The following is a 115,343-nucleotide window of genomic DNA, read 5'->3' as shown; positions in this document are numbered from 1 at the left end:
CGGCAAACTTTTAAGACCTCAACTGCTCAAAGGTGAACCTGCCGAGGTTCAATCGAAAATACCATTAAGTAAAGATCAGTTGGCTATAATAAAGGATGCAATGATCCATACTGTTGAAGGTGCTCATGGAACAGCCCGCAGGCTGCGCCGCCCGGATGTTATTCTTGGTGGTAAAACAGGTACCGCACAGGTGGTAAAATTAACTGATGAAATAAAAAAAATGAAGGATAGTGAGATTCCCTACAAATACAGGGATCATGCGTGGATGGCCTCTTTCGGTGAACGCGGGGATAAAAAATATGTGGTGGTATGTCTGGTTGAGCACGGCCAGCATGGCGGTTCCGGAGCAGGGCCAATCGTAAAGGCTATGTACAATTATCTTTTTCCCCCGATAAAGGGTGAAAATGCAGAAGAAAATAAAACTAAAAGTTAGAGTTACGGATATAAAATGTCACCCATAGATAGAAGACTTTTAATCCACATGAACTGGGTCCTGCTTGGACTGGCTGCACTGCTGTTCCTGGTGGGAGTTATGAATTTGTATTCTGCCAGCGGATACCGTCTTGAGGAAGGGGTAAGCGTAAGTTCTTTTTATCAGAAGCAGTTGATCTGGGGACTTATGGGCTTCGCCGGGATGATAACTTTTATGCTCTTTGATTACAGGCATCTTAAAACTATTGCCTGGCCGCTGTTCTGGGTCACAGTGTGTCTTCTTATTGCTGTTCCCTTTGCAGGGAAGACTATTTATGGAGCCAGAAGGTGGCTTGATCTGGGTTTTTTCAACTTCCAGCCCAGTGAGCTTGCCAAAATCACCATTCTTATAATCGGGGCAAAAATACTCTCCCGTGACAGTGATCCGTTAAATTTTACAAAACTTGCCTATGTTGTCGGAGTGGGGCTTGTTCCGGCAGGGCTTGTCATACTCCAGCCAGACCTCGGGTCAGGTTTGAACATTCTGCTGATACTCGGTGGAATGGTTCTCTACCGGGGGCTGACAGGCAAAGTCTTCAAATCCCTCGCCGTTGCTTTTCCATGCATCATTCCGGCAGGCTGGTTTTTTCTCCATGATTATCAGAAAAGACGTATCATTTCGTTCATGAATCCCGCCAGTGATCCTCTGGGATCGGGCTATCACATCATTCAGTCTGAAATAGCTATTGGGTCTGGAAGATTCTGGGGTAAAGGCTTTATGGGCGGAACCCAGAGCCAGCTCAGATTTCTTCCGGAAAAACATACAGACTTTGCCATTGCCGTGTTCGGAGAGGAGTGGGGATTTGTAGGCGCAATTACTCTTTTGTCTCTTTTCTGCATTTTTTTATACCAGATTGTTGTTACCGCCAGAGATGCCAAAGACCTGTTCGGAAGCTTTCTCGCAGCGGGCGTATTCTTTTATTTTTTCTGGCAAATCCTGATTAATATGGGTATGGTCCTCGGACTTATGCCGGTAGTAGGAATCCCGTTGCCATTTGTAAGTTACGGGGGCAGTGCCACAGTAGTAAATTTTTGTCTCATAGGGCTTGTGTTGAACGTGTCCATGAGGCGTTATGTCTTCAAGCAAGGGTGAGCCGTATTTTTATAAAAAGGTAAGTCCGGCTGTAGTTGAGAAGGAGTTTAGGATATGGCGAGAGATGAAATTAATGCCTTTTTGGGGACAGGTACCAATTATCAGGGAAAACTGAATTTTCAGGGTGCTGTCCGTATAGATGGTAATTTTAACGGTGAAGTTGAATCCGAAGGAACTCTTGTTGTGGGTAAAGATGCCTGCGTTGAGGGAGTTGTTCACGTCGGTCAGCTTATTTTGAGTGGCAAAATTGTAGGAGAAGTCCTTTCAAAGGAAAAAGCTGTTCTCCACAAAACTGCAAATCTTCAGGGCAACCTCGTCACCCCCACACTTATGGTGGAGGAAGGAGCTGTTCTTGAGGGGCAGGTCACTATGACCTCAAGTGTCCCGAAAAGTACCGACGAGGAAAAAGAAGAAATTAGTTAAAAAATTAACAAGCCAGCATTTACAAGGGTTGACGGGACAAAAGTAGTCGTCCAAAAGTGAAAAAGCCTTTGACACAACCCTGTAAATTAGCTAATGCACCACTGACTTTGGACAAAAATTCACAACCTTTTCGGGAGCAGGCATGATTGATTTAGATTACAGTTTTTTAATTCAATTGGCGAACTTTCTCATCACTCTTATGGTTCTCAATTTCCTCATGTTCGGTCCCATTCGTGAGATCATCAAGAGGCGTGGCGAACTCATGAAAGGACAGATGGGTAAGATTGAGCAGTTCACCGAACAGGCGGACTCCAAGATGAAAGGGTATGAAAAAGCCCTCGATGAAGCTCGCCGTGCGGGTCTTGAACTGCGCAGCGAATTCAAGGTGCAGGCTCAGGAAGAAGAACAGAAGATTCTTTCTGTGGCCGGAAAGGACGCTGCTGCAACCATGAAGGCTGCACGCAATGAACTTTCATCCGAAAAAGGCGAAGCTATGAAAGCTCTTGCCGGACAGGTAGATGAGTTTGCTCAAAAGGTTACAGCCAAGGTTCTTGGCTAGGCCTAATCAATATCGAAGGGGGGTTTAGCCTTGAAGCGGAAAAATATCATCATGGCAGGCACCGTCTTCTCCGTGCTTTTAATAGCATCCGTAGCTTTTGCAGCTCACGGCGGAGAAGGGGAGCACTCGATTCCCTGGGGCAACTTCGCTTTACGCGTTCTCAACCTGGTTCTTTTTATAGGCGTTATTTACAAGTTTGCGGGATCGAAGATCGCCGGACTCTTCAAAGGCCGTCGCGCAGGTATCAAGCAGGAGCTTGATGATCTGCAGGCCCGTAAAGAAACTGCTGAAAAGAAACTTCAGGACGTCGAGCAAAGTATTGCCAACCTTGAGCAGGAGAAAGAAGCAATTCTTGCCGAAGCCAAGGAACAGGGTGAGGCTATCAAACAGTCTATCATCCAGAAGGCGGAGGAAAGTGCTGAGGTCATCAGATCTCAGGCTAAAGTTTCTGCTGAACAGGAAGCTGCTGTTGCTTTGGAAGAAATGCGTGCTGAACTGGCCGACAAGGTCGTTGAAGCCGCTGAAAAGATCGTTCAGAGCAAGCTTACCAAGACTCAGCATGAAAACCTTGTGGATGAATACTTAACAAAGGTGGTGCTCAATTGACCGGGAACATAGTCTCGCGCAGATACGCCAGAGCGCTGTTCTCTGTTGGCCAGAAGCAGGGAGAGACAGACCTTGCGGCGTATGGTAAGGCACTGACCGAGTTGTCACAGATACTGGAAGATTCCCCGGAGGCCCTGAGGCTCTTCCAGAATCCCGTTTTCAGTGCAGCTGAAAAAAAGGCTGTGCTTGATAAACTGCTTGAGAAGACCTCGGCAGGTCCTGTGGTAAAAAACTTTTGCAGCCTACTGGCCGACAAGGAAAGGCTTTCCTGCATTCCTGCAATCGCTAGCGATTATTCCGGAATGCTCGATGCTACCCAAGGAGTCGTCCGCGGCAAGCTCGTAACTGCTATCAAACTGACCCAGAAACGTCAGAAGGAAATTCTGGACCGTCTTGAAGAACAGCTCAAGAACAAACTTGTTCTGGACTTTGAGATAGATAAGGACATCCTCGGCGGTGTTGTTCTCCAGGTCGGAGACAAGGTTCTTGATGCCAGCATTCGCGCACAGCTGCAAATGATGAAAGAACAGATTAAAAGGGGTGTGTAGGGCCATGCAGATTAAAGCGGAAGAAATCAGCAAGATCATTGAAGATCAGATTCAGAATTATGAATCCAAGGTCGAGATGAGCGAAACTGGTACCGTCCTCTACGTTGGTGACGGTATCGCTCGTGTTCATGGTGTTGAGAACGCAATGGCCATGGAACTCCTTGAGTTTCCTGGTGGCCTTATGGGAATGGTTCTCAACCTTGAAGAAGACAACGTTGGTGTTGCTCTTCTTGGTGACGACACCGGTATTAAAGAAGGTGACCCGGTAAAACGTACCGGTCAGATCTTCTCCGTACCTGTTGGTGACACTGTTATGGGCCGCGTTGTTGACCCACTCGGTGCTCCTATGGACGGACTGGGACCCATCGACAGAAGTGAGATGCGTCCTGTTGAGCTTAAAGCTCCCGGTATCGTACAGCGTAAGTCCGTTCACGAACCAATGGGAACAGGTATCAAAGCTATTGACGCCATGACTCCTATCGGACGCGGACAGCGCGAACTTATCATCGGTGACCGTCAGGTTGGTAAAACCGCGGTTTGTATTGACGCAATTCTTGCTCAGAAGAATACCGATATTCATTGTTTCTACGTAGCCATCGGTCAGAAGAAGGCTTCGGTTGCACTTGTTGCCGACGTACTCAAAAAGCACGGCGCAATGGAATACACAACCATTATTTCCGCAACCGCTTCCGATCCGGCTCCTCTGCAGTTTATTGCAGCATACACCGGTGCCACCATGGCAGAACATTATCGTGATAACGGCAAGCACGCTCTGATCGTATACGATGACCTGTCCAAACAGGCTGTTGCATACAGACAGATGTCTCTGCTTCTTCGTCGTCCTCCGGGACGTGAAGCTTTCCCCGGTGACGTTTTCTTCCTGCACTCCCGTCTGCTGGAACGTGCATGTAAAGTAAACGATTCTCTGGGTGCAGGTTCCATGACAGCTCTGCCTATCATTGAAACTCAGGCCGGTGACGTTTCTGCATTTATTCCTACAAACGTTATCTCCATTACCGATGGTCAGGTTTACCTCGAGCCTAACCTCTTCAACGCCGGTATCCGTCCAGCTATTAACGTAGGTCTCTCTGTTTCCCGCGTTGGTGGTGCTGCTCAGATTAAAGGTATGAAGCAGGTTGCAGGTACTATGCGTCTGGACCTTGCTCAGTATCGTGAACTTGCAGCTTTTGCTGCTTTCGGTTCCGATCTTGACAAATCCACTCAGCAGAAACTTAACCGTGGTGCACGTATGGTCGAACTGCTCAAGCAGGACCAGTACAAGCCTATGACCTTCCCCGAACAGATCGTATCTCTTTACGCTGGTACTCGCGGTTTCATGGACGATGTCCCGGTTGACGCTGTCCGCAAATTTGAAGACGGACTTATCGAGTTCGTTCGCAATGCAAAAGCGGATATTCTTGAGGACATTCAGACCAAGGGTAAAATCGACGATTCTGTTGAGGGCAAGCTGAAAGCTGCTCTGGATGAATTCAAGAAAAGCTTTAGTGCTTAAATCCTTGGGAGGTACAAATGGCTTCTCTTAGGGATGTCCAGAATCAAATCGTAAGCGTTAAGAAGACGAAGCAGATCACAAAAGCCATGAACATGGTTGCGTCGGCTAAGTTGCGTAAAGCTCAGTCCAGAATTGAGCGTTTCCGCCCCTACGCAGACAAGTTCTATGAAATGCTGAGTGATCTCGCCGGCGGGGCGGACACAAGTGTCCATCCCCTGCTCGAAGTCCACGAAGAGATCAAGACAGTCGGTATTGTTCTGGCTACCTCTGATCGCGGACTTTGCGGCAGCTTCAACAGCAATATGATCAACAAGGCTCTTAAGCTGGCTGCGTCCAAAAAAGCCGAAGGGCTTGATGTTAAGTTTTATTGTATCGGTAAAAAAGCTCGTGATGCTGTTAAAAAGACTGAATATGAAACTGTTGAATCATTCGCAGATGAAATGAACAATTTCGATTTCACTCTTGCAAGCACCGTTGGTAATAAAATTATCGATGCCTACCTCTCCATGGAACTTGATGAAGTTCATCTGGTATTCGGCGAGTTTATATCCGTTGCACGTCAGGTTGCAGTTGATCTCAGCCTTCTTCCCATCTCTTCGGGCGAAGCTAAGGAAGAAGCTGAAGATGAAGGACCCAGCAGCGAATATATCTATGAGCCTTCTGTTGAAGGACTGCTCGCGGAGCTTTTGCCCCGTTTTGTAAATGTTCAGGTTTACCGCGGATTGCTTGACACTTCCGCCAGTGAACATGCCGCACGTATGGCCGCTATGGATAACGCATCCAAGGCCTGTGACGATATGGCTGAATCACTTACCCTGATATATAACAAAACCAGGCAGGCCGCGATTACCAATGATCTTATGGACATTGTCAGCGGCGCAGAAGCGCTGAAAGGATAATATAGGGGGCAAACTCATATGAGCGATGTTAAAGGTAAAATTGTTCAGGTTATCGGCGCCGTTGTCGACGTCGAATTTCCTGAAGGGCAACTGCCCAACATTCTGACAGCTGTTCAGATTAATAACCCGAACAGTGCCGATGCTCCGGACCTTATATGCGAGGTTGCGCAGCATCTTGGTGACAATATTGTTCGTACCATTGCTATGGACGCTACCGAAGGTCTCGTCCGCGGCATGGAAGTTACTTCTCTTGGACAGCCTATATCTGTTCCTGTTGGTAACGGTTCACTTGGACGTATCCTCAACGTTGTAGGTCGTCCTGTTGATGAACTCGGACCGATTGAATCTGATAAGGTTCTTCCCATTCACCGTCCCGCACCTGAATTTACCGAACTTTCCACAAAGGTTGAACTTCTGGAAACCGGTATCAAGGTTGTTGACCTTCTGATTCCCTTCCCTAAGGGCGGAAAGATGGGCCTCTTCGGCGGCGCTGGTGTTGGTAAGACCGTTATTCTCATGGAAATGATTAACAACATTGCAAAGCAGCACGGTGGTAAATCCGTATTTGCTGGTGTTGGTGAGCGTACCCGTGAAGGTAACGACCTTTACCATGAAATGAAGGATGCCGGCGTTCTGGAGAAAGCCGCACTCGTATATGGCCAGATGAACGAACCTCCGGGAGCACGTGCTCGTGTTGCTCTGACCGCTCTGACCATCGCTGAAAACTTCCGTGATGCTGAAGGTGAAGACGTTCTGCTCTTCATTGACAACATTTTCCGTTTCACACAGGCCGGTTCAGAGGTATCCGCTCTGCTCGGTCGTATGCCTTCCGCTGTTGGTTACCAGCCTACACTTGGTACTGACCTCGGTGGACTTCAGGAACGTATTACTTCTACAACAAAGGGTTCTATTACCTCTGTTCAGGCTGTTTACGTACCTGCTGATGACCTTACCGACCCCGCACCGGCAACTACCTTCTCTCACCTTGACGGTACTCTCGTTCTTTCCCGTCAGATTGCAGAGCTTGGTATTTACCCTGCTGTTGACCCGCTTGACTCTACTTCACGTATCCTCGACCCCAACGTACTTGGTGCCGAGCATTATGCTACAGCTCGTGAAGTTCAGATGGTTCTTCAGAAGTATAAAGACCTCCAGGACATCATTGCGATTCTTGGTATGGACGAACTTTCTGACGAAGATAAGCTCGTTGTTGCCCGTGCACGCCGTATTCAGCGTTTCCTTTCCCAGCCCTTCCACGTAGCGGAAGTGTTCACCGGTACTCCCGGTGTCTATGTTTCTCTTGAAGATACCATCAAGGGCTTCAGAGAGATCCTCGACGGAAAGCACGATGAAATGGGCGAACAGTCCTTCTACATGGTTGGTGCCATCGAAGAAGCTGTTGAAAAAGATAAAAAGAATAACGAATAATATAGGACCCGATTATGGCCAGTAAACTCCTTCTGGAAATCGTGACGCCTGATCGCAAGGTCCTTTCTCAGGAAGTCGAATACCTCGGAGCTCCTGGGATAGAAGGTGAGTTCGGTGTACTGCCGAATCATATCCCCTTCCTCTCGGCTCTTGGCGTTGGAAACCTCCATTATAAAGATGGTGGCCGCAATCATTATGTTTTCATCTCCGGCGGATTTGCTGAAGTTGGTAACAATAAAGTGACTGTCCTCGCTGAAGTAGCTGAAAAGGCCGTTGAGATCGATCTGGATCGGGCTCGCAAGGCAGAGGAAAAGGCTAAGGCCCGCATGGCCAAAGCCAAGGATCGTATCGAAGCTGCCCGCGCTCAGGCTGCTCTGCAGAGAGCTATTGCCCGCATTGGCTGTAAAGATGCATCCCAGAAGGCAGGTTGATCCTCTTTAAAGGATAAACACTGCTTAATAAGCCTAAAGGCTAACCAGGGACGGACCGGATTTTCCGGTCCGTCCTTTTTTTGTTTCAGGTCAGAATTGAAATCAGTAAAAAGATATTTTTAAAATGAAAATTAAAATGATATAGAAAACATATTGTTATAAATTAACTTGGATTTAAATAATAGGGCAGACTTAAAATGCCCATTTACTACATGGTGTCAAACTGATAACAAATTTCGACCTTGAAATATGGAGATTTTGATTTATGACTGATTTTTCAGCCTGCGCTCTGGTTCTTGCCGCCGGTAAGGGCACGCGCATGTATTCAGATAAGCCTAAGGTATTGAGAACTCTGCTTGGAGAGCCAATGCTGCACTATGTTTATTCCGCTCTCGATACGGTATTTGAGGATAAGATATATACTGTTGTCGGGTTCGGTGCTGAACATGTGGAAGCTGCTTTTCCTGATTATAAGAGCGGATTTGTTCTTCAAAAGGAACAGCTCGGGACTGGGCACGCATTGCAGACCGCATGGAGTTCTGTTCAGGAAAGTGGGTGTGAATACTGTTTTATTATCAACGGTGACACTCCTCTTGTGAATAAAGTAACTGTACTTGATTTTCTGGATGCAGCTGTAAAAGATAAGACTGATTTATCTTTTCTGACAATCACTCCTGACGAAGAGAATCAGTTCGGTAGAGTTATTCGCGACAAAGATTTGAAGGTGAAAGCAATCGTTGAAGCAAAAGATTACGATGAATCTGTTTATGGGCCTCCTAGCGGTGAAGTAAACGCAGGTATATATTGCCTTAAAGTCTCAGCGATAGATGGATTGCTTTCAAGGCTTAACAATGAGAACAAAAGCGGCGAGTATTATATCACTGATCTTGTAGATTTAGCGGTTGAAAGTGAAATGAATGTTACGGCTGTTAATTGCGGTAACTCTATTGATCTTATGGGAATTAATACTCCCTATGAACTTTCCAAGGCTGAATCTGCTCTGCGTTTTAAAATTGTTGATGATCTGCTCAGGCAGGGGGTGGTCGTTCATAATTGTGAATGTGCCGCTGTCGGCCCTAAAGCTGAGATAGCTCCTGGTGCCGAAATTACAGGTCCGTGTGAAATTTTTGGAAAAAGCGTAATCAGCTCCGGCTGTCTAGTTGAATCCAATGTTTTTATGCGTGATGCCTTTATAGCTGAAGGCGCAGTGATTCACTCGTTCAGTCATATTGAAAAATCTGAAGTTGGTGTTGGCTGCTCTGTCGGTCCTTACGGACGTTTGAGACCGGGAGCTGTGTTGGAAGAAGGTTCAAAGGTCGGGAATTTTGTTGAAGTCAAGAAATCCCGCCTGGGCAAAGGAGTCAAGGCAAGTCATCTGACCTACCTTGGAGACAGCGAAATAGGTGCTGGAACCAATGTCGGAGCCGGAACCATAACTTGTAACTATGATGGAAAAAATAAATTCAAGACCATAATCGGTGAAAATGTATTCATCGGAAGTAATACAGCCATAGTTGCTCCTGTTGAAGTCGGTGCCGGTGCTTTGATCGGTGCAGGCTCCACCATAACTAAAAAAATTGGTGAAAATGAACTTGCTGTTGCAAGGGGAAAACAGGTCAATATACGGCGTCATACCGAGAAGTCTTGATTTTGTAATAATAAGGGGATAGGAAAGAACTATGGAATTAATCGATCGCCTTGAAGAACGCTTTGATAAAATGTTAAATAAAATCAAGCAGCTTGAAGAAGAAAATCAGTTTCTTCTTGAGGAATTGGAGCAGGAGAAGAACAAAAGGGAAACAGTTCGTACCCGGATTGAGAGTCTCCTCGGCAAGGTAGAAACCGACCTTGAATAGATTAATTTGACAGCGGATGCAGGATGCCTCGATACACAATTCCTATACTGGGTCTTGAAATAGCTTTTAAGACCGATGCGGATAAGAGCAGAATTGAAGCCGCTAAAGCCATTCTTGAAGAAAGATTTGGCGAATTAAGCAAAGGCGGAACAGACGTCAGTAAAGAAAAATTGCTGACCTGTCTGGCCTTGAGTCTGGCTGATGATTATTTAGAACACAGCCGGAAGCTTGATGAGATGGAAGAAAAGATTAATATTCTTCTAGAGAAGTGATTTACATGGCTGAAAACAGCCATGTCAGGATATAAAAGATTTCCCTGGGGAGTGCGTGATTGCCCTGATAGCTTCTGAACCAATATATTGAAAAAGGGAGCTAGCATCCCGTGGTGGTGAGCACGCCCGGCTTAGACCGGGAAGCCTGAAGCTGCGGAGCCGGCGCCCACCTGGATAACCAGGTTCTGACTACACGGCAACACGGCACCCCGGGGTCTAACTGAAAAAACAGTTAACCCGCAATCTTCATCCGGGATTTTCCATGCGAAAATCCCGGATTCCCCCTGAATCCCGTCTCAAGATATGCTTTCTTCTTTCATCCATTAAAACGGCTTTAATTGGTTTATTTTTTTGGATTAATCAGGTTTGAAGCCTGTTAACATAAATTAAGGAGAAAGGCATGTTTGGAGATTTCTTTCTGGTACTGATAGGAATGATCCTGGGTGCTGCCGGCGGATACGCGTTGCATCGCTATGTGAATTCAAGGCGTATAGCCGATTCACAGGGCCTTGCAGATCGTATTGTACAGGAAGCCCGTAAAGAAGCTGAAGCCATGAAGAAAGAAATAAGGCTTCAGGCTCAGGATGAAGTATATGCTCTTAAGAAAGAGCAGGAAAATGAATTTAAAGAAATGGAGAGGGGGCTGAAGCGGCAGGAAGAGCGGCTTCAGGAAAAAGAAGAAAGGCTTGAATCCAAACTTGAAAAGGTTACCTCTAAGGAATCCGATGTTGTCGCCCTTGAAAAACGCCTGATCAAGCAGGAAAAAAAGCTTGAAGAACTCAAGGAAGACCTTGAGAGACGTAAAGATGAACATGAGCGCAGACTTCAGGAAGTATCCGGCCTTACAGCCGAAGAAGCCCGTGAAAAGCTCATGACCGAAATAGAAAGTAAAACTCGTCACGAAGCAGCCAAGATGATTCGTGCGATTGAAATGGAAGCTAAAGAGGAAGGAGCCAGAAAGGCCCGCAAAATCCTCGCTCTGGCAATTCAGAGATATGCCGGTGACTATGTCAACGAGCAGACAGTTACAGCTGTTCAGCTTCCTTCTGAAGATATGAAAGGACGGATTATCGGTAGAGAGGGCCGCAATATTCGCGCTCTTGAAGCTGCAACAGGTGTGGACCTCATTATTGATGATACTCCTGAAACAGTTGTCCTTTCAGCTTACAGCCCGCTGCGTCGCGAAATAGCCAAGCAGGCTCTTGAAAGATTGATCCATGATGGCCGCATTCATCCTGCTCGTATCGAAGATATCGTTCAGAAAGTGCAGCAGGAAATGGATGTGAAGCTGCGTGAAATCGGTGAGCAGGCTACATTTGATGTAGGTGTTCATGGAATTCATCCTGAGATAATAAAACTTATCGGTCAGCTTCATTACAGAACAAGTTTTTCCCAGAACGTGCTCCAGCATTCGCTTGAAGTTGCTTTTCTGTGCGGGGTTATGGCTGCCGAACTCGGTATTGATGAGAAAATGGCTAAAAGAGCCGGACTTCTGCATGATATCGGTAAAGCTGTCGACCATGAGATTGAAGGTCCACATGCTATCATCGGCGCTGATCTTGCTAAAAAGCATGGGGAATCCAAGGAAATCATCCATGCCATTATGGCTCACCATGAAGATGTTCCTCCCAAGTCAATTCTTGCTACTCTCGTGCAGGCTGCTGACAGCCTTTCCGGAGCCCGTCCGGGAGCACGTAAAGAACTGCTTGAAAACTACGTCAAGCGTCTTGAAGAACTTGAAAACCTTGCAACGTCCTTTGACGGTGTTTCCAAAGCCTATGCAATTCAGGCCGGTCGTGAAATCCGTGTAATGGTCGATTCCGAAAGAGTAACTGACGATAATACTCATATGCTCTGTAAGGATATTGCAACTAAGATTGAAAACAACATGACTTATCCGGGACAGATTCGCGTTACTGTTATTCGTGAACGCCGTTCCGTTGGTTATGCAAAATAAATAATTTATTGCGCGGCCCGGAGGGGTTCGCCCTTCGGGCCGTATTTCTCCGCCGCGCTCAACTCTTTTTTTGGGAGTTTAAGAGTGCGGATTCTTTTTTTGGGGGATATCTTCGGTAAACCGGGCCGGAAAGCCGTTGAATCCACCTTGCCCAAACTTCGCAGTGAACTTGATCTGGATATGGTCATTGCAAATTGCGAAAATGCCTCGCGGGGCATTGGCCTGACCCTCAAAAGCGCCCGCAGTCTGCTCTCCGCCGGGATTGATATTGCTACTACCGGAAATCATATCTGGCGGTTTAAAGATATTTATTCCGAACTCAATTCAAATCCCCGCATAATTAGACCTGCTAATTTTACAGCTTCCTCACCCGGTTGCGGCTACACTATCCATACCCTTGAAACAGGGACTCAGGTGGCGGTAATCAACCTTCAGGGCAGAGTTTTCATGCCGCCTATAGAATGTCCATTTGCTGAATGTGCAAGGATACTTGAGAGCATTCCCGAAGAAGTAAAAGTTAGAATCATAGATTTTCATGCCGAAGCCACTTCAGAAAAACTTTCACTGGCCAGACATTTTGCCCATGAAGTCAGCGCGGTTTTAGGTACTCATACCCATGTGCAGACCAACGACGCCTGTCTTCTGGAGAAGAGGTGCGCTTATATAACGGATGCTGGAATGTGCGGCCCTGTTGATTCCTGTCTGGGACTTGCTCCCGAACCTGTAATCAAAAGGTTTATAACCGGGCTTCCGCAAAAATGGTATGTTGCTGACGGTCCTGTCAGATTAAGCGGTGCGCTCATGGAAATTGACGAAGATACCGGCAGGGCGTTATCTGTTTCTGCCTGGAATATGGATGAGCTTTGATCTGACCGTGTTTCAGCCTGATGCAGATTCGGGCTTGAAAGCGGTTATTTTGTAAAACAAAAAGAAAAGCCCGAGAGGCAATTTATTAACGAGGTCAAAATGAATATTTTTGATGAATTTAAATGGCGCGGACTGATTAATCAGGTTTCTGACGAAGAGAAGGTGCGTGAATACCTTTCCAAGCCCGGTCAGTATATGTATTGCGGTTTTGACCCCACCGCCGACAGTCTGCATATCGGAAATCTGGTGCCGCTGTTGTCTCTCGTCAGGATGAAAAGAGCCGGCCATAATCCCCTTTTTCTTCTGGGTGGAGCTACCGGACGTATCGGTGACCCGAGCGGAAAGGATAAGGAACGTGAGTTGGCAGATGAAGAACTGCTCGAATCAAGAGCTGCCAAAATAAAAGAACAGATCGAAATATTCTGCGAAAGAAATACAGGCGATAAACCTGAAGTTGTCAATAACTATGACTGGACAAAGAATATGACAACTATCGAATTTCTTAGAGATATCGGCAAGCATTATACCGTTAACTGGATGATGGGCAAAGAATCCATTAAAGGGCGTATCGGTCGTGAAGAAGTTGGTATTTCATTTACAGAATTCAGCTATATGATTCTTCAGGGATATGATTTTTACCATTTATTCAAGGAATATGGATGCCGTCTCCAGATCGGCGGTGGCGACCAGTGGGGTAACATTACCTCCGGTTGCGAACTTATCCGCCGTAAAGATGGTGAGGAAGGATATGCTCTGACCTTCCCGCTGATTACAACTGCATCCGGTAAAAAGTTCGGAAAAAGTGAAAAAGGCGCAATTTTCCTCAATGCTGAGAGAACTTCCCCCTATACTTTTTATCAGTTCTGGATCAACACCGATGACCGCGATGTAATTAATTTCCTGAAATATTTTACATTCCTCACTGAGGAAGAAATTGCGGAACTTGAAAAAAGCCTTGCTGAATCTCCGCATCTCCGTGAAGCACAGAAACGGCTTGCAGCGGAAACCACAACCATGATTCATGGTCAAGAAGAACTGGATAAAGTTCTTGCCGCAACTGCCGCACTCTTTGGCAAAGGTGACATAAAGAGTGTTGATGCCAAAACATTGCGTGAGGCTATGGAAGCAGCACCCGTGAAAGAGTATGCCGCAGGAGAACTGCCTGACATCCCGCAGATTCTTGTTGATATGGGATTATCCAAATCAAAAGGGCAGGCTAGAAAGGATATCAGCGGCGGTGGTTTCTATATCAATAATGAAAGGGTTGATGATCCGGCATATGTTCCGGCTGATACCGACTTTATCGGCAATGAAGTTATGCTTCTCCGTAAAGGTAAAAAGAATTACGGTCTGGTTACATTAAAATAAGTTGTTTCCGGATTGTTCTGGACCGGCTTTTTCAGACGCTGAAAAAGCCGGTCAGCGCATATTACAGTTTTAAGGGAAAGTACTAAACTGACCCTGATTCCTTCCGGTTTTTAGCAATAGCATAGCTTAAGTCCGGCCTTTCACTCATAATGGTTTGCCGTTTGTCTAAATAAGATTAAAGTCCCATTAGGTTTTCAATGTTGGATTTTTGAGAATTTACAGGGAGTTTTGTTAATAGTCTTAACTGTGATTCTGCTGTCGCAGGCAAGCCGGAGAACTGATATATTTCTGCAGGAGATTCTATGAAATTACTTTTTCTGTTTATTGCGGCTGCATTCGGAGCTCTTGCACCGACTCAAGCCGGAGTAAACATGAAACTCCGGGATTACATGGGTGATCCTATTCTTGCAGCTTTTGTTTCATTTGCTGTCGGTACTGTTTTGCTTCTTGGTTATGCCTTGATTGCGCGCATGGAATGGCCGGCGGTTGCGGAATTATCCAGAGGACCATGGTGGATGTGGACCGGCGGACTAATGGGAGCTTTTTTTGTTGCTTCCGCTGTTATTATTGCCCCTGTTCTCGGAGCAGGAACCATGATGTGCTGGATGATCGCCGGGCAGATACTGGCTTCACTTTATCTGGACCACTTTGGACTGCTGGGGTATGCGGTGAGAGAGATTTCTCCTATGAGAGTGTTAGGCGCTCTGCTGGTTGTAGCCGGCGCGATTCTAGTTAAAAAATTCTGAAATAAAGAGAAGATAGCATGAAAGATCCTGTTGTTCTCAATAAATTAAAATCATTTTGGGTGAATTTAAAGATTGTCTGCCGCATGATTAAGATCGAGCATTCGATTTTTGCGCTGCCTTTTGCTTATGCCGGAATCTTCCTTGGTTCACACGGCTGGCCTAAATTTGTACCTTTTGTTTTGCTTACCATCGCAATGGTCGCCATACGTTCGTTTGCCATGGCTTATAACCGTCTGGCAGATATCAATATTGATGTTGATAACCCCAGAACTCGTGGCAGGGCTCTGGTAACCGGAGAGCTGAGTGTAAGTTTCACCACTTTTTTTATAATAGCCTGCGGGGTGATTTTTATTCTGGCCTGTATGGGGTTGAATGAAGTCTGTCTCCAGCTTTCTCCCTTTGCTCTGATCTGGTCGGCTCTGTACAGCTATACCAAGCGTTTCACGAAGTTGTGTCATTTCTTTCTAGGTTCTGTTCTGGCTCTGGCTCCTATTGCCGGTTGGATAAGTGTTGACCCCCGTTTTCATATTGCCCAGTTTCTGATGTTTTTCGGTGTTCTTTTCTGGGTTGCCGGTTTTGATATTCTTTACGCCACGCAGGATCGCAAGTTTGACCGCAATTACGGGCTGCACTCAATTCCGGCACAGCTCGGGCTTGATAAGTCGCTGACCATTTCCACTTTCTGTCATGTTAATACCGCTGTTTTCTTCCTGCTGGCAGGTTTTGCTGCGGGTATGGGCTTTATTTATTTTCTGGTCGTGGGAGTCTCCTGCATAATTCTTATCTATGAACACAGCGTTATTTCCTCCAAGGATATGAGCAAAGTGAATATGGCCTTTTTTACTCTTAACGGAGCTATTTCAATACTGTTCTTCTTTGGAGTAATGCTGGATGTTCTGACCTAGAAATGTTTTTGTCCTTTCTTCTGGACAAGTCTTTATTTCAAAAAAAATGCCGCCCGGGTATTATTCGGGCGGCATTTTTTTACTGATTGTTTTTAGCTAAAAACCGTAGCGGATATATTCTTCGTCCTGCCTGTTGATAAGCTGGACATAACGATTGCTGCTTTTATTCTGCGCTTCTTCCACAATTTTTAAAGCCAGATCACGGCAATGTTTACAGGCATTCCGAGGTATCTCAACTCCAAGACCGCGCGGTCCGCTCTGTTTTCCCGTCTCAACTTTCAGAATTCCCCTGCAGTCGTCACACAGGTAAAGTGATTCCGTCTGGGATTCAGAAAATCCTCCGGTGTCATAAAAGATATTTTTATGCCGGACTGACCAGCCGTCTTTAACTACACCGTCAGATGTCTTTTCAGGGGGATTGAAGTAAATGTCAGGTATGGCATCACAAAGTGATGATATATAGTTAAGGATATCCTGTGATTCCTTCAATGATTCAGGGTTGAAATCTGGTTCGCGGACATGAGAGTAATCAAGTCCGGCCATGGCCATTGATATTCCCAGATTCACATAAGGCAGTGCTCCCTGAATGGAGTAACCACCTTCAAGAACCGCAATATCAGGATTAAGCATGGTATTCAGCGCGGCATAACCCTGAGCTGAAAAATTCATATTTGTGATAGGATCGGTAAAGTGATTATCCTGTCCTGCTGAATTTATGATCAGGTCCGGTTTGAAGTCTTCCAGAATAGGCATGACAACCCGTTCCATCACCATCATGAAACCTGTATCTGATGTTCCCGGAGGCAGCGGAATATTTATTGTTCTTCCAAGTGCTTTGGGGCCTCCGCATTCCTGCGGGAATCCTGTTCCGGGGAAAAGGGTTCTGCCGTCCTGATGCATGGATATGTAAAGGGTGTCCGGGTCATGCCAGTAAACATCCTGAGTTCCATCTCCGTGATGGCAGTCGGTATCTACAATGGCTATGCGTTTCGGTCCGTACATTTTGCGTATGTATTCACACATGATCGCTTCAATGTTTATTGTGCAGAATCCGCGTGATCCCAGGACCGTTTTCATTGCATGGTGTCCGGGGGGACGAACCATTGCGAAAGCCCGCTGTTTTTCGCCTTCCATAACTATCTGTGCAGCTTTAATAGCTCCGCCAGCCGAGATATAGTGCGAGCGGGTAACTATTGAATCTACATCCGGAAAGCAGAAGTGAACCCGTTCAACATCTTCTGTTGTGGCGACTGCCGGTTTGTACTCCTGAATCCCTTCAATATCGAAGATGCCTTCTTCAAGAAGCTGGTCCTGAGTGTAGAGCAGTCGTTCTTCACGTTCTGGATGTGTTGGTGATATGGCCCAGTCGAAAGCCGGGAAAAAAATCATTCCAAGACTGTTTTTGGCCTTGAGCATAACAACTCCGGTTTTATGAATAAGTCCGGACAACGCCGGGTTTTATCTGACATTTTACCCTGATATTTCGCCCTACCGTGGAATAGCCATTAATCATATTAAATGAGGATGAGGCTGTAATTTCCGCATTTTCTCCGGCAGAAGCTATGTTTAGGTCTCCGAGATGGGAGAGCAGATGGCTCATGGCATCTTTTTCAGCATCATGCAGCTTGTAACCGCGGGGAATATTTTCACGATAACCAAGCGAGGGGATGAACATCACACCTTTTTCAGTGTCCGCAAATAATTCTATGTCCGTTGTGGTTCTGGTCAGTGCGGCTCCTACCGCATTGGCTACGTCATAGTTTGGCGGAACTTCGGTGGAAAGCTGAAATTTCTGAAAGATGCTGTCTTTCAGGGCTTCAGCAGGGCCGCCCATCATGTATATCTTTCTGGGAACAATACGCCTGTTCTCAAGAAGCTCATGGATGGTATAGACCGGCTGCTGGTTTATTTCGTCAACAAGCTGTCTTGTTTCATCATGGATGGTGCCAACAGCAGTATTAATTGCTTTTTCAGCCAGCTCGTCAGGGGAGATGTTATTTTTGGCAGCAAAATCGGCAAATCCTTTTTTGGATTTCTCAATGCTGCCGCAGTGGCATGATCCTTTCCAGATCAGGGCATCGGTTAATGTCGGATGATTGCCGTCGAAGGCCATTGAAGGTCCCAGACGGTTGGGGCCGACCCTTACGGTTCCGCTTTGCAGAGATACCGCCGAGTCTCCTCCAATGCCGATAGAGCGGACTTTAAGAGCTCTCACAAGAGTGGGATAGGAACCTATATGAATTCCGTCACGCTCAATGAGCGGAGCACCGCTTACGAATATGGCAATATCCGTGGTTGTTCCGCCGACATCATAAATAATGGAATCTTGAGTGATATCGCACAGGGCTATGATTCCCATGACACTTGCCGCAGGGCCGGAAAAAATGGACTGCACCGGAAGGTCTCTTGAAAGCTGAAATGGCATGGTGCCACCATCTGCTTTAAGAATGTTGACTTTAACGTGTCCCAGACCTGTTTTCTCAAGAGTGCCGGAAACTGCATCCGCAAAATTATTGAAAATGCGCCAGACAGCGCAATTGTAATATGCAGTGGCTATACGCCTTGGAAAGTTGAGTCTTCCGGTAAGCTTATGTCCCAGAGTTATGAAGTCCGCCTTGCCGTTTAGTGCAAGCTGCATTGTTTTCTCATGGGAAGGATTTCTGGGGGAAAATTTTGAAACCGAAGCAAAGACTTTTATGCCGTCTGCAACGCAGGAGTCTACAGCAGCTTTTAAGGCATTGCTGTCTATAGGGCTTGTTTCGGTCCCTCTGTGATCAACTGCTCCCGGTATGACATGGTAATTTTTGCATGGCATGACTGAATACGGATCAATTCCCGGTCCGGCAGAAACAATCATCCCAACGTCTTCAACCTTGCCTTCAACAATAGAGTTGGTGGAAAGGGTTGTGCTCAGATTCAGCTGCTGTATCAGTCCCGGATCGACTTCCGCGGTGATAGCTTCAAGAGCATTCTGAATGGAAGAGAGCAGATTTTCATGAACAGTGGCGACTTTTACTCGCGCTTTGATTCCATCTTCTCCGGCGGCGACCGCGTCCGTATGGGTTCCGCCGACATCAATTCCTAAAAGAAGCATCTGACAAGTCCTTGGCTCAAATTTGTCTTTGAAAGCCGTACAGCATTTTTCCCACATATTGTTGAGGAAGAGCTGTCGGAATATTTTTGTTTAGAGAAAGCTACCACTCGGGTCGAGGAACAGTAAAGCAGTTTAACTGAAACAAAACAAAGAGCTTCAAAAACTTTTCAATATGTGACCTAAAAAGGAATCCAGATGCACAGCACGTAAGGTTAATCTATTTTCAGGAAGATTTTTTACTTAACCCGAGCCGCTTCATGCGTGAGTCGAAAGTGGACCTGTTGATTGCGGCCTTGCGGGAAGCTTCGCTGATATTCCATTTACATTTTTTCAGTAGGCAGAGGATATATTCCCGTTCCATTTCATTCCAGGTCATATTGGATAAATCCTGTACGGGCTTAGCTGTCTGGGATGCTTTTTGCTCTGTTTCGGCAGGCTTGCTGTCTATATTTTTCCTGAAATTTCTTATCGTCTTGGGAAGGCTTTCAAAGGTTATCTGCCCGCCGGAAACAGTTGCCTGAAATTGTTTAATCGTATTTTCAAGTTCTCTTATATTACCCGGCCAGTCGTAATTACACAGGGCCTTCATCGCCCTTGGAGTAAGCTCTTTATGCCTTGTATGTGTAGTCGCAGCTTCCTGCCCCAGAAAATGATCTGCGAGCAGTGGAATATCTTCTTCCCTTTCTCTTAAAGCAGGCAGGTTGAGCGGCAGGACGTTTAATCTATAATAAAGGTCTTCTCTGAACTGCCCGGTCCGCACTTCTTCCGCCAGATCTTTGTTGGTCGCCGAGATTATCCTGACGTTTATTTTTTTGCTCCCGGTTCCGCCGAGAGGTTTGATTTCATTTTCCTGAAGTACCCTCAGCAGTTTGGCCTGAAGATTTACATCCATGTCGCCGATTTCATCCAGAAAGATGGTCCCGCCGTCGGCTGCTTCAAAAAGACCGGGTTTGTCTGTGTTTGCCCCTGTAAAGGCTCCTTTTTTGTAGCCGAACAGCTCACTTTCCAGAAGGCTGTCCGGAATTGCACTGCAATTCTGGGTGAGAAACGGTTTATCAACTCTTGAGCTGTGTGAGTGAATTTCGTTTGCAAACAACTCCTTACCTGTTCCTGATTCTCCGTAAAGCAGCACGGGATAATCGGTGGCAGCATAGTTGGCAGCAAGAGTCAGAGCTTCTTTGACTTTAGGACTTTGACCGACGACGGATTTTTTTTCTCTTATGGTGCTGAGGGTTCTGGTCAGCTGAATGTATTTGCGTTTCTGATCTTCAAACTCAAGAGAGTTGTTCAAAGCTATGGAACTAAGATCGACCATTTCCTGAATTCTATCCAGAAATTCAGGGTCAAGGTTCATCCTGTCGCCTTCGGTACTTGTTTCTATGAGCTGAACAGCTCCATAAACTTCACCGTTTTTGAGCAGCAGCGGAAAGCAGAGGATAGATTTGCTTTTTACTTTGAAATCATCCTCTATTTTGTGGTTGTGGCGGTCATCCTTTCCAGCTTCGGCCACGGTCATTTTACCGTGTGCTATAACCCAGCCGACAACGCTTGGTTCGTCTGCCGGAATTTTAATTCCCAGAACTTCTTCACTGTCTTTGCCCAGAGCTTCTATGCATTCATATTCATAGCCATGGCTTATCCACAGCGATCCACGTTCAACATTCTGAGTTTTTAAAAGCAGAGTGAGTATGGTTCTGCGCAGTTTAAGGGAATCGAGTTCGCTGGAAAGTTCTTTGAAGTCTTTTATTGAGATAGTCATTTATATTTTGATACAATAACCGTTTTGTTGTTAATTAATGAAATTTACGAAATATAGTTATTTTTATTAAAAATCAACAAATGAAAACAATTATAAAATGTTTTCAGAAAGGCGATTTTTGTTATAACTATTTGAAATATTGTAATAATAAAATTTTGGAAACTTTTGGCACGTCAAATGCTAATGGCAGTACAAGTTACTTGTTCGTCAAGTAGGGACTGGTGGCCCCACTCCACCTCCCCGACCCCTCCGGGGTCATCAGTCCTCCACTATATATCCCTTTTGAGCTTTTATTGCGGAGAGATCAGCGTGTTTGATACATCAACCATTGTAGAAAATCATAAGCAGTATATGCAAGGTCTGAGGGCTGACGTAAAGCTGGCCAGAAAAGAGAGAAGTGAGCGTGAACGTGAACTTGAAAAAAGTTTCAAAGATTTGCGTGCTTCTATTTCTGAAGAACTTTCCACCAAAGAGCACTACACCTTAAAGTGGTTAAAGGCTCCAATGCTGGCAGCACTGGTAACCTGCACTCTTTTAGTAATTTAATTTTCTTTTATATTGCCTAGTTTCTTAAAGGGCCGGCTGAGATACTCAGCCGGCCCTAATTTTTTGTGCCTACATTATTTATTTTGTATTTTAAAAATTAATTCTGCAATTATTTTACATTATCAAGAAACTGGCTGCCGACATTTTTCAAATTCTCCATCCAGTCATAGGCGAGCGGATCAGCAACAAGAACTTTGGCTCCTATGGCTTGAGCTATAGCCTGTGCGCTTTTTTTCGAAAACTGCGGCTGTATGAAAATAGCCTTGATCGACATTTTTTCAGCAAGATCAATAAACTGGGCCAGCTCTTTAGGGCTTGGTTCCTTTCCTTCAAGTTCAATTGGAATCTGGTGCAGTCCGTATGCTTTAGCCATATATCCCCATGAAGGATGGTAGACCATGAAGGATTTTCCATCTGAGTTTTTGAAGGATTTAGCCAGTTCTGAATCAAGACTGTTTATATCCTTTACAAAATCAAGATAGTTGCTTTCATAGACGCTTTCATGTGCAGGGTCGGCTTTTATCAGTGCGTTACGGATATCCATGATCATGACTCTTACAAGTGCCGGGGAAAGCCAGATGTGCGGGTCAGGCATAAAATGATGTCCATGTCCGGCAGACATGTGCTCATGCATTTCATGATGCATATCAGTTTCTTTCATCTTTTCATTGTGATGTTCTTTTTCATGGTGGTGATGTCCTTTCATCGCCATTCTGACTACTGATTGGGACAGATCCACTATTTCCATGTGCTCATTGGCTGAATGAAACCTTGGCAGCCACGCTTTTTCAAACGGAACTCCGATTGCAAAGTAAATTGATGAAGCACTGAGCGCGGCCATCTGGCTTGGTTTGGGTTCGTAGGTTGCCGGGCTGCTTCCGGGTTTTACCATGACCGTGGTTTCGGCAAGGTCTCCTGCAATTCTGTCGACAAAATATTTTTGAGGGACGATTGAAACCATAACCTTCAAATCTGCGGCGGAAGCCTGAACTGCAGCCACAGTTAAAATCGACAAAGCAAGAGTGATAATAATTTTGAGTCTGATTCTCATCTGATTTTCTCCGATGTTTGAAAATGAAAGGCGGCTGATACCATTTAAGAGCGTATGGGAAATTACATGCTACTTCGGTCTGCTTATGTCAACGCGGTTTTGCTTTATCTGCCTAAAATATTGTAACCTGATTTAGAGTTTATAATTCAGCTATTTTTTGGATGGTGAGCAGGGACAGGAGGGATGGTCCATTTTTCGGATATGTTCTGAGTTTGTGAGAAAGCAGTCTTATGGTCTGCCTGGAGCGATGCTCTGTGAGTAATAAAATTTTGTTTCGCAATTTGAAAAAAAGTTAGTTCTTATCATATAATGTAATATCTGTTTTTCTAAAAATGTATAAAATATAATTTGAGGCCATTTTCATACTGGAATAAAATTCAATTTTGACATATTTACAATCAAACTTTCTGAGTTGAACTTTATTTTCGATCTAATTTATCAATTTTGTAAAATGAAGATGTTTAATTACATATTTTACTCTTCAGTGTCCGCTTAACTTTCAAAAGACCGATTCAGGACAGGTCGTTTGTGTGGGAGAATTTATCTGATGAATTTCGCTGATACTGCTTTTATTTTAATTTGTTCGGCTTTGGTTATGTTTATGACTCCGGGGCTGGCTTTATTTTATGCCGGTATGACCCGCAGTAAAAATGTTCTCGGTACGGTTATGCAAAGCTTTATAATGCTGGGTATAATGTCGGTACTGTGGGCTATTGTAGGTTACACACTGGCTTTTGGCAGCGATATCGGAACTCTGATCGGTGGATTTGATTTCTTTGCCTTACAGGGCGTGGGCATGGATACAGTGAACAGCCCTGCTTCCAATCTTCCGCACCTGCTGTTCATGATTTTTCAGTGCATGTTTGCGGTTATCACCCCGGCTCTTATTACCGGTGCTTTTGCTGAACGGATGAAATTCAGTGCGCTGGTGGTTTTTTCATCTCTATGGCTGATTTTTGTTTATGCCCCCATGTGTCACTGGGTCTGGGGCGGAGGCTGGATGGCCAAAATGGGAGCTCTGGATTTTGCCGGTGGTGCCGTTGTCCACATGAGTTCTGCCGCAGCAGCCCTTGCTGCATGTATATATATAGGAAAGAGAAAGGGATATGGCCGTGAAGCATTTATCCCTCATAATCTTCCCATGACTCTTCTGGGAGCCAGCATACTCTGGTTCGGCTGGTTTGGATTTAATGCCGGCAGTGCTCTTGCAGCCAACGGGGTTGCTGCCAACGCTTTTGTAACCACCCACTTCGGCGCTGCCGCAGCAATGCTCGGCTGGCTGCTGGTGGAAAAAATTCATTCAGGCAAACCGACCACTCTTGGAGCCGCATCCGGTGCTGTTGCCGGTCTTGTTGCTCTCACTCCGGCTGCCGGATTTGTCACTCCTATGGCTTCCATCCTGATTGGTTTTATCGGCGGTATGATCTGTTATGCTGGTGTTCTCCTCAAATCAGTTCTCGGATATGATGATTCTCTTGATGTTGTAGGCATTCATGGCATTGGCGGAACATGGGGCGCACTCGCTACCGGGCTTTTTGCCAGCATCGGAGCCGAAGGTCTTGTTTACGGGCATCCGGCACAATTTATGATCCAGTTGGTTTCAGTTATTGCTACATGGGGATACTGCTTTGTGGTAAGCTGGATACTGCTTAAGATTGTGGACCGTTATATAGGTCTTCGGGTAAGTGAAGAAGCAGAAGTCAACGGGCTTGATGTTTCAGAACATAGCGAAACAGGTTATCAATATTAAATGCTGTTGAACAGGTAAACAGGATCAGGAGAGTAGTGCATGAAAAAAATAGAGATAATTGTCAGACCGTTCAAGGTTGAAGACGTTAAGGAAGCTGTGAAAGCACTTGGTGTGAAGGGAATGACTATCACCGAGGTCAAAGGGTTCGGACGTCAGGGCGGCCATAAGGAAATATATCGCGGAGCTGAATATCGTGTTGACTTCATCACCAAAATAAAGATTGAGATTGTTGTCGAAGCTGAACTGGTGCCGGAAGTTATTGATGCAGTCCGTAATTCTGCTCTGACTGGAAAAGTCGGAGACGGAAAGATTTTTGTAACTCCGGTTGAAGAAACCGTGAGAATCAGAACCGGCGAAACCGGAAGGGACGCCATCTGATGAATTTTGAAGAGGAGCTGTCCTCAGCCGTGGGCGCTCTTGAGGCCGGAAGGGATCTCCTTCTGGCCTCATGTTCAAGGCGGGTTGCCGAAGATTTAAGCCTGAATATGGCACGGCTTATGGACGGTTACTTCAAAACCAGAATTCTTGAAGCTGAAAAGGAAGGACTTTTCACTGCCAGCGGTGATCTCAGTATTACAGCCGTAGGCGGTTACGGAAGAGGCCGTCTAGCTCCTTTTTCCGATATTGATGTCCTTATTGTCACCGGCAGAAAACCGGAGTGCAATCTTGAGGATCTGGTCTCTTTTCTTTTGTATCCCCTCTGGGATTTAAAGTTTGATGTCGGGCATGGAGTTAGAAGTGTCAAAGAGAACATCAAACTTGCTGCTTCAGATTTCAAGGTTTTTACTTCTTTGCTTGATATACGCTTTTTGGCAGGAGACCCCGGCCCGGCGCAAAAGCTTCAAGATGAACTCGCTTCCGTAGTTTTACCCTCATCAGGAAATGATCTTGTTGAAACCTTGTGGGAGGACAGAATCCGCAAAGGTTCCGACATGGATTGTGTGGTGCTCGAACCTGATCTTAAAGAGGGCTGGGGCGGATTGCGTGATCTTGATTTTATTTTCTGGACGCATCGTGTTCTCAAGAGCTGGGGACCACTTGGTGATGAAGATTTCAAAAAGCTGGCAGAATATCATAAATGTCTGGATGAAGCCCGCTCGGCTCTGCATCTTGTTGCCGGTAGAAAAAAAGACAGGCTGATACTGGAAATGCTGCCGGATGTAGCAGCCCTTTGCGGAATCCGGGATTACAATCCTGCCCGGCGGGGAGAAAAACTGCTGGCGGAGATTCATAATTCCATGATCGGAATACGGAGCATGGGAGATGCTTTGTACCGGGAAGGTTTCTGTTCTTCTTGCAGAACTATAGACTGGAATGGTCAAGATGGAATTAACGGTGCGGTTTCATTATTCAGATTAAAATCAGAAAGCGGACTTCCGCTAAGCAGACGGGCCAGACGTCTTGTTTCATCAATTGATCCCTCCTCAGAATGTGACCTGAAAAAAACAATACCTGCCCTGATAGAAATTCTGCGTGCTCCATACGGTTGGAAAACTTCACTTGAGATGCTTGATTCCGGCTTGCTTTCCGTAATTCTGCCAGATTTTTCAAAAGCTTCCCGGCTTGTTCCTTTTGACGGCTACCATCAGCATACACCGGGGCGCCACGCCCTTTTTGCCGTCCGTAATGCGATTAAAATATCAGATGATGAATTTTCCGGTGCAGACGGGCTTACCGGTGGCGATATTGATATTCTGGTTCTTGCAGCTTTACTTCACGATATTGCCAAAGGCAGTTCAGACCACAGTTCACGCGGAGCGGAAATAGCTGCAGCTATCATGGAGCAGGCTGGAATCAAAGGTGAAGACTCTGCTGATGTGATATTCCTTATAAGAGAACACTTGTTGCTGGTTCATGCTGCAAGGCGTATAGATTTGAGTGATGCTTTTTCCGTTGCTGAACTTGTCCGCAAAGTTGGAAGTCTGAGACGGCTGAAAATGTTATTTGTGCTTACTGTGGCAGACTCCATGGCAACCGGACCACGGGTCTGGAACAGCTGGAGCGGAGGGTTGCTGCGGGAATTGTATTCAAAGCTTTACAGCAGTTTTGAAGGCAGAAGTATTGGAAGCGGTGAAGATCTTATTTTGAAACGCAGGTCCCGAATCCGCGAGCTGGGTGCCGGAACTGTCGGTAAAGCTTTTCTTGAAAAGTCTCTAGATTCCATGCCTGAAAGGTATTTACTCTCCTTTGATGCTGAAGCTATAGTAAAGCATCTGCACGTTGTTAAAGAATTTCAGGATATTCTGGCAAAAGACATGGTTCGCAAACCTGCCGGGCGGGGCGGGATCGGAGTTAATTTAATAAGGGAGTGCTCGCGTGTAAGGGATATGGTTCAGGTCGTTGTCGCGGCGATGGATCAGCCTATGTTGTTTTCCACACAGGCCGGAGTTTTTTCCCTGCACGGGCTGGATGTTCTTTCCGCTGAGGTTTTCAACTGGTCTGATCAGACCTCCCTGAATGTTTTTACTCTGCGCAGATCCGGTGATGATGTCCTGCCCGAAGATGTTCTGGAAAGAGCGCAGCGGTCCATTTTATATGCAATGACCGGGCGGCTGGCTCTGGATTACCGGCTGCATAAAAAAAGGAGTTCTCCTTTGGAAGGCTCATGCGGGGCAGGAATCCCCGTGGTGATCTCATTGGATAATGACTCCAGCGAAAATTCCACTATTGTTGAAGTTCAGACTGGCGACAGAACCGGTCTGCTTTATGATATAAGTCAGGTGTTCTCCCGTATGAACGCCGAAATTAAAATGGCAAGAATTTGTACTTCCGGAGTAAAAGTTTTTGATGCTTTTCATTTATGCGGAGTAGACGGACGAAAAATAGTCGATAATGACCATCTGGAAGAATTGGTTCAGGCTCTTAAGTTCGCATCCTGCCCCCGGAATTGACACCAACAGTAAGTCGCATGCCGACTTCGGAGTAAAAGATGCCCCGTAGGATTACTGCCCTCCTGTTTGCAAATTTAACCGTTGTTTTGCTTTGTTGCCTCGCCCTTATTTTTTCCCCCTCGCTATCAAATGGATCTGACGGACTGATCTGGTCCGTAATTCTATGTGGAGTAATGTTTCTGACTACAGCTTTTACCGCATTTTATGCCTCAGCTGTTGTCAGAAATGCTAACTTTTCCCTTGCGGAGTGGGCGCGGAATCATACAGCCGGAAAGAGTTCAGAACTTCCTGAATATTTATGCACCGCTATTCCTGAAATGGAATCACTTGATTCATTTATTAATGAGATTGTGCAGCAGAAAAACAAAATTGAATCAGCTCTTGCCACGGAAAAAGAGCGTGCGGATAAATGTTTTAAAATGGTTGAAGTTGTACGTGAGAAATCCGAAGCGGCAAGGTGCGCAGGATTTCTTTCTGCGGCCAATACTCTCGATTCTGCCGCTCATGGTATCAAAAGCGAAAGTTCCGAGCTTGGTGAATTTTCCGGTGAGGCCAGCAAAGGAGCTGAAAGTCAGCTTGATTATTTAGGTTCCGTAGTGACATCGATTGAACAGATGAATGCTTCAATCGGTGAGTCTGCAAGAAATGCTGAAGAAAGTGCTGAGGATGCCAAGGCTGCTGTCCGTGAAGCTGAAAATGGTGAAGATGTTGTTGAAAAAACTATTGCAGCGATTAAACTGGTGTCAGGTTCTTCGGAAAAGCTTAACGGTCTTGTAGACGGTCTTGGTTCTCATGCTGAAAGCATTGGCAGCATTATCGGCGTAATTTCTGATATTGCAGATCAGACCAATTTATTGGCCCTGAATGCTGCGATAGAAGCTGCGAGAGCTGGTGAAGCCGGTAAAGGTTTTGCTGTTGTTGCTGACGAAGTCCGCAAGCTTGCCGAAAAAACCATGGAAGCTACAAAAGATGTCGGTGTGGCCATTGAATCCATACAGGCAGAGGTCCGTAACACCATGGACGGAGTCGGAAAGATATCCGGCCTTGCTGAAGATGCGGCGGATCTATCCTCTGAATCAGGAAAAGCTCTGGCTTCAATTGTTGAATTTGCAGGCAAGAGTGCTGAGCGTATCAGCTTTATTGCTTCTCAGGCGGAGCAGCAGTTTCAAGCCAGCAGGGAAGTCAGTGATGCTGTTTCCAGAGTTCATGATATTTCAGAGTCCACAGGCGGAGCAATGCGCGGAGCATCCGGTGCGCTGGAAAATCTCGGTAAACGGGTGGAACAGCTTGAAACCATGATAGGGGTATTCAGACTTGTCGGTGAAGGTACAGCGCAGGAAGTTATTAACTTTCTTTCCCGTTCCGAGGATGTTCTTTCGCTCGAAAGAAGCAGACAGGAAAAAGCCATGCGCCAGGCTGTTCGTGAAAATGATTTCCTTGAACTCCTTTATATTACCGATAAGCACGGGGTTCAAAGCGTCAGCAATATCAGTGGAGCGGTTGACCATTATGCCGAGGATAAAAGTGCTTACGGTCAAAAATGGTCTGACAGAGACTGGTTTAAAGAGGCTGTTGAAAATCAGACGTTATTTATTTCAGATGTCTATGAGTCTTCAGCTTCGGGGAAAAATTGTATCACTGTTTCCAGCCCGTTCCGTGATTCCAAGGGGAATATCATGGGGGTTATAGCTGCTGATGTGCGCATATCCTCAAATTGATCTGTCTTGCCAAAATAATGATATTTATCTAAGTCAGCGGTAGTTCACAAACGGAGAGTAACAACATGAAAGTACTTGTAGTCGGTTCTGGTGGCAGAGAGCATGCCCTTGCGTGGAAGCTTCGTCAAAGTCCCAAAGTCAGCGAAATTTTTATTGCGCCCGGTAATGGCGGAACCCGTCTTGAGGGAACCAATATCCCGGTCAAGGACAACGATCTCCCCGGCATTGTCAGTTTTGCCAAAGAAAATAAAATAGATCTGGTTGTTGCAGGACCGGAAGTCCCTCTGGTGCTCGGGTTGCAGAATGCCCTTGTTAAAGAAGGAATCCCATGTTTCGGTCCCAATGCTTTTGCAGCCAATCTTGAAGGCAGCAAGGCTTTTAGTAAAATGGTTATGCATGATTCCGGTGTTCCTACCGCACCGTTTCAGGTTTTTGACGAGTATGAGCGGGCCTGTGCTTTTGTGGAAAAGAAGGGTGCTCCTATCGTTATCAAGGCTGACGGTCTGGCTGCCGGAAAAGGTGTAGTTGTAGCCACCACAACTGAAGAAGCCCTAGAGGCTCTTGAGTCAATGATGGTTAAACGCGATTTTGGCTCAGCCGGAGAGCGCGTTGTTGTTGAAGAAGCTCTTAAAGGTGAAGAAGCCTCTTTTCTGGCTTTCTGCTCTGGAGAAGATTATGCCCTCCTGCCTTCAGCTCAGGATCATAAAGCTGTTGGTGAAGGGGATACAGGCCCGAATACCGGCGGTATGGGAGCCTACAGCCCCGCACCGATTCTTCCGGCAGATAAATATGAAGAAACTGCCGATATATGTATCAAACCGATATTGAAACATCTTGCTGCAAAAGGGGAGCCGTTTGTCGGTATCCTTTACGCAGGGTTGATGTATACTGAGAACGGACCCTTTGTTCTGGAATATAACGTCCGCTTCGGAGATCCGGAATGCCAGCCGCTGCTGATGCGTCTTGACTGTGATCTTGCCAGCATAATGATGGCCTGCATTGAAGGCCGTCTTGACGAGGTAGAAGTCAAGGTAACTCCGGAAACAGCTATCTGCGTTGTTATGAGCGCAGAAGGTTATCCGGGAAGCTATCCCAAAGGTATGGAACTTACCGGATTCGATAAAGCCGAAGAGGATGACAAGGTTAAGGTCTTTCAGGCCGGAACCGAATATAAAGATGAGAAGACTCTTTCCAGCGGAGGCAGGGTTCTTGGAGTTACCGCTCTGGGTACCGACCTTGCTGATGCCAAGGCTCGTGCATATCGGGCTGTGGAAAGGATCGGTTTTGAGAAATCTTATTTCCGCCGTGATATCGGCGACAAGGGTTTGAAAAAATGAGTTGTCCCAAGGTAGCTGTATTTATGGGTTCAATTTCAGATAAGGATAAAATGCAGCCCTGCATTGATATTCTTAAGAAATTGGAAATCCCTTATCATTTTACTGTTTCATCGGCTCACCGGACTCCTGAGCGTACTGCCAGGCTTGTCGGTGAACTGGAAGAAAAAGGCTGCGAAGTTTTTATCTGTGCTGCCGGGCTTGCCGCCCACCTTGCCGGAGCTGTAGCCGCTAAGACTATAAAACCTGTTCTTGGTGTTCCCATCTGCGGGTCTCCTTTAGGTGGGATGGATGCAATGCTGGCAACTGTCCAGATGCCTCCGGGCTTCCCGGTTGGAACTCTTGCTCTTGATAAAGTCGGAGCAAGAAACGCTGCATGGATGGCTGCACAGATTCTGGCTTTGCATGATGAAAGCCTTACAGAAAAAATCAAAGCGGCCCGTCAGGAATTTGTTGCCAAAGTCGAAGAAGCCGCAGCTGAAATTGAAGCTGAGAACTGATTCAGTCTCTTGCATTTCAGCTTAATAAATCTGATAAAGAGCGGTGTCTTTTAAGGCACCGCTTTTCTGATTGATTTTATGCCGCACAAATATTGATTAAAGACAGCAGGTTCGCCGTCTTGTCTTTTTAATGAAGGTCCCGTTTGTTATGTCCTTACAGTTTTTACTTATTTATTCACTGACAGTTTTTCTGGCTTCCATCATTCCCGGCCCTAGCATGGTGCTGGCTCTTACGCACGGTATTCGTTACGGAGCCAGAAGAACAATCGCTACAGCACTGGGCAATGCAACAGCTTCATTTTTACAGGCGGTCATTTCCATGGCAGGTCTTGGTGCCTTGCTTGCAGCATCGGAAACAGCTTTTTCCGTAGTGAAGTATGCCGGTGCCGCATATCTTGTCTGGCTGGGACTGAACATGATGTTCAGCAAAAATAAGCAGGAAAAGAAACTGGAACACGATCATAATAACAAGAGCTTTATCAGCCTGTTCAGGCAGGGATTTTGCGTAGCGGCGGGCAACCCTAAGGCAATCATATTTTTTACCGCTCTGTTCCCGCAGTTTATAAGTGAGTCTGGAACTCAACTCAGCTCATGGGCTGCGCTGCTCGGTATTCTGGTTCTGATCGCATTCTCATGTATGATGATTTATGCGTTCTTCGGTTCGAGAGTAAAAAATGCTTTCAGCAACAGTTTTGTTGGAAGATACATGAATAAAATTATGGGAACGGTTTTTATTTCATTCGGGATAGGTCTGGCTTCAGTTAGAGAATAAGCTGATCTATGACCTGCCATGACCTGTCAGCAGAGATTGAACTGTTTTTCTAAGCTCGTCTTTGCTGAATGGCTTAACCATGGCCTCGTCAGCTCCCAGAGCTTTTGCCTGCCGCAGGAATTCAAGCCCGGTGAGTTCCCCTCCACCTGAAATAATCAGGATAGGACAACAGTTTTTCTTGTTTTTCATTTCAATAATGGTCTGGATGCCATCCATGTTGGGCATAAATATATCCATTATGACCAGATCTACAGAATTTTCCAGAAAGAGTTCCATCCCTTCATTTCCATCATTGGCGAGAAGAAATGTGAAGTTGTCCTGTGCAAGGTAGAGTTGCAGCAGGTCCAGAATTTTTTGATCGTCGTCTATAAGAAGCAGTTTTGTCATACTTGAAACCATGTAAGTAGAATGTTGCTTCGGTTATAATTAGTCCGAGAATAAAAATACTAAAAGTCGGTCTCTTTTATCCGGGAAAACGTGCCTATTACTAAGGTTATTTCTTCTGAAATCTGCCCTAAGAGCTTTTCGGAAGATTCAGAATTGTTCTTAAGAGCGCAATCTTCAAGCTCAGAACATAGGCGTTGGGCTATAACGGCTCCTACTGTTCCGGACTCGCTTTTCAGCTTGTGGGTTTCCTTTGCAAGGCTGTCCAGATTTTTTTCAGATAGCAGTTGTCTCATCTTCTGCAATCTTTCCGGTGCATCCACAAGAAAAATTTCAATTGCGTCCCATAGAATTTCATCGTCATTCAGAAAACGGGTCAAAGCTGCATCAAAATCGAGGTGCTCACTGTTAAAATCGGAAAAATTTAATGCCATACTTTATTTCTCTATATCATTCTTAAACTTTACTTTGAAACATATTATAACAGATTTTATAAGTATGGCACTTTAAAAGTTAAGTAAGGCTGTTATTTATAACTCGATTTAAATCTGTACAGCTGGATCATTTCACAATACACAGTTTTTCTAAAACTATTATAGTTGCAGAACATAAAAAAAGGAGTGCCCCTCGGGACACTCCTTAACCAAAACAAGATATTAAAATAGTAGACTAATTTTTATTTTCCAGCTCGGAATACCAGCCGCCTGCACGGGTGAGCAGATCCTGAATTCTGCCTACAAGAGCGTGAGGATCATCAAGGTATCCTTCAAGCAGCAGAGCTGATTCATGCAGCTGTCTGGTTGAGAGGGCAATAAAATCATCATCAGGATTCTTTTCAAAGACATTCAGCAGAGAACGGAGAAGGGGATGCTTGCCGTTTATCTCCATTGTTTTCGGCGGAATGGAATTGTCTTTATTCATAGCACGCATGATTTTTTCCATTGATGAAGTCATACCGCCGTCAGGGTTTACAAGACGGCAGGGGCTGTCGCTGAGACGGTTGGACATTTTTACTTCCACAACCTTGTCGCCAAGGATTTCCTTCATCTTTTTGACCAGCTCTTCCATGTCATGAGTCTGCTCTTCATTAAGAGGTTCCGGCTCATCTTCTTTTTCGATGGTTTCGAATTTGTCCAGAGTTTCAGTGTTGGCATGTTCAGCCGCTACCAGTTTGAACTCGTTAAATTCTCCGAGAGTCTCCATGACAAATTCATCAATCGGCTCATAGAGATAAAGAACTTCAATTCCTTTGTGGCGGAATATTTCAAGATGCGGGTTCAGCTTGGCTGCTTCGCGGCTGGCAACATAAGCGTAGTAGATTTCTTTCTGGTCATCTTTTGCCCGTTCAATGTATTCTTCAAAAGATACAAGGCCTTTGGTCTCTTCTGATTCAACAGAAGATTCAAAGCGCAGCAGTTTGGACCAGAGGTCTTTATTCAGGAAGTCGGTGTAACCTGCTTTGAATATTTTTGAGTGGGCAGCCCAGAATTCAGCATACTTTTCAGTGTCATCTTTAGCCATTTTTTCAAGCTGGCCGAGGACCTGCTTTGTCAGGGTAGTACTGATTTTGCCGATCAGCAGGTTGTCCTGAAGAGTTTCACGGGAGATGTTGAGAGGCAGATCCTCAGTATCAACAACACCTTTGACAAAGCTCAAATACTGGGGAAGCAGATTTTTGTTCTGGCGTTCGATAAGTACACGGCGGACGTAAAGGTCAAGCCCCCAGTTTTCGCGGTCCATACCGAAGATATCCAGATCTTTTTTAGGAATAAACAGCAGACTGTTGAACTGAACCGGTGCATCTACGGAGAAGTGCAGAGTGTCAATAGGCGCATCAGAATCGTAAGTCAGGAATTTGTAGAATTCTTCATACTGTTCCTGCTTGATCTGGAATTTAGGTTCACGCCAGAGTGCTGTTACGGTGTTGACTCTCTCATCACCTACAACGATCGGGAAGGAAACAAAGTTTGAGTGTCTTTTGATGATATCTTTAAGTGCGGATTCACTGAGGAAACGTGAGGTATTCTCTTCGTTGACAAAAATTTCGATGGAAGTTCCATGAGCAAAATCAACTTCGGTCTCGGTGATTTCGTAGCCGGTTTTACCATCGGATTCCCAGATAAGAGCTTTTGCCCCGTCCTGATAGGATTTAGTGGTAACTTTAACTTTGTCGGCAACCATGTAGACAGAATAGAATCCTACACCGAAACGACCGATAAGGCTGTCGAGACTTTCGCTTTTCTCAGCTGCGAGTTTAACGAATTCAGCTGAACCTGAATGGGCGATTGTTCCAAGGTTGGAAACAACTTCATCTCTGGTCATACCTATACCGGTATCTGAGATAGTGATTGTTTTTGCTTCTTCATCAACTGAAAGTTTGATTTCCGGCTCTGTATCATCAGCAAGATCAGGGTTTCTGGTCACTTCGAAACGCATTTTGTCCAGAGCATCGGAAGCGTTTGAGACAAGTTCGCGTACAAAAATTTCACGGTTGGTGTAGAGTGAGTGTACAAGGATGTCCAGAAGCTGGCTAATTTCAGCTTTAAACTCAATTTTTTCTGTTGTTTCAGCCATGTAAAAGTCCTCCGATTAATAGAAAATCGAGCCGTCCGGCATGCCGGAAGGTGCAATGAGATATTGTGATTTAGTAATAAGGCGGGGTATAACTGCCTGTATAAAAAGAGTTTGCCCGCGACTATGCCTATTTAGTCACGGCTTTGAGCTTGTCAAGAAGGTATTTTTCAAGTTCTCTGCGATCCTTGCGCAGACGGATCATTTCCGCTTCCATGATGCAGAGTTTTTCTTTTAAAACTTTATTTTCATCTTTGAGCTGCTCAACTTCCTCCCCTTGTTCAGTCAGAAGGCAGACAGCCTGTTCCACATCCTCGTGCAATGTTCCGGGCAGTGAAGGTGCGGCAGATGTCTGGGGTATGATGTGTTTCAGTCCTTCGGTAATTGAACGGGCGATTTCAGCACCTATTGTGGAAGCAATCTGCAAGGATTTATCGCTGGAATTGTCGTTATAGTGCTGGACTGCTGAATCTGAGGAACTTTCAGATTCCATTATCGAAACATTTACCGGGAACATTCTTGAAAGCTCAGACATTACATCTTCTGCGGTATGCCCCTGTTTCAGCCTTTTAGAGATAATTTTAAAAATTTCTATTGCTTCGGGCTTAAATCTTTTCTGACGCTTTTTGCCCATGCTCGGCAGGTATTGTGAAAAACGGTTCTTCCAGTAGTGGAGGGTCGATTCAGGAACTTCAAGCTCTCTGGCTATTTCCGCAATGGAAAGCAATTTTTTGTCAGACACTGCTGATACTCCGCCTTCTGAGTTATATAGAAATAAAATTATATAGCCTTTCAAATTCTAGTTTTCATTTGCCCTTAAGTCAATACATGCCTGTGGAACAATAGCTTTTAGTTTATTTCTACGTTAAAGCTTCACGCGTGGGAAAAGATGGTGACTCGTATATATTGCAATGCGAAAATATATGAGTTACCCGCAGAAATTCATAGATCGGGTTGGAATTGCATAACCTTTTCCGGTCCCGCTTTTTTTTGTTAAGGTTTCCATTGTGTGTTATGTTTTTTTAGTGAATGGCAGACGTGGCCTGATGCAGCTTTTCAGTAACGCTTTTTTAACTGGAAGGTTGTTTACAGCGAACGCTTGAGCCGGACATAGTTGCTTATGCCATGTGGCGGAGTTTTAATTGAATTCGGAAATAATACTTCTTTTTGATGTCGGTAACACCAATACGAAAATAGGTTTTTCCAACAGGGAGAATCTGATAGAATCTTACGTGGTCCCGTCAGATCCGCGGGAAACTTCTGATTCATTCGGATTGAAACTGGTGGAAATATGTCGCGCTGCGGGTATCTCACCCGATAAAATTTCCGGTGCTGCCGTTTCATCAGTTGTCCCTCCCATGAATCCCCTGTTACGCGGAGCTGTGAGTCGATTTTGCGGTTGTCCGATCCGTTTTGTTCCTGATGAGCTTAAAATTGATCTCATCAACAGGTATGAAAGACCCTGGGAAGTAGGGGCGGACAGGCTGGTAACGGCTTTAGCTGCAAGAAAGTTGAGCTCTGCCGAGAATCTTATTGTGGTCGATTTCGGTACCGCAACGACCTTTGACTGTGTTAAAGGGAATGAATATCTGGGCGGACTGATCTGTCCGGGAGTTCTTTCGTCTGCCAAGGCGCTGTCTTCGGGAACGGCAAAGCTGCCCCATATCACGCTGGAACTGGAGTCCGAGACTATTCATCCCGGACGCAGTACTACGGACAGCCTGAATCAGGGACTTATTTTTGGTTTTGCTTCTATGGTGGAAGGGCTGTCCAGCCGCTTGAGAGCCACTCTCGGCGGGGAAGCCGAGCTCGTAGCCACCGGCGGTTTTGCCTTGCGTATAGCTAATGTATGTGATGCTATTGACCGCACCGTTCCATCTCTTCTGCTGGACGGATTGAGGATGAGCTGGTTCAATCGTAAGTAAACTGTTTTTTGTTTGAAACAGTCGTATCTTTCCGGGTATAGATTGATACGGATTCAACTAAACAAGGAAATACCGGAGTTTCTCCGGGGCCGGCACAGGATGTCGGAAATGTACGAACATAATTCAAGGAGTAGTTACATGAGTACCATTATCGCTGTTTGGGCCAGAGAAATTCTTGATTCCAGAGGCAACCCCACTGTTGAAGTTGAAGTTGCCCTTGAGTCCGGAGCTGTAGGACGCGCTGCCGTTCCTTCCGGTGCGTCAACCGGAACACGCGAGGCTCTCGAACTGCGTGACGGTGACAAGACCCGCTACAAAGGAAAAGGTGTTCAGACTGCGGTTAATAACATCCGTGAAGAAATAGCCGATGCCATTGTAGGACAGGATGCTCTGCGTCAGGTCGCCATAGATAATATGCTCATCGATCTTGACGGAACCGAGAACAAATCACGCCTCGGTGCAAATGCAATGCTTGGCGTTTCCATGGCTGTAGCCCGTGCGGCAGCAAACATGCTCGGACTTCCTCTTTATCAGTACCTCGGTGGTGTTAATGCTAAAATTCTGCCTGCCCCGATGATGAACATCATCAATGGCGGAGAGCATGCTCCGAACAATCTTGATATTCAGGAATTCATGATCATGCCTATCGGTGCGGAATCTTTCCGTGAAGCTCTGCGTATGGGCTCTGAAACTTTCCATTCACTGAAATCCATCCTCGCTGCTGACGGCCACAACACCGCTGTTGGTGATGAAGGCGGATTTGCCCCGAACCTCAGCTCCCATGCTGAAGCATTTGAATATATAATCAAAGCTATTGAAGCTGCCGGATACACTCCCGGAAAAGACATAGCTCTTGCCATCGATGCCGCTGCTTCCGAATTTTATAAAGACGGAAAGTATGTGCTTGCAGGAGAAAACAAAGAGTTTACTTCTGAAGAACTTATTGAGTTCTATCAGGATTTCTGCGATCGCTTCCCGCTCATTTCAATTGAAGACGGACTCGCAGAAGGCGACTGGGAAGGCTGGGAAATCATGACTGATAATCTCGGTGAAAGAATTCAGCTTGTAGGTGATGATATTTTTGTCACCAACCCTGATATCCTTGCCGAAGGAATTGATCGCGGAGTTTCCAACTCAATTCTTATCAAATTGAACCAGATCGGCACAGTTACTGAAACTCTGGATACTATGGAACTTGCCAAACAGGCAGGCTACTCCACAGTAGTTTCCCACCGTTCAGGTGAAACATCAGACCATTTTATTGCTGACCTTGCCGTCGGACTTAATGCCGGTCAGATCAAGTCCGGTTCACTCTGCCGCAGTGACAGGCTTGCAAAATATAATCAGCTTCTGCGCATAGAGGAAGACCTTGAAGATGAAGGAATGTACTACGGACCTGCTCTTAAAGCTTCTTTCTTTGGCGAAGACTAGAATTGACACACGGCTTTAATGCCGTTGTTAATGGTTGCCTGCAAGGCTTAAAGGGGTTATCCCCCTTTTTAAAAGCTCTTCAACTCAGGGCTGTGGATTCATATTCACAGCCCTGAGATTTTTAGCAGATTGGCACAGTTGTTTTTCAGCATAAAAATAAATTCTCCGGGAATTTATATTGTGACATTGTTGGGGATGCTCTGAAAATTCAGGGTTCGGTATTTTTCATATCCTGCAACGGTCAGCCGGAGGTAAAAGGCCCCAGGCCGAGGAACCGGACTATGATAGTTTTGAATGGTAAGGAAACCGCCCTTGCGGTCCGTGAAGAACTCAGAGTTGAAATTGAAGGCCTGAAAGAAAAATTCGGCCGTGCTCCGGGATTGGCAGTTATCCTTGTGGGCGAAGATCCTGCCTCCAAGGTCTATGTCCGCAATAAGGAAATAGCCTGCGAAAAAGCCGGGATAGTCTCAACCGCATATAAAATTGATGCCGGCGTCAGTCAGGATGAGCTTGAAGATCTGATCCTGAAATTAAATAATGATGATTCTGTTGACGGAATTTTGCTGCAACTGCCTCTGCCCAAAGGGCTGGACAGTCAGAAGTGCCTTGAACTTATTGATCCCGGCAAAGACGTTGACGGATTTCATCCTGTCAATGTCGGCAAGCTCATGCTTGGCCTGCCCGGATTCCGCTCCTGTACCCCGGCAGGAATAATTACCCTTCTGGAAAGATATAATCTGCCTACTTCCGGCAAGAAAGCTGTTGTGATCGGACGATCAAATATTGTCGGAAAACCTCTGGCAATGATGCTTATGCAGTACGGCGATTTTGCTAATGCGACTGTGACTGTCTGTCATTCCCGCACTGCCGGACTTGCCGAAGAAGTCAAAGGGGCCGATTTTGTTTTTGCCGCAATCGGAATTCCTAAATTCGTTAAAAAGGAAATGGTTAAAGACGGTGCTGTTGTTGTTGATGTAGGTATCAACCGCACTGACGAAGGTCTTGTAGGCGATTGTGACTATGAAGCTATAAAAGAGACAGCCAAAGCAATGACACCTGTCCCCGGCGGTGTCGGCCCGATGACTATCGCCCAGCTTCTTGCAAATACTGTTGAAGCTTTTAAAAATCACAATTCGTAAATAAAATTTTTGAGCATTTTATAGAAAATTATCCCCCTGTGCCGGGTAGTTGACCTGCGCAGGGGGTATTTTTTGACTGCTGAAAACGGCTTTGTTACAGCGTTAGTCCCTTTATAAATATTTATTTGAAAAGATTTTGTGTTATAAATTTTTTTCATCATCTTGCCTTACAGTGAAATCAGTATTAGTATTAATTATAGTTTAGCAAAAAGTTGTTTTTGTGGCACGGAAAGTGCTTAATTTAAAAAATACTGTTTTTTCAAATAATATAAATAAGGTCGGGGGGAATATGAGAATTAAGCTTTTAACACTGTTTTTATTTTTAGGCCTGGTTTTTCCATTGGCAGCTCAGGCTTCATCTGTCTACCTCACTTTGCAGGGAACTGTTAACAATCGCAGTCAGCTGTGGGGAAATGTAAAGGATTCCGGTATAAATGTCGGTGATACTTTAACCTATGTTGTCGAAGTTGATACTGACAAGATCGGATACCATATCCAGTCAAACGGACAGTATGATCATACTGGAAGTTATTATACTTCTCTGAGCACTGGTAACCTTCTTGGAGATGCTGGTAATGAGCAGCAGAAGTGGGGTGACGGAAGTAAGGGTTCAAGCAGTCTGTATACACAGACCAGTAATGAGTACTCCACCGTTATTCTCAACAGCTGGGTTTCTTCCATAAATAGTCTTGCAGAGGGCTCAATAATTAACAGACTTCAGGAATCATCCTATATTAATGGCAGAAATACCGGAATTAACCTGACTAACGTAGTTGTAACTTCCATCTCAAACGCCGCACCAACTCCTATCGGTGCAAGCGGATTGATGCTCATCGGCGGACTTGGTGTCGTCGGTTTTATGAGACGCAGATTTACAAAGTCAGCCTAGCTTGACCCTAAAGAACAATTAATAAGGCTTCCCATTGAGGGGAGCCTTTTTTTTTATTATAATAGTGTCAAAAATATTGAGAGTGGCACTATGAAAGGACTAACCGAGCTTATCACATGCATTCAGGAAATTTCCGCAGGGAACTATTCCAATGATATAATGGCCCTGACTGGAGAAGAATATGGACCGCTTATTCGTGAAGTTGCTGAGTCTGTAGGGTTGATGATGGTCCGCATTGAGGCCAGAGAATTCGAACTGGAACAGGCGCATGAGGACCTGAAGAGGAGTACGCTTGAAACTGTAAGCTCCGCTGCAAGGGCTCTCGGGCTTCGTGATTCATATACAAGCGGACATGGTGACAGGGTTGGATGCTATGCCTCCCGTCTTGCCGTAAGAAGAGGATATGATAGTGACTTTATCGAGCAGGTCCGCATTGCCGGGGTTCTGCATGATATGGGTAAGATAGGCTTCAGCGACACTCTTTTTAGTAATACGGACACCTGCCCTGACGAGGAGATGCTGCACGAAATTCGACTGCATCCCCAGTGGGGTTATGATATGCTTCAGGGGCTTTCATTTCTGAGACCATCTTTGGAATATATCCGCTGCCACCATGAACGTATGGACGGCACAGGGTATCCTAGAGGACTCCATGGGGATGAGATTCCTGACGGGGCTAAGATAATAAGTATTGCCGATGTATTTGACGCCATTACCACCAATAGAAATTACCAGAAAGCCAGAGAATGCGAACAGGCTTTTGAAATATTGAGAAAGCTGGCAGGACCCTCACTTGACCCTGAGCTGGTTGAAATTTTTATTGATGAGATAGAACAGAACGGTATGCAGTTTTGTTCCGATAAAAAATAATTTAATAATCATTACTGATAAGCTTGCCTTCATGCTGTTCGTGATTATTCTCTGCACTTGTGATTGATAATGAATCCGGCCGTGCAACTGCCGCTATTTTATAAAAATATATTTCAGGTGTTTGTGAATAAATATGTCTCATAAAAGTATCCATATCGAAGGTGCAAGGCAGCACAATTTAAAAAATCTTACTCTTGATATTCCAAGGGATGAACTTGTCGTTGTCTGCGGTCCTTCCGGTTCAGGAAAATCTACTCTGTCATTTGATATAGTATATGCAGAAGGACAGAGGCGCTATGTGGAATCTCTCTCCGCTTATGCAAGGCAGTTTCTGCCTCAGCTTGATAAGCCCAAAGTTGATAAAATTGAAGGATTGTCCCCGGCAATCTCGCTGGAGCAGCAGTCGACCTCAAGAAACCCACGCTCAACAGTTGGAACTGTAACCGAAATTTATGACTTTCTGAGAGTCTTTTTTGCCAGACTTGGAAAATTTCACTGCCCTCAATGTGGCAAACCTATTGAAGCACAGACTTCGGATGAAATAGTTTCCAACATTCTTTCCTTTGATCCCGGAAGCAAGATTATTTTGATGGCTCCGCTTGTGGATCATCAGAAAGGCACCCATAAAGATCTGCTGGCAAAACTGAAACGCGAAGGTTTTGTCAGGGTCCGTGTTAATGGTGAGATTTTGGGTATTGATGATGTCCCTGATCTTGAAAAGAACCGCAAGCACACTATAGAACTTGTGGTTGACCGCCTTGTGGTCAAGCCTGAAATAAAAAAAAGGCTTGGCGATTCAGTTGAGCTGGCTTTGCGGTACGGAGATGATTCTCTCATAGTTTCCATTGTGGGGGGCAAAGATATTTATCTCTCCACCATGTCCACCTGTCCGTCCTGTAAAATAAGCATGCCTAAACTTTCTCCGCAGCTTTTTTCATTCAACAGCCCTCAGGGGGCATGTCCTGTCTGTTCCGGTATAGGAAGTGTGGATTATTACGAACCTGATCTTCTGGCTCCCAACAAGGGATTGTCGCTTAAAACAGGTGCAATCATTCCTTGGAAATCTCCTAAGATGTATGCCAGATATGAAGAGCGTTTTCGCAAGCTGGGCAAAAAATACGGGTTTAAGGTTGATACGCCGCTTGGTGATTTTTCCGATGAAGCAGGCAAGGCTCTGTTCTACGGAGATCAATCTCTTGGCTGGGAGGGAGTGGTTCCATTGCTGGAAGTCGGTCAGAATCTCGGCCATATCTGGAGAGATGAGCTGTCCAGATTCCGGCAGAGCAGACCATGTCCGGAGTGTAATGGGGCAAGACTCAGGCCGGAGTCACTTGCCGTTAAAGTTGATGGTGTCAGTATTTTTGATTTTTGCTCCATGTCTATCAGCAGGGCTCTCGAGTGGCTTAAAGAACTTAAATTTGAAGGCCATGAACTGCTGATTGCCGAGCCTCTGCTGAAAGAGCTTATTCATCGCATTGGATTTATGGTCAATGTCGGGCTTGATTATCTTAGTCTGGGTCGGAATATGGCAACCCTTTCCGGTGGTGAAGCTCAGCGCATCCGCCTTGCCGGGCAGCTTGGTTCCGGGCTTGTCGGGGTTACCTATGTTCTTGATGAACCTTCCATAGGTCTGCATCCCCGTGATAACGAAAGACTGCTTAATACTCTGCGTTCATTGCAGTCACGGGGGAATACCGTGCTGGTGGTAGAGCACGATGATGCCACCATCAAGAGTGCTGACCATGTTATTGAGCTGGGACCGGGCTCTGGAATGCTCGGTGGAGAGATTGTTTTTCAGGGCAGCGTGGATAAACTTCTCAACAAGTCTCAGTCGCTGACCGCAAAATATCTTCGCGGAGAGCTGGAGATAGAACGCCCGGAAACACGGCGTAAACCTAAAGACTGGATAAAGCTTAAAGGTGTTCGCACAAACAACCTTAAAAATCTTGATGTTGATGTTCCTCTGGGCGTTTTAACCTGTTTTACAGGTGTTTCCGGTTCCGGGAAAAGTTCTCTTGTTGTCGACTCCATGTACAAGCACATTGCTCTTGCAAGGGGAACCAAGGTTGATCAGCCCGGACAGATATCCGGCATTGATGGACTGGAGAAAATTGAAAAAATTGTTTCAATAGATCAGTCGCCTATTGGTAGAACACCCAGATCGAATCCGGCAACTTATACTAAAATTTTTGATGAAATAAGAAATATATTTGCCTCGACCAAAGAGGCCAGAAAGCGTGGCTACAAACCGGGAAGATTCAGTTTCAACGTCCGTGGTGGAAGGTGTGAAGCATGCCGTGGCGACGGGCAGATTCGTGTTGAGATGCACTTTTTACCGGATGTTTATGTAAAGTGTGATGTCTGCGGAGGGCAGCGCTATAACAGCCAGACTCTGGAAGTCGATTACAAGGGACTCAATATTGCCGAGGTCCTTGATATGACTGTCCGGCAGGCAAAATCATTTTTTGAGAATCATCAGACCTTAAGCAGAAGGCTGGAGGTGCTGGAGCAGGTCGGTCTTGAATATTTACAGCTCGGACAGCCTGCGACAACACTCTCAGGCGGTGAAGCCCAGCGTATCAAAATATCGCGTGAGCTTGGAAAGCGCAGTCTTCCCGGTACCCTTTACATCCTTGATGAACCTACTACCGGACTTCACATGCACGAAGTGGGCAAGCTGATTAAAGTGTTGCAGCAACTGGTTGATAAGGGTGCGACCGTTGTTGTTATTGAACATAATATCGATGTTATCAAGGCTTCTGACTATGTGTTCGATCTTGGACCCGGCGGCGGAGAATCCGGTGGAAATATAGTTGCCAAAGGAATTCCTGAAGAAATTGCCGCTGACAGTAATTCCGTTACCGGAAGATTTTTAAATCAGTAGCCTCCTGATGGTATATAAAAATAAAACAGGCAGTATCCTTGTAGATAGGGGATGCTGCCTGTTTTTTTGTTTTAAGAATAAGCCTTATATCTCTAAAGAAATGTTTTACATATCTTCATATTCTATTTCTATATTTTCAAGTATATAGCGGAGCCTTTTGGTATGTTCAGCAATCCCTGCAAAAGAACCTGTTTTCGCAATATCTTCAATTGCTGCACCTATGTCCGTGAGCTCTTCTATTCCATATGAAGCACCCGTTCCTTTCAGTCTGTGGCCCAGCATTCTAACTGCTTCAGCATTTTTTTCAGCTAGATATTTTTCAAGTTCTTCCAGTTCATTGAGTCTTATTTCAATATATCTGGGCATAATCTCTTCTAACTCGGAATCTACAGTAACCTTATATTTCTGGCTCATAATTAAATCTCTTGCTGACAGGTTATATAATTTTTCAAATGTTTATTATTATAATACGTCATGAGAAATTATTTTTCCACTTTTTTGATATATTTTTTAAGATCACAGGAAATATAATTGCCTTAAAAAAATATTTTATTTTCGTATTTAAAATAAAGCAATCTATTTCAAAGCATTGTGTAATGGCTATGAAATAGAAGTTAGCTTTATAGCTGATCAATAGGTATGGATTTTATGAAATTCTGCTCCAGTATTAAGCAGAGAGCTTCTCAAATGAGGATTTTTTTGAGTATGCTCAGGGACTGTTTTATGAGACTTGAGTTACTATTGTTATTTGTCGGCTAGTGATGAGCCTAACTTACCCAGACGTTTAAGCCAGATATCACCTGTCTGCGTATCAAAAAAAAGTTTTCTGCCTACATTTCCGCCAACGTCCATTGCTATCGGCTTAAGAGAATGTTTTGCCAAACATTCCAACGCGGTGCTTACATTCCGCTCCCCGACTGAAAAGGCCGATGAAACTCGAACTCGTTTATTGGCAATTCCGTTTGATCCGCCAAAGAGTTTGATTTCGAGATTCTTTTTTTTGGCCCCCAGCTTGAGCATGGTTTGCAGCAGATGTTCTACAGCCGTATCAACGTATCTGCATATCTGGATTCTGCCGTTAACGCGGTCTCTTGATTCTGAAACCCGCGGCAGAAAAGAGTGACAGATAATTCCCTGTTCCATAGCAGGCTCGTGCATGGTTATAGCCACACATGATCCCAGCACAGTGGAAACCATTGTAGGAGAAACACCAATGTAAACGTCACCGGTGTGCAGGAATATCTGCGGCTTTAATATACAGGAGTTCTGCATTTTTACCTTAGCGGTCATAAGTTATAAAAAAGATTAATATGAATAGCAGATTTTTTTACACAAAAGAAGGCGTGAGAGCTGATGGGAAGTCTCATAACTAACATTTACGGATGATTCTGATTTTGTCCATGATAGATTCAAAAAATACTGCTTCAATGACTGTTTTATTTTGATGATAGAGAACTGGAGGTATTAAAATTTAATTTTAAAAGATATGCTATTTCAGAATATGAAACTATGTTATTCCGCAGGCTTGATAGTAAAGACTATGGCTTTGTTCATTAGGGATAAATAAATTGAATTAAAATTTAGCCCGCAGCAGTTTGTATACAAAATATCTGGAATTCCCTTTTATCGAGTCATTATTACCTGATAATATTCTGCCGACATGTTTTCAGCTTTTAAATAAGCCGTGTCAGAGGTCTTCTAAATTGTGTGAACTTAAAAAAGTGGAAGCGCAATACAATAAATTATTCAGTTCCTATTTCATTTTTTCAATTGCTTCGTCTTCAGTGTTATAAATACTGAACATTGATGCGAAACCTGATATTTCGAAAACTTCATTTACCATTCCTGACAGGTTGGCAAAGGCCAGCATTCCATTAACTGTTTTTAATTTTTTTGCAGTGGTAAGCACAGAACGCAAGCCTGCACTGGAAATATAATCCAGTTTACCGAAATCCATGACGATTTTAATTTCGCCATCATTAATAATATTATCCATGTAGCTGTCATAGGTCGAAGTTGTTATGGCATCCATTCTGCCAGTTATTCCGATAACAGTTACATCCCCGATCTTTTTCTTATTAAGTTCCATTGTCTTTTTTGTCCTTGCGAAATTAAAAATTAATTTCCTATTTTCATGGAAAAATCTAATTTTGTCCAGATAAAGGAGCCAGTCACGATAGTGACTACCATGATTAATAAGCAGCATTCCAAATAATTAATAATTGACTTTTTTAAACATATCTTTATTTTCAATATAAAAAAAATTATGTCTGGGGAGGTCATAATGCGTAGAAGGTTATTGGTTTTTTTCCTTTTTTCAGTCTTTTTGCTATCAAGTTTGCCAGCATCGGCATCTCCTCTATATCTAACTCTTTCCGGTAAAGTTAGTGGAATTCGTGATGGGGGCTGGCTTGCACATAAGTCGGATATTCATTTGGGCGATACACTCAATTATATTGTTTCTGTTGATACTGACCAGATCGGTTCAACCACTTCACATAATGGAAGAACATATGATCTCGGTGGAACCTTTTTCACTGCTCTTGAGTCTGGAAACCTGATGGGACAGAACCAGAATGCCCATAGCGACCAGCTTAACTGGGGTGCTGACTTCGGTTATGCTTCTGTTTTGCAGTCCGGTAACCAGAATTCAAACCTGTACCTTACAAAGTGGGGCTTTGATCCCACTGATTTTAAGGTAGGGGATATCTTCACTGATACCTACGAGATTGCTTATTCCAACGGAAAGCACTCTTCCCGGATTGATCTTGGAAATCTGGTTATAACGGGAATTTCAACTTCAGCTGCCACCCCGACTCCGGTACCGGGTGCTTTTCTGCTGATGGGCTCAGGCCTTTTTGTAGTAGGCTACTTTCGCAGAAAGCTTGCCTAGCTGACCGGCATTAAATCCGAATCTGAATGAAAAATCCTCCCGCTTAGTTTTGAGCGGGAGGATTTATTATTTGTAGCGTATATTCATTTGGATTTATTGAATTCAATAGCTGGATAAATCAATCATTGTTCAGAGCTTTCAGCTTAAGTTCTCGGTCAATAAACTGAGCCAGAATAAAGGATGCCGCGGACATAACCGCAGCTCCGATGAAGACAATTTTATAATCCTGCATCCAGGCAATTCCTCCAAGAGCTGGTATAAATACCGCGGCAATATGGTTTATGGTAAAACCAACCGCCATGCTCGGAGCAATATCAGGCTTATCAGCTATTTTCTGGAAGAAGGTCTTAATTGCTATGGCACAGTTGTAGAGTATGTTGTCCAGAATATAGAGAAGTCCGCCTATGATAGGGCTGTCCGTGAAAGCGTATGCAAGAAATATTATTACTAGAAATCCATATTCTATAGAAAGGATTTTTCGCTCGCCAAGTTTGTTGACCGATTTTGCTATGATTGGATTTAAAAAATAGTTGATTATATTATTGAAGACAAAAAGCATTGTGACCTGCTGGACAGAGTAATCAAATTTTTTAACCAGCAGGAAAACGGCAAAAGCGACAAAAATTTGTCTTCTGGCTCCAGCCAGAAATGTCAGTGCGTAAAAGAGCCAGTACTTGGGCCGTAGAATCATTTTTTTATGCTGTATAGGGATTTCCGTAGAGGATGGGTCCATAAAGCAGCATCCCAGACCGGCAACAAAGGCTATGCCCCCGGCAGCAAGAAACATGGAAGAATAGCCCATAAAACCGGACGCAAGAAAAATAGCCACTCCGATGGTTATATTTGTCGCCGCTGCCATGCTTCGCATTCTTCCCATCACCAGCGGTGCTTCAGAATAACCGAAATACTGAAGTGTCAGCGACTGATTCATGGTTTCATAATAGTGGAAGCCGAACGACATCAGTAAGGTTGTGAATGCAATCCCGGCGTATGAGGGCATAAATCCGGCAAGAGCAACACCTACACCCGTAATCATAACTGACAGTGCCGCAAGATGATGCTCCTTGAAAATGAGCAGAAAATATACCACAAACAGTGAAAAGAATCCCGGCAGTTCCCTTATTGATCCGACAAATCCGAACTGTCCGCCGTTAAGTCCTGCGACCTCCACAGCAAAGTTATTCATCAGTGTGCGCCAACCCTGAAGGCCTACGGTTGAGGCTATAGTGAGGATAAGCAGAAAAATGTACATTTTACGGTTGTTTATATTGGTCATTATTGTCCTCGGGCACTAAATAATTATTATGAAACAGTTTACCCGGCTGTCAGAGGCTTGAAATTGTCCGGCAGGTTTTATTGCAGATAAAGTCTGGGAGTAGACTGAGGACTGTTTTAAAACAAGATTTTTAAAAATTATTAATAAAATAATTAGTGTGGTCGAAAGCTGATGTCTTCAGACAGGATATTTGTGAATGGATATGCCGTTGCGTTGACGGTCCGTAGAAGTACAAGAGCAAAAAATGTTATTTTCAGGGTTATACCCGGCAAAGGTCTTGAGGTGGTGATACCGAAGTGGGTCGCCCTTAATGAAGTGCCTGATTTTGTGGATAGAAAAAAAGGCTGGATCAGCAGAGCCGTTGAAACAATGCGCAGGAATGGGCTGTCCCTTGAACCGAAAAAACTGGTCCTTCCTGATAAAATTTATTTTGCTGCCAACAACACTGAATACACTTTGGTCAGATCTTTAAACGGTCGCGGAAGTCTTAAAATAGTTAAAAATGCTCGCAGACTGCACCTAAGAGGAGCCTCATGGACTCCTGAGGAAGAGCTTGATTCATTAAAAAAGTTCGTCAGGCTTGAAGCAAAAAGTTTTCTGGTTCCAGAACTGCGAAAGGTTTCACGGGAACTGGGGCTGCCTTTTGAGAAAGTGGCTGTGAGGTCTCAGCGCAGCCGCTGGGGAAGCTGCTCCGTGCGTAAGAATATAAATTTAAACTGCAAACTTATGTTTCTTCCTTTTGAACTGGTCCGGCATCTTTTCATTCACGAGCTGTCACACACCATCCATCTGAATCATTCTGAGAAATTCTGGAAACTTGTTGCAGCTGCCCAGCCGGAATACAAAGAATATGAAAAACGTCTTTCTGCAGGGTCGGTATATGTTCCAGACTGGATGAATTTTAAATCCTGAAACTAAAAAACGCCGTGATCTTAGATAGCTAAGGTCACGGCGTTTTGTTTATTGCGGATGGCTATTTGAATTTTTCAATAGCTTTTTTGAAGCCTTCTTGGGAACCGGTAATAACTTCTGTTCCTACGCAGAAAGCAAGGCGGAAGTATCCCGGCATGCCGAAGCCTGATCCGGGAACAGCAAGGACTCTTTCTTCCTGCAGGGCTGCGCAGAATTTAACATCATCGCATCCGGGAGCTTCAGGGAAGAAGTAGAAAGCTCCTTTGGGCATAGTGTAGTTGTAACCAGCCTTATCAAGAACTTCAGCCATAGCGTTGCGTCTTTCAAGATAAATATTTTTATCAACATCAGCATCAATTGCTTTTGCAAGCAGTTTTTGTCCGATTGCAGGCGCATTGACAAAACCGAGAATGCGGTTGGCCAGTACAAGTCCGGCTGTAAGCTGCTCTTTACCGGGCATATCAGGATTGATGAGGATATAGCCGATGCGTTCTCCGGCAAGGGAAAGGTTCTTTGAAAAAGAACTGATAACAAGGCTGTAATCATAATTGGGGAGTATGGACGGAACTTTTTCCCCGTCAAATGCGAGAAAACGGTAGGGTTCGTCTGCAATCAGGAAGATAGGACGTTCACGTCCTTCGTTATGCTTGTTCAGTATTTCAGCAAGCTTTTTCAGGTCTTCTTCGGGGTAGATTGCGCCGGTCGGGTTGTTCGGGGAGTTGATTAAAACGACCCTTGTCTTTTCAGTGATAGAATCATCAATATGTTTGAGATCGAGCTGGAAAGTCAGTGGTTTTGAAGGCACTGTTTTCAGGCTGCCACCGAAGTTCTGGGCATAAAAGCTGTATTCTACAAAAAACGGTGCCGGGCAGAGAACCTCTTCACCCGGTTCAAGAACCGTACGGAAAAGAGTATTGATTCCTCCTGCTGCACCGCAGGTAATGATAATTTCCGAGCCTTTGATCTCAACACCCTGTTCACGACTGGCACGCCCTGCGAGAACATCACGCACATCCTGATATCCGAAATTCGGCATATATCCGAAAGCGAAAGGCTCTTCAGCAGTGTCGGCAATTTCTCTTAAGGCCTCACCAACAACAGCTGGAGCAGGCACATCAGGGTTGCCCAGTGAAAAGTCATAAACATTGTTTTCACCGTATTTTTTTTTGAGTTCTATCCCGGCTTCAAACATTTTGCGAATCCAGGAGGAGTTGTCGATGTAGTTGTCTACCTGTGGTGAAAGAAGTTTCATAATATATTCTCCATCTTATTTAATTAAATTACCTTTTATTACCACGTTGTGGTTGTCCTCTGCCTGAGGACGGAGTGCTTCCGGAATTACCGCCCCTTCTTCTGCCGCGGTAGTTTTTTCTGCCCGAATTTCCGGAATTTCTTTTTCCTGAAGGTTTTCCTCTTCCGCGTCCCTGTTCCTGCTGCTGAGGTGGCTGCTCGGGGCGGGCATGCAGTGATTTCTGGTAGAGGTCGTCAAGAAGCATGGCTACCAGTGTGAGCTGATCTTCGTCCTGTGAGAGTCTGCTGACAAGCTCCTTGTAGCGGGCGATACGTTCTTTTTCCAGAATGGTGCGGGATCTGTATCCTGCTTCGAGGATGGCACTCAAACGGGCTTCAATGATGTTCATGACATCACTGTCTTCAGGAATGGTTCTTTCCTGCAGATCTATTCCGTAACGGGTGGCAATGCGTTGCAGTTCCAGTTTCTGAATAACATCGACAAGTGAAATGGCTATTCCTGAACTACCGGCTCTGCCTGTTCTGCCGGCACGGTGGATGTATGATTCCTTGTCTTCAGGCGGTTCATAAAGAATAACGTGGGAGAGGTCAGGGATATCAATTCCTCTGGCGGCTACGTCCGTGGCAACCAGAAAACGGACTTCCCCGCTCCTTATCTGGTTGAGGATGCGTTCCCGTTTGCTCTGTGAGAGATCGGAACTTAATTCTCCGGCATTGAATCCGAAATTTTTGAGGACTGCGGTTACAAAATTTACATTTGCTTTTGTATTGCAGAATATAATTGCTGATGAGGGATTCTCCATTTCCAGAATCCGCATAAGATGTCTTTCTTTGCCCATTGCCGGAACTTCATAAAAAACATGCTCAATCTCAGTGACATGCACTTCACTGCTGCTGAGGCTCAACAGCTGGGGCTCGATCATAAATTCTCCGGCAAGGCGCAGGACATGTTCCGGAAAAGTGGCCGAAAACATATTGGTGTTTATACGGTGGCGCGGAAGGTGGGACTGGACTTCCTTCATGTCGGGATAAAAACCGATTGAGAGCATCCGGTCGGCTTCATCAAAAATAAGTGTCTGCAAAGCGGAAATATCCAGTGTACGGGCAATCATATGATCAAGAACCCTGCCCGGTGTTCCTACAACTATTTCGCAGCCTTCCTTGAGGGCTTCCCTTTGTTTGCCGTATCCAACACCACCATAGACGGCTACGGATTTCATTCCGAGTCCGCCAAGCAGGGTTTCGGCTTCGTGGGCAACCTGACGGGCCAGCTCCCTTGTAGGTACGAGTATAAGAGCCTGTGTGCGCCCTGTTCCCGGTTTAACCTTCTCAATTATGGGCAGCAGAAAGGCTCCGGTTTTACCGCTTCCTGTGCGGGCCTGCACCATCAGGTCTCTGTTTTGCAACTGGTATGGGATTGATAGCGACTGTACTGGACTGAGAGAATTCCAGCCCACATTGTCAACGGCCTGTTGAAGCTTTTCTGGAAGATCTTTTTTTTCAATGGGAGGCAGTGAATTTTCAGGTTCGACTATTTTTTCAAGAGCCTCATTATTTTTACTGTGATTATCTTCCGGTTTGTCTAAATCATTTTCTTTCATTCTTTAAAATCCTTATTACAAGCAAGTTATCTTCAAAAAACTACGCTATAAACCTGCCATTATGCAAAGGGTATTTTCTAAGCTTAAAATTAGATATAGTTAAAATCTATAGAATTATTAAAAATCTATAGTTTTTAACAATTTGCAATTGTTTCAAGGTCACAGTTAGTTGGCATAATATAAAATCGTATTCAGGCGGAGTTATGGCTAAAATTTTTTCTCTTAAAATTTATTTTGTTCTCCGGATTCTGTTCGCTGTGATTTTTCTTTATTCAGGAATATCCAAGCTGTTTTCTCCTGCCGATTTTGCGCTTGTAATAAGCGGGTACGGGATTCTGCCTGATGCGATAATTCCTTTGGCAGCTATTGCAATTCCTGTTGTCGAGATACTGGTGGCCGCAGGTTTGTGTTTTGATATAAAAGGGAGCCTTACCCTTTACAGCCTTATGATAATTGTCTTTATGGCTGTACTTTTTCATGGAATAAGCATGGGGCTTGATGTTGATTGCGGGTGTTTCGGTCCGGAAGACCCTGAAGGAAAAGCTTTTCACTCGCTTAAAGAAGCTTTGTTGCGTGACGGAGCTATTTTTGCGGGATGTTTATATCTCTATGCTGTGCGTGCTGTGCGCGGGATCAGGCCCGTGGCTGTATGGAGAATGCTCGCACGGATCAAATCCTAAACCAGATTGGAGGAAATGGAGTGATGAGTATCTTAAGGAAATTGGTCGCTGCAACCGCAGTTGCAGTGCTTTGTTTTGCTTTGGCCGGATGTTTCGGAACTGATAAATTCGGAAAGGAAGTTGAGAAGGAAACCGGAGCTGTTAAGCTTGTGCGTGAAGTTCAGCGCGGAAATTATGACGTTATAACCACTGCCGAACTCAAAGGTCTAATTGATAATAAGACTGATATGGTCATTGTTGATACCATGCCTTATGAAGCAAGCTATAAAAAGGAACACGTTCCCGGTGCGGTTCAGTTCCTTTTCCCTATTCCGGATATGGATACATGGGATACCTCTAAAACAGATGGAAAAACTCAGGAAGATTACATCAAACTGCTTGGACCCGATAAAGATAAACTCATCATTGTTTATTGCGGATTTGTAAAATGTACCCGCAGTCACAATGGAGCCGCATGGGCTAAAAAGCTTGGCTACACCAATGTAAAGCGCTACCCCGGTGGAATCTTTGCATGGAAGGGTGCCAAGTATCCTGCTGAAGCTGTAAAGTAAGCTCTTGAAAAAGCTGATATCTTAGCAATTGTTTTTTACCCGGAGCGTCATAAGCGTTCCGGGTTTTTCTATCTTTGCAGAACAACAAGCTCGCCGCTTTTTTCGCGAGGATTGCCGATTGTTCTTCCTATGGCTTCGCAGGCCGTTTTAATATCAACCTGAGCCGTTGCTGAAGCTGTGTTTTGCAATTCAACTATCCCGGCTGGAAGTGTTTTAAAGCCGGAAAGGAAAGACGGCGTGCAGGCGATTAAGCGGTGACCCTGCTTGAAGTCTACAGTTGAGCAGGGTGGATACCCAAGACCTGTTGAGCCTGCACCGAAAGTCTGAGGCTCAATAAAAGTAAATTGATTGTCTGAATCCAGATGAATGAGAGGAGTTTCTCCTGCATTAACTATGGTGGCAAGATCATTATCAAGATCTATATGGATGAGTTTTGCTTCGGTTTTTTCAGAATATCCCAGAGCTGATAATCTCAGTCCAAGATCTCGCATAATTTCCGAAGTGGTATAGTGGGGGCCAATGCTCAGTGATATTATTTCACGTATTTTTTCGTTGCTCGGAGTCGTTGACTCATCATCTCTGAATTCGAGCATAATTATATCCGCAAGGCCTGGACTGATAAGAGCTATTTCACAAAATGAATTATCCTTGGCATCCGCTTCTTCCTGATCATCGTAGAATGGACATATTTTTTCCATGGGAAACTCCGGAACATGGTCAATAACGGGCTTGTCCGATCCCAGAAGTTTTCCTGTAAACATGAATTTATCACCGCACAGAAGTTTCAGATGCAGCCTGATTCTCATCAGTACTTCTCTGTACTCAAACGGTTTTGCTATAAAATCTGTGGCTCCGGCATCCAGCCCCCTGCGAAAATTTTTATGATCATCCAGTGCCGTGAGAAATATAATCGGTATGTGACTTGTTTCCGGGTTTTGCTTGAGCAGCGCACATGTCTCATAACCGGACTCTGAAGGCATAAGGATATCAAGCAGTATCATATCAGGCTGAAAAGTTTCTGCTTTCCGGCGGCCTTCAGCACCGCTTTGAGCGGATTCAACAATGTATCCTGAATGCGAAAGAACAATCTGAAGAAATTCTATATTGTATTTCTCATCATCAATTATGAGCAATCGTGGAATATAATGGGGAATAATTGTTTTTTTCATTGAATTGTTTTTTATTTGTTAAGTATATTCTATTATCTTGCCAGCTTATATACATAAATAATAACAGCTGCCGGTTTATATGTTCCGCTGGTAGAAAAGTTTTACAGATTTTTATCTGATTATGAAGTATAATTAATACCAAATAATTATTAAGGCTGCATTCAATAGGGGGTACAGTCCATTTGTTATGTGTCGCAGGAGCCTTTTTCCTGCTTCCGGACCTGAATTTTCGGAGGCTGGTTTTTAAATTGGAAAATTTATATCCTGATCGTGTTATAGAGTTAGCTCAAGACTCCTGTCAGGGATTTACAGGACTATACTTCCATGCTTAATTATAGCAGTTCAAAATTATTACATTGTTATATTAATCCGGATACGTATAAAAATGGCTAAAAATAAAGAAGAAGATATCATTTTCATTGAAGGCAAGGCCGATGACGGCCCGCCTCCAGAAGAAGGGCTTCCGCCGTGGATGGCTACTTTTGCCGACATGGTTACACTTCTGCTTTGCTTTTTTGTGCTTCTTCTCTCGTTTGCAAATCAGGATATAGCCAACTTTGAAACCCTGAAAGGCTCGATGTCCAAGGCTTTCGGTGTTCAGTATGCGGATAGAAGTGCAAAGAACATGGCTTTTTCTGAAAGTCCTAATGCCGCAAGTTCAACTAAAAAATCAGCAAAAAAGGATCTTCAAGCTCTGGCCCTTGAGCTGCGGGCCTTCGTTTCCGACGGCAATGTGGCAAAAATGATGCATATTAATATGGAACAGACCGGTGTCATGGTCAGAGTTCCTACCAGAGCTGTCTTTAAAGCTGGAACTGCTGAAATAAATGAAAGTGCAAAACCGATTCTGGATAAAGTTGCGCAGCAGATGAGCAAGAAGAATCTTAATCTGGTTGTCCGTGGTCATACCGATGACCGACCTACCAGAGGTAACAGATATGCTTCCAACTGGGAGCTTTCAGCTGCCCGTGCGGCTGCATGTCTGCGTTATATAAAAGACAGGTCCGGTATTTCTCCTAACCGTATGAAAGCTGTAGGATATGCCGGAACAAGACCTCTGGTTCCTAATACTTCTAATGAAAACCGGCAGATTAATCAGCGTGTTGAATTTTATTACCAGCCGAGTGGCGACGGGGACTGGTAGGCTACTGCTGTAATAAAAACTGCGGGATTCAGATATCTGAATCCCGCAGTTTTTATTACAGGGGCGGACAGGCGATGTCCTATTTTTTCTTTCTCTTTTCCCAGAGCTTCATATCTTTCATCTTTTTACGGCGTTCCCTCTGTAAAGATTTACATACCAGCGGAGTTTTTTTCGGGTAGCCCCACTTCTCACGGTACTCATCAGGAGTTAATCCGTATTTTGCAAGGTGCCGTTTAGTCAGCACTTTGAAAGATTTTCCTGATTCAAGGCAAATGATGCTTTTTTCGCGTATTGCTTTTTTAGGATCAACCGGAGGTTCCTGCTGAACCTCAGCGTCACTTAATCCTTCACTTATACTTTGGATTCCAGCTGAAAGCTTATGGACCATTGATGTTATTTCTTCCTCTGTCATGGTCCTTACACTTGCCTGAGCCTTCACAATTTCAAGAGCTTCTTTCAAATAATCATCCATCGCGTCCCTCCAACTAACTTCTATTTTAGTTTATTGGTTTGTATTTAATGTAAACCTGTTTTTGAAACGGTTATAGTTTATATGTACAACTTTGTATTTTCAGTTATCTTAATTTTATCTGAATATTTAGATGGTTGTAATACAAAAGAGCCTCTAATTTTCTTACGATACCACAATATGATCGAAAAGGTGAAGGATAATATTAATTTTTATGGCAAAATAAATTTTTACCACTAACAGTCAATTATATTTATTTATATAAATACGTTTTGCTTTTTATCACCATTTTATATTTTTTGTAATCCAGAATTAAAACTTAACCTGTTACTCGATATGTTTATTAAGGAGAAAAAGTATTTTTATTGATATATAATTTGATCATACTTTTATTAACTTCAGGTTGTTTTTATTTATTGAGGGTATTATAAAGTGTATTGTGTATCTCATTACTTTGTAAAAACGGTCTGACTATTACAGGCAAAGAGGATATGTAAATGGCTGAAAATGAAATAAGAAACATAATGTGCGGAATTGCCGGAACTGATTCTGATTCATTGCTGGAGAGTATCAAATTACACCATCTTTCAGATCTTGGAAGAGACTACAGCCGTTCAGACGTATTTTCATTGTATCAGTCATTGGCTTTATCCATCAGGGACAGACTTGTTGCCAACTGGATTGAGACTCAACGTTCATATTACAGTAAAAGTGCCAAGAGTGTTTACTATCTTTCTCTTGAATTTCTGGTTGGCAAGTCGCTGGTCAGCAATTCCCTAAACCTTGGTTACACCGAAGAAGTCAGAAAAAGTCTTGAACATTTCAACATATCTCTTGAGGAAGTCGAAGGCGCGGAAATTGATGCCGGTCTCGGTAATGGCGGGCTGGGGCGTCTGGCCTCGTGTTTTCTTGATTCCATGGCAACTCTTGGTATCCCCGGATATGGATATGGAATTCGTTATGAATATGGAATTTTCAAACAGAATATTGAAAATGGTGAACAGGTTGAAAGCCCTGATGACTGGCTTCATACTGGCAATCCGTGGGAATTTCAGCGCAAAGGATTCATGTTCGATGTTAAGCTGTATGGTCATGAAGAGCAGTACACTGCTGATGACGGTACGATAAGGCATCGCTGGGCGGATGCTTCCAAAGTCCGGGCCATGCCTTGCGATATGCTCATTCCCGGCTATAAAAATAACAATGTTATCAATATGAGACTCTGGTCGGCAAAGCCAGCCAGCCGCTTTAATCTGGATCTCTTTAACAGCGGAGATTATCTGCGTTCAATGGAAGATGCCGTAAAGACTGAGACTATTTCAAAAGTTCTTTATCCCAGTGATAAACTCAGTCAGGGCCGCGAGTTGAGACTGGTTCAGCAGTATTTTTTTGTGTCTGCCACCATTCAGGATATGATGCGCCGTTTTATGAAGCTCGGGCTTGATTATATGGAACTTCCGAACCGGGCTGTGGTCCATCTTAATGAAACACATCCGGCGATAGCCATACCGGAACTCATGCGCATACTGCTTGATGAACACTCGCTGGACTGGGAACATGCATGGGGAATATGCCGCAGAACTTTTGCCTACACTAATCATACCGTAATGCCGGAAGCTCTTGAAAAATGGCCGCTGGAAATGATGAAAAAAGTATTGCCGCGCCATGTTTCCATCATTTTTGAAATAAACAGACGTTTTCTGGAGGAAGTAGAAGCGAAGTATCCGGGCGATGACGGCAGGCTGGGAAGAATGTCCATCATAGAAGATGGTGAAAATAAACAGGTCCGTATGGCCTGGCTTGCAGTTATCGGCAGTTTTACCGTGAACGGGGTTTCGCGGCTGCATGGTGATTTGATCAAAAAGAATATCTTCTATGATTTCGTAGAGATGTATCCTGAAAAATTTACGTATGTCACCAATGGCATCACTCCCAGACGCTGGATAAAACAGTGCAATCCTGAACTCTCAGAGTTGATAACCGAAAAGCTCGGCCGGGATTGGGTTAAAGATTTGTCCATGCTGAGAGGTCTTGAAGAGTGGGCAGATGACAAAGAGTTTCAGCAACGCTGGCGCGACTGCCGGATGCAGTGCAAAAAGAGGCTTGTTGAATATGCCCGCAAAGATTACGGACTTTATTTGCCGCAGGACTGGATGTTTGACGTTCAGGTAAAACGCATTCATGAATATAAGCGTCAGATTTTAAATATCCTGCATGCTATCGTCTTATACAACAGGATAAGGAAGGACCCCGGCAGCGTAAAAGTTCCCAGACTCAAAATTTTCGGGGGTAAGGCCGCTCCGGGATATTTTCTGGCGAAGAGGATTATCAGGCTGATCAACAGTGTTGCCAATGTAATTAATTCTGACCGCTCCGTGAACAGCAGACTGCGGGTGGCTTTCATGCCTAATTACAGGGTCTCGCAGGCTCAGTTGATAATCCCCGCAACAGATCTTTCCGAACAGATATCGCTCGCCGGAACAGAAGCTTCCGGTACCGGTAATATGAAATTTGCTCTTAACGGGGCCTTGACCATAGGAACTCTTGATGGAGCCAATATCGAGATTATGGAAGAAGTCGGAGCTGATAATATTTTTATTTTCGGCATGACTTCCGAAGAGGCTGAGCGTACGCGCTCGGATGGCTATAATCCTTTCAATGTTGCCGAAAATGATAATGAACTAGGTGAAGCTCTGGAAATGATACGCAACGGCTGGTTTTCAGAAGGTGACCGCAATCTTTTTGAGCCGGTGGTAAATGCGCTGACATACGGGGGCGATCAATATATGGCCCTTGCTGATTTCAGGGCATACATTGATTGTCAGGATAAGGTGGATTCTTTATGGCTGGACTGCGCTGCATGGACCAGAAAGTCTATTCTCAACACCGCTGGTTCGGGACTTTTTTCCAGTGATCGGGCTATTATGGATTACGCCCTTGGAATATGGGGCACAAGGGCGGTTATGCCGGACGGGAATGACTGATTTCAGCTAAAGTTTTGCTGAAAACTGAATCGTTTTTTAATTTGGGTCTTGATTAGATGTCGGGCATAAGGTTAATTAAATGTAAATTATGGTCGGGAGTTTATACTTCCGGCCTTTTTTGATTTTTGAACTTATACACTGTAATATTTAGCTTATTATCCGGTTTAGCTCTTTCCGGTAAAACAGTGAGGAATAATAATGTCTGTCAGTCCTTTCCAGAGAAAGGCCGTTTTATGTTTATCTTTAATGGTCTTTGCGCTTCTTTTTGTTGTTGAGAATACTCATGCCCTGCCGGCTGGGAACAACGCACTCGGTAGTGGGGTCATAAATGCTCCCTCAGTGCGGATGAAAGTTAATAAAGTCTTCCTGCCTCTGGATGATTCTGAAGGCGCCAATGCTAAACAGGAAAACAAGTCCTCTAAGCAGGGGCCAAAAGCTCAAGTTCCGCCAAAAGCACAAGCTCAGCCAAAAGCAAAAAAAGTTACCGGTCCTGATTCTGGCGGGGTTAAAAATGGGAAGGCTTCGGCAAACCGGGGCGCAGCAAAAAATATTGCCGGGAAAAAGACCCCGGAACAGAAGAAAGCGCAGCAGCCTGCAAAAAAAGTAACCCCCGTAAAGAATGCTAAAAAACCAAAGCCAGCACCCAAGGGCAAGGATGTTCGCAGTAAGTCCGCGGACAGGAAAGTTGCACATGACAGGAAAAAAATCAGAAAAGCTGCCGCCGGTCAGGTTAGAGGACTGAATTTTAATGCTGGCGGTAAAGCGTTTAAAGCCGAAGTTCTGCTTTCAAAGCCTGCGGATAAAGTCAGCTGGTTCAGTCTTAAAAAACCGGAGCGTCTGGTGGTCGACCTGCGTGGATCATGGGAAGGCCGGGTGCGTTCAAAGCATAAGCTGAAAAATGGTCCGGTAAAGACAGTTGTGGTTGGCGAACATTCAGACCGTTTCAGGTTTGTTTTTTATATGAAGAAAGGGGTATCCGCTGCGGGTTTAAAACCCCAGATTAAGAAAATGCCTAAAAAATTGGGAATCTCTTTCAATATCAACCGTTAGCTTTGATCTCTTCAAAATTATAGGCAGCTAAGATCTCTTGTTATTCTATCGCTGACGGTTCCATTTCCGTCATATCGGCATGCAGTCTGTGCAGGAGGTCCCGGGCCTCTTTAAACTCTTTTTTTATTTTGAGCGCTTCTTTGAGATGTCCTATGGCTGCTTCCCTGTCATTGGCAAAAAGGTATGCCTTGGCAATATTGTATCTCAGATTTTCGTCTCTTGGCGAGAGTTCAAGGGCCTGCTTATAAGCGTGCAAGGCGCCGTCATAGTCACCTTTTTTACGGAGTTTAACCCCAAGGCTGTTGTAGGGGTTCATTGCATCGGGATTGTTTTTAAGGATTTTGACGTAAATATCTTTTGCTTCCTGAAGTCTGTCCTGAAGGGCGTAAATATCAGCAGCCTTGCTAAGGTATTCCTGATATCTTTCCTCATTTCCCTTTCCTTTGTGGGCTTCAGCAAGTCCCTGATAAGCCTCGGCATACATCTGATTGAATTTTAAGGCCTTGTTAAAGGCGATAATGGCTTTGCCGTACTTCCTTTCAAGCAGGGCATGGGTTCCTATATCAAAATATTTAACAGCGTCATTTTCTACCGGGGTAAGCTCTTCAAGTTCTTCAATAGCTTCATCAAAGAATCCGTCGGCAACCAGACCTATGGCATGGTCAAGCATTTCGGCTTCTATTTCTTCGTATTCAATGGAAGACAGTGCGTATTTAAGATGTCTTTCAAAAGTTGCGGGAGCGTAGGGGCGGATGACGTAAGCGGCACATCCTGCGGCAATGGCGTCAAGCACATGATCTTTAAGATTGTTGATGGTTATCATCATCACCGGGATCATTCTTGTTGTACGGTTGCTCTTGAGTTTTCTTATGAGAGCGCAACCATCCATATCGTCCAGTTGTGAGTCCACGATACAGAGTCTCGGTCTTGTCCTTTTTATGTGGTCAAAAGCTTCCTGCCCGGAGTTGAATTGAGAAATGGTTGATAGACCGTGCTTCAATAAAGACGATTTATCAATCTGAGCGTGCTCTGTGCTGGCAGTGATTATGGTTACGCTTTTTTTACTTGAATTATTCACATTTCCCCTCCGAGCATCGCCTACATTATGAAAAAAAACTATCATTCGCAATATGGATTATGCTGTTGGAATAATAATTATACCCGGTTGTATGAATTATAGGCGTGTTGCTTAATTGTAACAATCGGGACATTTAAATGTAACGGCCTTGACCTAGAAAGTAATCAACTCAGCTGCGGAGCTGTATTTTAGGCGGGTTTCAAGCTTTGGCCCGCCAGATTTTTTGTTCATAGTTTCGCGCAAAGGAAAATACGGAGTAAAACTAAAATGGGTCAGGCTGTTAAAATAAAATCTGAAGATCTTGATTTTTACTACGGAGACTTCAAAGCTCTGGAAAATATTGCCATGGAGTTTGAAGAAAACCGGGTTACCGCCCTTATCGGACCTTCAGGATGCGGGAAAAGTACTTTTTTAAGATGTCTTAACAGAATGAATGATCTTATCCCGGGAACAAGAGTTGACGGTCGGCTAACTCTTGATGAAGAAGATATTTATGCTCAGAGTCTTGATGTTGTTTCTTTAAGACGCAGAGTAGGAATGGTTTTTCAGAAACCGAACCCCTTTCCTAAATCCATTTTTGAGAATGTTGCCTACGGACTCAGAGTGAACGGGGTAAGTGATAAAGAATATATAGCGCAGAAAGTGGAAGAAAGCCTTAAAGGCGGAGCATTATGGTCGGAAGTAAAAGACAGGCTCCATTCTTCGGCTCTCGGTCTTTCAGGAGGACAGCAGCAGCGTCTTTGCATCGCTCGCGCCCTTGCTGTGGAACCGGAAGTGCTGCTCATGGATGAACCGGCATCGGCCCTTGATCCTATCGCCACCCAGAAGATTGAAGATCTTATCCATGAACTCAAAAAGAAATTCACCATAATTATTGTTACACACAGCATGCAGCAGGCAGCCAGAGTCTCTGATCAGACGGCATTTTTCTACATGGGTAAACTTATTGAAATGGATAAGACGGAAACCATGTTTACCAAGCCCAAGAATAAGCAGACTGAAGACTATATTACAGGACGTTTCGGTTAAGCCGCTCTGATTGCTTGTTTTGATTGAAGAATGTTGAGGGCGACACCATTAATATGGTGTACTCCGAAAAAAAATATATTTACGGGCAGGAGAAATTTTCAATGGAGCAGCGCGCGCATTTCACAAAAAGAATGGAAGAATTAAAAGTGCAGGTTCTGCGCATGGCCAGTATGGCCGAAACAGCGGCAACCAATGCAATTAAAGGTCTTCTGGAGAATAATAGCGACCTTGCCGAAGATGTTATTGCCAACGATATGAGAATCAACGAGCTTGAGTGCGAACTTGATAAAAATAACCTTGAACTTCTTGCGCTTGGTCAGCCTATGGCTAAGGATCTGCGTTTTATTGTAGGAGCCATGCGTATAACCAGCAACCTTGAGCGCATCGGTGATGAAGCTGTAAACATCGCTCACCGCACCGTTTTTTTAAGCACACGTCCGCCGCTTCCGTATAATCAGAAGCTGGAGCAGATGGCTGAAGTAACCAAAAATATGATCAGCCGTTCTGTTAAATCGTTTGCCGATGAAGACATCAGCCTTGCTTCCAAAGTGTGCAGTATGGATAACGAAGCTGATACCTTAAACGTGCGTATTCTTAAAAATCTTATCTCAAATATGGTTACTGAAACCAGACTCGTTGAGCGTGGTGTGCATATAATCATGTCTTCAAACCATCTTGAGAGGATAGCTGATCAATCTACGAATATTGCGGAATCAGTTATTTTTATTGCTCAGGGCGAAAATGTAAAACATGATTGCAGGGGATAAGGTCTTAGTGATTTCAAGCTGATCTTTCTATAGTGTTATAATCGTCGTGTTGAGTGAAATCAGCACGACGATTTTTTTTATATAAAATATGAATCAGGTCATATTTTATAATGTTCACGTCAATCATACGTTTATGGACTTTTTAGTGCTAAAACTCTGCTCAGGGCTTGATTGAAACGGTTTACAGAGTGTAGAATTTAAGATAGAAGCAATGCTCTTGAATACCAAGAGTCATATTTTATGTTTTCTGAAGACAGTTAAAATAGAATATTTCACTTGGCCCTAACCGGGCATAAGGAACGGATACGACCCTTTAAAAAAAGGGGTCAACGGCCATTTCGGACTACGGCTGCCTCGGAACGCTAGTCCGGCGTGTGACCAATGTATTCAGACCTCTCTATATATAGTATGCCGAAATTTTGTCCGAGGACATTGTTGTTGGAGGTAACCCATGGAAAATGACAACACCAACTCTTCTGAAATGGAAATGAGCTTTGAGGCCGCCCTCGAAGATTATCTTAATGCCGATTTCGGAAATCTGGACGAAGGAGGCATTGTCTCCGGTGAAGTTGTAAAAGTTGATAATGATACTGTTCTTGTCGACGTAAACTTCAAGTCCGAAGGTCAGATCCCCGCATCCGAATTTTTGAATTCCGAAGGTGAGATGACAGTTAAAGTCGGCGACAAAGTAGATGTTTTTGTCGTCAACAAGAACGAAAGCGAAGGCACCATCCACCTTTCTCGCGATAAAGCCAAACGTATGCAGCTTTTCGACAAACTCGAAGAACTGCAGGAAAAAGAAGGCGTTGTTGAAGGTAGAATTATTCGTCGCATCAAGGGCGGCTACACTGTAGATCTCGGCGGCGTGGAAGCATTTCTGCCCGGATCACATGTTGATCTCCGTCCTGTTCCCGATATGGACGCTCTTGTCGATCAGACTTACGAGTTCAAGATCCTCAAAATCAATCGTCGTCGCAGCAACGTTATTGTTTCAAGACGTGTTCTTCTTGAAGAACAGCGCAATGAAATGCGTTCACAGCTTCTTGAAACCCTTGAAGAAGGACAGGTTGTTACCGGTAAAGTCAAGAATGTTACCGAATACGGTGTATTCATTGACCTCGGTGGCCTTGACGGTCTTCTTCACATCACCGACATGTCCTGGAAGCGTATCAAGCATCCTAAGGAAATGGTTGCTCTTGGTGACGAACTTGAACTTAAAGTTCTCAACTTCGATAAAGACGGCCAGAAAGTTTCTCTCGGCCTTAAGCAGCTCGTTCCTGATCCGTGGGAAGATATCTCCGGCAAATACCCTGAAGAAGCTAAATTCACCGGTAAGGTTACAAACCTCGCTGATTACGGTGCATTTGTTGAGCTTGAACCCGGTGTAGAAGGTCTGGTTCACATTTCTGAAATGTCCTGGACCCGCAAGCTGCGTCATCCTTCTCAGATGGTTCGCGTTGGTGACGAAGTTGAAGTTGTCGTCCTCGGCGTTGATCAGGATAAGAAACGCATTTCCCTCGGTATGAAGCAGGTTAAGCCGAATCCTTGGGATGTTGTTGCTGAGAAGTTCCCCGAAGGAACCATTCTTGAAGGCCAGATCAAGAACATCACCGAATTCGGTGTGTTCATCGGCATCGAAGATGGTATCGACGGTCTTATCCATGTTTCCGATATCTCCTGGACCAAGAAAATCCGCCACCCTTCAGAAGTATACAAGGTTGGTGATACCGTTCAGGCCAAGGTTCTTACCGTGGATAAAGAAAACGAGAAGTTCACTCTCGGTGTAAAACAGCTTACCGAAGACCCCTGGTCTCAGGTTCCCTCAAAGTACCCCGTGGGCTGCACTCTTGAAGGTGTCGTAACCAACATTACCGATTTCGGTCTCTTTGTTGAGGTTGAAGAAGGTATCGAAGGTCTGGTTCACGTATCCGAAATCAGCCACAAGAAGATCAAGAATCCTTCTGAAATGTTCAAAGAAGGTGTATCCATTCAGGCAAAAGTCATCCATGTCAGCGCTGATGAACGCAGGCTCGGCCTTTCCATCAAGCAGCTCAAGGAAGAAGAAGACAAGCGTAAACCTAAAGAGTTCCGTTCTTCCAGTTCTGAACCCGCAGGTAACCCTCTTGGTGAACTTCTGAGACAGAAGCTTGAAGATGCAACCGAAGCCAAGGCCGCAGCCGATGCAGAGGAAGAAGATTCCTAGTCCCGGTTTTTCGGCAAAGCATCCGATAATATTCGGATTCAGTTTGCTTATTCTGGTCATGGCCCTCATGTGGGGGGCCATGGCCTTTTTTAATGGAAACTTGAGAAATTCGATGTTTTCGTCTGATGCTATAGGCGTTGTGAATGTAAAGGGCATGATCACCGATCCCATCCCTGTGGTTCGCTTTATTCGCAGACTTCGTGATGATCCTTCGGTGAAAGGTGTTCTGCTGCGGGTTAATTCTCCCGGTGGACTTATTGCTCCTTCTCAGGAACTTTACCTTGCGGTCAAAAGATGCGCCGAGGTCAAACCTGTTGTCGCATCGTTCGGTTCCGTCGCTGCCTCAGGCGGTTATTATGCCGCAGCACCTGCTACCCTCATTGTATCAAATTCCGGCAGTCTTACCGGTAGTATAGGTGTTAAGGCCGAGTATGCAAACATCCGTGAACTGATGGACAAGGTTGGTATAAAACCTGAAATTTTCACCAGTGGAAAATTCAAGGCTGTCGGTTCGCCCATGGTTCCTCTGACTCCTGAGCAGCGGACGTACCTTCAAAATCTGATACTTGATATGCATGATCAGTTTGTAGGTGATGTCGCCTCGGCAAGGGGAATGGATCGCAAGAAGGTTGAAAAAATAGCTGACGGCAGAGCTCTGACCGGAAGACAGGCCTACAAGCTTGGACTTGTTGATAAAATAGGCAGTTATGAGGATGCTGTTGCCTACCTTAAAGCTGCATGCCATCTTGAAGGATCTGCTGTTCTGATAGAAGGTCCTGAAAAGAAAGTTCCCTTTTTATCCCAGATTTTGGGATATCTGGGGCTAAAACCTGAAGGGGCAGCTTCCATCGACGGCTGGCGTTTCAGCTACTGAAATTTTTAACTTCTCCACCCTGATTCGTTTTATGGCACCTGATAGCGGTTTTATCTCTTGGAGAAATAAGCTATGGTCTTACAATGAAAGCGATATTTATCGGGGTTGGAGACGCTTTTGACGAACGGGAAACAAATACTTCCATCTTAATTGATTTTGAAGGGACCAGAATACTTCTTGATTGTGGTTTCACTGTACCAAAATCATTGTTTTCACTCATTCCTGATGCGGATAGTATTGATGCCGTATTCATCTCCCATTTTCATGGTGATCACTTTATGGGTGTGCCCTATCTTCTCGGGCATATGCGTTCTGCCGGGCGAAAATCCCCTCTGACTTTCATTGGCCCTAAAGATATTGAGCAAAAAATTATTTCAGCTGTAAATTTTGCTTATCCGACACTTCTCTCAAAACTGGAATTTAATCTTTTTTTTGAACCCTTGACTGCCGGGGAAGCGGCTTTTAATAATAGTGTAGTTATAAAAAGTGTACCGGTTGTTCATTCTGTGGATGCGTTTGCCATAAAAATGAAATGTAATGGATTCTCATTATATTATAGTGGTGATGGTTGTCCCGGAGACGAAGCCTTCAAGCTGGCTGAAGGTTGTGATTTTATAATACATGAATCCTGGGGTATAGAGAAAGGTTCAGCCTCTCATGGAAGCGTCAGCAAAAGCATAGAACTGGCCCGCTATGCAGGGTGCAGAACCCTTGCTTTGATCCATGTCTATTCCAGACTGCGTGATAAATTGTCTTTGCTCTACAAATCCGGTGCGTTTGCAGGAGAAGATTTTGAAATCGTTCTCCCTGAACAGGGTGATGAGCTTATTTTTAACTGATATTTTGGTTTATACGGTTGTTTTAGACATAGGACTGTCCGGAGTTTCAAGTGCAAAGCAGTTATGATCAGATTGTTCGTGAATTTTTCGAAGCAAAAAACGGTACATGCGTTCTTCTTACAGAGGATAATGCCTTTTATAAGCTTTTAAGAGGCACCATCTTTAAGATACTTGCTATCCGCATAGATTGTCTGATCTTTTTTCATGATCAGGCTCCGGCAATACGTGAGATAAAAGACAAAATCGGTGCAGGTCAACAGGTTCTGGTTTTTGTTGAACGTCAGATTCATGGTAAATCAACGGCTGACTTTATTTTAAATGTTAAAAGGCTGTTTCCTGAAATCAGACTGATTGTTCTCACCGGCGAAACCAGCGAAGATGAACTGGTCTTTTTACATGAAATGGGTGCCAATAATATTATTACCAAACCTGTTTCCGTGGACAGTCTTGTCCAGAAAATCGCTTTTACCATAAAACCTCAGGGTAAACTCAATCAGCTTGTTCATGCCGGAAAAGAGTATCTTGGCAAAGGCGAATTAAAAAAAGTTCTTCAGATCTGCACTAAAATTTTAGAGATAAAAACAAACAGTCCTGCGGGACTGATGCTTCTGGGTGACGCCCTTAGCGGACTTGGTAAAAGAGCTGAAGCCCTTAAAGCCTATGAGAAAGCCCACGAGCAATCAAAAGTTTTTATTGATCCCATAAAAAAGCTGGCTGATTTTCATAAAGGCAATGATGATGAACAGTATCTGTATTATCTCAAGAAGCTGGATAAGCTGAGTCCTTTAAATACTGAACGAAAATGCGAAATAGGCAGGGTTCACCTTGAAAACAACCAGATTGATGAAGCCGAAGGGTATTTTGATCAGGCTGTAAAATGCGCCATAAGAGAAGCTCATGGCTACCTTTCCGAAGTTATGAGCAATATTGCCGAATCGCTTTTTGATGTTTCCCCGGCCAAGGCGGAGAAATATTATTCAAAACTGCTGGCTGTTAAAGGTTCAAGTCTTACTTCTGATGATCTGGAAACTTTCAACAGACTTGGAATAGCCATGCGCAAGCAGGGCAAGTGGAAAGAGGCTGTTAAGAACTATCGCGAAGCTTTGAAAGTAGCTCCCCGGGAGGGCGGTCTTTATTACAACATAGGTCTGGCTTACACAGATGGTAAAGATTACGCAAAATCAGCTCAGAACTTCAAACGTGCAATTAACAGTGAACAGGAAATCCATAAAAGTTCTCCTTCCGTTGCCAGAAATATTGCAGGAATTTTTATCAAGGTCGGCATGCATGATGATGCCAGAGTTGTTATCAATGAGGCTTTGAAAGCATTTCCAAATGACTCAAGACTTAGGGACCTGCTGAACAAAATCGATTAGTCTGCTTAATCTAATTGCTTTTATTGCTGTTCTTTAGCATATTACCAAAATAGTCCTCAGGGTTTGAAATTGTTTCTCCTCATAAGATTATGGTGAATTGATGCTTCTGATAACAGCTCTTGTCCTTGGCCTTGTGCTTTTTATGATAGTTTATGCAAGGTATATGAATGCCTGCGCTTATCTTACCGACAAACGCCTCAAAGTTGAAAATTACCGAAATCAGATTGAGGAAAGAATTGAAAAGATCAACGAAGAAATTGATAAAGTTGAAGTTGATGTGGATGAAGCGCAGCAGCAGTTGAAGGATCTTGAATATAGAATAAGCAGGGCCAGAGCTAAATAATGTTTTATTTCATCATGGTAGGCGTAAGCTTCATCGTTCTGGCGCTTATCCTCAACAGGATAGTGACCAATTGGTATATTGAAAAAAGTAAATTTTACAGTCGTGAAGAAGTGCTTCTCACAAAAAAATTGAATGAAGCCATGCAGAAGCATAAAATGACTCAACGCAAACTGCGCCGGCTGAAAAGCAAGATCCGTAGCTATGAGGCTTTGCTGCCCAATAAACCCGTTACGGAAAAAAGTGACGACTGATATTTTTGAATTGAGTTTACAGCTTAAACCGTCTGTACCATCAGGCGGTTTTTGTTTTTGTAAATTTATTTTTATACATGTTTTTACCCTGCAAAAATAAGAATGCACAATGAAATTCCGCTGATATTCTTCTCAAAGTGTTTTTATCCTGCAATGCAACAGCAGATTATGGCTATAAATATGTATTGATACTATTGTCTTTTAAGGCATTATTGTAGTACTATTATAGAGTCAAAATGATACTCACGGGGGATTGATGTTACCAAATGACTCCAGAGACTCTAATCGCAAAATGCTGCCGCTATGGTTGAGGATTGCCGTTCCGGCAACGGTTTCACTCGTTCTGTTTGCATTCCTTATATTTTTTATCCACATGCCTGAATACCAAAGTGGTCTGGTGGAGCAGAAAAAGCTCTCTCTCAGGAGCGTGACTCAGATAGTCATGAATATTCTGGAATATTATCACGATTTGGAAATGAAAGGAGTTCTAAGTCGTGCGGAAGCTCAGGCCGAGGCCAAAAAAAGAATCAGCCTTGTCAGGTACGGAGCTGATAATAAAGATTATTTCTGGATCATTGATTCCCGCCCGGTCATGATAGTTCATCCGTATCGGAATGATCTGGTTGGAAAGAGCGTTTCTGACCTTGAAGATGGTAAAGGTAAAAGACTGATAAAAGAGATTATCGCCGGGACCAATTCAACCGGGGAAGCTCTTCTGGAATACTATTGGCAGTGGCAGGACCGCCCCGATAGAATTGTTCGAAAACTCTCGTTTGCCAAAAGATATGACCCTTGGCAATGGACTATAGGGACGGGAATTTATTTAGATGATCTGGAAGCTGATATTGCCAATAGAATCAAAGAGCATGGATATGCCACAGTTTTAATCATCGCCGTAATCCTTATACTCACACTTTACACGGTAAATCAGGGCCGCAGAGCAGGTGAAGAGATAAGAGAAAAAGCTGAACTTGTGGAAGGCGTATTTTATGCCAGTTTTCAGGGTATGAGTGTCATCAGCCCGGAAGGAGTGATCCTTGCCAGTAATAAAGCTTCTCTTGACGTAATTGAAGCCGATGAGGCTGATGTTGTAGGCAGAATGTACTGGGAAACACCGTGGTGGGATTATTCATCAGATATGATGGAAACAATCCGCAGCAGTGTGGCCGAAGCTTCCGCCGGAAATATGGTCAAGGGTGAAGTGCTCGTAAAATATGACGGCAAAGATACTTATTTTGATTTTTCCCTGAAACCATTTTTATCTGAAAGTGGCATCCCTTTATTTCTGATAGCTGAAAGCAGAGAGATAAACGATCTGGTGGAAGCAAGGGAAAGCCTGACAATAAATGAAGCCCGTTTTCGCGGTGTTTTTGACCAGAGTTTGCAGCTTATGGCAATTGTTTCTGCCGGAGGGGTTGTGCTGGAAATTAACCGCAGTGCTCTGGAATTCAGAAACGTTAAATATGAAGATGCTATCGGAAAATATTTTTGGGATACTCCTTGGTGGTCGCACTCGGAAGAGAGTCAGGAAAGAGTAAAGGATGATATCAGACGGGCAGCTAATGGACATATTGTAAGGCGTGAAATTGAAAGTATTATTCCGGATAGTGGTAAAAGATATACGGACTTTTCTCTTAAACCGGCTTTTGGTGCAGGTGGAGAAATTCTGTTTCTTATAGCTGAGGCTCGCAATATAACTGAGCTTAAGAAAGCCCAGAAACAGCTTGAAGAATTTAATCAGGAACTTGAGTCACTTGTGGATATGCGTACTTCAGAATTACAGAAATCAGTTGAACGTCTGGAAAATACCCAGAAGCAGCTTGTGCAGGTGGAAAAGATGGCTGCGCTTGGTGATCTTGTTGCCGGGGTTGCCCATGAAATCAATACTCCTATAGGGGTGAGTGTAACCAGTATCAGCTATCTGGAAGAAAAACTTAAAGATATCCACTTAAAAATAGATTCCAGTTCACTGCGCAAATCAGACCTTGAAAAGTTCTTGTCGGTTGCGGATGAGGCGACCCGCTCAACAATGATAAATCTTAACCGTGCGGCCGAACTTATCGGAACCTTCAAGCAGGTTGCCGTGGACCAGACAACAGGACAGAAGAGGTCCTTTAATCTGCGCGAGTATCTTGATGAAATACTTCTCAGTCTGCGTTCAAAATACAAACGCACCAAGCACAGCATCAATATAAGCTGTCCGGACGATCTTGTCCTCAACACATATCCGGGTGCTTTTATGCAGATTTTTTCAAATCTTATTATCAACTCACTGATGCATGCTTTTGAAGAAATAGACGATGGCAATATTGAGATAAGAGTTGAACTTGGCGGGGCCAAGCTGCTTATCCACTATAGTGATGACGGTAAGGGTATGACAGAATACGAACTTGAACGTGTCTTTGAGCCATTTTATACCACCAGAAGAAATAAAGGCGGAACCGGACTCGGGATGCACATAGTCTATAATCTGGTGACCTCACGTCTTGGTGGAACCATAAAAGGCTCCAGTGCTCCGGGACAGGGCACTGCTTTTACTCTGAGCCTGCCTTCAAGCCTTATTGACGTGCAGAGCCTTTAAGCTGTCATAGATATTTATTTTCAAGGCGGTAAATAGGTTCTACATCTTGACCATGGCGGAATAGTAAATATCTTTAGAGTTCAAAACAGACAGAAAAATGAGCTTCATGATCAGTATACCTGTTCTCTGGTGGGAACGGGTTTGGATTTGTAATTCATTGTTTTGAGCATTTAAATACCATTCAGGAGGTATAACTGAAGATGACAAGCCAGATTAAGACTTTCTTTCTGCTTGCCGTATTAACAGCAATCATCCTTTTTCTTGGGGGTATCCTCGGAGGAAGAGCCGGATTGATGTTCGCTTTTATTATTGCCATGGTGATGAACCTTGGAAGTTACTGGTATTCAGATAAAATAGTTCTTTCCATGTATAAGGCTGAGGAGCTTACTCCGGGAGATTCCCCGCAACTGCACAAAATGGTGGAAGAGCTGGCAGCCAATGCCGGTATTCCCAAACCAAGAATTTTTCTTGTCCCTCAGGATTCCCCGAATGCTTTTGCAACCGGCAGGAATCCCGAAAATGCTGTTGTTGCCGTTACAAGCGGGATTATGCGTATTTTGAGTCCTGAAGAACTTCGCGGAGTTCTTGCCCATGAAATTGGCCACATAACAAACAGGGATATTCTTATCCAGACTGTCGCTGCTGTTATGGCTTCTGCAATTATGATGATTGCAAACATGATTCAGTGGGCAACTCTATTCGGTTTTGGCGGTAGTGACGATGATGAAGGGGTTAATCCCATCGCAGCAATCGCAATTGCCATGATTGCTCCGATTGCTGCAACTCTGGTGCAGATGGCCATTTCCCGCTCCAGAGAATATCTTGCAGATGAAACCGGTGCGAGAATTTCACACGATCCCAAGGCCCTTGCCGGAGCTCTTTACAAGCTTGATGCAACTGCCAGAAATCGTCCCATGAACGCTGCTCCGGCAACTGAAAATATGTTTATTGTAAATCCGTTCAGCGGTGGCAATATGGCCAACTGGTTCAGCACTCATCCTCCGATTGAGGATAGAATTGCAAGACTGAACTCAATGGCTTCCCGGGTATAATTTATATACCGGATTCTCAGGAATGTTATAGTATTTGAATATGATAAGGGAGGCTAAAAGCCTCCCTTTTTTGCGGAGAGAGTTTATGAAAAAAATATCAGCGGTTCTGCTTCTAGCATTTGCTATATTGCTGCCTTATACCGCCTCAGCTGAAGATAATCCACGCATCACTCCTGTTGTGAAGGCTGTCAGGGAAACTTCTCCGGCTGTTGTAAATATAACTGTTACAGGTGTTACCGAACGCTCAGAGTCTCCTTTTTCCCAGATGTTTCCGGGGGACCCGTTTGATATGTTTTTTAACGGGCTGCCCGGTATGAAACGGAAGTATAAAACTGTGAGTGCCGGTTCAGGGGTCATCATAAACGGCCGGAAAGGGCTGGTGCTTACCAATGCTCATGTAATTTCAGGTGGCAGTGATGTAAAAGTCCGGCTTATTACCGGTAAAGAATATGAAGCTGATATTGTCGGGTCTGATTCCGACTTTGATATCGCAGTATTGAAAATAAGGGGCGCAGGGAATTTCCCGGAAGTAAAAATGGGAGATTCTTCAGATATCTTAATCGGTGAGACCGTTGTAGCTATAGGTAATCCCTTCGGATACAACCATACGGTTACAACCGGAGTTGTCTCGGCCCTCAAAAGGACCGTGCGCTCGGATCATGGCGTTTATACCGACTTTATACAGACTGATGCTGCCATCAACCCCGGAAACAGCGGAGGACCGCTCCTTAATATTCTAGGGGAGCTGATAGGAATAAACACCGCCATTCAGGATCGCGCCGAGGGGATTGGTTTTGCCATCCCTATCAACAGAGCCAGAAGAGTGGTTAATGAGCTTCTGGCAACAGGATCAGTATCACCGGTGTGGCTAGGGCTTGGTGGTCAGGATCTTGACCAGAGCACCGCGGGATATTTCAATTTGAGCAAAGTTTACGGAATGCTTGTGACAGAAGTCTATAAACATTCTCCAGCAGCTCAAGCCGGTATCGTTCCCGGTGATGTCATTCTTTCACTTAACGGCAATGATGTTGGTGATAAAAATAATTATCTGGCAATGCTCAGAGTCCAGACAAAAGGGCAGAATATAGACCTTGAGGTCCTGCACAGGGATAAGGTCAGAAATATAAAAATTAAGCCCGAAGGTTTATCTGATAATGATATAGAAGATTTTGCATGGTCCAGATGGGGACTCAGATCGTCTTCCTCTAAATCAGCAGGAATGATCGTTTCCTCTGTAAGAAAAGGAAGTCCTGCCGCCAAACTGGGACTTTCAAATGGAGATATAATTCACCAGATAGGAAGCAGAAGAATATCCGATAAAAAAGATTTTCTAAACTGTTTCCTGAGCTACCGCATGAATAATACAGTAATGCTCAAAGTTCAGCGCGGTCGGAATCTTTATTATGTCAGGATGAGCTTTTAACAAAACTCATTTCAGGAAGAGTAAGTTTTAATAAAATTATAAAGATAGTGCTGCGGACCAAAATTAGTTTGTAATATGGAATAGTAAATCCCCGTCCAACAAATAAAGTTGGACGGGGATTTTTGTTGTTATCAGAAGAAGTGATTAAGCTACAGAAGAATTCTATAATCAATGTTCAGAGCAGCAGCGATTTTTTTAGCATTATTTTTACCGATAGGACGTTTGCCATTCTCCATTTCAGAAATATGACGCCTTGGAATACCGGATGCCTCAGATAGCTGAGTCTGAGTTAGGTCTTCGCGATATCTGGCTCCAGCTAAAAGGGTTCCCGGATCACGATCAGGGAAAATGTCCTTTGCATCGATATCATCAGTTATATGGCAGCCTAGAGTTGCTAAGAAGTGTTTTGCCTTTTGCGCCTTATCGGTAGGACAAGATACATAAAATAATGTTTCGTCAGTATGGGGCTTTTTCGTGTGTTCCTGCATAGGTCACCTCCACTAGTTTAATTTCTCCTTCCATCTCTCTCCACACCGCAACGTAAGTTGGATTACCTTTCTTTAAGTGGCAATGGTGGGTGTATCTCGTCAGTCTGCCATAGTTGGGCCATGAACCTCTAACCGGTCCATAATTTTCAATTTCAGTGACTAATAGTGTGAGAGTTTTTTGAACCCGTTGTGGTAACTTTTTAATCTGTTTAACTGTTTTTTTGGGTATGGCAACTTTCCAAGACATTTCTAAACCTCATATACAGTAAATGTACTATTTATTAGTACACTGTCAACAGGTTTTCGTGCTCAGCAGAGCAGAAACATTTCATTAATAAAAGCATAAGAATAGCGCGGTCGGAATCTTTACTATGTCAGGATGAGCTTTTAAGATCTGCTAATCACCGGCTGCTATAAAAAAATATAAGTCCGTGAGAGCATAGCTTTCACGGACTTTATTAATTTGCCAATCTTATCGTTTACAGCTTTAGTTATTGTCCGCCCCCAGTCTGCCTATGAGCTCTTTCAGTTCCGCTGCGGTATCGGCCAGCACTGTCAGTGCATCTGCGGATTGGCGCATTTCCGAGCGGTTGTCGCCTGCAATAATTTTTATTTCTTCCATATTCTTATGTATCATATCATGTGCGTATGACTGTTCCTCAGTAGCTGTAGCAATTGTCTGTATTTCTGTGGTGGTGTCCTGTGACATCTCTGATATTTTTTCAAGCGACTTTGCCGAGAGATCAACCAGTTCCCGAGTCTGAATCACCGCTTCAACAGTGATATCCGTGCTTTTTATGTTGTCACTGGCTGATGACTGAATGTTTTTGATTGAAACCTCTACTTCCTTGGTTGCCTGCATTGTTTTTTCAGCAAGCTTTCGCACTTCATCAGCCACAACAGCGAATCCCCGACCCTTTTCACCGGCACGGGCGGCTTCAATTGCGGCATTCAGTGCCAGAAGGTTGGTCTGGTCGGCAATATCGTTGATGACACTTATGATTGTTCCGATTGAATCTGCCTGAGATCCCAGAGTATGCATATTGCTTTTAACTTCGTCCGAAAGGCTCTGCAATTTATGTATGGATTCCTTGGTTCTGCTTATAATAGCCATCCCTTCTACGGCCATTTCTTTTGTCTCTTCAGCTTGAGATACGGCGTTTTCAGCGTTTTTAGCCGAGCTGACCAGAGTCTGGTTCATTTCAGTAATTGCACTTGATGCATTGGCAATCTGTTCTGATTGTTTGTCCGTATTTATGGAAACCCTCTCAACCTGTCTGGATAGTTCTTTAGAGCCCATGGAAAGGTTGTGGGAAATTTCATCAGCCTGTGCAGCCAGTATGGACATTGTTTTATTCTGGTCTTCAATTCTGGCTTCTTTTGTCCTGATGTCAGTGAGATCCATGATGACGGCGAAGGCTCCGATACTCCTGTTATCAAGATCGTAAAGCGGGGCGGCATCTATGCGTACATGAATTTTATTTGCCTGCTTGGTCTGCCAGACCCTCTCAGTATTAAGGACAGGTGTCTTGGTTTCAAGGCAGGTGGCTATAATTCCTTTTTCTCCCTGAGGAGCCTGTAGCAATTCTTTAACCGGACGCCCTATCCATGTTTCACAGGAGTTGCCAGCTTCAATAAGCCGGCAGAGTTCTTCGTTGAGGTATGTGATATTATAATTGGTGTCCGCCACCAGACAGGGGACAGTCATTCCCCGTAGTATTCCCTGAGAAAATCCCAGTTTTTCCTTCAGTTCTTCAACCATGACAAGAATGCCGTCAGCCAGTTTCTTTATCTCACTTTTAAATCTGCCCTTAAGCTCTGTTTTAAAGTTCCCCTTGGCTATGGCACTTACAAAGTCTTCAATTTTTGTCAGAGGGGTGAGAATTTCCTTTCTAAGGAAGAGAAGGGTGACAATTGCGATAATTACAGCTGTTACCAGAACTATGCAGAGAACTGTGAAGCGTAATCTATCCACTGATGCGAAGGCTTCATTTTTTTTGATTTCAGAGATCAGAGCCCAGGTTGTTCCACCTGCATTTACGGGAGTATAGGCAGTGAGTATTTCTTCATTTTCATTATTCTGAGTTATGCAGGTCCCTGAATTTCCAGATAGTGCAGCTTCCACGGCCTCATTTTTAACGATACCCGAGCTGTTTTTGAAAGATTGCTCTACGGATCTGATTTTCGGATGCAGCTCAGAATCTGATCTCATTTTGAAGTCCGGACCGACAAGATATGATTCCCCGGTCCGGCCCATTCCAGAACGCAGAGTCATCAGCTCGTTTATGTCTTTAAGAGGGATTCTTAAGACTGCTACCGCCTGAATATCTCCGGCATGGGAGTGAACCGGTGCTCCGATGAAAGCCACAGGGGTTCCGCCAAGCGGACCGTATGGAGCAAAATCGGCAAAAACGACTTTGCCGGAGAGACATTTTTTCCAGACCTTGGCCAGATTTGAATTTTTGTATTTGCCTTTTTTCAGATCCAAACCCAAATCAGCATTGCGTTTCATTGAGAAGAGAACCCGGCCGTAATCATCAATCAGGATTGCATCGTCGTAGCCGAGAATTTTTACGAAAGGTTCGAATGGTTTTTTGGCGTAGTCATAGAGGTCTTTGTATTCATCATTTTTTACAGGCATAGGTTTGCCGTCAACAGCGTAATCCATGGAATACTCATGAACAAGCCCAACAGTGTTGTAAACTTCTTTGACTCCTGAAAATATGGTGACTTCGTTTATCCATTTACTGAATAAATCTTCAACTGCTTTTTTTTTGTTGTCCCTTACGGATTCAAGCTGGCTGTAGGCCTGATTTGAAAGAGATTTTGAAGCTGTTTCAACACTGATTGTTCCAATTACAAGCAGTGGAAAAATTCCTATGATCAGGCAGAATGAAATTAGTTTCGCCTTTAATGACATTATTTCCTCCGGTCATGGTCTGACTTTGAGGCGATCTAATTATAAAGTTGTGACAAATGTGTGACACAGGGGTGTTGTTTAAGTTAAGTATCGGCAGAATTGTTTCATTTCGTAGTTAGTCTTTGAAATTACATAATTTTATTTTTGTGTCTGATTTAAAAAAAGACCGCTGCCATTTGAAATCGCAGCGGTCATTAATATTAAATCCTGTAACAGGGCAATCAGCTTTTAGATTTTATGTGCTGAACAAGACAATCAAAAACACCATTAATATCAAGTTTGGTTGTATCAACGATGATTGCGTCCTCAGCAGGTTTAAGTGGTGCCACCGGACGGTTTCTATCCTGATCATCCCTTTCTTTTATCTGGCAGATCAGCTGGCTTAAGTCAGCTTCTTTTCCCATTTCTTCCAGTTGCAGCATGCGTCTGCGAGCCCTTTCTTCAAGATCGGCATCAAGGAAGAATTTAAACTCCGCATCAGGAAAAATAACTGTTCCCATGTCACGTCCCTCGGCAACAAGAGACGTTGTTCTGCCTATCTCGCGCTGTGCTTTCTTTTGAAAATCACGAACGACAGTAACTCTGGCAACATTGGAGGCCCACATGCCGACCTGCTCAGTACGGATATCGTCGGTTAAAGCGATATTATTGAGGCTTAGTATCGATGCACTGCCCTGTCCTGCAAGCGAAAAAGAAAAGTCATCGAGAGCCTTTGTAATTTTATCTTCCGACCAGTCCCATGAACCTTCACCAAGTTTCCACGCAGTAGCTCTGAACATTGCCCCGGTATCGAGGTAAGCAATGGAGAAATGCTCTGCCAGACGTTTGGCCAGAGTGGACTTGCCGACTCCTGCCGGGCCGTCAAGAGTTATGATAAAAGGTTCAGCCATTGATGATCTCCGCAGCCTGCTTCAGGAAAACATCATTCTCACGGGCTGTTCCCATGTTTACACGGATGTAGTCACTATAGCCGAAGCTTTTAAGGTAACGGACTATTACGCCTTTTTTAAGCAGTTCTTCAAACAGCTTTTGAGCAGAACAGGGTGGAGTGAACATTACAAAGTTCGACTGCGAGGGGAGTACCTTGCATCCTAATTTTTCAAGGCCGTCGGTAATCTGCTGTTTTCCTTCTTTAACCACTTTCAGAGTTTCATTATAAAAAATGTCGTCATTCAGAGCTGCAATCGCGGCTTCTTCGGCAATGAGGTTGACAGTAAATGGAGCTCTGGCTCTGGTTATATAGTCGGCAAGATCTTCATGCATAATCCCGTAACCTACACGCAGTCCGGCCAGTCCGTAGGCCTTTGAAAAGGTTCTGGTCAGTACCAGATTAGGAAATTCCCTGAGTAGAGGGATCATGTTGTATTTTTCTGCAGGGGAAGCAAAATCTATATAGGCTTCATCTACAACAAAAATTGTTTCGCTGGGCATTATTTCGGCGGCCTGCCTGATTTCATCAACGCTTACGGCTAGTCCGGTGGGATTATCCGGGCTTGTTATGAATACTGCGGCTGTGTTTTCTGTTGCAGCTCTGGCAATTTCAAGAACCGGTTGTTTAAAGTTCTCGTTGCGTTGCAGCTGCTTAAACTTGATTCCACAGAGTCTGGACATCAGGCTGTACATGCTGAAGCATGATTCATAGGTGATGACTTCGTCTCTTCCCGGTTGGGCCTTAACTCTGATAATCAGGTCGATTATTTCATCTGATCCGTTACCGGATATAATACATTTTTCATCCACACCGATTTTTTCGGAGATCGCCTTGTTCAGGCGTGGATTTCCGTTCTGTGGATATCTGAATATATTGGCCGCATGTTTGGCTACAGTCTTCTGGACAATAGGTGATGTTCCAAGAGGATTTTCATTGCTGGCCAGTTTGATTACGGTATCAAGACCGTATTTTTCTTTAATTTCTTCAATAGTCAGTCCCGGAGCGTATGGTTTGGTTGCCATAACTTCAGGCCGAACAGTAACTGTAGACATGATGCTATCCTTATTTTTGCTGGTACTGAAATTTGCTGAGAGAAATTCTTTATAAGTTTAAGATAAGTCGCGTCAACCTGTCTCGGTGTTCATGACCGAAAAAATGATTGTTTTCCATGGGGCAGGACAAGTCTCTTTTGTTAAGGATTGTGAAACAGCCGTTTTGCTGTTGCTGCCAGCACAGGGAATTTAGCGGGATGAGCTTTATGGAGGCGGGAGGTTTATAAAAATTGTGGAACAGTGCTAATTCCCGGAGTCCCGATTTTTTACATTTGCTGTAGAACCCTTAACGGGCGGAACTCCGGGAGATAAATTCAGATAGTTATTCAGGACGGACAGTCAGAACAGGAGCCTTGGAAGTTTTAACAACTTTTTCGGCTACTGAACCGAACAGCATGCGGTCAATGCCAACTCTGCCGTGCGTTCCCATAATAATCATATCAACCTTTTCTTCCTGAGCCATGCCGATGATTTCTTCGGCTGCGTAGCCTGTGACAACTTTGCCGCTGACTGTTACATCGCTGAAATTCTCTGTTATGAATGTATCCATTGTGGAATCAGCTCCGGTAACGATTTCTCCTACAAAGTTTTCAATAGAACTCGGCGGGACGTGAAATCCTACATACTGATCAAGAGATGGAGCGACGTAGAGACAAATTATTTCAGCTCCCATAGTTTTGGCCAGTGTTGATGCGTATTCTGCAACAACAGGGCTGTGCTCTGAAAAATCCACCGCACAAAGTATTTTGTTTATTTCTACCATTGTGATTCTCCTTTGAAGTTCAAATCCGTTCGCAATACATCGTAATTAATAAAATTTTTTATTAAAGGGCTCGCCATTAATTGAGTGGAATTGTAACGAAAATTTAAGCTGATGGACAAGTCTTTTCTTATGATTTATTCTTGTAATTAAATTAAATAGATTCAGGAAAGGAAAGTTTTTCCATCTTAAGGAAAATATTTCCTTATTAATAAATAAATTAATATATGTAATTCAATATGTTAGCTCCTGTTAAGGGTTTTGGCAGACTCTTTGCATATTTTAGGTAAACCATAGGCTGAGGAGCAGAAAATGATGAAGATTCGTTCAGATCAGGTTGATGCCCTGCAACAGCAGGAACAGGGCAATAAGACCAAAAAGGTAAAGGGAGCATCCTTCGGGGAATTCCTTGATCAGGAAGTGGAACAGACTCAGGCTTCGGCAAGTCAGACCGCAACCTCTGTTCCGGGTCTTCAGGCCATTAATCCGTTGCTGAATCTTAACATGGTTGAAAATGTCAAGTCTGTTGAGAATGATACACAGCAACTGACCGGCAAAGTGGAGGGTGTTCTGGGTCGCCTTGATGATTATGCAGGGCAGTTATCATCCTCCGGTGAGTCAAGCCTCAAAGATGCGTACAGTTCTCTTGAAGGTCTGCAAAGCGATGTTCAGGAGATCAGAAAAAACTGGCCGGATATGAGCCAGAAAAATCCTGAACTGGACGCTATTGTCAATGAGGTTGAAGTTATGGCCGTGACCGAACAGATGAAATTTAACAGAGGTGATTACATTTAGGCTCCTGAATCAATTCAGGAGTCTGAATGTGACTCCCGGGTCCCTGCCGTAAATGGTGAAAGTTTATTTTGCCCGGCAGGAAATGCGAAACCGGACTGCATAATATTATGCAGTCCGGTTTCGCATTTTAGAGCTCAAACAGAATTCACAGGATTATATTTCCCATGACTTCATGCAACTTAATTTCTATATGATTTTTGGTTATACTTAAAAAAGCAGCCCCCCGTAACATAGTCACGGAGGGCTTGGTGTGTGGCTGGTGAAGTGAAATATTATTTAACTTCGAAGTAGCTTTTTGCAGGAGCGTTACAGATAGGACACTTGTCTTCAGGTTTTCCTTCGTGAATGTGACCGCAAACGCTGCATACGTAGTAGGTTACTTCTTCGGGCTTCTCAAGGGATTCAAGAGCTTTTGTGTAGAGGTTGGCATGGCATTCTTCAGCCTGATTTGCAAAATCGAAATATCTTGCTGCTGCTCTTTCATCTTCAGCCTTTGCATCCTCAATCATCTCAGGGTACATGGTTTTGAACTCATAGGTTTCGCCTTCAATGGCTTCCTTGAGGTTGTCAGCAGTGGAGTTGATGCCTTTCATCATGCGCAGATGTGAATGGGCGTGGATTGTCTCTGCTTCAGCTGCTGCACGGAAAAGTTTTGCTGCCTGTGTATGTCCTTCGTCTTCTGCCTTTTTAGCAAAAGCGAGGTATTTACGGTTAGCCTGTGATTCACCTGCGAAAGCGTCTTTAAGATTCTGAAGAGTCTTGCTCATGATTTTTCTCCTGTGATTTTTTATTATAATGGTTTAAATTTGTTTGAATAATTTGTTCAGGGTGACTCTCACCCCGTCGTTGAAAACAGTTCTACCAGCTTAGAAAAAAAATGCAAGTAAAAAATAATAATAATTATTACTAATAATAAAATTATTATTTAAGTATCCGAAATAAAATAATAAAAAATGATAACAAAATTTTGGAAATTACACCAGAACCATTGGAACTGGATAATGCTGCTTTTTGGGTCAATTGTAATGCTGACGGCCTTATGGAATCATAGTATCCTTATTTCATTAGCCGGGATAGTTTTTTGGATTGCCGCTTGTCTTAAGCTTCCGGAAGCAAAACCGCCATTTAAATTTGTTGAAATGTGTCTTAAGTGGGAACGCAGCTGGATTGCAAAAAAATGGGATTTTAAAAAAATATCACGGTTTGTTCTTGTGTTAGCCGCAGTAGCGGTTTTTTTGTTTGCCGTTTGGAAAAACAGTTATATTTCATTACTTTTATTTGTCGGGTTCGGTATTAATATGCTTTGTATCCGGGCAAACAAGGCCATGGGAGTTGAAAAACCATAATTTAATTCTCCCTTATCAGGTGCTTGACCCTTTATTAATGTAAACTATTTCGTTAAATGCAGAAGCAATCAGTTTTACTCAGGAGATAGTCATGCTCGATTTGAAGTTTGTACAAAATAATCTGGATGAAGTTAAAGCCAGTCTTGAAAAAAGAAATTCAAACCTTGATGTCAACGAGTTCCGTGAGCTTGACAACAGGCGCAAAGAGCTTTTGCAGGAAGTTGAATCATTAAAGGCTGAACGCAATTCAACATCCGGTGATATTGCTAAAATTAAACGCGAAGGCGGAGATGCCAGCGAAATTATATCCCGTATGGGTGAGCTTTCAGGAAAAATCAAGGCTCTTGATGAAGATCTGAGAGATATTGAAAGTGCTGAAAGCAAGTGGCTTGCCTCAGTACCTAATATTCCCCATGAATCTGTTCCTGTGGGTAAAGATGAAAATGATAACCCTGTTGAAAGATACTGGGGAGAAAAACCTGAATTTGATTTTACACCTCGTGAACACTGGGATCTTGCCGTAGAACTTGGTGGTGTTGATTTTGAACGTGCCGCAAAGCTTACAGGGGCCAGATTTGCCGTCCTTAAAAAATGGGGCGCAAAACTTGAACGTGCTTTGACTGCTTTTATGATTGATATTCAGACAAATGAGCACGGCTATCAGGAGATTATTCCTCCCTATATCGTCAACCGTGATTCACTTTTTGGAACAGGCCAGCTTCCTAAATTTGAGGAAGACCTATTTAAAGTAGAAGGACTTGATTATTTCATGATTCCTACGGCAGAGGTTCCACTCACAAATCTGCATCGTGATGAAGTGCTTGATGAAGAAGATCTTTCCGTAAAATATTGTGCTCCCACTCCCTGTTTTCGTTCGGAAGCCGGTTCATACGGCAAGGATACCAAAGGCCTGATAAGGCAGCACCAGTTCCATAAAGTTGAAATGGTGCGCTTTGCACATCCTGATAATTCTTTTGATGATCTTGAAGAGATGACAGCCAATGCGGAAGAAATTCTGAAACGCCTGAATCTGCATTACAGGGTCATTACCCTCTGCACCGGAGATATGGGATTCACTTCCAGAAAGACCTATGACCTTGAAGTCTGGCTGCCCGGACAGGATAAGTATCGCGAGATATCTTCATGCTCCAACTGCGGAGACTTTCAGGCCCGCCGTGCCAACATCCGCTTTAAACCCAAAAGTGGTAAGAAAAGCTTTTTTGTACACACTCTTAATGGTTCCGGCCTTGCTGTCGGCAGAACATTTGTTGCCGTTGTCGAGAACTATCAGCAGAAAGACGGTTCAATCGTTGTTCCGGAAGCTTTGCGTCCTTACATGGGTGGTATGGAAGTTATCACAGCAGAATAGAACAGCAGGGTTTGATAATTGGTCCGTGTTTAACGGAATTCCTTAAGTTTTAGCTGCTTGAGATCAGATAATAAAAAAATGGCTGGATGCAGATCTGCACCCAGCCATTTTGTTTATAGCTTTATAAAAGATGTGTTTTATAGCTCAAGCCCGTCTTTTTTGTAATCGTTAAGCTTGTTCCGTAAGGTTCTGACAGATATTCCCAGCAATTCTGCGGCTTTTGTTCTGTTGCCGGAGGTCTGGTCGAGGCTTTGAATTATCAGTTGTTTTTCCATCTCGGCGATGGGGATGACTCCTGATGACGGTGAAAATTGTGCCTGCCCTGAAATCTGTGATTCTGTTCCGGAAACAGCTCCATCCTGTAAAACAGAAGTCGCCTCGGATTCCGGCATCCATGCTTCCGGGTCATTAAGGAAATGCATGGGCATAATTGGCCCTGCTCCGGCGAGAAGAACAGCCCTTTCCATAAGGTTCTGAAGTTCACGAACGTTTCCCGGCCATTCGTAACCGAGCATCCAGCTTTTAGCCTCAGCTGAAAATTCGAGAGGACTCAGACCGTAATCGGAGCAGTAGCGGTCCACAAAAAATTTAGCCAGCAGCATCACATCCTCACCACGTTTGCAGAGTGGAGGGAGCTTGAGTGGAATAACATTCAGGCGGTAGTAGAGGTCCTGCCTGAATTTTCCTTCTTTTACTGTTTCTTCAAGGTCGCGGTTGGTAGTTGCCAGAATACGGACATCTACATTTGTAGTTTCAACTCCACCGACCCGGTCTATCTGCCCTTCCTGAAGAACTCTGAGCAGTTTTGCCTGCAATCCCATGTCCATTTCAGTGATTTCATCGAGCAGTATTGTTCCACCTGAAGCCAGCTCAAATTTGCCGAGCTTACGGCTTATTGCACCGGTGAAAGCGCCTTTTTCATGGCCGAAAAGTTCTGATTCAAGGAGGTGCTCCGGCAGGGCGGCACAGTTTATAGCTACAAAGGGTTTATCAATTCTATCCGAATGGTGGTGCAGGAAACGGGCGAACATTTCTTTACCGGTTCCTGATTCCCCGGAAATAAGAACTGTTGCTTTGGATTTCGCCACTTGCTTGGCAAGGGCAAGAACCCTGAGTACCGCAGGATGTTTTCCAATTATCTGAAATTTGCCCTGAGTTCCCTTGCTGGGTTGTGGGGAGCTGCTTTTATGCTCTGCGCTCGAATCCGGTTCTGAGGCTCTTTTTTCAGGGAGCATCAACTTGATTTTTTCCCACGAGAGCGGCTCAAGCCAGTAATCTCTGGCCCCAAGCTCCATAAATTTCTGGGCTTCATCGGCAGAGCCGTTGCGGGAGAAGATGATTACCGGCGGGAAATTTTCAATATTCACCGCCTCGGCAAGAAGTGCCTGGGCTGAGTATCCCTGCATTATCGGTCTGGTAAAGATTAGACACGGATTTGATTTTTTTATGAAATTTATAGCACCGTTCAGGTTGTCGGCAAGTCCGGCTTCAAACCCGGCTTCTTTGAGCGGGGAAAAAACCGAAGTGACAGACTGGGGATCAGCTATGAATAATAGAGTATTCTCAGGCATGACTAACTTCATATATCTAAGTGGCAACCTTTTCAACCATCTAAAATTGTTAAAAGCGTAATGTTTTGGCTTTTTTTTACGAGTAGCGAAATATATTAAAATAAGGTGCTGTTAGAAACGTGTAAAAAATTGGCTTAAATTTACTCTTTTGTTAAAAATACGGTTATAAAATGACTCATAACAAAAAAACATCTTTAAAAAGGTTGATTTTACATCGACTTGCCCAAAAAGTATCGTTTTGGTAATTAGGCACCACCAAGTAACGAACATTTTTAGGGGATTTTACAAAAGTGATAAAATTTAAAGGTGTAAATAAGTTTTACGGCGAATACCATGCGCTGAGGGAACTGAATCTTCATATTAAACAGGGCGAAGTTGTAGTTGTGTGCGGACCTTCAGGTTCTGGTAAAAGTACAATGATTCGTTGCATTAACAGGCTTGAGCCTATTCAGGAAGGGATAATCGAAGTTGAGGGAACAGATGTTAACGGCCCGAGGGTCAACCTTCCTTTGTTAAGAGCTGAGATAGGATTTGTTTTTCAGCAGTTCAATCTTTATCCCCATATGACAGTTCTGGAAAATATTACTCTGGCTCCAACCATGGTTAGAGGAATGAGAACCAAAGAAGCAAATGAGCTCGCCATGGAACTGCTTTCAAAAGTTAATATCCCTGATAAAGCCGGTTTCTATCCCGCCCAGTTGTCCGGAGGGCAGCAGCAGCGTGTGGCCATAGCCCGCGGTCTTGCAATGCGTCCGCATATCATGCTTTTTGATGAGCCAACTTCCGCACTCGATCCGGAAATGATTAACGAGGTTCTGGATGTAATGAAAGCATTGGCTAGAGAAGGCATGACTATGGTATGCGTAACTCACGAAATGGGGTTTGCCAGAGAAGTTGCCGACAGGGTTCTTTTTATGGACGAGGGAACACTTATTGAAGAAAACACACCTGACGAATTTTTCAAAAACCCGCAGCATGAGCGTTCCAAACTGTTCCTCAGCAAGATTCTTGCTCATTGATATGAAAATCAGCAGCGTTTTTATCATTATATAATAAAAAGCTGTTTTTTGTTTTTGGTATCTTTATATACAAAACTGTTTATTCCGCAGGAGGATGAAATGAAGAAGTTGATGATGCTTGGTCTTGCAGCCGCTCTTGTTCTGAGTGTTGCCGCGAGCGCAGTGGCTGGTGCTACTTATGACAAAGTTATGAAGGAAAAAGTTGTACGTGCCGGTCTCATGACCGACTCTATTCCCGGTGGTTTCTACAACGAAAAGAAAGAATGGGTTGGTCTTGACGTTGATATCGCAAAAGAAATTGCAAAACGTCTCGGATGCAAAATTGAAATGGTTCCTGTAAACAACAAGACCCGTATCAGCTTCCTTCAGACCGGTCGCATTGACATGTCTCTTTCCAACATGACCCACAAGCGTGAACGTGACAAATCCATCGATTTTTCAATTACTTATTTCTTTGATGGTCAGAAAATGCTTGCTCCTAAAGGCAAATTCCACAGCCTCAAAGACTTTGTAGGCAAAAGAGTTGCTGTTCAGCAGGGCACAACTTCTGAAATCAATGTTAAAAATCTTCTGCTGAGCCTTGGTGACAAAGCTCCTAAAGTTATTTCCTTCCAGAAAGAACCCGAATGCTTTCAGGCTCTCCAGATGGGTCGTGTAGATGCATGGTCCACAGACTCCACAATTCTTCTTGGATATGCAGCTCAGGTTCCCGGAAAGTATGAACTCGTTGGTGATTTCTTCTCCAACGAACCTTACGGTATTGGTCTTCCTCAGGATGATTCCGCATGGCGCGATCTGATCAACTTCACTATTCAGGATATGTGGAAAGACGGAACCTACAAAGAACTTTACAACAAATGGTACGGTCCTGACACCAAGTACTACTTCCCGCTTACTGAAAAGATTGAAATGTGGCCTTAGGCTGTATTTTACAAAATTGAGAATTATAAAACGGGTCCGCAGGGCGGGCCCGTTTTTGTCCTTAAAATAAATGCCCGTTTGAAGGGCAGAGCTATTAAAGAAGCATTCCAACAATGATCAATAGATATCTTGAAAAAGAGTGGTTTCAATACCTTTGTCTGGCCGTAATCGCCGGAGCCTTTATTTATTATTTCGGCTGGGTGTTCAACTTCGGTTATAAGTTTGACTGGTCAGTTCTTTTTACCAAGAACGCTACTTATGGTCAGGTTTTCGGTAAAATGCTTTTAACAGGGCTGCAGAAAACCATAATCATAACAATTTTAAGTTCCATCATAGCCCTTGGCCTTGGAATTGTTTTCGGTCTTGGAAGACTTTCGCAGTTTAAGCCTGTGAACTGGTTCAGCACCTGCTATGTCGAATTTTTCAGAAACACACCTCTGCTGGTACAGCTCTTTTTCTGGTATTTTGCACTGCCTGTCGGACTGCCTGAAGCGGCTCGAGATTTTCTGTTCGATCGTAATTATGAAATGATAGCAGCAACAGTCGGACTGGGTATCTATACGAGTTCGTTCATGGCTGAAATCATAAGAGCGGGTATTCAGTCTATCCCCAAAGGGCTTCTGGAAGCATCTTATTCCTCCGGCTTAAGCCCTTTTCAGACCCTGACAAAAATTATCCTCCCCCTTGCCTTCAGATCAATTATCCCCCCGCTTGGAAGTGAATTTCTAAATAACATGAAAAACTCTTCGCTGGCCATGGTTGTTGGCGTGGCGGAACTCTGCTGGTCTTCACAGCAGATAGAATCTCTCACTTTTAAAGGGTTCGAAGCGACAACCGCAGCAACAGTTCTCTATCTCAGTCTTTCTCTTATTATCGCGGGCATTTTGAATCTTGTTAACTTTAAGATGCAGATTATACCGCAGCAGCTTAAAACTACTAAACATCTGATAGCGGATGCTTTTTTCTGGCCTGTTACATCTATTTTTTCCCTCTGTTCCAAAGCCAGCCGAAAGTTTTTTCGCAAAAGGCAGGAAGACTTCAACCTTACCCGCACTCAGGCCATGCGCAGAGCTGTACTGCATACTACTGCAAAAGTTTTCTCTTTTATCTGGAAGGCTGTTTTCATTATCTTTATTGCTTCGGTAATAATTGCAGCCGGAATCGGCATTTCCCATTTTAATTTCGGAGTAATTCGTGACAACTTCATGACTCTGCTGATCTGGAGATTTCCTAACGGTGGCCCCAATGAGGTTTTATGGGGACTCGGTGGATTGTCATATTCAATCTTGATGTCGATTATTGCCATCGTGGTCAGCTTCATCATAGGTCTGGTTGTGGGCGTTGCCAGAACATCAAAGAACAAACTCTTTCTTATCCCAAGCACTCTGTATATTGAAATTATCCGAGGAAACCCCCTGATTATGGTTATTTTCTGGGTATATTTCTTTGTGCCTATTTTAACCGATACTTATCTCGATGTTTTCTGGAGTGCGACCATAGCTCTGACTATTTTTACCGGTGCATATCTTGGTGAAATTGTGCGAAGCGGTATTCAGAACCTTCCCGTGGGACAGTTTGAAGCTGCTGCAAGTACTGGTCTCACCTATTTTCAGACCATGAGGAAAATTATCATTCCTCAGGCTCTCAAACAGATGCTTCCTGCTATTGTCGGCCAGTTTATCACAATTTTTAAAGACTCTTCCCTTGCTTATGTTATTGGTGTTCTTGAGCTTACCTTTGTTGCTCAGGGTATAAATAACAGGCTCATGATTTATCCTTTTGAAATTTACACAACTATCGCAGCATTGTATTTTATCTGTTGCTACCTTATGAGCATCGTGGCAAGACGCCTTGAGCGGAAGTTGTCCACCGATACTTTCCGCCTGCAAATGTAAACTTTAATCGTTCCCTGTTTTAAAGGCTGGGAACGATACTAATAACGCGTTCGGAGAGTTCTGATGCCTGGAAGAAGTGTCCCGGTATTTTGTTATCATGCTGTTTGTAAAGAAGACGGGCATAGCCCTGAAGTTTTTGCCTCACACCTCGATGCCATGCTTGAGATGGGCTACCGCACCATTACCGCACGGCATCTTTATGAAATCTGCATGGGCAGAAGGCCCGTTGATGGCAAATATGTTGTTCTTACCTTTGATGACTGCCATATAAGCAATTGGATTCACGCTGTTCCTCTTTTACAGGAAAGGGGAATGACCGGGATCTTTTTTGCCTGTACTGATTTTATAGTTCCGGGTCCCGTGAGGAGCATGTCTCAGTTCCCGGCTTTAATGTCTGTCCGTAATTCATTTATAAATGCTTTTTCGAAAAAAGATTATTCGCAGTTTATGAATGAGGATGAGTTGAAGGCCCTTGTCCATGATAAGGGAATGGAAGTCTATTCGCATACCTGCCGACACCAGCCCTGTTTTACCGATATGAGAAACAGGAATGATTTCAGTGAAAAAAGTCACTGGTCTGCATGGGCTGTTTACGGTGAAAAAATAAGCGGAGTGCCGGTATACAGGGCCGGTAGTGCCTATGCTTACAATGGTTTCTGGCCTGTTTTTGAGGATGGACGGGTCTCTTTTAAAAGACGCAGTGATGAAGAAAGACGTGAATTCTGCCGTGATGAATTTTCACGCTCGTATGAAGTTGCCAAAAAAATTAATGGACAGAGTGTTCAGTTTCTCTGCTGGCCATGGGGACATTTTGATAATCTTTCCATGTCCGTTGCGGCCCAGTGCGGATATCAGGGAACATTTACCCTTGAACGCACGGCCAATGTTTTCGGCACAAACCCCATGCGTATAAACAGGATCGGGGTGGGGCGTCAGAAAAAGGCAGACTGGATAAAGAAACGTCTGAACATGTATTCTCACGAAATCTCAGCCCGGCTGTGCTTTAAATTTTTTAATAAGAAAAATGATATCAGCAAAGTCCTTTATATAACCGACTCCGGTAAAAATTCAGGTGGAAGCCGTCAGCTTGTGAACAGTGCCGCGGCTATGATTTCCAGCGGAGTTGAGGTTATGGCCGTGCTCCCTCCTGGTGCCGCCCTTGCTCCTGAACTCCAAAAAATTGGAGTTGAAGTCGTCACACTTGAAAATTTCAAAAATTTTCTCGGGGCAGGGCTTATTCTTGCTGAACTGATACAGGATGCAGGAGTTGATGTTGTTCACACATTCCACAACCGTGCGGTAAAAGCTGTTTGTGTTGCAAAATGTTTGTGTCTGGCTTCCGGATTTAAATTCAAGGCATTTTTCAATAGAGGAGTTATCTATAAACCCAATCCTCTTGCTCCGTTATTTGCTTTGATAGGTAACGGGTACATCAGCAATTCTGAAAAATGTCGCCAAGTTCTGCGCAAAAGTTTTGTCCCCGAAAAAAGAGTCCATATTGCTTTTAATTCATTTGCTGCCGAAGATGTCGCATATGATAGAAATTCAGCCGTGACAGTTGTTTATGCAGGTAATGGCGGACATGCAAAAGGAGCTGATGTTTTTGCAAAATGTGTGGAACGGTTGCTGAAAATGGCAGATTGCGAAAATATCCGTTTTATAGCTGTAGGTGTTGGAGATAAAAATGTGCTGAAGCCTTTTGTCTCAGCCGAAGCTCTTGAAAGAATAGAATTTCCTGGTTTTGTGGCCCACGAAAAAGTTACAGAAATTCTTGGACGTGCGCACATATATGTAATGAGTTCACGGCAGGAGAGTATGCCGAATACCCTTATAGAGGCTTTCAATGCCGGTCTTGCCGCTGTCTGTACTGATGCCGGCGGGACATCTGAACTGGTTAAAGACGGGGTTAACGGCTTCATCTGTCCGGTTGAAGATGATAAGTCACTTTCTGAAAAGATTCTCAGGTTGATAAATGATCCTGAATTGCGCCAAAAGATGGGCAGAATAAATCGTAAAATTGTCAGGGAGCGTCTGGACACCGCATCCAAGGCCATGAATCTGCTTCATATCTACAGTTCAAAACCGGGTGACAAACCGATTATTCCTGATCTTGATATTGAAAGTCTTATCAACAATAAGTAGTACGGTTATAAATAGCTTTTAAACTAAATTTAAAAGGGCGGTATAATCGAATGGAAAAGCTCGTTTCTGAAATTGGTGAACTGCTTGTCTCCAAAGGATGGACTATGTCTACTGCCGAGTCATGCACCGGTGGTCTCGTTGCTGCAACACTGACTGATGTTTCCGGCAGTTCGCGCTGGTTCAGCGGTGCAATTGTCGCTTATTCCAACGAGATAAAAATGGCTATGCTTGATGTTTCGGAAAAGACCCTGATTGACCATGGTGCGGTCAGTGAAGAGACCGTTCTGGAGATGGCTGACGGTGTAAGCAAAAAGCTCGGAACACAGGTGGGAATATCTCTTTCGGGCGTTGCAGGTCCTACAGGTGGCTCTGCTGAAAAACCTGTTGGAACAGTCTGGATGGGCTGGCATATCGGAGACAAAACTTTTGCCCGCAAGTGCCTTTTTAGTGGAGACCGGGCTGCAGTTAAAAAGCAGAGTCTTGAGTATGTGCTTGAAACTCTGAGAGATCAGCTTCTGTAAAGTTGGCATAGATTTTATGCTCTGAGTGTTTATTTTTCCGGATAGACCCTTTTCAGTTCTTATTTTTCATTGTAGGCTTCATGGTACTGAGTGAGGTCTTTTTTAGTTTTAAACAAGATGTTCATAACCTTCTTTACTTGTTGAAATTATATGAAAAAAATAAGAACATTCTTCGCTATCCCGCTTCCTGACGAATGGAAGAGCCGCTTTGGTGACGTTCAGAATTCCCTGAAAGAGAATGTCACTTCGAAAGTCTCATGGGTGAAACCTGAAAATATGCATATCACTCTCCGCTTTCTTGGTAATCTTACTGAGGCTGAGCTTGAAAAATATATTTCCTATGCAAAAAATCTTGAATTTTCTTCTTTTAATGTCAGTTTGTCCGGCATATCCGGCTTCCCTTTTTTAAAGCAGCCAAGAGTTGTCTGGGCGGGTATAGCGCAAGGCAAAGATAGTGTTAAACAGCTGGCAGTAGCTTTGCAGGAAGCCCTTAAAAATGAGGAAGAGATTCTGGAAAGAAAGAATTTTAATGCCCACGTGACTCTGGCCAGAGTGAGATCTTTTTCAGGAGAAAACTGGGAAAATCTAGTCCGTCCGTTCAGTGTTGAAACTCTTCCGGTTTACTTGGCAGAATATTTTTGCCTTTACCAAAGTGAACTGACTCCGTCCGGTCCGGTTTACACTGAGCTGAAGCGCTTTGATCTTAGCTGATAACTGCTGCGTTGCATGCAGCTTTTACACCTCAGGCATAAATGATATAGCTCTCGGATAAGATTTATCAGGAGAGCTATATGAGTTCTGTTCAGCCAGAAATTTTTAAGTATATAAATGAGTCAGTCAATCCGGCCTGTAGAAAACTGCTGCTGGGCTCTGTAGGTGGAAATCATCTGCTTGAAGCCGGTCTGCGCAGTCTTGATCATGATTCAAACCTTGCTGTTGAGTTGCTGTCGGCAGCATGGTGTGCTTCCCCTGTCGATGGAAGGATAGCTGCCACGCTAATGTCAGTGGACGGGCTTTTAGCTCTTTTGCCTGATGATATGGCCGTCTGCATAAAAAATGTAGCTGAGCACTGGAAGCGTCCTGAAAATCTTTCTTATTTTATGCGTCTCGCCGGTAGACGTGATTTTGATAAAATAGGTTCTTACCTCATCTCTAATATTGAAAAAGACAGTGGAAATTTTTTCTGGATTCAGCAGGGGCTTATACATGCTGCTTTTAGAGGCGATTATGACTTTGCATCTGCCGTGCTGAAACCGCTAAAAAAAAGTATGCTCCCGGTATGGAACGCTATGCGGAGCTGGTTCGCTTTTTTGGAAGAGGATAATGATCAGGCTTTAAATCTGCTTATAGAAAGTGGAAAAAGTTTTGGCCTGTTTAACTTTTGCAGTCTTGCGGCTTCGGTTTTCCTGAAACTTGGAGAAAAGGAAAAGGCTGTATCCATTCTTGGGGAAACCGTTTCTGCCCAACCGTGGAGAACAAGTGAACTCCTGCGCTTGCACGATATAGTAAAAGGAATAGATAACCGTCTGCCGTCTGTTCCTGAAAATTTGGTTATTCTGCTTTATTCATACAACAAGGCCGAAGAACTGGACGCCACTTTTCGGTCACTTTTCAAATCTGATCTTGGTAATGCCCGTATTATTATCCTTGATAATGGTTCCACTGATTCTTCCTCATGCGTCATAGACAAGTGGCAGGATTCTTTTTCTTCGCGGCTTAAGAGGATTGATCTTCCTGTTAATATAGGAGCCGCCGCAGCCAGAAACTGGCTGATGACCACTGCTGAAGTCAAAGCAAGTGAATATGTATTATATCTTGATGATGATGTAGAAGTTCCTGAAAACTGGCTCCATTATTTTGCAGCTGCTGTTGAAAATTATCCTGATGCCGGAGCGTGGGGCTGCCGGGTTGTTGATTTTTCTGCGCCACGGATTATGCAGTCTGTCGATCTCCATCTGGTTCAGCCGGAAGGAAGCGAAGGTGACGGTCCTGAATATAATCTCGGTGAAATAAGTCCTAATCCTTTTAAAGTTTCTGATCTTCATCATCAGGGGCTTGATTCCGGAAATTTTAATTTTATGCGCCCCTGTTCTTCCGTAACAGGCTGCTGCCACCTTTTCAAAACTTCAAGGCTGCTTGACAATGGAGGGTTTTCCCTGTTCCTTTCTCCATCCCAGTATGATGATATGGAACACGATATCAGGCTCTGTCTGCAAGAAGAGTGGCCTGTGTATCAGGGACATCTGCGGATTCTGCACCGAAAGAATACCGGAAATGCGAGCCGGCTTTCCGCAAAGCAGGAAAGCAATGCCATAGGCAATAAATATAAGATGCAGGCAATGCATCCCAGAAGTGAAATTTTAAAGATCATGGCAGAAGAAGAAAAAATTCTGCGTGACGACCTGCGGACAAAGCTTGATTTTTTATGCCGTCAGGGAGTAATCGCCTGAGGCGGAGCATGTCTTAAGGTGAATAATTTTTAATATATATAAATTGGATGCGGTTTTAAATCCTACTGTATTAGGGCTGGTAAACCGTTTGATTCAGGAGGATTTGATGTCTGAGCATGACGCAAGTGAAGATTTTCTGGACAGTCTGCCCGAGCTTGAAGCCGGCAAAACTTTTGCTTTTTCCTGTCACCCCGGTATTTCCTGTTTTAATGCCTGCTGCGGTGATCTGAATCTGATGATGACTCCTTATGATGTTCTGCGCCTGCGTACATCTCTTGGCATGGACAGTAAAAAATTTGTTAACACTCATCTCGAAATTTCACGTACTCCGGAAACAGGATTTCCTATGGTTCGTCTGCGCATGCTTGATAACCGCAAACGCAGTTGCCCGTTTGTGCGGGATTCCGGTTGCTCTGTATACCTGAACAGACCCGGAGCATGCAGAACATACCCCCTTGGCAGGGCTTCACGCCTTGACGATGACGGTAATGTTATTGAGCAGTTTTTTATTGTTAAAGAACCCCATTGTAACGGTTTTAAAGAGACTAAAGAGTGGACCAGCACTGAATGGTTGAAGGATCAGGGCCTTGAAAAATACAATGAAGTAAATGACCGCTACATGCGCCTGATGACTAAAGTAAGACGTATGGGCCGGGCTCTTGATGACCGCCAGCTGAACATGGCCTTTCTGGCCCTTTTCCAGATTGACAATTTTAAAAATTTCATCAAAGACATGAATGTTTTTTCAAGGCTTGATGTCAGTGAAGCCGAACAGAACGCTATTTATGAAGATGATGAAAAGTGTCTTGATTTTGCGCTGAACTGGATTGAGCTGGTTGTCACTGGTGAGTGTGAAAATTTAAGTCCGAAAAAATAGTCTGCTGACTGGCTTTAATGGAGAGGAATATCTCCCGGAAAAGTGCAGCCGCAGTTAAATTAATTTGTTGGAGAGACTTTGAGCGATAAGCCGAATTTTGAATTAGACAGTCCGAAGATAGTTACAGACTCAGAATTCGGATTGCTGCGCGGATCTTTTTCGCCGGGAACCAGAGTCGTTTTCACCAACGGCTGCTTTGATATTCTGCACGCCGGTCATGTTGATCTGCTGACTCGCGCTGCGAAACAGGGGGATATCCTTGTTCTCGGGCTTAATAGTGATACCTCTGTGCGGTCGATTAAAGGGAGCAAACGCCCTGTAAATTCCGAGCGGCACCGTGCTTTTGTGCTGGCGGGACTTGGCGTAATAGATTATGTAATTCTCTTCGATGAGGACACTCCGTACAACCTGATATCCTCTGTCAGGCCGGATATACTGGTTAAAGGCGGCGACTGGAGTGTGGATAATATTGTCGGGCGTGATATCGTGGAGGAAAACGGCGGAAAGGTGCTTAGCCTTCCATTCCTGCCGGGATATTCCACAACAGGTCTTCTAAAACGTATTCATGAAGAAGATATCCGTTAGCTTTTATTGAATTGCAGGGATATTGAACTTTTTTTTGGTTTTTATGTGTGCTGAACTTGACAAGGCTTCGATCTCTAGGTACTAGATTCAGCTCACTTGATTTGACGGGCCAATAGCTCAGTTGGTAGAGCCCCCGGCTCATAACCGGATGGTCCCAGGTTCGAATCCTGGTTGGCCCACCATTAAACACAATGCTGTTGCATATAAAAGACAGTTCTGAAGTGTTCCAGCAGAAAAATTTATAGTATCCAGTGCTCCCTCGGGATTTTGGTCCCCACGGGAGCATATTCATTTTTTTCGGGGTATTATTTTTAAGGAGCTGTTTTACAAGGATGCTGATTTTTTTATAGTTTTGTTTTATAAGCTTTGAATTATGAAAACATCTGAAATCATCAACCTTATCGAATCCCATGCTCCAACGGTTTTTGCCGCATCATGGGATAACAGCGGAGTTCAGGTTGCAGGGCGCGAGCGTGAAGTTGCAAAACTTGCGGTAGCTTTAGACCCGCTTCCTGAGACGATTGCGAGTGCTATTGAGAGTGGAGCACGCTTTGTGCTGACTCATCATCCTCTGACTCTTGAACCGCGTTTGCCGAATAAGCTGGACGGGTTTCATGAGGTCTTAAGGATGCTTTTGAGCACCGAGACAACTCTTTTTTCAAGCCATACTTCTCTGGATGTTCAGATTGCGGGACCGGTCAGCTGGCCTGCGAGAGATCTGGGGCTTGAAAATATAAAGGTTCTTGATGAGACAGCGCGCGCAGGGGATGGCGAAATCTTAGGCTTCGGCTGCATAGGGTCCTTATCTTCAGCAATGTCGTTTGACGATTTTGCGGGAAAAGTGGCAGAGCTCAGCGGATGTTCTGTTTTATCTGTCTGCGGTCCGTTGCCGGAGAAAGTCGCTACCGTTGCTATGTGTCCGGGTTCCGGGTCTTCAATGATGGATGAAGCTTTTAAAGCAGGGGCTGACGTCTACATTACCGGAGATGTGAAATATCACCCGGCACAGGAAGCTGGCGGAGCAGTTATAGATGTGGGGCATTTTTCACTGGAAGAGGAAATGATGCGCCGCTTTGCCCTCGTATTGCGTGGCGAGCTTGAACCGAACGGAGTGGATGTACAATTTTTCAAAGGCCATGATCCGTTTGCTTATTATGTTGACGGAATCAGGCACAAAAGCCTGAGTTAGGACTCTTTACAAAGTCTTCGCGGGCATTATTCTTGAGATACCCGTTTCCCGATTGTGCACAGGCCATGCACAGGGAAATATGTTTTATAACGGAAAAACAGGTCGTTCCATGCCTTTTTCCGAACATTGATTGCGCGGATATTTCCTTTAAAAAATCAGGAAAGCCGTAAAAGGGGACCCCAGCATGTATGAAAAACAGATTGAACAGCTTGTTATTCTTCAAAAGGTAGACGACGAAATCATTCTGCTCGAATCCGAAATTGATCAGGCTCCCAAGGATGTTGCGGCACTTGAGTCGCGCCATGCCTCACTTACCAAACGTAAAACTCAGATTGAAGAAAAGCTTGAAATGCTGAGAGATCAGCAGAAGCGTCTTGAGCTTGAAATCGAAGAGGACGACGTTAAGATCAAAAAGAGCAAAAGCAAGCTGATGATGGTAGGTAATACCAAGGAATATCATGCCATGATGCGTGAAATGGACAGCCTTGAGAAGCTTAACAGGCTTCGTGAGGATGAAAAAGTCACCATTATGGAAGAGACTGAACGTCAGAAAGATGCTCTGAAAGATATTGATGAAAAATTTTCTGTCCTCAACAGTGAGCTTGAGGAAAAACGCATCGGCCTTAAAACCCGTCTGGAACAGGCTCAGGGTGATCTGGACAAGTTGAATACCCGTCGTCGCAAAGCCTGTGACGCGATCCCCGAACCTATCCTCAACAGATATGAGTTCATACGTTCTCGCCTTGAACATCCTGTTATTGTTCCGGTTGAAGATGCTATCTGCTCTGGATGTCATATTATGATTCCTCCTCAGATTTACAACGATCTTCAGAAAGGCCATCAGATTATCAGCTGCCCCAACTGCCAGCGTCTTATATTCTGGATAGAGCATTTCCCCGAATCTGCCCGTCCTGAATCCATGAAGAAGCCGGCAGCGGAATAGCAGGTTTTTATTTCAGTATAATCAGGGGGAGCATGGCTCCCCTTATTTAAACAGATTTTGGAGTCGGACGGGTCATCGCCGCGGTGTAATGCCGGGGAGGAAAGTCCGGGCTCCGCAGGGCATGGCGCTGGGTAACTCCCAGCGGAAGCGATTCCGGGAAAGTGCCACAGAAAACAGACCGCCACGGCTTTTGCCGGGGTAAGGGTGAAAAGGTGGTGTAAGAGACCACCAGCGGGCATGGTGACATGTCCGGCTGGGTAAACCCCGTCCGGAGCAAGACCAAATAGGGAAGCGTTTGAGGCCGGCCCGGCTGAAGCTTTCGGGTAGGTTGCTTGAGGTGTATGGTAACATACGTCCTAGATGAATGATGACCATCCTGCTTGCAGGATACAAGACCCGGCTTACAGTCCGGCTCCTTATCTGTTTAAAACTCCTTTAAAGGAAGTTTATTCCTTCCACTTTTATCCACAAACAGACTCCGGGCAGGAGTTGTCCGTTACCTGACAAGTTTCCCGGAGGCGAGAGTCAACCAATGAGCTCATCCGGTGATTTCTGGGCAGTTATATTAGCTGCCGGCAGTGGAACCAGACTTGCCGCTTCAGTCGGCGGAGTTAAAAAGCAATACCTTAACTGGAAAGGAATGCCGCTTTTCTGGCATTCAGCCACTACTTTTTCCCGTATTCCCCGCATCAAGGGCTTAGTCTTTGTTTTCCCCCCTTCAGATATTGATAAAATGAAAGAGCGTGTAGATGAGCTGAACAGCAGTTGCTCTCTCGGGCTGACTTATAAAGTTGTCTCAGGAGGGGAGAGAAGGCAGGATTCTGTTTTCAACGGACTTAAAGACCTTCCGGCTACATGTTCCCACGTACTCATTCACGATTCTGCAAGACCTTTTGCCTCCGCTTCCATGATAAGCTCCATTATCGATGAGCTTGATAAGGGTGCTTCTGGAGTTGTTCCGGCTGTAAAAGTCACTGATACGATTAAAACCGTTAATGGCAATACAATTACAGGAACCCCGGACAGGTCAGACCTTAGAGCTGTTCAGACCCCTCAGGGTTTCCCGCTGCATCTGATCCGGAAAGCCCATGAAATTTCAGACGGCGAAGGTTGGAACGTGACTGACGATGCTTCAATGCTCGAAATGATGGGAGAAAGCGTCGTTGTCTGTCAGGGTGAAGAAAGTAATATCAAAATCACAAATCCTGAAGACCTTGCTAAACTTGAGGAGACTAAAATGTATGTCCCGTGCGTAGGCTGGGGGTATGATGTTCACCGTTACGGTTCCGGACGTCCGATGGTTCTGGGTGGAATACCCATTCCCGGAGGGCCTGAAGTCGTAGCTCATTCTGATGGAGATGTCCTTTATCATGCTCTTGCCGATGCCATTTTAGGGCTTTTCGGTGGCGGAGATATCGGATTGCACTTTCCTGATACGGATGCAGCCCTTGAAAATATGAGCAGCGGCATTATTGTTATGGAAGCTTTGTCCAAAGCTGAAGCTGAAGGAATTAAAATAGTCCATGCCGACCTGACTGTGATTGCACAGATTCCCAAGCTTGCTCCCTACAGAGAACAGATAAGGAAGAATGTGGCTTCTGTCATGGGACTTCCGCAGAGTAGAGTTAATGTAAAAGCTACGACAGAAGAAAAGCTCGGGTTTACCGGAGAAAAAAAAGGAATCAAAGCAGTTGCCACTGTAACCGGTGTAAGACTTGCTGACGTGGATGGATAATCACATGACTGGATTTAAACGCGTTTTTTTTACCGTTCTATTGGTTTTAGTTGTTCTGTCCGCTGCCGGAGCCGGCGGTGGATATATATGGCTTCATGAATATTCGGTAGAAACAGTTCGCGAGATTGCCGATAAGTACAGCTCTATAGTTAAGATTGATTTTAAAGATGCCATGATCAATCCTTTTGATGAGAGCATATACATTGACGGTGTTAATCTTGATTTTGCCATGGGTTCAGCTATCTCGGTGGGAAGAGTTCATATTTCCGGTATTGACCGGGAACATCGCATTCCGAGATATATGCATTTCAAAGCTGAAAAGGTCTCTATTCCAGTAACTTTTATGAATTTCGGTTCATCATTCAGCTCTCTTGAAAAAATGGGCTACCGGGCTCTTGGTTTTGACCTCGGGGCCGACTACATATATGAAGACCAGAACAACCGGTTCATACTGAAAAAGCTTGAACTTGACGGAAAAGATCTGGCAAGCCTTAATATTGCTCTTGGACTTGAGCATGTGAAGCTTGATAAGCCGGGCATAAGCGGCTTTATTGGCACTCGCATATATAGTGGTGGCATTATTTTCAAAGATCATTCTCTGGCTGAACGGGTGCTTGATTTTCTGGCACAGGAAGAATCTTTGAGCAGAAAGGATTATACCAGCAGGCTTGTAGAGCGGGTCGAATTCCTGAAATTAAAAGCCAGAGAGCGCGGTTACAGTTATGCAGAGGATTTTTACGGTACTTTTCAGAACGTTTTAAAAAATCCATCCGATTTTTCTTTAAAGATTTCTCCTGAGGATGCAACGCCACTGCTTTACATCTTTATGGGGCGGGATCTGGATGAGATTATTGATCTTTACAGAATTCAATTGGACAAAGGAAAAGATGTTGCCGTTGCGCAGCAGGATAATTAATATCCCGGCCTGACGATTAAAAAATAGTTTTTAAAAAAGAAATCTGTGGACATTGAACATTTCATCCGGTCTGTGGGAAATCAGTCGGGATGGTCCTAAAATATCTGGAGAAACAATGCGTCTTTATAACACCCTCAAGCGTAAAAAAGAAGAATTCACTCCTTTAAACGACAACAAAGTCAATATGTATGTTTGCGGTATAACCGCTTATGATCTTTGCCATATCGGTCATGCCAGATCTTCTGTTGTGTTCGATGTTTTGGTTCGTTATCTGAAATTCAAGGGATATGACGTAACCTTTGTCCGCAATTTTACTGATGTTGATGATAAAATTATTAAACGCGCCAATGAATCCGGAATTGATTCTTCAGAACTTGCTGAAAAGTTTATTCAGGAATTTTACGTTGATATGGATAAGCTCAATGTGCTCAGAGCGGATATTGAACCTAAGTGTACTGAGCATATAACCGAAATGATCAAATTGACTGAGACTTTGATTGAAAAGGATCATGCTTATCCCACTGAATCCGGGGATGTCTATTTCAAGGTCCGTTCATTTGATAGTTACGGTAAACTTTCCAAGCGCAATATTGAAGATATGCGCTCCGGTGCTCGGATTGAACCGGGTGAAGAAAAACAGGATCCGCTTGATTTTGCCCTCTGGAAAGGAGCAAAACCCGGTGAACCTGCATGGGAAAGCCCCTGGGGTCTCGGACGTCCGGGATGGCACCTTGAGTGTTCAGCCATGAGTGAGAAATATCTGACTCTTCCTTTTGATATTCATGGCGGTGGACAGGATCTCAGTTTCCCGCATCATGAAAATGAAATTGCCCAGAGTGAAGCCGCAACAGGCAAAGAAATGGCCCGGTTCTGGGTCCATAACGGTTTTGTGCAGATTAATTCAGAAAAAATGTCCAAGTCTCTTGGAAACTTTTTTACAATCCGCGACATTACAGACAAATTTCTTTCTGAAACTCTGCGCTATTTTCTGCTTACAATGCATTATCGCAGCCCTCTTGATTTTTCCTTTGAAGCCCTTGAAGAAGCTGAGAAGGGAATCCGCAGGGTTTATAAAGCTATGTATCAGATGGAAGAAGCGCTTACAAAATCAAAATGGTCAAAAGCCGCTCTGCCTGAAGAAGTTACCGCTGAGCTGGATGAGCTTGAGAAAAACTGGGATGCTGCAATGGATGATGATATGAATACCGCTGCTGCTTTGGGTCAGGTCTTTAATGCCGTTCGTCTTGCCGGAAGAATTTCTGAGGAAAAATCGTGGAGAAAAAGTGAAGGCGGGCGTGACGCCTGGAAGCGTATTCTTGATGACCTGCGCAAATGGGGTTCTGTTCTCGGAATTTTTTGCGAGGAACCTGCAAAGTTTTTGTCAGAACTTAAGGAATGCATGCTCAAAAGGCGTGGTATTGATTCAGCTAAAGTGGAAGAACTTGTTGAGGCCCGTCAGGAAGCCCGTAAAAATAAAGATTTTGCCCGGTCTGATGAAATCAGAGATGAACTCGTTGCAATGGGCATCGAAGTAAATGACACCCCTCAGGGAGCTGTATGGGATGTTATTTAGTGCGCATATTGTGCCGAAAGCTGTGCTCATCTGCGAGCTGCTTTAAAATTCTTGCATGACGACAGCTTGTTAGCACATTGTTTTATTTAACTATCGGGAAACCGGGCTTTTTAGCCCGGTTTCTTTTTTTGGGAAAAAACTATAACTAATCGATTATTCTTAAATTAAAATATCCCGGTAGGAATATAGATGAAAAGCAGGTTGCGGATTGGTTTTAATTTTATAACCTTTGCCCTTGGCGTTGTCATAGTTGTTTCAATGTGGTTTGCCGCAAGCGAAACTGTGCATAAAGCTTCTTTTCATGTTGAACGCAAGCTTATGTCTATGAATCTTGACCGGGTGGAAGGAGTTATTCAAAGCCAGTTAACCCAAATCAGTTCACTTTGCAGAAATTGGTCAGCACTTGCAGGTTCTGAAATTTCTTTTTCAAAAGGAAAGCTTATACTGGCAGATCAGTTCAATGACGACTTGCTTAAAGATTTGAACATAGATTTTGTCCTTTTTGCGGATGAAGCAGGGGTGTTAAAAAGTTTTAACATCCACACTGAATATAAAACTGTCATCCGTGATTATTTTACTGCACGGGGTTCTATATTTTCATCCGTTAAAAAAGGTGGAAAAGAAGGTCTGGTTCGTATCGGGGATGCATTTTTTCTGATTTCAATTAATGCAGTAAAATTTACTTAAGGTAGTATTGACCGGTATATAGTTGTCGGACGCCGCTTAAGTCCTGAGCGGATCAAAAAGCTTGCAGTGCAGTTGAAAATTAATCTGAATGTAGTCCCGGCTTCAACCAATGATAATAAATTTTACGAAGACACTTTTAGTACAAATGAAAATTTAATTAGTGTCAGACGTCTTGAAAGGGGCATGGATGGCAGCCCGCTGTTCTTTTTCCTACTCAGGTCAGAGCGTGAAATTCTGAATATGGGAAAGAGTTTTGTAATCATTTATGTGATCTTTTTTATCCTCTCGGCCTTAATAACCTCTTTTTTGGGATATTATTTTGTAAAAAAAGACTGTCTGGACAGAATCAGATATCTAGTCGCCCAGCTTACGGATATACGCAGCAGTAAATCAGAGAAGACTCAGGTTGAGGTTAGCGGTGATGATGAATTGAACAAACTTGTCGAGGGCATAAATAATACTCTTGATACTCTCCAGAGTGAACGTGGCAAAGCTGAAACCGCCAATAAAGTTAAAAGTGAGTTCATCGCCAATATAAGTCATGAGATCAGAACCCCCTTGAATTCCATATTAGGAATGGTTGAACTGCTTGGGGAAACTAGACTTGATAAAGATCAGTCGGAATATGTAGAGATTGTCAATTCGGCAGGTAAAAATCTTCTCTCGGTTATTAATGATGTTCTTGAAATTTCAAAAATAGAGGCCGGGCATCTCAAAATTGAAAAGATAGAGTTTCTGCTCGGAGAAATGGTTGGCAGGGTTGTTTCCCTTTACTCTCTTGAAGCCGCCGGAAAAAATCTTTCTTTAACATGCAATATACCGGAAAATATCCCGGAAAGAGTCTCAGGAGATCCAACTAGACTCAGACAGGTTTTAGTCAATCTTATCAGCAATGCAATTAAATTTACTTCTGATGGCGGAGTAGAGGTTAGCCTCAGGCTGGATGAAAGCTGCTGCCCGCCTAAAATCTTTTTTTCTGTTTCAGATTCCGGGATCGGCATTGCAAGTGATAAACTTGATGATGTTTTTGCCAGCTTCTATCAGGCTGATTCTTCCACTTCCAGAAAATACGGCGGTACAGGACTGGGATTATCTATCTCACACAAGCTTATTACCATGATGGGTGGTCAAATAACTGTTGATAGCTGTCTTGGACGTGGAACCAGATTCACATTTTATGTGAGTCTCGGCATATCCTAATTTTATTATCAATTTATAAGATTAAAAAACAGTGATAGCATTGACACTGTCTATATCTATGCTTACCTCTTTAAAAGTGGCCATAAATTAAGAAATTAAAGAGGTCTGTAATGGGTAATTTATTAGGATTGATTCTGGTATTTGGAATTGTATTTGTCCTGTTGCGTTTTATTCTGCCAAAACTAGGAATACAGGGTTGAGGACCGTCAAACAGCTGCAGTTTGCAGCCTGAAAAAAAGAATAGAAAAGGTGCTAAAAGGAAATAGCCCCGCAGTTTAAATTTAGCTTAAAGAGCGTGGAAATTTTTTAGCACACTGAATTACCAATTCTTATATTTATCAAACTTGAAATCTTGAAGATTTTATCAGGCCGGAAACAGTAAAATCTGTTTCCGGTTTTTATTTTAAGCAAAGGTGGAGCGTATGATATCGGTCAGTTTGGTCATTCTGTGGTCATAGGTATGCTCAGCCATGATTCTTTTTCGGGCAGCAGTGATTACTTTTTTTCTAGCTTTGTCGTCTTTGAGATATTTTTGTACAAGATCAGGTATTTCTTCATTTGTTTTGTAGAGGACAATTTCTTTATCAGGGTCAAACATAGTGGATATCTGGTGCCGGTGATCGGTCAGCAGAAAACCGTTGCATGCCGGAACATCAAAGACTCTTTGATTCACGGCTCCTTTCATCTGCTGACTGGTGCAGTTGAAATTTATTTTTGAGCAGGGATAGAAATTTGGAAGATCTTCATAATACGAAAGTTCAGGATGGTATTTCCAGTTTGTTGAAGGGAGCAGGTCTTTCCAGCCTTCATCACCGGCTATCAGCGGATTGAATGGTAATATCTTGTTTACGCATGAGAGCCGGTATTCAAGGGTGGCCTGCCAGATAACCGCAGTTTCGTAGGCCAGCCGTTTTGCCGGAGAAGTTATCTTATCAAACTCCATAAAATGCTGCGGATAGCGCTCCTTTAAAAATTTCTCCACTGAGAAATCATCATGCGCACCGAATTGTGCCGCTATCTCCTTAAAGTCTTTTCTTAAAATCCCGGTAACCTTTGAAGCTGAAAAACGTCTGGCAGTTTTCGTTGTCATGGAATTGCCGACAAAAGATATGTCTGTCTGCCATTTATTTTTAGTGCAACCACCTGAAGGTTTGAATCTGTTCTGATCCGTTCCAAGGGGGAGATGAAAAATATTCTGGTATCCCATTGCGGACAGGCTTTCCATCCGGTCGGCATCCCATGTGAATAGTGCTGTGTTATTATTAACCTGCCGGGCATAAAGCGGAAGTATCAGGTGGGGATTATCAACAAACCATGAAGCCAGAGGAATTTTGTATTTTTGAAGGATGGTATTCAGATATCCTTCCTGGTCAACTCCAAGATGGTTGACTGTTAATACAAAATCAGGCCTGAATCCGCTAATGGCTTTAACAATCGTTTTTACAAAGTGTTCCAGCTCACTTTCCCGTGAATCCAGATTGATCATCTGAAAAGGAATTTCAAGACGGGTGCAGGCTGCTTCTATTTCACCCATTAAAAAATATTGGCTTGTCAGCAGTAGAATGCGTGGTTGTATACTTTTGAATCCAGCTCCGGAGTTTCTGCCTTGAGCTTCCGTTGAGAAATATTTTTCTATACCGCAATAATACTGAGGGTTCAGGCGCAGATAAAAAGGAATTTTTAAAAAATTTAAAGGCTGTCCATATTTTTCAGCGATGTCTGAAATTTTAGCTGCTGCTTCTTCCGGGGTGTCATCATCTATCCAATATAAGTTTTCCCGGTTATGGTATTTCTTTTTAATTTCAGTTGCAGCGAGGATATGTTTTTCCCGGTCAATAATAATGAGTGCTGAGCCGGATTTTTTAATAAGCTCTTCAACCGCAAAACCAAGACCGGAACCAAGCATAACAGTGATATGTTGTTCTTTATATCCGGCAGCCAGCTCAAGCTCTTTATTTTTGCCGAACCGACCCCATAAATGTTTGGTCTTAGCATCAACAGTGACACGGATGTCCTGTATTATTCCGTCAGTTTCAATTTTGGTGACAGCTGAAACCATGGGATCGTATGTTAAGTTGGCTACCATGAATCTCTGGCCGGTTTATGGAAATAAAATTCAACACGCCTGTTTTTTTCTCTATTGGCTTCGGAATTATTTTTAACCAGCGGTCTGGTATCAGCATAACCTACGGCTTTTAATCTTTTGGCATCAATACGCCCTTTTTGATGGATGTATTGCAGTGCCGCCGCAGCTCTTGCCGAAGAAAGTTCCCATTTTGTAGGAAATTTAATTGAGCGTGGCTCCACATCCGAGGTATGCCCCCGTACAACCAGATTATAGTTGTGGTCTTTGAGAATCGAGATAACCGAATCCAGAACTTTATGGGCTCCCGGTTTCAGGGTGCAGGTTCCCGGTATGAAAAGCTGTGCGCTGTCAGCCCGCATGACTACGCCGTCTTTCTCTGCGTCTACTCCAGTACTCATACGGGTGGCTTCTTTTTCATCCAGAACAGTTTTAATGCGCAGAATTAATCCTAACAGCCGCTTGTCATTACTATCCATTTTGACTTCTTTACGCTGAAGTTTTGAAGGGGTGAGCGCAAGATAGTCAGCGGCTTTACGCTGCACGGATACGCCGAAAGCATCCTGTAGCGAGCCTAAGAGTTCTTTAAATTTTTGAACATCATTTGAGGCGAATGAAAGCAGAAGCACAAAAAAGCAAAGCAGCAGGGTAACCATATCCGCAAATGTTGCCATCCACGGCGGCAGCCCTTCTTCTTCGGGTGGTTTGTCATTTTTAGGTTTGACAATAACAACCTTTGCCATGCTTCTACACCGTTCCTAGGATTCGTCACGCATTGCCGGAGAGAGGAAAGCCTGAAGCTTTTCTTTTACTATTGAGGGATGTTCACCTTTCTGGATGGCAACAACTCCTTCAACCATAATCTCCATGTAAAGAGCTTCTTCCATGGATCGTTCTTCAAGCTTTTTGGCAATTGGCAGGAACATGATGTTGGCGAGAACCGCTCCGTAAAATGTGGTCAGCAGTGCAACCGCCATTGCCGGGCCGATGGCATCCGGGTCACTCAGGTTGGAGAGCATGTTTACAAGACCTATAAGCGTTCCGATCATTCCGAAAGCCGGGGCCATGGTTCCCATGCCCTTAAAGACACCCTGTCCCTGAAAGTGCCTTTTTTTCATAAAATCTATTTCGATTTCCATTACCGAGCGGACCAGAACGTCATCTGATCCATCCGCAACGAGAATGATACCTTTTTTTAGAAAAGTATCATCAACAGTAGCTTTTTCTAGGGCTACAAGGCTTTCTTTTCTGGCTGTTTCTGCAAGGGCAACGATCTGATCGATAATGGCTTTAGGGTCTCTTGGTTTGGCAAAAAAAGCCTTCATTCCGACTTTTATGGCCCCGATAACCGTGGACATGGGGAACATGATGAAAACTGAAGCAAATGTTCCACCGAAAACAACAACAAGTGAAGGGGGGTCCACAAAGCCGGCCGCGTTTCCGCCCATTATAATGGTTGCGACAACAAGGCCGAATCCGCCAACAATTCCTATGAGGGTAGCGATATCCATATCAGTATTACTTCTATTTGTTGAAGGCTCCGAAGCCCACAATTATTTCGTTGTTTTTGTTGTAGAAATAAACGTCATGCATAGGCTCATCTACTCTATAGTAAGCCTGACCTATACTTATTTCAACGCCTACTTTTACTTCCCCTGCAACCATGACCCTGCAGTCATCCAATTTTTCAGGCTCCTGTAGAGTTTCCCAGATTTTTCTCTTTTTTTCATTGAGAAAATTTATTTTCATCTTAGCCCGACCCATTTTATCAGTATATTCAGATTTATGGGCTGGCCCGGTCTGGCTCTTTTTATCAAACTTTTTTATCTCTTCTTCAATTATAGATATTTGTCTGTCGATGTTATCTACTTTTAAAAGAAGCTTTGGGCTGTAGCCCAGAATAATTTGGGTAGGAGAACTTAGTCCGCCTCCGAGCTGTTCACCTATAAATGCATATTGACCGCAGTAACATGGCCCGCCTATCAGCCTTCCTTTTACGGCAAGTTTGCTTTCACAATAAATCTGGGTGTGCAGGCAGTTTGATTCAACGACAATATTCTGGTTGCTGACAAGGGTGGCTTTTTCGCAGAAGCTTGTTTTGATATCCTGTTCTGCGGAAATAACTCCCTTACCGCCGCCTTTTATTCCCGAATCACACTTAATGAATCCTCCGGCTTTGACATTGGCAGCTTCAATATGTCCTTTGACATTGATGTTGCGTGCTTTGACATCAAATCCTGATTTGATGGAGTTGTGGACGATCATGTCACCGACGAAAAAAATATTTCCGGTGGAGAAATCAACGTCACCGCGGACATTAAGTAATCTTTTGACTGTTATTCTGCCTTCGGGATTGTAAAAGACATACCCTGAGACCAGAGATATAAGCTGATCCTCGTTATGCGGATTCACCGCACAATTCGGCCCGACGGGGAATTCCTTTTCAGGGTAGAATTTTGTGTTAAGCTCACAGGAGCCTTCTTCATCATCAACCCACTGCGCAATGACCTGACCTTTAACAACATTCTGGACATAGCCCATGTTGTAATGGTCAACCCTTCCGTTATTTTCCTGGACCGGAACCATGTGAAAATGGTCGAAGTCCGGATTGAAGAAATGTTTCAGGCAGGGCATTTATTTTCTCCTGAAGCAGTTTATACAGAAATTTCCGATTCGTCGTTAATTATCGTGAAAAATGTTATCAGTCTAACCAGCTCTAAAGTTTTGCGCACCTGTTCACTCGGGCGCAGCAGATAGAATTTTTTACCTGAATCTTTCATTCTGGAATTAAGTGAAACCAGAAAGCCTATTCCGGTGCTGTCTATAAAGCGCACCTTGGATAAATCGCTCATAATCGCCAGAACACTGTCCGATGAACACTCCGCGTCAAGATGTCCTTTAATATTTTTAATTGATTCTATTGTCAGCTCTCCGGGGAAACTTACAGTAAGAATTCCTTCGGATATGCTTATGCTTTTTTTATCCATTTTTCACTCGATATATATTTGGTGAGACGAATTGTATTTTTAGGACCTTCTTTTAATACGTCAAAGGAATCCATCAGGATGGACATAATATATAGTCCTCTTCCTCCAACTGCTTCCGGGTCCGGCATTGAAAAATCAAGCTTGTCAGCTTCAAGACCTTTGCCCCAGTCGCTCACTTCGAAGATCACTTTTTCAGGAGGAATGACAATTATTTTTAGGCCCAGCCTGTTGCACGATTCGCAGACTTCATAGGCATGTCTGGCTACATTTGAACACGCTTCGGTTAAAACAAGATCTATATCATGAAGCTGTTCCTGATCAGAAACAAATTCTTCAAGGATGGAAATGGCTTTACGTGCAATCTCTCGGCTTTCTTCTGGTGTAGGAATCGCTTCCAGCTCGTATTGATGCATGAGGGCTCCATGGCCTTTCAGTTTAATGATACTTTTATGAATGCAATGTTTTATGATATCAGAAAAACACTATTTATAATTCCATCATACAAACATAATGTCCAATTAATACTGAATGACAGCTGTTTTTCAAGCCATGTCAGCTGAAATCTTCAGAATCAAGAATAATGGTAACAGGACCGTCGTTTGTAAAATCAAGCTTCATTGATGCTCCGAATATCCCGCATCCAACCTTGCCCGGAGCCTGTTTCTTCACATCTTCAACAAAAAGATCGTAGAGCTTTTCCGCTATGGCAGGTGGAGCTGCGGCAGAGAAAGAAGGTCTGCGTCCCTTGCGGCACGAAGCATAAAGTGTGAACTGCGATACAAGCATCAGGTCGCCAGCAATATCTTCAAGGCTGAGATTAAAGCGGCCCTGATCATCTTCAAAGATTCTTAAGCCCGTCAATTTGCCGATGAGTGTTTTCCAGGCTTTCGAACCTGCAAACTCAATTGTGTCATCCTTGCCGAATCCGATCAGAACCAGATGTCCTTTTCCGGTTTCGGAGACAGTTTCCCCGTTTACGGAAACTGTCGCATCTGTGACTCTCTGAATTACAAGCCGCATTTACAACTCGCTGTATGTAGCTGTGGAAGAGTCTGTTTCAGATACCGAGGCAGAAACCAGTTTTACATCCCTGCCAGCCAGCCTTTCTGCAAGACAGCTATATATATAGAAGGCAATATTTTCAGAGGAGGGGTTTCTCTTTACAAAGAATTCCAGCTCATTCAGATGCTTGTGATCAAGACCTTCGAGTACTTCATCTACTTCTTTTTTTAGTTCTTTGAAATCCATAAGAATTTCAACTTTGTCATCAAGTCTGTTTCCTTCCACCTCAACCTCAACTCCGAAATTGTGGCCGTGCATGTTCTCGCATTTGCCGCCGTAATTGCGAAGCTGGTGTGCTGCGCTGAAATCGCGTTTGACTTTTAGTCTCCATTTTCCCTTGCTCATTTATATTCTCCTGATTTGATAGTGGATTATTTTTTTAGTCTGTTAGGCGCTTAATGCTTTTTCGCATTCGCAGCTTTTACGCCATTCATTGAATTCTTTCCAGAAACCGGCATTGGGTTGAATATGGAATCCCGGTCCGAGGCGCAGAGAGCAGACGGAATCTTTCATAAAGACCTGTAGATTCACCGGAGCACTGCCACGATATCCTGAAAGAAGGGCTTTTAGTTCGTTAAGGTTTTCCTGAGAGCAGTGCGAACAGGTTATCTGCAATGGAACAGCTTCCTGACATACCTGCTGGGCGTCACAAAGCAAGGTGACTTCCTCAGCAAGAACTTTGGCCTGTTTGACTCCTTCATCTCCTTCCTGTTGATCGCGAAGATCAATTTTACCCTTGACCAGAAGGGGCTGGTCTTCACTTAGTTTTTCACAGGCAGTGGCGTATGTGTTCGGGAGCATGGTCAGTTCACCAGACCCGGTCATATCTTCCATGGAGCAGAAAGCCATTTTATCGCCTTTCTTGGTGATATATTCCTTGAAGGAAGGAACGATAATTCCAAGACGGACTTCTGTTCCGTTGGGAAGCTCCTTGCAGGCTTCAATAGTGGTGATATTCATCCTGTTCAGCTCATGTCTATAGGCCATCAGCGGATGGCTGCTCAGGAAAAAGCCCAGAACTTCTTTTTCTATTTTTAATTTTTCGTCATCATCCCATTCTTGGGCATTGATTTCCTGAATGACGATGCTTGCGCTTCCTGATGAATCACTGTCGGAATCGTTTCCGAGAATATCAAGCATATTGATCATGCCTGACTTTTTTTCTTTGGCTTTTTTCTGGCCGAAAGCGACGGCTTTATCCATGGCCGCGATAAGCCCGCATCTTGTGGCTCCGAGGCAATCCATGGCCCCGGCCTTGATCAGCGATTCAATACATCTTTTGGTAACCCGGCGCAGGTTAACTCTTGAGCAGAAATCAACAAGATCGGTGAAAAGTCCGTTTGCTTCACGTTCCCTTACGATCTCGTTGATCGCTTCTTCTCCGACGTTTTTAATTCCGCCCATACCATAAAGAATTTCGTTATTCATTACGGAGAATCTGGCCCGGCCGTGGTTTATATCCGGTTGTCTGACAGTAAGCTCCATATCACGGCAGGCGTTGATATACATAATGATCTTATCGGTATTGGTCATTTCTGTACTCATCAGTGCAGCCATGAATTCAACCGGGAAATGGGCTTTCAGGAAAGCTGTGTAATATGAGATAAGAGCATAAGCAGCAGAGTGCGATTTATTGAAACCGTATGCTGCGAATTGCTCCATCAGGTCGAAGATTGCATTTGCGGTTTTTTCATCAATATTGTTTTCTCTGGCACCATCAAGGAAGCGGACCCTGTGTTTTGCCATTTCTTCTGCGATTTTTTTACCCATAGCACGGCGGAGCAGGTCACCTTCACCCAGAGAGTAGTTGGCAATGGTCATTGCCGCGGCCATAACCTGCTCCTGATAAACGATAACTCCGTAGGTTGATTTCAGGCTTTCTTCCAGTCTCGGGTGCAGATAGGTGACCTCTATTTCACCATGCTTACGCTTAATAAATTCATCAACCATTCCTGAACCGAGAGGTCCGGGACGGTATAGGGCCAGCATCGCGATAAGGTCTTCAAAGCAGTTCGGTTTGAGCATTCGCAGATATTTGCGCATGCCCGATGATTCAACCTGAAAAACACCGTCAGTGTCTCCGCGTGAAAAAATATCAAAAGTTGCCGGGTCGTCCAGTGTCATTGCTTCCAGATCCGGGGCTTCCTTGCCCTGATCACGAATAATATCAAGGCAGTCCTCAATAACGGTCATGGTTCTCAGTCCGAGAAAGTCGAATTTAATCAGTCCTACTTTTTCGACTTTTTTCATATCGAACTGAGTTACAATTTCGCCCTTTTTCCCGCGATACAGAGGAAGGTAGTCTGTCATCGGTTTATCCGAGATAACAACACCTGCTGCATGGGTTGAAGCATGGCGTGAAAGACCTTCCAGACGCTTGGCAATATCAATCAGTTTTTCAATTTTGGGGTCCATGTCGACCATGCTCTGGAGCTCCGGCACAGCCTTGACCGCATTGGCGACAGTGATCTTTGCTTTTTTTTCGCCGAGCATCTTGGCCAGCAGAGCAGGGTCATCCGGGATAAGCTTGGCGATGCGGTCGGTTTCCGCAAAAGCCATGCCCATAGCTCTGCCCACGTCTTTAATAACCGCCTTGGCCTTCATGGTTCCGAAGGTGGTGATCTGCGAAACATGATCCCAGCCGTATTTTTCGGAGCAGTATTTAACTACTTCAAGACGACGGCGTTCGCAGAAGTCAACATCGATATCCGGCATGGAAACACGTTCCACGTTCAAAAATCTTTCAAAGAGAAGATCGTACGGCAGAGGATCAAGGTTTGTAATCCTCAGGGACCAGGCCACGATTGAACCCGCGGCTGATCCACGTCCGGGGCCTACAGGGATTCTGTTATCCTTTGCCCAGTTGATGAAGTCCTGAACTATGAGGAAGTAGGCCGGGAATCCCATTTCCTGAATAACCCCAAGCTCATACTCCAGTCTGTCCCAGTATTTTTTCTCATCAATTTCATACGGAACTTTTTCCAGCCTTTTTTTAAGACCCTCATGACAGAGTTTTACGAACTCGGTATCTATCGTCATACCTTCCGGGAGTTCGTATTCCGGGAAATAGTAATTTCCGAGTTCTATTTCCAGATTGCACATTTCAGCAATTTTCTGGGTGTTGGCTATGGCTTCAGGAACATGGGCGAAATATTTTTCAAAGTCTTCCTGCGGCTTGAAGTACAGTTCATCCGTCTCCATGCGCATTCTTTTCTCAGCATCCACTGTGGTCTGGGTCTGAATGCAGAGCAGTACGTCATGGGCTTCGTAATCTTCCTGAGTGAGATAATGGCAGTCGTTGGTGGCAACCAGAGGAAGTCCGGTGCGCTCAGAGCACTGGATCAGCAGATCGTTAGCCTGTTCCTGCTCTTTAACTCCGTTATGCTGAATTTCCAGATAGAAATTATCAGGGAAAATATCCGCATATTCTTTTGCCATTTCAACGCCGGCATCCAGACCTTCATTTCTTAGAGTCCTGCATACTTCACCGGCAAGGCATGCGGAAAGGCAGACCAGTCCTTCACTGTATTTATTCAGAAGATATTTGCTTACACGGGGTTTATAGTGAAAACCCTCAAGGTATCCGAGTGAAACAAGTTTAATCAGGTTTTTATAACCCTTCTGATTCTTTGCAAGCAGAATGAGGTGAAAGCGTTCTCTGCGGTCTTTGCGCTTGTGGGCTTCTTCGTCATCAACATCGCCCGGAGCCACATATACTTCGCATCCAATTATGGGTTTAATCCCCATTTCCATTGCAGTCATATAAAACAGAACTGCACCGAACATTGTTCCGTGGTCGGTTATAGCAACAGCCGGCATACCGAAATCCTTGGCCTGCTGGCAGAGGTCCTTGACGCGTATGGCTCCGTCCAGAAGGCTGTATTCCGTATGGACGTGCAGATGTACAAATTCAGACATATCTATTCCTGATGTGGATTTGTTGTTTTGACTTGATATTCAGAAAGGTAGTATTTGCTCTTTGGCTCAAGAGTCAACACCCGTATGGACCGAAATTTGAAATTAAGCGGCCCCATTTTTATAACCCTTTCCAAGGTAAGCATAAAATTAAATTGCTGGGGATTGAATGACATATATCTATATATATGAAAGATGGCCTGTTATCATTTTATTTATCTCCGGGTATATCCTTTTCAGGGTCGTGAATTCGATCGGAATACCGGAATATGTTTCCAAGAGGTCGCTGGCGTTTAGCGGGGGGCGTGTTCCCATGCTGCTGCTTTGTCTCATTGCGGTTTGCGCCGGGCTTTCAATGTTTATCCCCAATACGGTAACTGTGCTGGCAATGCTTCCGGTTATCCGTATGCTTAATACCGAGTATCCTGATCTAACCACTCCTTTAACTCTTTCAATAATATATGGCTCAAATATCGGTGGCATGGGGTCGCTTATCGGCAGCCCGGCCAATATGCTCCTGATAGGAGCCCTTGATTTTCTGAATGTTCCCGGAAGAATGCAGATAACTTTTTTCAACTGGCTGTTATGGGCTGTTCCTGTTGCTGCACTTTTTCTATTTGCCGCATGGGGGCTGGTTCTACTTTCAGTGCCGAAAGGAGTTAAGAAGCTTAGCGGCATATTTGCTGAGCCCGCAATGGTTAAGCCGGAACTGAAAGCAGGTGGTTGGATATTTTTAAGCTATATCCTGTTCTGGTCTTTGTCCTCAGTCGCCGCGGCTCTTAGCAGCGAATATAAAGGTCTAGAACCGGTTGTCTGCTCAATCTATTTTATCAGCTTTATCTACTTTGTTTTCATTCATAGGATTCAGCAATCAAGCGGTATTAAACCTGTCCTGTCATTCAGGGATATGCTTAAAGGCGTTCCGTCCGGTGGTATTAAAATACTGATACTCCTTGTGCTGGTTGCCGCCATAGTCAGGTTTACAGGTATAGGGAGCAGAGCTGTCGAGTTGCTAAGTAAGGTACTTGAAAATCATAGTGTAATGGGGACTCATGGTTATATCATATATATAAGCGTAGCCTTAAGTGTCATTTTTCTTACTGAGGCTTTCAGTAATACTCTGGTTTCAACAGCTTTCTTTCCGATAGTATATCTTGCCGCAGTTCATGCTGGTGTAGAGGCTCTGCCACTCATGATACTGGTTTCAATCTGTTCTACCTGTGCCTTCATGACTCCTATAGCGACACCTTGCAACAGTCTTGCTTTTGGTGAAATGCGCGGAACCTCTCTTAGAGTGATGCTCAGTCTGGGGTTGGTCCTTAATTTAGTGGGAGCCTTGTTGTTATCCCTATGGATGTATAAGGTGTATCCGCTTATAAGTAGTTAGAGCTTATTTAAAGTACTGTTAAATTCATAGCTGCCAATAATAATTCAAAAACGTATTGACGGAGAGGAGTAGTTTTTATAGAACCTGCTTCCCGGTTGTTGAGGGTCAGAAGCTGGCTCGCGGGCGACTGGGATTTTTTTTGTTTTAAAGCAAAAAAAACGGTTGACAGGAGATGGACGTTTCACTAGGTTTCATCCCCGCGCTGAGCGAAAGTAAGGCGCAGTGATCATTGAACTTTTTAGAATTTTAAGAGAGTAGAACGCATACTTTGATTAGTCCCTGCTGCCTGCTGAAGTGTTTCAACCGAACTGGTTGAATGCTTCAAAAAAAGTTTTAAAAAGTGATTGACACTCGGGGATGGATTCACTAGGTTTCATCTCCGCGCTGAACGAAAGTAAGGCAACGTGATCATTGAACTTTTTGATGTTTAAATCGATGCAAACGAGCTGGAATAAGTTTAAAAAGCATCGCTTGAATCAAGCGTCTATATAAATAGAGCTTGGGCAAAATAAAAATCAAAAAGTTGTTGACACTGGAAGGGGTTCCGAATAGGTTTTCTATCCGCGCCAAACGGAAGTAAGGTGCTAAGATCATTTAATATAGGACGAATTGAGGTTTAAAACGAATACAGCCCTGGCGGGTATGACGTTTAAGAGTAGCTTCGATTCGAACTGAAAAAAAAGATCTTAAAAAGTTGTTGACATCGGGTGCGGGTTCACTTAGATTCCCACACCGCACTGAGGAAACAAGGTGCTGAGATGATTGAAAATTTGAGGTA

Annotated in this window: 104 protein-coding genes, 1 tRNA gene and 2 other RNA genes (1 of these 107 running past the window's edge); 73 read left to right on the top strand and 34 right to left on the bottom strand. The window is 44.1% G+C overall.

Annotated elements, in window-relative coordinates; all coding sequences use genetic code 11:
* The 19 genes from mrdA to G496_RS0101535 all read left to right on the top strand — a co-directional run.
* Nucleotides 1–433, top strand: partial view of a penicillin-binding protein 2 gene (mrdA, locus tag G496_RS18475; protein ID WP_034632019.1) — the 3' portion only. The gene continues 1,391 nt to the left of window position 1, outside the view; 433 of the gene's 1,824 nt are visible here — the last part of the coding sequence; its start codon lies off the left edge, out of view; the stop codon is at nucleotides 431–433.
* A 15-nt stretch (nucleotides 434–448) separates the two neighbouring features.
* The gene (gene rodA / locus G496_RS0101615) at nucleotides 449–1,564 is read left to right on the top strand and encodes a rod shape-determining protein RodA (RefSeq protein WP_027177737.1); all 1,116 of its coding nucleotides are present in this window, start codon (nucleotides 449–451) and stop codon (nucleotides 1,562–1,564) included.
* 54 nt (nucleotides 1,565–1,618) lie between these two features.
* Entirely contained in the window at nucleotides 1,619–1,987 is a 369-nt protein-coding gene (locus G496_RS0101610) for a bactofilin family protein (protein ID WP_027177736.1), read from the top strand.
* A 142-nt stretch (nucleotides 1,988–2,129) separates the two neighbouring features.
* Entirely contained in the window at nucleotides 2,130–2,546 is a 417-nt protein-coding gene (locus G496_RS0101605) for a F0F1 ATP synthase subunit B (protein WP_027177735.1), read from the top strand.
* Nucleotides 2,547–2,597: 51 nt separating this feature from the next.
* Nucleotides 2,598–3,152: a F0F1 ATP synthase subunit B gene (atpF, locus tag G496_RS0101600; RefSeq protein WP_034632066.1), complete on the top strand. Its 555-nt coding sequence runs from the start codon at nucleotides 2,598–2,600 to the stop codon at nucleotides 3,150–3,152.
* On the top strand, nucleotides 3,149–3,700 hold the full coding sequence (locus tag G496_RS0101595; protein WP_027177733.1) for a F0F1 ATP synthase subunit delta: 552 nt from the start codon (nucleotides 3,149–3,151) through the stop codon (nucleotides 3,698–3,700). The genes atpF and G496_RS0101595 overlap by 4 nt, the downstream gene beginning before the upstream one ends.
* Nucleotides 3,701–3,704: 4 nt before the next feature.
* Nucleotides 3,705–5,213: a F0F1 ATP synthase subunit alpha gene (atpA, locus tag G496_RS0101590; RefSeq protein WP_027177732.1), complete on the top strand. Its 1,509-nt coding sequence runs from the start codon at nucleotides 3,705–3,707 to the stop codon at nucleotides 5,211–5,213.
* 17 nt (nucleotides 5,214–5,230) lie between these two features.
* Nucleotides 5,231–6,112: a F0F1 ATP synthase subunit gamma gene (locus G496_RS0101585; RefSeq protein ID WP_027177731.1), complete on the top strand. Its 882-nt coding sequence runs from the start codon at nucleotides 5,231–5,233 to the stop codon at nucleotides 6,110–6,112.
* A gap of 18 nt (nucleotides 6,113–6,130) precedes the next feature.
* A complete protein-coding gene (gene atpD, locus G496_RS0101580) occupies nucleotides 6,131–7,540 on the top strand; it encodes a F0F1 ATP synthase subunit beta (protein ID WP_027177730.1) in 1,410 nt (469 codons plus the stop codon).
* A gap of 14 nt (nucleotides 7,541–7,554) precedes the next feature.
* On the top strand, nucleotides 7,555–7,971 hold the full coding sequence (locus G496_RS0101575) for a F0F1 ATP synthase subunit epsilon (RefSeq protein WP_027177729.1): 417 nt from the start codon (nucleotides 7,555–7,557) through the stop codon (nucleotides 7,969–7,971).
* A gap of 265 nt (nucleotides 7,972–8,236) precedes the next feature.
* On the top strand, nucleotides 8,237–9,619 hold the full coding sequence (glmU, locus tag G496_RS0101570) for a bifunctional UDP-N-acetylglucosamine diphosphorylase/glucosamine-1-phosphate N-acetyltransferase GlmU (protein ID WP_027177728.1): 1,383 nt from the start codon (nucleotides 8,237–8,239) through the stop codon (nucleotides 9,617–9,619).
* Nucleotides 9,620–9,650: 31 nt separating this feature from the next.
* Entirely contained in the window at nucleotides 9,651–9,827 is a 177-nt protein-coding gene (locus G496_RS21245) for a hypothetical protein (protein ID WP_169725719.1), read from the top strand.
* A gap of 23 nt (nucleotides 9,828–9,850) precedes the next feature.
* Complete coding sequence (locus G496_RS0101560; protein ID WP_027177727.1) at nucleotides 9,851–10,099, top strand: cell division protein ZapA; 249 nt, start codon at nucleotides 9,851–9,853, stop codon at nucleotides 10,097–10,099.
* Between the two features lie 38 nt (nucleotides 10,100–10,137).
* A non-coding RNA gene (ssrS, locus tag G496_RS20800) (6S RNA) lies at nucleotides 10,138–10,319 on the top strand.
* Between the two features lie 180 nt (nucleotides 10,320–10,499).
* Nucleotides 10,500–12,056: a ribonuclease Y gene (gene rny / locus G496_RS0101555; protein WP_027177726.1), complete on the top strand. Its 1,557-nt coding sequence runs from the start codon at nucleotides 10,500–10,502 to the stop codon at nucleotides 12,054–12,056.
* An 84-nt stretch (nucleotides 12,057–12,140) separates the two neighbouring features.
* Complete coding sequence (locus G496_RS0101550; protein ID WP_027177725.1) at nucleotides 12,141–12,923, top strand: TIGR00282 family metallophosphoesterase; 783 nt, start codon at nucleotides 12,141–12,143, stop codon at nucleotides 12,921–12,923.
* Between the two features lie 99 nt (nucleotides 12,924–13,022).
* Nucleotides 13,023–14,291, top strand: coding sequence for a tyrosine--tRNA ligase (tyrS, locus tag G496_RS0101545; protein WP_027177724.1), 1,269 nt, complete (start codon nucleotides 13,023–13,025; stop codon nucleotides 14,289–14,291).
* Nucleotides 14,292–14,593: 302 nt separating this feature from the next.
* Complete coding sequence (locus tag G496_RS0101540; protein WP_027177723.1) at nucleotides 14,594–15,037, top strand: DMT family transporter; 444 nt, start codon at nucleotides 14,594–14,596, stop codon at nucleotides 15,035–15,037.
* 17 nt (nucleotides 15,038–15,054) lie between these two features.
* Nucleotides 15,055–15,942, top strand: coding sequence for a 4-hydroxybenzoate octaprenyltransferase (locus G496_RS0101535; RefSeq protein WP_027177722.1), 888 nt, complete (start codon nucleotides 15,055–15,057; stop codon nucleotides 15,940–15,942).
* A gap of 96 nt (nucleotides 15,943–16,038) precedes the next feature.
* Here the strand turns inward: G496_RS0101535 and G496_RS0101530 are convergent, their stop codons facing one another.
* From G496_RS0101530 to G496_RS0101520, 3 genes are all read right to left on the bottom strand, one after another.
* Nucleotides 16,039–17,358 (bottom strand): histone deacetylase family protein, encoded by a 1,320-nt coding sequence (locus G496_RS0101530; protein ID WP_027177721.1) that lies wholly within the window; start codon nucleotides 17,356–17,358, stop codon nucleotides 16,039–16,041.
* A 13-nt stretch (nucleotides 17,359–17,371) separates the two neighbouring features.
* Nucleotides 17,372–19,036, bottom strand: a complete 1,665-nt coding sequence (locus G496_RS0101525; RefSeq protein WP_027177720.1) for a hydantoinase/oxoprolinase family protein — start codon at nucleotides 19,034–19,036, stop codon at nucleotides 17,372–17,374.
* Between the two features lie 223 nt (nucleotides 19,037–19,259).
* Nucleotides 19,260–20,795 (bottom strand): sigma-54 interaction domain-containing protein, encoded by a 1,536-nt coding sequence (locus G496_RS0101520; RefSeq protein ID WP_027177719.1) that lies wholly within the window; start codon nucleotides 20,793–20,795, stop codon nucleotides 19,260–19,262.
* A gap of 309 nt (nucleotides 20,796–21,104) precedes the next feature.
* Between G496_RS0101520 and G496_RS0101515 the strand changes: the two genes are divergently transcribed.
* Complete coding sequence (locus G496_RS0101515) at nucleotides 21,105–21,341, top strand: hypothetical protein (RefSeq protein WP_027177718.1); 237 nt, start codon at nucleotides 21,105–21,107, stop codon at nucleotides 21,339–21,341.
* A 109-nt stretch (nucleotides 21,342–21,450) separates the two neighbouring features.
* Here the strand turns inward: G496_RS0101515 and G496_RS18470 are convergent, their stop codons facing one another.
* Entirely contained in the window at nucleotides 21,451–22,392 is a 942-nt protein-coding gene (locus tag G496_RS18470; protein WP_051294757.1) for a metal ABC transporter solute-binding protein, Zn/Mn family, read from the bottom strand.
* Between the two features lie 547 nt (nucleotides 22,393–22,939).
* On the opposite strand from G496_RS18470, the gene G496_RS0101505 reads away from it, so the two are divergent.
* The 7 genes from G496_RS0101505 to G496_RS0101475 all read left to right on the top strand — a co-directional run bounded on the left by G496_RS0101505 (nucleotide 22,940) and on the right by G496_RS0101475 (nucleotide 31,357).
* On the top strand, nucleotides 22,940–24,142 hold the full coding sequence (locus tag G496_RS0101505; RefSeq protein ID WP_027177717.1) for an ammonium transporter: 1,203 nt from the start codon (nucleotides 22,940–22,942) through the stop codon (nucleotides 24,140–24,142).
* A gap of 39 nt (nucleotides 24,143–24,181) precedes the next feature.
* Nucleotides 24,182–24,520, top strand: coding sequence for a P-II family nitrogen regulator (locus G496_RS0101500; protein WP_027177716.1), 339 nt, complete (start codon nucleotides 24,182–24,184; stop codon nucleotides 24,518–24,520).
* A complete protein-coding gene (locus G496_RS0101495) occupies nucleotides 24,520–27,033 on the top strand; it encodes a [protein-PII] uridylyltransferase family protein (protein WP_027177715.1) in 2,514 nt (837 codons plus the stop codon). The genes G496_RS0101500 and G496_RS0101495 overlap by 1 nt, the downstream gene beginning before the upstream one ends.
* 38 nt (nucleotides 27,034–27,071) lie before the next feature.
* The gene (locus tag G496_RS0101490) at nucleotides 27,072–28,751 is read left to right on the top strand and encodes a methyl-accepting chemotaxis protein (RefSeq protein ID WP_027177714.1); all 1,680 of its coding nucleotides are present in this window, start codon (nucleotides 27,072–27,074) and stop codon (nucleotides 28,749–28,751) included.
* Nucleotides 28,752–28,816: 65 nt separating this feature from the next.
* On the top strand, nucleotides 28,817–30,088 hold the full coding sequence (gene purD, locus G496_RS0101485) for a phosphoribosylamine--glycine ligase (RefSeq protein WP_027177713.1): 1,272 nt from the start codon (nucleotides 28,817–28,819) through the stop codon (nucleotides 30,086–30,088).
* Nucleotides 30,085–30,585, top strand: a complete 501-nt coding sequence (gene purE / locus G496_RS0101480; protein WP_027177712.1) for a 5-(carboxyamino)imidazole ribonucleotide mutase — start codon at nucleotides 30,085–30,087, stop codon at nucleotides 30,583–30,585. The genes purD and purE overlap by 4 nt, the downstream gene beginning before the upstream one ends.
* A 148-nt stretch (nucleotides 30,586–30,733) precedes the next feature.
* Nucleotides 30,734–31,357 (top strand): LysE family translocator, encoded by a 624-nt coding sequence (locus G496_RS0101475; RefSeq protein WP_027177711.1) that lies wholly within the window; start codon nucleotides 30,734–30,736, stop codon nucleotides 31,355–31,357.
* A 6-nt stretch (nucleotides 31,358–31,363) separates the two neighbouring features.
* Here G496_RS0101475 and G496_RS0101470 read toward each other — a convergent pair whose 3' ends face one another.
* The 4 genes from G496_RS0101470 to G496_RS0101455 all read right to left on the bottom strand — a co-directional run bounded on the left by G496_RS0101470 (nucleotide 31,364) and on the right by G496_RS0101455 (nucleotide 35,054).
* Nucleotides 31,364–31,744 (bottom strand): response regulator transcription factor, encoded by a 381-nt coding sequence (locus G496_RS0101470; RefSeq protein ID WP_027177710.1) that lies wholly within the window; start codon nucleotides 31,742–31,744, stop codon nucleotides 31,364–31,366.
* Between the two features lie 59 nt (nucleotides 31,745–31,803).
* The gene (locus G496_RS0101465; protein WP_027177709.1) at nucleotides 31,804–32,175 is read right to left on the bottom strand and encodes an Hpt domain-containing protein; all 372 of its coding nucleotides are present in this window, start codon (nucleotides 32,173–32,175) and stop codon (nucleotides 31,804–31,806) included.
* 235 nt (nucleotides 32,176–32,410) lie between these two features.
* The gene (htpG, locus tag G496_RS0101460; protein ID WP_027177708.1) at nucleotides 32,411–34,315 is read right to left on the bottom strand and encodes a molecular chaperone HtpG; all 1,905 of its coding nucleotides are present in this window, start codon (nucleotides 34,313–34,315) and stop codon (nucleotides 32,411–32,413) included.
* A 127-nt stretch (nucleotides 34,316–34,442) separates the two neighbouring features.
* Nucleotides 34,443–35,054 (bottom strand): MerR family transcriptional regulator, encoded by a 612-nt coding sequence (locus G496_RS0101455; RefSeq protein WP_027177707.1) that lies wholly within the window; start codon nucleotides 35,052–35,054, stop codon nucleotides 34,443–34,445.
* A 400-nt stretch (nucleotides 35,055–35,454) separates the two neighbouring features.
* Between G496_RS0101455 and G496_RS0101450 the strand changes: the two genes are divergently transcribed.
* The 6 genes from G496_RS0101450 to uvrA all read left to right on the top strand — a co-directional run bounded on the left by G496_RS0101450 (nucleotide 35,455) and on the right by uvrA (nucleotide 43,450).
* On the top strand, nucleotides 35,455–36,237 hold the full coding sequence (locus G496_RS0101450) for a type III pantothenate kinase (protein WP_027177706.1): 783 nt from the start codon (nucleotides 35,455–35,457) through the stop codon (nucleotides 36,235–36,237).
* A 138-nt stretch (nucleotides 36,238–36,375) separates the two neighbouring features.
* The gene (gene eno / locus G496_RS0101445) at nucleotides 36,376–37,668 is read left to right on the top strand and encodes a phosphopyruvate hydratase (RefSeq protein WP_027177705.1); all 1,293 of its coding nucleotides are present in this window, start codon (nucleotides 36,376–36,378) and stop codon (nucleotides 37,666–37,668) included.
* 281 nt (nucleotides 37,669–37,949) lie between these two features.
* Entirely contained in the window at nucleotides 37,950–38,807 is an 858-nt protein-coding gene (gene folD / locus G496_RS0101440; protein ID WP_027177704.1) for a bifunctional methylenetetrahydrofolate dehydrogenase/methenyltetrahydrofolate cyclohydrolase FolD, read from the top strand.
* A 289-nt stretch (nucleotides 38,808–39,096) separates the two neighbouring features.
* On the top strand, nucleotides 39,097–39,696 hold the full coding sequence (locus tag G496_RS0101430) for a VPLPA-CTERM sorting domain-containing protein (protein ID WP_156900568.1): 600 nt from the start codon (nucleotides 39,097–39,099) through the stop codon (nucleotides 39,694–39,696).
* A 90-nt stretch (nucleotides 39,697–39,786) separates the two neighbouring features.
* Entirely contained in the window at nucleotides 39,787–40,566 is a 780-nt protein-coding gene (locus G496_RS0101425) for an HD-GYP domain-containing protein (protein ID WP_027177702.1), read from the top strand.
* A gap of 133 nt (nucleotides 40,567–40,699) precedes the next feature.
* Nucleotides 40,700–43,450, top strand: coding sequence for an excinuclease ABC subunit UvrA (uvrA, locus tag G496_RS0101415; RefSeq protein WP_027177701.1), 2,751 nt, complete (start codon nucleotides 40,700–40,702; stop codon nucleotides 43,448–43,450).
* Nucleotides 43,451–43,555: 105 nt separating this feature from the next.
* On the opposite strand, the gene G496_RS0101410 is transcribed toward uvrA, so the two are convergent.
* The 3 genes from G496_RS0101410 to G496_RS0101400 all read right to left on the bottom strand — a co-directional run bounded on the left by G496_RS0101410 (nucleotide 43,556) and on the right by G496_RS0101400 (nucleotide 45,539).
* The gene (locus G496_RS0101410) at nucleotides 43,556–43,864 is read right to left on the bottom strand and encodes an Hpt domain-containing protein (RefSeq protein ID WP_027177700.1); all 309 of its coding nucleotides are present in this window, start codon (nucleotides 43,862–43,864) and stop codon (nucleotides 43,556–43,558) included.
* A gap of 330 nt (nucleotides 43,865–44,194) precedes the next feature.
* Nucleotides 44,195–44,722, bottom strand: coding sequence for a chemotaxis protein CheD (locus tag G496_RS0101405; protein ID WP_027177699.1), 528 nt, complete (start codon nucleotides 44,720–44,722; stop codon nucleotides 44,195–44,197).
* A gap of 481 nt (nucleotides 44,723–45,203) precedes the next feature.
* Nucleotides 45,204–45,539 carry an STAS domain-containing protein gene (locus tag G496_RS0101400; protein ID WP_027177698.1) on the bottom strand — a complete coding sequence of 112 codons (336 nt, stop codon included), beginning with the start codon at nucleotides 45,537–45,539 and terminating at the stop codon, nucleotides 45,204–45,206.
* A 195-nt stretch (nucleotides 45,540–45,734) separates the two neighbouring features.
* On the opposite strand from G496_RS0101400, the gene G496_RS0101395 reads away from it, so the two are divergent.
* A complete protein-coding gene (locus G496_RS0101395) occupies nucleotides 45,735–46,343 on the top strand; it encodes a PEP-CTERM domain protein (protein WP_027177697.1) in 609 nt (202 codons plus the stop codon).
* Nucleotides 46,344–46,461: 118 nt separating this feature from the next.
* Here the strand turns inward: G496_RS0101395 and G496_RS0101390 are convergent, their stop codons facing one another.
* Nucleotides 46,462–47,619: an MFS transporter gene (locus G496_RS0101390; protein WP_027177696.1), complete on the bottom strand. Its 1,158-nt coding sequence runs from the start codon at nucleotides 47,617–47,619 to the stop codon at nucleotides 46,462–46,464.
* 171 nt (nucleotides 47,620–47,790) lie between these two features.
* Here G496_RS0101390 and G496_RS0101385 point away from each other — a divergent pair, with 171 nt between their 5' ends.
* On the top strand, nucleotides 47,791–48,531 hold the full coding sequence (locus tag G496_RS0101385) for a M48 family metallopeptidase (RefSeq protein WP_051294755.1): 741 nt from the start codon (nucleotides 47,791–47,793) through the stop codon (nucleotides 48,529–48,531).
* A gap of 61 nt (nucleotides 48,532–48,592) precedes the next feature.
* Here the strand turns inward: G496_RS0101385 and G496_RS0101380 are convergent, their stop codons facing one another.
* Nucleotides 48,593–49,783, bottom strand: a complete 1,191-nt coding sequence (locus G496_RS0101380) for a pyridoxal phosphate-dependent aminotransferase (protein WP_027177694.1) — start codon at nucleotides 49,781–49,783, stop codon at nucleotides 48,593–48,595.
* Between the two features lie 28 nt (nucleotides 49,784–49,811).
* Nucleotides 49,812–51,383 (bottom strand): DEAD/DEAH box helicase, encoded by a 1,572-nt coding sequence (locus G496_RS18465; RefSeq protein WP_051294754.1) that lies wholly within the window; start codon nucleotides 51,381–51,383, stop codon nucleotides 49,812–49,814.
* Between the two features lie 203 nt (nucleotides 51,384–51,586).
* Between G496_RS18465 and G496_RS0101370 the strand changes: the two genes are divergently transcribed.
* Both G496_RS0101370 and G496_RS0101365 read left to right on the top strand, forming a co-directional pair.
* Nucleotides 51,587–52,063, top strand: a complete 477-nt coding sequence (locus G496_RS0101370) for a MauE/DoxX family redox-associated membrane protein (protein ID WP_027177693.1) — start codon at nucleotides 51,587–51,589, stop codon at nucleotides 52,061–52,063.
* 23 nt (nucleotides 52,064–52,086) lie between these two features.
* Complete coding sequence (locus tag G496_RS0101365) at nucleotides 52,087–52,614, top strand: rhodanese-like domain-containing protein (protein ID WP_027177692.1); 528 nt, start codon at nucleotides 52,087–52,089, stop codon at nucleotides 52,612–52,614.
* A 68-nt stretch (nucleotides 52,615–52,682) separates the two neighbouring features.
* Here the strand turns inward: G496_RS0101365 and G496_RS20305 are convergent, their stop codons facing one another.
* Nucleotides 52,683–53,783, bottom strand: coding sequence for a response regulator (locus G496_RS20305; RefSeq protein ID WP_027177691.1), 1,101 nt, complete (start codon nucleotides 53,781–53,783; stop codon nucleotides 52,683–52,685).
* A 385-nt stretch (nucleotides 53,784–54,168) separates the two neighbouring features.
* On the opposite strand from G496_RS20305, the gene G496_RS0101355 reads away from it, so the two are divergent.
* Nucleotides 54,169–54,927 (top strand): OmpA/MotB family protein, encoded by a 759-nt coding sequence (locus G496_RS0101355; RefSeq protein ID WP_027177690.1) that lies wholly within the window; start codon nucleotides 54,169–54,171, stop codon nucleotides 54,925–54,927.
* 79 nt (nucleotides 54,928–55,006) lie between these two features.
* Here the strand turns inward: G496_RS0101355 and G496_RS0101350 are convergent, their stop codons facing one another.
* The gene (locus G496_RS0101350) at nucleotides 55,007–55,399 is read right to left on the bottom strand and encodes a Ros/MucR family transcriptional regulator (protein WP_027177689.1); all 393 of its coding nucleotides are present in this window, start codon (nucleotides 55,397–55,399) and stop codon (nucleotides 55,007–55,009) included.
* A gap of 494 nt (nucleotides 55,400–55,893) precedes the next feature.
* Between G496_RS0101350 and G496_RS0101345 the strand changes: the two genes are divergently transcribed.
* Together G496_RS0101345 and G496_RS0101340 are read left to right on the top strand one after the other, a co-directional pair.
* Entirely contained in the window at nucleotides 55,894–58,380 is a 2,487-nt protein-coding gene (locus G496_RS0101345) for a glycogen/starch/alpha-glucan phosphorylase (protein ID WP_027177688.1), read from the top strand.
* Nucleotides 58,381–58,578: 198 nt separating this feature from the next.
* On the top strand, nucleotides 58,579–59,430 hold the full coding sequence (locus G496_RS0101340) for an AMIN domain-containing protein (RefSeq protein WP_027177687.1): 852 nt from the start codon (nucleotides 58,579–58,581) through the stop codon (nucleotides 59,428–59,430).
* Between the two features lie 40 nt (nucleotides 59,431–59,470).
* Here the strand turns inward: G496_RS0101340 and G496_RS18455 are convergent, their stop codons facing one another.
* Entirely contained in the window at nucleotides 59,471–60,508 is a 1,038-nt protein-coding gene (locus G496_RS18455) for a response regulator (RefSeq protein ID WP_051294753.1), read from the bottom strand.
* Between the two features lie 267 nt (nucleotides 60,509–60,775).
* On the opposite strand from G496_RS18455, the gene pstB reads away from it, so the two are divergent.
* The 11 genes from pstB (at nucleotide 60,776) to G496_RS0101280 (ending at nucleotide 73,246) form a co-directional block, all read left to right on the top strand.
* The gene (gene pstB, locus G496_RS0101330) at nucleotides 60,776–61,537 is read left to right on the top strand and encodes a phosphate ABC transporter ATP-binding protein PstB (protein ID WP_027177686.1); all 762 of its coding nucleotides are present in this window, start codon (nucleotides 60,776–60,778) and stop codon (nucleotides 61,535–61,537) included.
* 101 nt (nucleotides 61,538–61,638) lie between these two features.
* Nucleotides 61,639–62,304 (top strand): phosphate signaling complex protein PhoU, encoded by a 666-nt coding sequence (gene phoU / locus G496_RS0101325; protein ID WP_027177685.1) that lies wholly within the window; start codon nucleotides 61,639–61,641, stop codon nucleotides 62,302–62,304.
* Between the two features lie 451 nt (nucleotides 62,305–62,755).
* Nucleotides 62,756–64,507, top strand: a complete 1,752-nt coding sequence (locus G496_RS0101320; RefSeq protein WP_027177684.1) for a 30S ribosomal protein S1 — start codon at nucleotides 62,756–62,758, stop codon at nucleotides 64,505–64,507.
* Nucleotides 64,485–65,381, top strand: coding sequence for a signal peptide peptidase SppA (sppA, locus tag G496_RS0101315; RefSeq protein ID WP_051294752.1), 897 nt, complete (start codon nucleotides 64,485–64,487; stop codon nucleotides 65,379–65,381). Before G496_RS0101320 ends, sppA begins: the two co-directional genes overlap by 23 nt.
* An 83-nt stretch (nucleotides 65,382–65,464) precedes the next feature.
* Nucleotides 65,465–66,220, top strand: a complete 756-nt coding sequence (locus tag G496_RS0101310) for an MBL fold metallo-hydrolase (protein ID WP_027177682.1) — start codon at nucleotides 65,465–65,467, stop codon at nucleotides 66,218–66,220.
* Between the two features lie 50 nt (nucleotides 66,221–66,270).
* Complete coding sequence (locus tag G496_RS0101305) at nucleotides 66,271–67,596, top strand: tetratricopeptide repeat protein (RefSeq protein ID WP_027177681.1); 1,326 nt, start codon at nucleotides 66,271–66,273, stop codon at nucleotides 67,594–67,596.
* Between the two features lie 100 nt (nucleotides 67,597–67,696).
* Nucleotides 67,697–67,939: a hypothetical protein gene (locus tag G496_RS0101300; protein ID WP_027177680.1), complete on the top strand. Its 243-nt coding sequence runs from the start codon at nucleotides 67,697–67,699 to the stop codon at nucleotides 67,937–67,939.
* Nucleotides 67,939–68,190, top strand: coding sequence for a hypothetical protein (locus tag G496_RS0101295; protein WP_027177679.1), 252 nt, complete (start codon nucleotides 67,939–67,941; stop codon nucleotides 68,188–68,190). The genes G496_RS0101300 and G496_RS0101295 overlap by 1 nt, the downstream gene beginning before the upstream one ends.
* A 256-nt stretch (nucleotides 68,191–68,446) precedes the next feature.
* Nucleotides 68,447–70,771, top strand: coding sequence for a cache domain-containing protein (locus G496_RS0101290; RefSeq protein WP_034632007.1), 2,325 nt, complete (start codon nucleotides 68,447–68,449; stop codon nucleotides 70,769–70,771).
* 200 nt (nucleotides 70,772–70,971) lie between these two features.
* Nucleotides 70,972–71,823 carry a zinc metalloprotease HtpX gene (htpX, locus tag G496_RS0101285; protein WP_027177677.1) on the top strand — a complete coding sequence of 284 codons (852 nt, stop codon included), beginning with the start codon at nucleotides 70,972–70,974 and terminating at the stop codon, nucleotides 71,821–71,823.
* Between the two features lie 85 nt (nucleotides 71,824–71,908).
* Entirely contained in the window at nucleotides 71,909–73,246 is a 1,338-nt protein-coding gene (locus G496_RS0101280; protein ID WP_027177676.1) for a trypsin-like peptidase domain-containing protein, read from the top strand.
* 149 nt (nucleotides 73,247–73,395) lie between these two features.
* Here the strand turns inward: G496_RS0101280 and G496_RS0101275 are convergent, their stop codons facing one another.
* From G496_RS0101275 to G496_RS0101250, 6 genes are all read right to left on the bottom strand, one after another.
* The gene (locus tag G496_RS0101275; protein WP_027177675.1) at nucleotides 73,396–73,734 is read right to left on the bottom strand and encodes a helix-turn-helix domain-containing protein; all 339 of its coding nucleotides are present in this window, start codon (nucleotides 73,732–73,734) and stop codon (nucleotides 73,396–73,398) included.
* On the bottom strand, nucleotides 73,703–73,981 hold the full coding sequence (locus G496_RS20795) for a hypothetical protein (RefSeq protein WP_027177674.1): 279 nt from the start codon (nucleotides 73,979–73,981) through the stop codon (nucleotides 73,703–73,705). The genes G496_RS0101275 and G496_RS20795 overlap by 32 nt, the downstream gene beginning before the upstream one ends.
* Nucleotides 73,982–74,221: 240 nt before the next feature.
* Nucleotides 74,222–76,654 carry a methyl-accepting chemotaxis protein gene (locus G496_RS0101265; RefSeq protein ID WP_027177673.1) on the bottom strand — a complete coding sequence of 811 codons (2,433 nt, stop codon included), beginning with the start codon at nucleotides 76,652–76,654 and terminating at the stop codon, nucleotides 74,222–74,224.
* Between the two features lie 221 nt (nucleotides 76,655–76,875).
* Entirely contained in the window at nucleotides 76,876–77,544 is a 669-nt protein-coding gene (cmk, locus tag G496_RS0101260; RefSeq protein WP_027177672.1) for a (d)CMP kinase, read from the bottom strand.
* A complete protein-coding gene (hisC, locus tag G496_RS0101255) occupies nucleotides 77,537–78,637 on the bottom strand; it encodes a histidinol-phosphate transaminase (RefSeq protein ID WP_027177671.1) in 1,101 nt (366 codons plus the stop codon). Before hisC ends, cmk begins: the two co-directional genes overlap by 8 nt.
* Before the next feature lie 322 nt (nucleotides 78,638–78,959).
* On the bottom strand, nucleotides 78,960–79,400 hold the full coding sequence (locus G496_RS0101250; protein WP_027177670.1) for a universal stress protein: 441 nt from the start codon (nucleotides 79,398–79,400) through the stop codon (nucleotides 78,960–78,962).
* Nucleotides 79,401–79,709: 309 nt separating this feature from the next.
* On the opposite strand from G496_RS0101250, the gene G496_RS0101245 reads away from it, so the two are divergent.
* Nucleotides 79,710–80,192: a flagellar assembly protein FliX gene (locus G496_RS0101245; protein ID WP_245577842.1), complete on the top strand. Its 483-nt coding sequence runs from the start codon at nucleotides 79,710–79,712 to the stop codon at nucleotides 80,190–80,192.
* A gap of 272 nt (nucleotides 80,193–80,464) precedes the next feature.
* Here the strand turns inward: G496_RS0101245 and G496_RS0101240 are convergent, their stop codons facing one another.
* Nucleotides 80,465–80,959: a rubrerythrin family protein gene (locus G496_RS0101240; protein ID WP_027177668.1), complete on the bottom strand. Its 495-nt coding sequence runs from the start codon at nucleotides 80,957–80,959 to the stop codon at nucleotides 80,465–80,467.
* 234 nt (nucleotides 80,960–81,193) lie between these two features.
* Here G496_RS0101240 and G496_RS18450 point away from each other — a divergent pair, with 234 nt between their 5' ends.
* Both G496_RS18450 and serS read left to right on the top strand, forming a co-directional pair.
* Nucleotides 81,194–81,538, top strand: a complete 345-nt coding sequence (locus G496_RS18450) for a hypothetical protein (protein WP_051294751.1) — start codon at nucleotides 81,194–81,196, stop codon at nucleotides 81,536–81,538.
* Nucleotides 81,539–81,629: 91 nt separating this feature from the next.
* Entirely contained in the window at nucleotides 81,630–82,907 is a 1,278-nt protein-coding gene (gene serS / locus G496_RS0101230; RefSeq protein ID WP_027177667.1) for a serine--tRNA ligase, read from the top strand.
* A 137-nt stretch (nucleotides 82,908–83,044) separates the two neighbouring features.
* Here the strand turns inward: serS and G496_RS0101225 are convergent, their stop codons facing one another.
* Nucleotides 83,045–84,478 carry a sigma-54-dependent transcriptional regulator gene (locus G496_RS0101225; RefSeq protein WP_027177666.1) on the bottom strand — a complete coding sequence of 478 codons (1,434 nt, stop codon included), beginning with the start codon at nucleotides 84,476–84,478 and terminating at the stop codon, nucleotides 83,045–83,047.
* A 290-nt stretch (nucleotides 84,479–84,768) separates the two neighbouring features.
* Between G496_RS0101225 and G496_RS0101220 the strand changes: the two genes are divergently transcribed.
* From G496_RS0101220 to G496_RS18440, 18 genes are all read left to right on the top strand, one after another.
* Nucleotides 84,769–85,497, top strand: a complete 729-nt coding sequence (locus tag G496_RS0101220; RefSeq protein ID WP_027177665.1) for an amino acid ABC transporter ATP-binding protein — start codon at nucleotides 84,769–84,771, stop codon at nucleotides 85,495–85,497.
* A gap of 99 nt (nucleotides 85,498–85,596) precedes the next feature.
* Nucleotides 85,597–86,418: an ABC transporter substrate-binding protein gene (locus G496_RS0101215; RefSeq protein ID WP_027177664.1), complete on the top strand. Its 822-nt coding sequence runs from the start codon at nucleotides 85,597–85,599 to the stop codon at nucleotides 86,416–86,418.
* Nucleotides 86,419–86,531: 113 nt separating this feature from the next.
* A complete protein-coding gene (locus G496_RS0101210) occupies nucleotides 86,532–88,313 on the top strand; it encodes an amino acid ABC transporter permease (protein ID WP_027177663.1) in 1,782 nt (593 codons plus the stop codon).
* A gap of 63 nt (nucleotides 88,314–88,376) precedes the next feature.
* On the top strand, nucleotides 88,377–90,455 hold the full coding sequence (locus G496_RS0101205) for a glycosyltransferase (RefSeq protein ID WP_027177662.1): 2,079 nt from the start codon (nucleotides 88,377–88,379) through the stop codon (nucleotides 90,453–90,455).
* A gap of 50 nt (nucleotides 90,456–90,505) precedes the next feature.
* Complete coding sequence (locus tag G496_RS0101200) at nucleotides 90,506–90,976, top strand: CinA family protein (RefSeq protein ID WP_027177661.1); 471 nt, start codon at nucleotides 90,506–90,508, stop codon at nucleotides 90,974–90,976.
* A 150-nt stretch (nucleotides 90,977–91,126) separates the two neighbouring features.
* Nucleotides 91,127–91,687 carry an RNA 2',3'-cyclic phosphodiesterase gene (gene thpR / locus G496_RS0101195; RefSeq protein WP_027177660.1) on the top strand — a complete coding sequence of 187 codons (561 nt, stop codon included), beginning with the start codon at nucleotides 91,127–91,129 and terminating at the stop codon, nucleotides 91,685–91,687.
* Between the two features lie 80 nt (nucleotides 91,688–91,767).
* Entirely contained in the window at nucleotides 91,768–93,426 is a 1,659-nt protein-coding gene (locus G496_RS0101190; RefSeq protein WP_034631998.1) for a glycosyltransferase family A protein, read from the top strand.
* A gap of 106 nt (nucleotides 93,427–93,532) precedes the next feature.
* Nucleotides 93,533–94,303 (top strand): YkgJ family cysteine cluster protein, encoded by a 771-nt coding sequence (locus tag G496_RS0101185; RefSeq protein WP_034631976.1) that lies wholly within the window; start codon nucleotides 93,533–93,535, stop codon nucleotides 94,301–94,303.
* A gap of 78 nt (nucleotides 94,304–94,381) precedes the next feature.
* Nucleotides 94,382–94,888 carry a D-glycero-beta-D-manno-heptose 1-phosphate adenylyltransferase gene (gene rfaE2, locus G496_RS0101180; RefSeq protein ID WP_027177657.1) on the top strand — a complete coding sequence of 169 codons (507 nt, stop codon included), beginning with the start codon at nucleotides 94,382–94,384 and terminating at the stop codon, nucleotides 94,886–94,888.
* Nucleotides 94,889–94,994: 106 nt separating this feature from the next.
* Nucleotides 94,995–95,070, top strand: a tRNA-Ile gene (locus G496_RS0101175).
* Between the two features lie 191 nt (nucleotides 95,071–95,261).
* Nucleotides 95,262–96,077 (top strand): Nif3-like dinuclear metal center hexameric protein, encoded by an 816-nt coding sequence (locus G496_RS0101170; RefSeq protein WP_027177656.1) that lies wholly within the window; start codon nucleotides 95,262–95,264, stop codon nucleotides 96,075–96,077.
* Between the two features lie 184 nt (nucleotides 96,078–96,261).
* Nucleotides 96,262–97,020, top strand: coding sequence for a zinc ribbon domain-containing protein (locus tag G496_RS0101165; protein WP_027177655.1), 759 nt, complete (start codon nucleotides 96,262–96,264; stop codon nucleotides 97,018–97,020).
* 59 nt (nucleotides 97,021–97,079) lie between these two features.
* Nucleotides 97,080–97,440: RNase P RNA component class A (rnpB, locus tag G496_RS20325), an RNA gene on the top strand.
* Nucleotides 97,441–97,552: 112 nt separating this feature from the next.
* A complete protein-coding gene (ispD, locus tag G496_RS0101160) occupies nucleotides 97,553–98,755 on the top strand; it encodes a 2-C-methyl-D-erythritol 4-phosphate cytidylyltransferase (RefSeq protein ID WP_027177654.1) in 1,203 nt (400 codons plus the stop codon).
* A 4-nt stretch (nucleotides 98,756–98,759) separates the two neighbouring features.
* Nucleotides 98,760–99,671, top strand: coding sequence for a hypothetical protein (locus G496_RS18445; protein WP_051294750.1), 912 nt, complete (start codon nucleotides 98,760–98,762; stop codon nucleotides 99,669–99,671).
* 115 nt (nucleotides 99,672–99,786) lie between these two features.
* The gene (gene cysS / locus G496_RS0101150) at nucleotides 99,787–101,244 is read left to right on the top strand and encodes a cysteine--tRNA ligase (protein ID WP_027177653.1); all 1,458 of its coding nucleotides are present in this window, start codon (nucleotides 99,787–99,789) and stop codon (nucleotides 101,242–101,244) included.
* A 189-nt stretch (nucleotides 101,245–101,433) separates the two neighbouring features.
* A complete protein-coding gene (locus G496_RS0101145; RefSeq protein ID WP_027177652.1) occupies nucleotides 101,434–101,931 on the top strand; it encodes a hypothetical protein in 498 nt (165 codons plus the stop codon).
* A 72-nt stretch (nucleotides 101,932–102,003) separates the two neighbouring features.
* Nucleotides 102,004–103,131, top strand: a complete 1,128-nt coding sequence (locus G496_RS18440) for a sensor histidine kinase (RefSeq protein ID WP_051294749.1) — start codon at nucleotides 102,004–102,006, stop codon at nucleotides 103,129–103,131.
* Between the two features lie 403 nt (nucleotides 103,132–103,534).
* Here the strand turns inward: G496_RS18440 and G496_RS0101135 are convergent, their stop codons facing one another.
* The 9 genes from G496_RS0101135 to dnaE form a co-directional block, all read right to left on the bottom strand.
* On the bottom strand, nucleotides 103,535–105,217 hold the full coding sequence (locus G496_RS0101135; RefSeq protein WP_245577841.1) for a CgeB family protein: 1,683 nt from the start codon (nucleotides 105,215–105,217) through the stop codon (nucleotides 103,535–103,537).
* Complete coding sequence (locus G496_RS0101130; protein ID WP_027177650.1) at nucleotides 105,211–105,957, bottom strand: flagellar motor protein MotB; 747 nt, start codon at nucleotides 105,955–105,957, stop codon at nucleotides 105,211–105,213. The genes G496_RS0101135 and G496_RS0101130 overlap by 7 nt, the downstream gene beginning before the upstream one ends.
* A gap of 15 nt (nucleotides 105,958–105,972) precedes the next feature.
* Complete coding sequence (locus G496_RS0101125; RefSeq protein WP_027177649.1) at nucleotides 105,973–106,725, bottom strand: motility protein A; 753 nt, start codon at nucleotides 106,723–106,725, stop codon at nucleotides 105,973–105,975.
* A 13-nt stretch (nucleotides 106,726–106,738) separates the two neighbouring features.
* Entirely contained in the window at nucleotides 106,739–107,848 is a 1,110-nt protein-coding gene (locus G496_RS0101120) for a FapA family protein (RefSeq protein WP_027177648.1), read from the bottom strand.
* A gap of 20 nt (nucleotides 107,849–107,868) precedes the next feature.
* Entirely contained in the window at nucleotides 107,869–108,201 is a 333-nt protein-coding gene (locus G496_RS0101115; RefSeq protein WP_027177647.1) for an STAS domain-containing protein, read from the bottom strand.
* Complete coding sequence (locus tag G496_RS0101110) at nucleotides 108,183–108,614, bottom strand: ATP-binding protein (protein ID WP_027177646.1); 432 nt, start codon at nucleotides 108,612–108,614, stop codon at nucleotides 108,183–108,185. Before G496_RS0101110 ends, G496_RS0101115 begins: the two co-directional genes overlap by 19 nt.
* A 139-nt stretch (nucleotides 108,615–108,753) precedes the next feature.
* Complete coding sequence (dtd, locus tag G496_RS0101100) at nucleotides 108,754–109,221, bottom strand: D-aminoacyl-tRNA deacylase (protein WP_027177645.1); 468 nt, start codon at nucleotides 109,219–109,221, stop codon at nucleotides 108,754–108,756.
* Entirely contained in the window at nucleotides 109,222–109,608 is a 387-nt protein-coding gene (queD, locus tag G496_RS0101095; RefSeq protein WP_027177644.1) for a 6-carboxytetrahydropterin synthase QueD, read from the bottom strand.
* Nucleotides 109,609–109,650: 42 nt separating this feature from the next.
* Nucleotides 109,651–113,181: a DNA polymerase III subunit alpha gene (dnaE, locus tag G496_RS0101090; RefSeq protein ID WP_027177643.1), complete on the bottom strand. Its 3,531-nt coding sequence runs from the start codon at nucleotides 113,179–113,181 to the stop codon at nucleotides 109,651–109,653.
* 166 nt (nucleotides 113,182–113,347) lie between these two features.
* Between dnaE and G496_RS0101085 the strand changes: the two genes are divergently transcribed.
* Complete coding sequence (locus tag G496_RS0101085; RefSeq protein ID WP_027177642.1) at nucleotides 113,348–114,565, top strand: SLC13 family permease; 1,218 nt, start codon at nucleotides 113,348–113,350, stop codon at nucleotides 114,563–114,565.
* The last annotated feature ends 778 nt before the right edge of the window (nucleotides 114,566–115,343 follow it).

The organism is Maridesulfovibrio bastinii DSM 16055, from assembly GCF_000429985.1.
In the GTDB taxonomy this organism is placed as follows: Bacteria; Desulfobacterota; Desulfovibrionia; order Desulfovibrionales; family Desulfovibrionaceae; genus Maridesulfovibrio; species Maridesulfovibrio bastinii.
The sequence above is the reverse complement of the archived record's forward strand: the minus strand, read 5'-3'. Positions and strand labels throughout refer to the sequence as shown.

Coding starts and splice junctions, on each gene's coding strand:
- G496_RS18450 (WP_051294751.1), top strand. CDS start 81,194: ATGCTGCTTTTTGGGTCAATTGTAATGCTGACGGCCTTATGGAATCAT.
- G496_RS0101340 (WP_027177687.1), top strand. CDS start 58,579: ATGTCTGTCAGTCCTTTCCAGAGAAAGGCCGTTTTATGTTTATCTTTA.
- G496_RS0101165 (WP_027177655.1), top strand. CDS start 96,262: ATGTATGAAAAACAGATTGAACAGCTTGTTATTCTTCAAAAGGTAGAC.
- G496_RS0101520 (WP_027177719.1), bottom strand. CDS start 20,795: ATGACTATCTCAATAAAAGACTTCAAAGAACTTTCCAGCGAACTCGAT.
- G496_RS0101345 (WP_027177688.1), top strand. CDS start 55,894: ATGGCTGAAAATGAAATAAGAAACATAATGTGCGGAATTGCCGGAACT.
- G496_RS0101370 (WP_027177693.1), top strand. CDS start 51,587: ATGGCTAAAATTTTTTCTCTTAAAATTTATTTTGTTCTCCGGATTCTG.
- G496_RS0101585 (WP_027177731.1), top strand. CDS start 5,231: ATGGCTTCTCTTAGGGATGTCCAGAATCAAATCGTAAGCGTTAAGAAG.
- G496_RS0101120 (WP_027177648.1), bottom strand. CDS start 107,848: ATGCCCTGCCTGAAACATTTCTTCAATCCGGACTTCGACCATTTTCAC.
- G496_RS0101610 (WP_027177736.1), top strand. CDS start 1,619: ATGGCGAGAGATGAAATTAATGCCTTTTTGGGGACAGGTACCAATTAT.
- G496_RS0101145 (WP_027177652.1), top strand. CDS start 101,434: ATGAAAAGCAGGTTGCGGATTGGTTTTAATTTTATAACCTTTGCCCTT.
- G496_RS20305 (WP_027177691.1), bottom strand. CDS start 53,783: ATGAAAAAAACAATTATTCCCCATTATATTCCACGATTGCTCATAATT.
- rny (WP_027177726.1), top strand. CDS start 10,500: ATGTTTGGAGATTTCTTTCTGGTACTGATAGGAATGATCCTGGGTGCT.
- G496_RS0101405 (WP_027177699.1), bottom strand. CDS start 44,722: ATGCAGAACTCCTGTATATTAAAGCCGCAGATATTCCTGCACACCGGT.
- G496_RS0101495 (WP_027177715.1), top strand. CDS start 24,520: ATGAATTTTGAAGAGGAGCTGTCCTCAGCCGTGGGCGCTCTTGAGGCC.
- atpF (WP_034632066.1), top strand. CDS start 2,598: ATGGCAGGCACCGTCTTCTCCGTGCTTTTAATAGCATCCGTAGCTTTT.
- G496_RS0101135 (WP_245577841.1), bottom strand. CDS start 105,217: ATGGTAGCCAACTTAACATACGATCCCATGGTTTCAGCTGTCACCAAA.
- htpG (WP_027177708.1), bottom strand. CDS start 34,315: ATGGCTGAAACAACAGAAAAAATTGAGTTTAAAGCTGAAATTAGCCAG.
- G496_RS0101505 (WP_027177717.1), top strand. CDS start 22,940: ATGAATTTCGCTGATACTGCTTTTATTTTAATTTGTTCGGCTTTGGTT.
- G496_RS21245 (WP_169725719.1), top strand. CDS start 9,651: ATGGAATTAATCGATCGCCTTGAAGAACGCTTTGATAAAATGTTAAAT.
- G496_RS0101115 (WP_027177647.1), bottom strand. CDS start 108,201: ATGGATAAAAAAAGCATAAGCATATCCGAAGGAATTCTTACTGTAAGT.
- htpX (WP_027177677.1), top strand. CDS start 70,972: ATGACAAGCCAGATTAAGACTTTCTTTCTGCTTGCCGTATTAACAGCA.
- rodA (WP_027177737.1), top strand. CDS start 449: ATGTCACCCATAGATAGAAGACTTTTAATCCACATGAACTGGGTCCTG.
- G496_RS0101560 (WP_027177727.1), top strand. CDS start 9,851: ATGCCTCGATACACAATTCCTATACTGGGTCTTGAAATAGCTTTTAAG.
- G496_RS0101355 (WP_027177690.1), top strand. CDS start 54,169: ATGGCTAAAAATAAAGAAGAAGATATCATTTTCATTGAAGGCAAGGCC.
- ispD (WP_027177654.1), top strand. CDS start 97,553: ATGAGCTCATCCGGTGATTTCTGGGCAGTTATATTAGCTGCCGGCAGT.
- G496_RS20795 (WP_027177674.1), bottom strand. CDS start 73,981: ATGTCTTGGAAAGTTGCCATACCCAAAAAAACAGTTAAACAGATTAAA.
- hisC (WP_027177671.1), bottom strand. CDS start 78,637: ATGTCTACAGTTACTGTTCGGCCTGAAGTTATGGCAACCAAACCATAC.
- G496_RS0101190 (WP_034631998.1), top strand. CDS start 91,768: ATGAGTTCTGTTCAGCCAGAAATTTTTAAGTATATAAATGAGTCAGTC.
- G496_RS0101410 (WP_027177700.1), bottom strand. CDS start 43,864: ATGAGCCAGAAATATAAGGTTACTGTAGATTCCGAGTTAGAAGAGATT.
- G496_RS0101125 (WP_027177649.1), bottom strand. CDS start 106,725: ATGGATATCGCTACCCTCATAGGAATTGTTGGCGGATTCGGCCTTGTT.
- G496_RS0101365 (WP_027177692.1), top strand. CDS start 52,087: ATGAGTATCTTAAGGAAATTGGTCGCTGCAACCGCAGTTGCAGTGCTT.
- G496_RS0101490 (WP_027177714.1), top strand. CDS start 27,072: ATGCCCCGTAGGATTACTGCCCTCCTGTTTGCAAATTTAACCGTTGTT.
- thpR (WP_027177660.1), top strand. CDS start 91,127: ATGAAAAAAATAAGAACATTCTTCGCTATCCCGCTTCCTGACGAATGG.
- G496_RS0101300 (WP_027177680.1), top strand. CDS start 67,697: ATGCTTCTGATAACAGCTCTTGTCCTTGGCCTTGTGCTTTTTATGATA.
- G496_RS0101430 (WP_156900568.1), top strand. CDS start 39,097: ATGAGAATTAAGCTTTTAACACTGTTTTTATTTTTAGGCCTGGTTTTT.
- folD (WP_027177704.1), top strand. CDS start 37,950: ATGATAGTTTTGAATGGTAAGGAAACCGCCCTTGCGGTCCGTGAAGAA.
- G496_RS0101265 (WP_027177673.1), bottom strand. CDS start 76,654: ATGTCATTAAAGGCGAAACTAATTTCATTCTGCCTGATCATAGGAATT.
- G496_RS0101240 (WP_027177668.1), bottom strand. CDS start 80,959: ATGAGCAAGACTCTTCAGAATCTTAAAGACGCTTTCGCAGGTGAATCA.
- G496_RS0101540 (WP_027177723.1), top strand. CDS start 14,594: ATGAAATTACTTTTTCTGTTTATTGCGGCTGCATTCGGAGCTCTTGCA.
- eno (WP_027177705.1), top strand. CDS start 36,376: ATGAGTACCATTATCGCTGTTTGGGCCAGAGAAATTCTTGATTCCAGA.
- G496_RS0101185 (WP_034631976.1), top strand. CDS start 93,533: ATGTCTGAGCATGACGCAAGTGAAGATTTTCTGGACAGTCTGCCCGAG.
- G496_RS0101280 (WP_027177676.1), top strand. CDS start 71,909: ATGAAAAAAATATCAGCGGTTCTGCTTCTAGCATTTGCTATATTGCTG.
- G496_RS0101130 (WP_027177650.1), bottom strand. CDS start 105,957: ATGGCAAAGGTTGTTATTGTCAAACCTAAAAATGACAAACCACCCGAA.
- purE (WP_027177712.1), top strand. CDS start 30,085: ATGAGTTGTCCCAAGGTAGCTGTATTTATGGGTTCAATTTCAGATAAG.
- G496_RS0101350 (WP_027177689.1), bottom strand. CDS start 55,399: ATGGATGATTATTTGAAAGAAGCTCTTGAAATTGTGAAGGCTCAGGCA.
- G496_RS18465 (WP_051294754.1), bottom strand. CDS start 51,383: ATGAAAGAAAATGATTTAGACAAACCGGAAGATAATCACAGTAAAAAT.
- G496_RS0101085 (WP_027177642.1), top strand. CDS start 113,348: ATGACATATATCTATATATATGAAAGATGGCCTGTTATCATTTTATTT.
- pstB (WP_027177686.1), top strand. CDS start 60,776: ATGGGTCAGGCTGTTAAAATAAAATCTGAAGATCTTGATTTTTACTAC.
- G496_RS0101275 (WP_027177675.1), bottom strand. CDS start 73,734: ATGCAGGAACACACGAAAAAGCCCCATACTGACGAAACATTATTTTAT.
- glmU (WP_027177728.1), top strand. CDS start 8,237: ATGACTGATTTTTCAGCCTGCGCTCTGGTTCTTGCCGCCGGTAAGGGC.
- G496_RS0101395 (WP_027177697.1), top strand. CDS start 45,735: ATGCGTAGAAGGTTATTGGTTTTTTTCCTTTTTTCAGTCTTTTTGCTA.
- G496_RS0101400 (WP_027177698.1), bottom strand. CDS start 45,539: ATGGAACTTAATAAGAAAAAGATCGGGGATGTAACTGTTATCGGAATA.
- G496_RS0101535 (WP_027177722.1), top strand. CDS start 15,055: ATGAAAGATCCTGTTGTTCTCAATAAATTAAAATCATTTTGGGTGAAT.
- dnaE (WP_027177643.1), bottom strand. CDS start 113,181: ATGTCTGAATTTGTACATCTGCACGTCCATACGGAATACAGCCTTCTG.
- atpA (WP_027177732.1), top strand. CDS start 3,705: ATGCAGATTAAAGCGGAAGAAATCAGCAAGATCATTGAAGATCAGATT.
- dtd (WP_027177645.1), bottom strand. CDS start 109,221: ATGCGGCTTGTAATTCAGAGAGTCACAGATGCGACAGTTTCCGTAAAC.
- queD (WP_027177644.1), bottom strand. CDS start 109,608: ATGAGCAAGGGAAAATGGAGACTAAAAGTCAAACGCGATTTCAGCGCA.
- G496_RS0101210 (WP_027177663.1), top strand. CDS start 86,532: ATGATCAATAGATATCTTGAAAAAGAGTGGTTTCAATACCTTTGTCTG.
- G496_RS0101170 (WP_027177656.1), top strand. CDS start 95,262: ATGAAAACATCTGAAATCATCAACCTTATCGAATCCCATGCTCCAACG.
- G496_RS0101110 (WP_027177646.1), bottom strand. CDS start 108,614: ATGCATCAATACGAGCTGGAAGCGATTCCTACACCAGAAGAAAGCCGA.
- cmk (WP_027177672.1), bottom strand. CDS start 77,544: ATGGCTGAACCTTTTATCATAACTCTTGACGGCCCGGCAGGAGTCGGC.
- G496_RS0101215 (WP_027177664.1), top strand. CDS start 85,597: ATGAAGAAGTTGATGATGCTTGGTCTTGCAGCCGCTCTTGTTCTGAGT.
- G496_RS0101310 (WP_027177682.1), top strand. CDS start 65,465: ATGAAAGCGATATTTATCGGGGTTGGAGACGCTTTTGACGAACGGGAA.
- G496_RS0101470 (WP_027177710.1), bottom strand. CDS start 31,744: ATGACAAAACTGCTTCTTATAGACGACGATCAAAAAATTCTGGACCTG.
- G496_RS0101295 (WP_027177679.1), top strand. CDS start 67,939: ATGTTTTATTTCATCATGGTAGGCGTAAGCTTCATCGTTCTGGCGCTT.
- G496_RS0101225 (WP_027177666.1), bottom strand. CDS start 84,478: ATGCCTGAGAATACTCTATTATTCATAGCTGATCCCCAGTCTGTCACT.
- sppA (WP_051294752.1), top strand. CDS start 64,485: ATGCAGAGGAAGAAGATTCCTAGTCCCGGTTTTTCGGCAAAGCATCCG.
- cysS (WP_027177653.1), top strand. CDS start 99,787: ATGCGTCTTTATAACACCCTCAAGCGTAAAAAAGAAGAATTCACTCCT.
- G496_RS0101390 (WP_027177696.1), bottom strand. CDS start 47,619: ATGACCAATATAAACAACCGTAAAATGTACATTTTTCTGCTTATCCTC.
- G496_RS0101250 (WP_027177670.1), bottom strand. CDS start 79,400: ATGGTAGAAATAAACAAAATACTTTGTGCGGTGGATTTTTCAGAGCAC.
- G496_RS0101290 (WP_034632007.1), top strand. CDS start 68,447: ATGTTACCAAATGACTCCAGAGACTCTAATCGCAAAATGCTGCCGCTA.
- G496_RS18445 (WP_051294750.1), top strand. CDS start 98,760: ATGACTGGATTTAAACGCGTTTTTTTTACCGTTCTATTGGTTTTAGTT.
- G496_RS0101475 (WP_027177711.1), top strand. CDS start 30,734: ATGTCCTTACAGTTTTTACTTATTTATTCACTGACAGTTTTTCTGGCT.
- purD (WP_027177713.1), top strand. CDS start 28,817: ATGAAAGTACTTGTAGTCGGTTCTGGTGGCAGAGAGCATGCCCTTGCG.
- serS (WP_027177667.1), top strand. CDS start 81,630: ATGCTCGATTTGAAGTTTGTACAAAATAATCTGGATGAAGTTAAAGCC.
- G496_RS18470 (WP_051294757.1), bottom strand. CDS start 22,392: ATGAGAATCAGACTCAAAATTATTATCACTCTTGCTTTGTCGATTTTA.
- G496_RS0101320 (WP_027177684.1), top strand. CDS start 62,756: ATGGAAAATGACAACACCAACTCTTCTGAAATGGAAATGAGCTTTGAG.
- G496_RS0101385 (WP_051294755.1), top strand. CDS start 47,791: ATGTCTTCAGACAGGATATTTGTGAATGGATATGCCGTTGCGTTGACG.
- phoU (WP_027177685.1), top strand. CDS start 61,639: ATGGAGCAGCGCGCGCATTTCACAAAAAGAATGGAAGAATTAAAAGTG.
- G496_RS0101245 (WP_245577842.1), top strand. CDS start 79,710: ATGATGAAGATTCGTTCAGATCAGGTTGATGCCCTGCAACAGCAGGAA.
- G496_RS0101205 (WP_027177662.1), top strand. CDS start 88,377: ATGCCTGGAAGAAGTGTCCCGGTATTTTGTTATCATGCTGTTTGTAAA.
- G496_RS0101425 (WP_027177702.1), top strand. CDS start 39,787: ATGAAAGGACTAACCGAGCTTATCACATGCATTCAGGAAATTTCCGCA.
- G496_RS0101530 (WP_027177721.1), bottom strand. CDS start 17,358: ATGCTCAAGGCCAAAAACAGTCTTGGAATGATTTTTTTCCCGGCTTTC.
- G496_RS0101500 (WP_027177716.1), top strand. CDS start 24,182: ATGAAAAAAATAGAGATAATTGTCAGACCGTTCAAGGTTGAAGACGTT.
- atpD (WP_027177730.1), top strand. CDS start 6,131: ATGAGCGATGTTAAAGGTAAAATTGTTCAGGTTATCGGCGCCGTTGTC.
- G496_RS0101525 (WP_027177720.1), bottom strand. CDS start 19,036: ATGCTTCTTTTAGGAATTGATGTCGGCGGAACCCATACGGACGCGGTC.
- G496_RS0101465 (WP_027177709.1), bottom strand. CDS start 32,175: ATGGCATTAAATTTTTCCGATTTTAACAGTGAGCACCTCGATTTTGAT.
- G496_RS0101575 (WP_027177729.1), top strand. CDS start 7,555: ATGGCCAGTAAACTCCTTCTGGAAATCGTGACGCCTGATCGCAAGGTC.
- G496_RS0101380 (WP_027177694.1), bottom strand. CDS start 49,783: ATGAAACTTCTTTCACCACAGGTAGACAACTACATCGACAACTCCTCC.
- tyrS (WP_027177724.1), top strand. CDS start 13,023: ATGAATATTTTTGATGAATTTAAATGGCGCGGACTGATTAATCAGGTT.
- G496_RS0101605 (WP_027177735.1), top strand. CDS start 2,130: ATGATTGATTTAGATTACAGTTTTTTAATTCAATTGGCGAACTTTCTC.
- uvrA (WP_027177701.1), top strand. CDS start 40,700: ATGTCTCATAAAAGTATCCATATCGAAGGTGCAAGGCAGCACAATTTA.
- G496_RS0101200 (WP_027177661.1), top strand. CDS start 90,506: ATGGAAAAGCTCGTTTCTGAAATTGGTGAACTGCTTGTCTCCAAAGGA.